The sequence below is a fragment of the Pantoea sp. USHLN256 genome (assembly GCF_037149875.1).
In the GTDB taxonomy this organism is placed as follows: Bacteria; Pseudomonadota; Gammaproteobacteria; order Enterobacterales; family Enterobacteriaceae; genus Pantoea; species Pantoea nemavictus.
This window is the reverse complement of record NZ_JBBCQO010000003.1, coordinates 173,015-286,757: the sequence shown is the minus strand read 5'-3', so window position 1 is coordinate 286,757 and position 113,743 is coordinate 173,015. Positions and strand designations below refer to the sequence as shown.

Sequence of the window (113,743 nt, the reverse complement as noted above, 5' to 3'; positions counted from 1 at the left end):
ATTAACTCTTTCACCTGAAAACCCAGCGATGCCAGCTTAAGTGCGGCTTTGGTTGAGCCGTTACAGCCAATGCCGTCGCAATAGGTGACATACACTTTGCTGCGATCGAGATGCGCCGTGGATTGCGCATTCATGGTGCGATGCGGAAACGATATCGCGCCACAAAGGTGTCCCGCCTGATAAACCTCGCTGGAGCGCGCGTCGATCACCACAATCGCTGTGATACCCTGCGCCAGATCTTCCGCCAAATCCCACGCATCGGTGTAGTACGCCAGTTTATGTTGCAAATAGGCCACGCTTTCATTCGCGCTGGCTGGCGCAACGTTCAATACCGCTGACATCGCATTCTCCTGTTGTGATTTTCCCTCAGTTTACGGCAAAGTGGTCTGCATCCTGATACCACTTTTAGCGATGCGATAAGACCGCGATGAACACGTCATTTTTGGCCCTGTTTAGCCATCAGCCACAAGGTGGTTTACGTCAGCGCTTGTGCAATACCTTGCGCCAGGCGATTGCCAGCGGACATCTGCGACACGCGCAGAGACTGCCTTCCAGCCGCCAGCTGGCGCACGATTTATCGCTGTCGCGCGTGACGGTGGAAGCCGCTTACGCGCAGCTGGAAAGCGAAGGCTATCTGCAGCGCCACGGCGGGCGCGGCACGTTTGTCTCCATTAAGATGGCGCCGCCCGCAGTGAAAGCACCTATCGACCGCTCACCGCACTTTTCCCAGCGCGGCCAGCAGGTGCTGGCAACCGGTGGCTGTCAGGATCCGCCCTTTCCACATGCGTTTGCCGCGGGTTCGCCAGAGTTACGCGCCTTCCCGCACGCGCAGTGGCGTCGCATCAGCAATCAGGTGCAGCGTTCGCTGGGCAGCAAAGTGATGGGCTATGGCGATCCGCTCGGGCTGCCATCGCTGCGGCGGGCGGTGGCCGACTATCTGGCACTTTCACGCGGCGTACGCTGCTCGGCAGAACAGGTGGTGATGCTCACCAGTTCACAGCAGGCGCTGCAGTTACTGGCGCTGATGTTCCTCGATGCAGGCGATGAAGTGTGGCTGGAGGAGCCGGGTTATCCCGGCGCACGCAACGCGTTTCTCGCCGCCGGGGCGAACTGTCGCGCTATGCCGCTGGATGCAGAAGGTGCCGTTCCCCTCAACGGCAGCGCGAAGTTGGTGTATCTGACGCCCGCGCACCACTATCCAACCGGCACGCCAATGAGCCTGGCGCGCCGGTTACAGTGGCTGGCGTGGGCGCAGCAGCATGATAGCTGGTTGATTGAGGATGATTACGACAGCGAATTTCACTATGAGGATCGCCCAGCCCCGGCGTTGCAAGGATTAGAAGCGGATGGTCGGGTGATTTGCCTCGGCACCTTTTCCAAAACGCTGTTCCCCTCGCTGCGGCTGGCGTGGATGGTCGTGCCACCGCAGTTGGTTGAGGCGCTGGGCCGCGCGCGCAGCGTGATGGATGGCCACAGCGCACTGCTGCCACAGGCGATCACCGCAGAGTTTCTGCAACAAGGCCATTTTGCCAGCCATCTGCGCCTGATGCGCCAGCTGTATCGCAGTCGACGTGACTGCTTGCTCGAACAAATCGAAACGCGTCTGCAAACCTGGCTACAACCACTACCGGCGGCGGGAGGCTTACAGTTGACGGTGCAGCTAATCCAGGGGGATGAAGCGCACTTAACCGCACAGGCTAAAGAGACGGGATTGTTGCTGCCGCGTCTGTCACCGCTTTATGCCAATGATGCAAGGCAATCAGGTTGGCTGCTGGGGTTTGCGGCGCTGACGCCCGGAGAAATTGTCAGCGCCTGCGATAAATTGGTTACGCTGTTGTCGCTCCACGCGCAAACGTCCAGGTAACCAAAATTCCCAGCGCGGCGCAGCAGGCGCCGGCAACATACACCGAACCGTAGCCCAGCGCCGTCGCCAGTAAACCGGTTAAGGGGCCGCTGGCACCGTAAGCGATATCCTGAAAAGCGGAGAAGCCACCGAGCGCAGTACCGCGAATCTGCGGTGATACGCGCTTAATCACTTCGACGCCCAGCGCGGGGAAGATCAGCGAGCAACCGCAGCCGGTCAACGCCGCGCCAATCAGCGCCATCCAGCCGGAACTAGCAAACGCCAGCAGCAGTAAGCCGGCAGTTTCTACCAGCAATGACACCATCGCCACTTTTACGCCACCGTGCCGATCCGGCAAGCCGCCAAAGAACACGCGCACCAATACAAATGCGCAGCCAAAGGCGGTGAGTGCGAAACCGGCATTGCCCCAGTTTTCCGCCGCAAAATAGAGTGAAGTGAAAGTACCGATGACGGCAAAACCGGTGCCCTGCAGCGCCAGCGCCAGTCCCGGCTGGAAGATGGTTTTTACCACGCTGAACAGCGAGGGGCGCTCGCCGCCAACAACCGGCACCTTGCGAATCCAGCAATTGATCGCCAGTGACAACAATGGCAACAGCAGCGCAACCGCACCGAGTGCGGCAAAACCGCCATGCTGATTAATCAGCAAGCCCAGCGGAGCGCCAGCCGCCAGCGATCCGTAAATCGCCATGCCGTTCCACGACATCACCAGGCCAGAACGTTTACTGCCCACCAGCCCCATCCCCCAGGTGAGGTTTCCGGTCAGCAGTAAGCTTTCACCAAATCCCAACATCAGGCGCCCCAGCGCCAGCAAACCAAATTTCGCCCAGGGTGAAACCGGCAACAGCGCGGCAGCCAGATAAGCCACGCCCACCAATGCAATGGCAATCATGCCGTGCTGCGTAGTCAGCTTCGCGCCGTGTTGATCGGCACGACGGCCGGCAAAGCTACGCGTCAACAGCGTGGCAAAGAACTGAATACCCACTGCTACACCGACCATCAGATTGCTCATGCCGAGTTCCTGATGGACATACAGCGGGATCACCGGCAGCGCCAGGCCGGCGGTCAGATAAGTCAGAAACACCGCAAAGGAGGTGCAGGCTAAGGGCAAAACGGATTGCGCCTGCGCGTCAGCAGTCGTGGTCATGATCGGTCGAACTCCTTGTAATAACCAGACTCACGCTTGCTGCCATAACAGAAACGGGATATTTGGTTCACATTTAGCAGGAAGTGATAATTTTGTTTCGGATGGAAAGAGAGTGTAGGCAAGCAGGAGGTGAGTTGTCAAAAACAACAAGGGCCGGATTAGCCGGCCCTTAGGTATATTCTGGAAGATAACCCTAAATAATTCGAGTTGTGGGAAGCCGGCAAGTATGTAAATCCCCAGAAGCTTACTGAAGTAAGTGACTGGGGTGAGCATACGCAGCCAACGCACCCACGGCTCGAAGTATGACGGGTTATAGTTTGCGCATAGTCAGCGTGGCGTTGGTGCCGCCAAAACCGAAGCTGTTCGACATCACGGTAGTCAACGCTTTTTCGGTCGGCTTGGTCACGATGTTCAGACCTTTACCGGCTTCATCCAGCTCTTCAATGTTAATGCTTGGCGCGATAAAACCGTGCTCCAGCATCAGCAAGGTGTAGATCGCTTCCTGCACGCCCGCCGCACCCAGAGAGTGACCGGTCATGGCTTTGGTGGCAGAGATGGACGGTGAGTTGTCGCCGAACACTTCGCGAATTGCACCCAGCTCTTTCACATCACCCACTGGCGTTGAGGTGCCGTGCGTGTTGAGGTAATCAATTGGGGTATCCAGGCCTTGCATTGCCATTTTCATGCAGCGCACGGCGCCTTCGCCTGAAGGAGCAACCATATCTGCGCCATCTGAAGTGGCGCCGTAGCCCACGATTTCAGCGTAGATGTGTGCACCACGTGCCAGAGCGTGTTCCAGCTCTTCCACTACCACCATACCGCCGCCGCCTGCGATGACGAAACCGTCGCGGTTGGCATCGTAAGTGCGTGACGCTTTTTCAGGTGATTCGTTGTATTTGGTCGACAGCGCGCCCATCGCATCGAACTCACAAGCCATTTCCCAGCTCAGCTCTTCGCCGCCGCCAGCAAATACGATGTCCTGTTTGCCCAGCTGAATCTGCTCAACGGCGTTACCGATGCAGTGTGCAGAAGTCGCACAAGCTGAACTGATTGAGTAGTTAACGCCGTGGATTTTAAACGGGGTTGCCAGGCAAGCCGAAACGCCTGAACCCATCGCTTTGGTTACCACATAAGGACCCACCGCTTTCAGGCCGCGTGGGCTACGCATCGCGTCCGCACCAAACACCTGATAACGCGGAGAACCGCCGCCAGAGCCGGCAATCAGGCCAACGCGTGGATTTTGCTGATACTGTTCGTCAGTCAGGCCAGAATCTTTGATAGCTTCAGCCATAGACAGGTAAGCGTAGATCGAAGCATCACTCATAAAACGCACGATTTTGCGATCGATGAGCCCGTTGGTATCCAGTTTGACGTTGCCCCATACGTGGCTGCGCATACCGGCATCTCTCATCTCTTCAGAGAAAGTAATACCCGAACGGCCTTCACGCAGAGAAGCCAGCACTTCTTGCTGGTTATTACCAATGCTGGAAACAATACCCAGGCCAGTAATCACTGCACGTTTCATTCAATAGTCCTCGTTCCACTCTTTTGGATTGACGTGCACTCTAGCGTACAGTTGTAAGCCGAACAAGTCCGATCAGCCATTTCATTTTGTAAATTTGCGTCATGTGACGTCTGTCGCTAAACTCGCGCCACTGCCTGAAATATGAGCCTTTCCCCGTGAAAATAACCCCGGTTGAACATGCCCAAATAAACTGGAATGAACAGGGTACACCTGTGTCTCGAGTGTTTGGTGACGTCTATTTCTCCAACGATAATGGACTGGAGGAAACGCGCTATGTGTTCCTCGATGGCAACCAGATTCCGCAACGTTTTGCCGATCATGCGCGCGATTTATTTATTGTTGCCGAGAGCGGTTTTGGGACTGGTCTGAACTTTCTCACCCTGTGGCAAGCCTTCGATCGCTTCCGCGCCGCGCATCCTAATGCCCCGCTAAAGCGCCTGCACTTTATCAGCTGTGAAAAATTCCCGCTGACGCACGCGGATTTGGTCGCCGCCCACGCGCATTGGCCAGAGCTGCAGCCGTGGGCAGCACAGCTGCAACAGCAGTGGCCACAGGCGTTACCGGGCTGTCAGCGCCTGCTGTTTAACGGCGGCGAAGTGACGCTTGATCTCTGGTTTGGTGATATTAACGCGCTAATTCACACCTTTGATGACAGTCTGAATCGTCAGGTGGATGCCTGGTTCCTTGATGGCTTCGCACCGGCGAAAAATCCAGAGATGTGGACACCCGAGCTGTTCGCCGCGATGGCACGCCTGGCGCGTCCGGGCGGCACGCTGGCAACCTTTACCGCGTCTGGCTTTGTACGCCGCGGCTTGCAGGACGCGGGTTTCAGCATGCAGAAACGCAAAGGATTCGGCCACAAGCGTGAAATGCTAATCGGCTCACTGCAGCACGCGGTTGCATTGCCCCACAGCCAGCCGTGGTACGCGCGACAGCAAGCAGCCAGCCAGGATGTGGCGTTGATTGGCGGCGGCGTCGCCAGCGCGGTGCTGGCATTGGCGTTGCTGCGTCGTGGTTGGCGCGTCACCTTATATTGCGCTGATGGTGCGCCAGCATTGGGCGCATCCGGCAATCGTCAGGGCGCACTCTATCCGCTGCTGAATCAGCACGATCCGGCGCTGGCCACCTTTTTCCCGGCCGCCTTTGGTTTCGCCCGTCGTCTTTACGATCGCCTGCCGGTGATGTTTGAACATGACTGGAGCGGCGTGCTGCAGCTCGGCTGGGATGCAAAAAGCGCCGAGAAAATCGCGCAGATGCTCAGTATGGATCTGCCGCACGAAATCGCCTGCGGCGTTAATAAAGAAGAAGCGGAGCAGCTGGCGGGCGTCGAACTCGGTTTCGGCGGCATTTTCTATCCGCAAGGTGGCTGGCTTTCACCTTCGCAGCTGACCAGCAATCTGCTGGAACATGCGCAATCGCTGGGGTTACGCCTTAACTGGCAGCATCGTCTTACTCAGTTAACACCTGATGGAGAGCGCTGGACGTTGCACTTTAGCCAGCAGCCGCCGGTGCAGCATCAGCAGGTGGTGCTGGCGAATGGACATGCGCTGCTGGAGATTGAGCAGAGTAAAGCGCTGCCGGTCTATGCTGTAGCGGGTCAGGTGAGTCACGTGCCCACGAATCCATCGCTCGGCGAACTGCGCACCGTGCTGTGTTATGACGGCTATCTCACGCCGGTCAGCCCCACTTTCGCTACCCATTGCATGGGTGCCAGCTATCACCGTGGCGATACCGCGACTGATTTTCGCGCCGACGACCAGCAAGAAAATCGTCAGCGGCTAATCAACTGCCTACCAGAAAGCGCATGGCCTCAGCAGGTAGATGTCAGTGACCATCAGGCGCGCTGCGGCGTGCGTTGCGCCACGCGCGATCATCTGCCGATGAGCGGCAGCGCGCCGGATTACGACACCACTTTGGCGCAGTATGCGGATCTTCCGGAGCAGCGAGCGCAAGGTGCAACCGTGGCCGAGGCGCCAGTGCATGCAGGGTTATTTGTGCTGGGGGCGTTGGGATCGCGCGGCTTGTGCAGCGCTCCTTTAGCAGCCGAAGTACTTGCGGCACAGATGAGCGGTGAACCGCAGCCGCTGGATGCAGCGACGCTGGCGGCCATGCATCCAAATCGCTACTGGGTACGTAAACTGCTGAAGGGCAAAAAGGCGGGTCGATAATCTGCGGGGCGAGCGATCGCCCCGAGAGGTTAAGCGCTCTGGCGCGCCTGCAGGAACAGATTGTCCCACATGCCAGTGACTAAGGCCTGGTCGCGTGGCGACAACTCACCAGCAGCAATGGCTTTTTGCAGGCTGTTGGTGACGTGAGTTTGCAGCGCTTCCGGCGTGTGTTCACCACTCAGCTCAATCTCCGCCACTGCCAGGGTCAGATGACCACGCAGATAGCCGCCAGCAAACAGCTCATCATCGCTGGCGTGATCGACCATGTCATCAATCAGGGCCAGAATGCGGGTCTCAAATTCTACGATCATCTCTTCCTCTCTTCTTATATCCTTTGCGGATTATAGATCTTCCGGCCAAGGGAATTGTGCCGCCGTCAGTGCCGGCGTGCCGTAATACTGGATTAACGCCTCGATAAAACGTGCCGGTCGCGGCGGAATGCCCTGCTCCAGATAAGTCATCACCTGTGCATGAACCTTGCGCTGAAACGCTATGCGATCTGGCTCACAATCGCCTTCGAGATTGTCACAACTTACATTGAAGGGAAAGCCCACCGCAACGCAGAACAACCACTCCAGCGCCTGCGGTTTAACTTCCACCGCTTCAAACTGGCTCTGCGTTTGCGCATTGCGGCCGTCCGGGCAGTACCAATAGCCAAAATCCACCAGTTTGCGGCGTGCTTCACCGGCAATGCACCAGTGGGAAATTTCGTGCAACCCGCTGGCATAGTAGCCGTGCGCGAATACCACGCGATTCCACGGTGAGGTTTCATCCGCTGGAAGATAAATAGGTTCGTCGTCGCCTTTAATTAGACGGGTCTGAAAATCGTCAACAAAGCAGCCATCAAAGATGGCAATCAGCTGATCGTAATGGTGTGTTGTACTCATAATTTTTAATCTTTAAAAAAACCGGCGCCATTGTCGCATTGGCAGCCGGTCTTGACGAGTATTGGATTACAGCGTTGCCAGCCAGGCCATCACTTCGCTGCCGTGGCTATCCCACAATAATTTGGCGCTCATCACCGCAGAAACCGTCACCACCATCGGGCGGATCAGCTTCTGGCCGCGGCTCAGCACCAGCCTGGCGCCGAGGCGCGCGCCGATAAAGGCCCCAAGCAGCATAATCGCGCCGGTGCCCCACACTACTTTTCCGCCGAACATAAAGAACAGCAAACTGCCAAAATTCGAAGTGAAATTTAGGATTTTGGCGTGGGCGGTGGCTTTGGCCAGATTAAAGCCGCACAGCGTGACGAAGGCCAGCGCGTAAAAGGAACCTGCGCCTGGACCAAAGAAGCCGTCGTAGAAACCGACGCAGCCGCCGCCGACCAGCGCATAGGGCAAACCCTGCAGGCGACGTTCGCGATCCGCTTCTCCCAAACGTGGCATCAGCAGGAACCACAAACCAATGCAGATCAGCAGCAGTGGCAAGATTTGGCGCAGCACATCCGCTTGCAAATGCTGAATCAGAACGGTGCCAGCTATCGCGCCGAGAAAGGTCATGACGATATTCAGCCACTGCTCGTTGAGCTTCACCGCACCGCGACGGATGAAATAGAGGCTGGCGGAGAAGGATCCGCCGACCGACTGCAGTTTATTGGTGGCTAGCGCCTGCGCGGGAGAAAGCCCGGCTGCCAGCAACGACGGCACGGTGAGCAAACCACCGCCACCGGCGATGGAGTCAATAAATGCCGCCAGCATCGCCACAAAAAACAGCACGCCGATAATCAGCGGGCTGACAACAAACCAATCCATTTTATTCCTCAAATAACCGCGATCCTTTGAGCTGCAGCTGCGTTGGCTGCGCTCGCTCACTCCAGTCACTTACTCAAGTAAGCTCCTGGAGTTGAACGAACTTGCCGCCTTGCTGCAACTCAAATTCTCACAGTTATAGTAAGTGATGGTCTAATAAAGACTGACATGACGGCGGCAATGGCGGCGGCGTCTTTTTCACCGGCGGCGTGCTGCCAGGTTTTTTCGGCAGGAACCAGCTATCCAGCTCGGCACCACAGCCATCGCCTGGCGGCTGTGCGGCTTGATCCTCGCACTCCAGACTGCCGGCCGGACAGCGCAGACGCACGTGCATATGCGCGCGATGGGCAAACCACGGACGCACTTTATTTAACCACGCGCGATCGCTACCCGCATCGGCACACAGCTGCCGTTTAATCGCCGGGTTGACGAAGATACGTGTGACTTCCTCATCTTTCGCTGCCAGTTTAATCAGGCTATCAATTTGGGGTTGCCAGTGACGCGCAATGACCTGCTTATCATCCGCAGAGACCAGATCGAGCGGCTGCGGCTTCAGCAATTGCTGCGCCGTCCAGCGGGTTTTCGGTAGCTGCAGCCAGATATCAACGTCGAGACCGGTTTGATGGCTGGCGTGGCCGCTGCTGAAACGTCCACCTGCTGCCATACCCATATCACCAATCAGCACTTGTCCCAGCTGCAGCTGATGAACCCGGGTACTGAGGCGCTGGATAAAGGCGATGAGATCGGGATGACCGAAATAGCGGCGCTGATCCTGGCGCATCACCTGATAATTTGCTGAGTTAAGCGGCAGCTGTTGCGCACCCACAATACAGCCGTTGGCGAAACCGCCAATCGACTGGGGAGTGCCGGCAATCGGCTGATGGATTTGCTGCCACGGCGTCGCGGCAACGGCGGCCGCACTGCACAACAGCGCGGCACAGGTGATGAGCAGACAGCGCATCATCGGGCTTACCAGCGCGGAACGCTGCTGTTGACGTCACCGTTTTGCGCGCGCTGGCGCAGCAGGTGATCCATCAACACGATCGCCATCATCGCTTCGGCAATCGGTACCGCACGGATGCCGACGCAAGGATCGTGACGACCTTTAGTGATCATCTCCACTTCTTCGCCGTCACGTGTGATGGTGTTGCCTGGCACGGTAATGCTCGACGTTGGTTTCATCGCCAGATTGGCACTGATGGTTTGGCCACTGCTGATGCCGCCTAAAATGCCGCCCGCGTGGTTGCTCTGGAAACCGTTCGCGCGAATTTCATCGCGATGCTGGCTGCCACGCTGGTTGATCACCGCGAAACCGTCGCCGATCTCCACGCCTTTCACCGCGTTGATGCTCATCAGCGCATGCGCCAGATCCGCATCCAGACGATCAAACACCGGCTCGCCTAAGCCCGGCGGCACGTTTTCGGCCAGCACGGTGACTTTGGCACCAATGGAATCGCCCTCTTTTTTCAGGCCGCGCATCAGTTCATCCAGCGCCTCCAGCTTGGATGCATCCGGGCAGAAGAACGGGTTCTCTTCCACGATGCTCCAGTCTTTCAACTCGCAGGCCACGTCGCCAATCTGTGCCAGATAGCCGCGCACCACAATGCCGTGCTTCATCTGCAGATACTTCTTGGCAATTGCACCTGCCGCTACGCGCATCGCGGTTTCACGTGCGGAAGAGCGTCCGCCGCCGCGATAGTCGCGCAGGCCATATTTCTGCTCGTAGGTGTAATCGGCATGACCAGGACGGAACAGATCTTTGATGGTGCCGTAATCCTGCGAACGCTGATCGGTGTTTTCAATCAGCAGGCCGATCGAGGTGCCGGTGGTGACGCCCTCAAACACGCCGGACAAAATTTTCACCTGATCCGGCTCGCGGCGCTGGGTGGTGTAGCGCGAGGTGCCAGGACGACGGCGATCGAGATCGTGCTGAATATCGGCTTCGGTGAGCGGAATGCCGGGTGGCACGCCATCAACGATGCAGCCCAGCGCAATACCATGCGACTCGCCAAAAGTGGTTACGCGAAAAACTTGTCCGATGCTGTTTCCGGCCATGCTGGTTCCTTGTTGCGATGTTGCGGGCGAGCACTCGCCCGCGTATTTAGTCTTTAAAGAATGAGAAGTGATGCTGTGCTGCGACAATTTGCTCACGCGTCAGCATAAACACGCCGTCACCGCCGTTATCGAACTCCAGCCAGGTAAACGGCACATCTGTATATTGATCGATCATGTGCACCATGCTGTTGCCGACTTCGCAAATCAGCACGCCCTGCTCGGTGAGGTATTCTGGCGCACAGGCCAGAATGCGACGCACCAGTTTCAGGCCGTCGCTACCCGCAGCCAGGCCAAGCTCCGGCTCGTGGCGGTATTCGTTCGGCAGATCGTCCATATCTTCCGCATCCACGTAAGGTGGATTGGTGACGATCAGATCGTATTTTACCGGCGGCAAGTTGCGGAACAGATCGGCACGAATCGGCGTGACGTGGTTCAGCAAGCCATGCTCTTCAATGTTCTGCTCGGCGACGGCCAGCGCATCGGTGGAGATATCCACTGCATCCACTTCCGCTTCCGGGAAAGCATAAGCACAGGCAATGGCGATGCAGCCGCTGCCGGTACACATATCAAGGATGTGATTAGGCGAATCACTGATCAAACCGGCAAAACGGTTCTCAATCAGCTCGCCAATCGGTGAACGCGGCACTAATACGCGCTCATCAACGTAAAATTCGTGACCACAGAACCAGGCTTTATTGGTGAGATAAGCCACCGGAATGCGCTCGTTAACGCGGCGAATTACGCGCTCGACAATGCGATGCCGCTCGCTAGCGGTCAGGCGCGCGTTGCGCATATCTTCTGGAATATCCAGCGGCAGCCACAGCGTAGGCAGAACCAGTTGGACTGCTTCGTCCCAGGGATTATCCGTGCCGTGACCGTACCAAATGCCAGCCGCCGAAAAACGGCTGACAGCCCAGCGCAGCATGTCCTGAATGGTGTGCAGTTCATTCACTGCCTCATCGACGAATATCTTGTCCACGTAGCCCTCCGCAGGCCATAAAATCAATCGGCCGATAGTGTGCCACGAAGCCGGGCAGAATTCAGCGCGGCGAGGTGAAAAAGCTGACATTTGTTAACGCTAACGGTTAAGGTATGCCACCGGCTGTTAACCAGCCTTTTCTGAACCCATAACCGAGCCATGAGTAAGAAAACGCCGCTAAGCCAGGACGACCAGGAGATGTTCCGCCAGTTGATGAGTGGAACCCGCAAACTGAAACAGGACACTATCGTACATAAACCGGTGGTGAAAACGCGCGAACGGCCGTTGAAACGTCTGATTTCAGAACAAGCAGATAATAGCCATTACTTCTCTGACGAGTTTCAGCCGCTGTTATCCAGCGAAGGACCGGTGCGTTATGTGCGTGCTGACGTCAGCCATTACGAGCAGAAGAAATTGCGTCGCGGCGATTACACGCCGGAAATCTTTCTCGATTTACATGGCTTAACGCAAATGCAGGCTAAACAGGAACTCGGCGCGTTGATCGCCGCCTGTCGCCGTGAGCATCTGTTCTGCGCCAGCGTGATGACCGGGCACGGCAAACACATTCTCAAGCAGCAAACGCCGCTATGGCTGGCACAGCATCCGCACGTGATGGCATTTCATCAGGCACCGAAAATGTTCGGCGGCGACGCGGCGCTGCTGGTACTGATAGAAGTGGAAGAGTGGCAACCGCCAGAACTGCCGTAAAGGCTGCGGTATATCAGGATAGGGCCGCATTTGCGGCCCACAGAGAGATTAAATTGCTTTGGCCAATTTTGACGGGCTGACCTGCCACTCCAGCTTACCTTCGCAGGCATCTGCATCAAAGTTTACGCAGGCTATCGCTGAGGTGGCGAACATTGGCGGCGCTTCCTGCGGGCAAAGTTCAGACACCAGATAACCCACCAGCGGCAGATGCGAAATCACCAATGCTGACTTAACGCCTTTCTGCGCCAGCGCCTGCAGATAACAGGCCACCATGCCTGGATCGCCACCCGGCGTCAGTTCCGGCAACACATCCTGCCCTTCCGGCAACTTCAGCGTTTCACGTACCGTTGCGAGCGTTTGCTCGGCACGCAAATAGGGACTGACTAAAACCCGATCGATTTCTGGCGTTTTGCCGTTGAGCCAGCTCGCCATTTGACGCGATTCGTCACAGCCACAGAGGGTGAGAGGACGAACTGAATCACTCGCTGCTTCCAGAGCTGCGTCGCCATGACGCATGATAAAAACTTGCATAAAGCACCGCTGTTGTTTGTCGATATCGCCCGGTACCACAGCACCAGACGCTTCATTCTGCGAATGAACGGTGTGTTTTACCCCAATGGCTTCAGTATAGTCAACCGGTTGTTTATTAAATAAGCATATCTCAGAATGGTGCCGCACAAGCCGCTGCGCGTCCACCATACTAACCCGCTGAATCTGTGCGCCTATTCATGATTGTGCAGAAGTGTAAAAATTCGTTTGTTCTTCTGACAATGCAATTAGCACCTCACAAGGCGTAAAACGTTCGCCGTATTGCTGCATTAATGACCTTAATGCTTTAACGATATCGCCAACACTGCGCTGATCCATATAGCGGAACGGCCCACCGAGAAATGGCGGGAAACCGATGCCAAACACGGCAGCGATATCCCCGTCACGCGCGTTGCGGATCACCGTTTCATCCAGGCAACGTGCCGCCTCATTTAGCAGCATCATGACGCAGCGTTCGGCAATTTGCGTTTCGCTCTGCCTCGCCTGCGGCTTGGTGTTCAACAAGCTGTAGATGGACGCATCCGCTTTGCGTTTACCCGGCCAACGCGAGCGTTGATAGAGATAGAAACCTTTGTGGTTTTTGCGCCCTTTCCTGCCGTCAGCGAGAATCGCGTTCGCAGCGGCGGGTGCGCTAAAACGTGCGCCATAAGCCTGCTCGAGAATCGGGCTGATTTTACTGCCGACATCAATTCCTACTTCATCCAGCAGCTGCAGCGGCCCAACCGGGAAACCGAATTTGACCAGCGCACGGTCGATATGCTCGATCGGCTCACCTTCCTGCAAACAGTGCAGTGCTTCATTTATATACGGTGTAAGGATGCGGTTGACGTAAAAGCCAGGACGATCGGCTACAACCACCGCAGTTTTTCCCTGCTGCCGTGCCAGCTGCACCGTATTCGCCAGCGTTTGTGCCGAGGTGTTGGCATGCGGAATCACCTCAACCAGCGGCATTTTGTCTACCGGACTAAAGTAATGCAGGCCGATAACATTTTCGGGACGCTGCGCATTGGCAGCGATATCGCCAATCGGTAATGACGAGGTGTTGGAGGCAAAAATCGTATGCGGCTGGCAATGGCTTTCAATTTCGCTAACCATCTGCTGCTTAAGCGCTAAATCCTCAAACACCGCTTCAATCACCACATCGCGCTGACTAAAACCCTGGTAATCAATACCGCCGCTAATGCGCGCCATGTGCTGCTGACGTTCGGCTGCTTTCAGCTGGCGCCGTTTCACCTTTTTACTCAGCAGATCCCAGCTGTACTCAAGAGCATGATTCACGCCGCTGAGATTGATGTCTTTAATACGCACCGGTAACCCGGCTTTCAACGCCGTAACGCTGGCAATGCCGCCGCCCATCAACCCGCCGCCCAGTACGCCAATCTGTTTTAGCGTTTGCGGTTCGACACTCGCCATCGCCTCTTTCTTTAAAGCGGTTGAGGCGAAAAACAGGCTGCGCAGCGCCGCCGATTCAGGTGTCATCGCCAACTGGCCAAAGGCGCGTGCTTCTGCTTCATGCCCGGCGGCGCTGCCCTGCTCCAGACCGATGCGTACCACCTGCAGAATGCGCTCGGCTGCCGGATAGTTACCCTGGGTTTTGCTGTGGGTTTGACGCTGGGCTAGCGAAAACAGCACCTGACGCGCAATCGGTCCCTGCAGCAGGCGATCGCGGCGCGATAGCTCCCGTGTGCCTTTTCCTTTATGGACGCGTGCAATCGCTGTATCCAGCAGAATCGATTGCGGCACCGCATCGTCAACAATGCCGAGCTTGAGTGCCTGTTTAGCCCGCAGCTGTTTGCCCGTAAGGATTAACGGCAGCGCCTGCTGCACGCCAATCAGCCGTGGCAAACGCTGCGTGCCGCCGGAACCTGGCAGTAAACCGAGCTGTACTTCCGGCAAACCGAGACGCGTTTTGTCATCCAGTGAACAGATGCGCGCATCGCAGGCTAACGCCAGTTCCAGGCCGCCGCCAAGGCAGGCACCGTGAATCGCCGCCACCACCGGAAACGGCAACGCGGCAATCATCGCCATCACATCCTGGCCCTGCTTCGCCAGCGCTTCAGCTTCTTCCGCCGTTTTGCAGCTGGCAATCATGCTGATATCCGCACCGGCAACAAAGTTATCGCGCTTGCCGGAGATCAACACCAAACCCGCCAAATCCTTATGGCTGCGTGCTTCATCCAGCACCGCTTTAATCTGTGGCACAAACTCGGCCTTCAGCGTGTTCATCTTCTCGCCCGGCACATCGATGGTAATCACACCGACGTGGTCAAGACGCATCTGTAAATGAAAAGCAGATTCACTCATTATTCAGCCTCCAGAACCATTGCCGAGCCTAAGCCCCCCGCCGCACAGGCGGTGACTAACCCTAAACCACCGCCGCGCCGCTGCAGTTCATGCAGCGTTTGTGTGATCATGCGCGCGCCGGTCGCGGCAAAGGGATGGCCATAAGCAATTGATCCGCCGAGCACATTAAAACGCTCTTCATTCACTTCGCCTAACGCATGGGGGCGATTCAGCACCTCGCGCGCAAAACGTTCATCGCGGAACATCTTCAGGTTCGCCAGCGTCTGCGCAGCAAAGGCTTCGTGCATGTCAATCAGCGTCAGATCATTTAGCGTGATACCGGCACGATCCAGCGCCAGCGGTGAGGCATACGCCGGACCAAGCAGCATATCCTGCCAGACATCAATGGCGGTGAAAGCGTAGCTGCGCAGATAGCCCAGCGGTTTAATGCCAAGCTCGCGCGCCCGGCCTTCACGCATCAGAATCACCGCCGCCGCGCCATCGGTCAGCGGCGTGCTGTTAGCAGCCGTAACCGACCCGTGGCGACGATCAAACGCCGGGCGCAGTTTGGCGTAATCTGCAGCGCTAGCGTTGAAACGAATATTGTTGTCCTGCTCGATAGGGGCTTTCCACGGTGGCACAAAAGCGGGCATCACCTCCTGCGCCAGCACACCGGATTGCCAGGCGCGCGCCGCATGCTGGTGCGAACGCAGCGCTAACGCGTCCTGCTGTTGGCGCGTGATGCCGTGGCTTTTCGCCATCTGCTCGGCGGTATCGCCCATACGTAGCCCGGTGGAGTACTCCGCCACCGCCGGTGGCACCGGCAACAAATCGCGCGGACGTAAACGACGAAGAATACTGAGTTTCTGGCTAAAGCTGCGCGCTTTATTAAGATCGACCAGGGCACGCGCCAGAGTTTTGCTGACGCCAATCGGTAACACTGAAGAAGAGTCCGCGCCACCGGCAATCGCGGCATCAATGGTGCCTGCCATCAGGCTCTCCGCCACGTTTGCCACCGCCTGGAAGCTGGTGGCGCAGGCACGACTGACGCTATAAGCATCGGTGTGTGCGCTTAATCCGCTGCTCAGGACAATTTCACGCGCGATATTAGGCGCTTCCGGCATCTGCACCACCTGGCCAAACACCAATTGATCGATCACCTCCACCGGCAATTCACTGCGCGCCATCAGTTCACTCACCACCATGCGCCCCAACTCCAGCGCGGGAATACCGTGAAAATCTGTCGCCTGGCGGACAAAAGGCGTGCGCAATCCATGGGTTATGGCGATACGTTCACCCTGACGCGTCAGCAGCGGCTGCGCTTTGCTCATTGCAATCACCTGTAATTTTCGACCAAGGCATCATTGCCAAACAGGTCTGACCTGATCATCAGTGTTAACCAGGTGTTGTTAAGTAGCCAATAACCAGAGGAAAAAAGTGCGAGGGAATACACGAAAAAGAGTTAACGCTGCCGAAGGGGGTTCCGGCAGCGGTGGAATTAGCGTAAGCCGAGCTGGAAAATCAGGGTTTCGGCCTGGCAGGCAAAGGTGAAGTCGATGGTCAGGCGCACCGCGTCGCCCTCTTCAGCAAATTCAGCGTGAATGTCACAGGGATCGGATTCTACCTGACGCGCGCGTTCAGTCAGGTGCGCGAGCATCGCATCCGCCGCATGGCGATCGGCAAATACGCCAGACCAGCTTGCGGTGCAATCGGTGTTATCCATCACGGTACCGACATCTACGCAGCAGCAGGCGGCCGTTTCATTCGCACTACATTTATTAATGGCATCAGTCATGGTTCTCTCCTGACGATAAATTCAACACAATCGGATCATTTTCTGTCGCAAAGTGTACGCCTGCTGCGTTTTCACATCCACGACCACGCCGCTAAGTGACGAATATCACACTAAAAATTGATCCATAACAAAATTGAAAGCTATGTTGAAGGCGAACCGCTAAGATTTTGTTAAGCAGATCTGATTTTATCGATCAAATTAGAAATATCTAAAAAACATTATTGCAACAAATACACAGGTCAGACCTATACTCGTCGCACTGGTCTGATATGTGGTTTTGCCATCAGTCCCTACAATTCGCCGCTCTTTGTTACGCGACGTAACAACGTTAAATAATAAATCTAGATGAGGTTGTGGTCATGAACCATAAAAACCTGTTTGCAAAGTCAGCTGTGGCAGCTGCAGTAACGCTCGTCTGTTCCCATGTTTACGCCGCAGGCTTTCAGCTTAATGAATTTTCAGCAATTGGTTTAGGTCGTGCTTATTCGGGTGAAGGTGCGATGGGTGATACCGCCGCCTCTGCCAGCCGTAACCCGGCAACCATGGCATTAATGGATCGCCCCTCTTTCTCCATCGGCGCGGTTTATATTGATCCCGAAGTAGACATCACCGGTCAGAGCCCATCTGGTCGCAGCCTTGATTCAAAAAATATTGCCCCAAACCAGTGGATTCCCAATATCCACTATGTTCAGCCAATTAACGATCAGTGGTGGATTGGCGCTTCGGCCACTTCCAATTATGGTCTGGCAACCGAATTTAATGATGGCTATACCGCGGGCGGTTACGGCGGTAAAACCGACCTAATGACCGGCAATTTTAATATCAGCACCGCTTATCGACTGAATGAACACTTCAGCTTCGGTATTGGATTTGATGCGGTGTATGCAAAAGCCAAAATTGAGCGTTATGCCGGTGAATCAGGTGCCGCGCTGGGCATTCCCGCCAATACCCAAATTGCCCATTTAAAGGGTGATGAATGGGGCTACGGTTGGAACGCCGGTATTCTATATGAAGTGGATAAAGACAACCGCTTCGGCTTCACCTATCGCTCAGAAGTTAAAATCGACTTTGATGGTGATTACAAAAGCAGCCTGCCAACCTACGTGAACTCTTTGCCGCAGGCGCAGCTGCTCGGCCTGCCTTACGGCACTGGCGGCTCAACCATCCCAGGCTCTCTGACGCTGAATCTGCCAGAGATGTGGGAAGTCTCCGGTTACCACAAAGTCGCACCGCAGTGGGCGGTTCACTACAGCCTGGCGTACACCAGCTGGAGCCAATTCCAGGAGCTGAAAGCCACCGGCAGCAACGGACAAACGTTGTTCTATAAAGATGAAGGGTTCCACGATGCCTATCGTATCGCATTGGGTACCTCTTACTTCTATGACGACAACTGGACCTTCCGTACCGGTATCGCCTTCGATGACAGCCCGGTTCCTGCCGATAAGCGTTCTATCTCCATCCCGGATCAGGATCGTCTATGGCTGAGCGCCGGTGCATCTTACGCATTTAATGAAGATGCCTCGGTAGACGTGGGTGTTTCTTACATGCACGGACAGAAAGTCACCGTCAAAGAGGGCCCCTATACCTTTAACTCTGAAGGTAAGGCCTGGCTGTACGGCGCGAACTTTAACTACAAGTTCTGATGTCTAAATAGATATTAAAAAAAACGGCGACTATCATGTCGCCGTTTTTTATTAAGAATCGATTATTGAGAATCGATGTCCTTAAGATCATCCTGAATCGCGCTGGCGTTCGGATTATCTTCCGGCTTCAGCTTACCGCCGTTGGCGATAAAGTCATGCCGCTGGAAGTAGGCATTACGAATAAAGGCGTAAGGATCTTGTTGCTGGCGCAGGATGGCATCGGAATCCAACAATTGCGCGCGCGTTTCAATACCTTCCAGCGTCCATTTACCCACCGAAATCGGCCAGCTCAGCCAGCTCAGCACCGGATAGAGCGTATCGACGAAGTCACCACCATCTTCACGAATGGTAAAACTGCCGTACGCAGGCAATTCAACATACGGGCCGTAACCCACGCCATAACGACCGAGCGTGCTACCAAAGCGGTGTGGCACTTCACGTGCCAGTTCCGGATTGGCTTTACCTGCCACGTCAATGAAGCCACCCAGCCCTAAAACAGTGTTAAGGAAGAAGCGGGTGAAGTGGATGCCCGCCTGGCGCGGTTCCCCAACCAAAATGGCGTTGACCATGCTGGCAGGTTCTTCCAGGTTACCGAGCACATTGCTCAGGCCGCTGCGTGCCGGTACCGGCACATAATCACGCCAGGCGACCGCCACCGGGCGCAGCACATACGGATCCAGCACGTTGTAGTTGAAGTTAAACATCGTGCGGTTGAAGCCTTCCAACGGATCGCTGCGCTGAGCAGGCTCCGTGTTGTCGGCCGGTTTAGAACTGGCGCAACCTACCAACAATAAACTGGCCAACGCCAAACCGGTCAGGCGGTTATTCATTCTTCTCTCCCTGTGCGGATCAGTAAGGTATCGCTTCAGGGCTGCTGTTGATTAATTTCCACAGCCAATTGCTGATGACCATCCCAGGGTGTGACCGCGCTTAAACCAAACCAGTCGCCAGACTGGGGATTGGCACTGCCGTCGCGCGAAATGCGCACCCTGACTTGCACCTGATGCTGCGCCGAAAGCAGGCGATCGGGCATCATGGCATTGCTGTCATCTAGCGTAAGCGATAACGGGAAGTGGCTCAGCGGTAAACGCTTCACAGCCACAGGCACCGGTGAAACACCGTCAGACACAGAAATATACATCACTCCGCCTTGCGGTAACATTTTTTCTACCTGCGGCGTCAAACTCACCGTCAATGCCAGCTGGCTATTTTGCTGCCCCGCATCGGTTTTCGCTTGTTCAATGCTGCGTTCGATCATGGTGATGCGCCGATCGCCCGGCGGTAATAGTTTCAACATCACCTGCCAGGCGCCAATCGCTTCATTGTACTGCTGCTGCTCAAAGGCGTTAAATGCCAGCAGACTCAACGTGCGCACATCGCTGTGATCGCGTTTCAGCAACTCTTTCAGCATCACGTTGGCCTGGCGGTTGTCCTGCGGATCGCTGGAGCGCGTCAGCACTTCGGCGTAATCCTGCTGCAACTCCAGATTGTCTGGCGCCAGCTGGAGCGCATGTTCAAAAGCCTGGCTGGCATCGGTAGCATTATTCAGCACCATGCCAAGACGACCGAGCATCGCCCAGTCATTGAGATTATTTGCGTCGTTCTGCAGCGAGTTGCGCAGCCCGAGCTGCAAGCGCGCCAGCTCTTCCATGGTTAACGGCTGGGCTTTAGGATCCATGACGCGCGCACGCAAGGCAGGATACTCCTGCTGTACGCTGACAAATGCCGTCTGCTGCGTTAAGCCACCGGTTTTCAAATACATCCCCACCGACACCACCAACAGCACGATGACGCCCGGCAGCAATACCCAACGGCTGCTGTGATGAATAGTGGCTGCATCCTGCTGAGGAACGTCGGTTAACAACGTTTGTTGCAGTTCACGCACCATTTCTGGGCGCTCAGCCACCACGCCCTCTTCTTCATCATGCTCCAGCTCGCGCAGACGCTGTTGATAGAAATCGGTATTGAGGCGATCGCGATCGCCGGTTACGGCTTCGCGCTGACGCCAGCCTGCACGTAGAAACAGCGCGATGGCCGCCAGCAGCAAAATAATCAGGGTAATCCAGAATCCAGTCATTACGGCTTCCCGTCACGCTTGAGTAACGCCGCAAGGCGCTGTTGTTCATTGTCGTCTAATTCGTTCCGCGCTTTGCCGCGCCGATTGCGCAGGATAATAATCACCGCGCCCAGTACCACGAACAGCGCCGGACCAACCCACAAAATCAACGTGGACGGCGTGACCGGCGGCTCATAGGTGACGAAGTTGCCGTAACGCGCCACCATGTAGTCGATGATCTGCTGACGGTTTTCGCCCTGCTTCATCAATTCGTAGACTTTGAGACGCATATCTGCGGCGATCATGGCATTGGAGTCGGCAATGCTGTTGTTCTGGCATTTCGGACAACGTAAGGATGCGGTGAGCTCGCGGTATTGCTCTTCCTGCTGTACCGAGTCGAACTGATAGGTATCAATCGCTGCCCACAGGCTGGTACTGAGCAGAATGCCCGCCAATAAAAGAAGCAGTCGTTTCACGCACCCGCCTCCTTGTTGTATTTGTCCCACAGCGGTTTCACTTCTTCCAGCCAGACGCGATCGTTCATGTCGCCGGCGTGGCGATAGCGGATAATGCCTTTGCCATCGATGAGGAAGGTTTCCGGCGCACCGTAAACCCCCAGATCCAGGCCCAGCATGCCGTTGCCATCATACAGGCTGAGCGCGTAAGGATTGCCCAGCGTGTTTAGCCAGGTCACCGCTTTGCTGCGGTCGTCCTTGTAGTTCAGCCCCACCACGCGAATGCCTTTTTCCGCCAGCGTATTGAGGTATTGATGCTCCGCGCGGCAGGTGGGACACCACGTCGCCCAGACATTCAGCAGAATCGGTTTGCCGTCATTCAGCACCTGTTGATCGTAGATTTTGCCCGGTTGATCGAGCGCCTCAAGTTTGAACACCGGCACAGGTTTGCCGATCAGCGCTGATTCGAGACGCGTTGGATCATCGCCGTTAGCATTGCGCGACAGCTGCCACAGCAGCGCCGTCGCCAGCAGCAGAAACAGAACTAACGGAATAAACAGGATTTTTTTGTTCATGCCAGCTCCTCGCGTTGCGCTTTTTTACGCGAGCGATAGCGCGGATCGAACAAACAGAACAAGCCGCCGACCGCCATAAACACGCCGCCGTACCAGATCCAGCGCACAAAAGGTTTGTAGTAAATGCGTACTGCCCACGAGCCGTCATCCAGCTCTTCGCCGAGTGCCGCATAGAGATCGCGCGTAAAACCTCCGCTGATCGCCGCTTCGGTCATCATGGTACGCGCGGCTGCATAGAAGCGTTTCTCCGCCTGCATCACCGCTTCCGGCTTGCCGTTGCGCGTCACTTCAATAATCGCCTCACCGCCGCTGTAGTTCGGGCCCTGCAGGTTACGAACGCCATGGAAAATGAAGTGATAACTATGAATATCGACGCTATCACCGGCCTTCATGCGCACATCACGCTCAACGCTGTATTGGGTGCTAAACGCGATACCCACCACCGTCACCGCCACGCCAAGATGGCCCAGCACCATGCCCCAATGGCTGCGCGTCAGATGGCGCAGGCCTTTGAAGAAGGAGTGACGATGAGTGGCGCGCTCGTGCAGCTCCATCAATGTCAGCATGATCACCCAGATAGACATCAGCAGCCCGATCACTGTCATTGCTTCGATACGATCCTGCAGCAGCCACGGCAGCGCGATTGAAAGAATCAGCGTGACCAACAAGCCAACGCCAAGACGTTTCCACAATTTTTGCGGCTGATCGCGACGCCAACGCACCAGCGGACCAATGCCGAGCATCAGGGCAAACGGCGCCATCAGCCAGGTGAACATGGTATTAAAGAACGGCTCGCCCACCGAGATACTGCCCAGACCGAGCTGCTTGTGCACCAGCGGTAACAGCGTACCCAGCAACACCACCAGCATCGCCGCAATCAGCAGCACGTTGTTGCCCAGCAGGAAGGATTCGCGTGACCAGATTTCACTCTGCACGCGGCTGCGCACCTGACCACCTTTCAGCGCGTACAACAGCAGCGAACTGCCAATCACGATCACCAGGAACGCGAGAATAAACATGCCGCGCGCCGGGTCCGACGCAAACGAGTGCACCGAAACCAGCACGCCAGAACGTACGAGGAAAGTGCCGAGCAGACTTAACGAGAACGCGGTAATCGCCAGCAGCACCGTCCACGACTTAAAGCTGCCGCGTTTTTCCGTCACCGCCAGCGAGTGCATCAGCGCCGTGCCGGCCAGCCACGGCATAAAGGAGGCGTTTTCGACCGGATCCCAGAACCACCAGCCGCCCCAGCCGAGTTCGTAATAGGCCCATGCGGAACCGAGCACGATGCCAATGGTCAGAAACACCCATGCAGCGGTGGTCCACGGACGTGACCAGCGCGCCCATGCGGTATCCAGTCGACCCGCCATCAGAGAAGCGATAGCAAAAGCGAACGCCACCGAGAAACCAACGTATCCCATATACAGCAGCGGTGGATGGAAGATCAGCCCGATATCCTGCAACATCGGGTTGAGATCGCGCCCATCAATCGGGAAGTTTGGCAAAGTACGGGTAAACGGATTCGAGGTGAGGATGATAAACAGCAGGAAACCGAGGTTAATCATGCCCATCACCGCCAGCACGCGTGCCAGCGCATCCTGCGGCATACCGCGACTGAAAATCGCGACTGCCAGCGTCCAGGTACTTAGCAGCAGCACCCACAGCAGCAGTGAACCTTCGTGCGCGCCCCAGGTTGCAGCAATGCGATAGTAAACCGGCAACAAGGTATTGGAGTTAGTGGCGACATAGCCGACGGTGAAATCATTTACGATAAAAGCGTGAACCAGTACCAGGAAGGCGGCAGTGACGCAAGCGAACATGCCCCACGTCAGCGGACGCGCCATCGCCATCAATCGCGCATCCTGACGCGCGGCGCCCCACAGCGGATAAACACTCAGCAGTAGCGCCAGTCCCAGCGCCAGGCACAGCAAGAAGCTGCCAATTTCCGGCATCATGATTGCGCTCCCGCCTGCTGATAGGCTGTTGCTGGTCCGGTGTGATTCTTCTTCATCGCATCTTCAATTTCCGGCGGCGTGTATTTCTCATCGTGCTTGGCCAGCACCTCTTTGGCGTTCACCAGGTTGCCCTCTGCCAGCACACCTTGCGCGACGACGCCCTGCCCTTCACGGAACAGATCCGGCAGGATGCCTTCGTAGCTGACGCTGACCACGCCATTGGCATCATACAATTTGAAAGAGACCGCCAGCGTGTTGGGATCGCGCTTGACGCTGCCCGGCATCACCATGCCGCCGATGCGCAGACGCTGGCCCGGCTCAGGCTTCTGATGATCTTCGCCCTTGCCGTAAAGAATTTCACTCGGGGTATAAAACAGGTCGATGTTGGAACGCAGCGCATACATTACCAGCGATGTCGCGAGGCCAAGGCCAATCAACACCGCTAGCGCGACATACAGGCGGTTACGACGACGGATATTCACACGGATTCTCCCGCTGCTTCACTGGCAGCTTTTTTCGATTTCGCCGCGCGAATGCGGCGCTCCCTGGCCTGGCGCTGGCGAATATCGGCCAGCAGTCGGCGACGGAACAGCACGGTGTGCAGTACCAGACCGCATAAAGGAATCAAGGTGAGGATGACGGCGAGCCAGACGTAAAAGGCATAGCCGCCCATGGCGAAGAAATCACTCCATGATGCGAAAGCTGGCGTCATGATTGGCGTCCTCCCTGTGCGACGTCAATCGCCCACGGACGATGGCGCTCGGTAAACAGAATCAGGTTACGCAGGCGCATCAAGGTGAGCGCGCCGAACACCAGCAAATAGCCGAGAATCGACCAGCGCAGCGGGGTGCGCATGCTCGGGTCAATCGCCTGCTGCAGAATGCCCGAAGAGCCCTGATGCAAGGTGTTCCACCACTGCACCGAAAAGTGAATGATTGGCAGATTAACCACGCCAACCAGGATCAAGATCCCCGCAGCACGACCGGCAGTGCGACGATCGTCAAACGAGTGGTAGAGCGCGATGACGCCCATATACAGGAACAGCAGCACCAGCTCCGATGTCAGACGCGCATCCCAGATCCACCAGGTGCCCCACATCGGTTTACCCCAGGCGGAACCCGTGACGAGCGCGATAAAGGTAAACACGGCACCGATGGGCGCCATGGCCGCCGACACCAGATCGGCCATCTTCATCTGCCACACCAGGCCGATAAACGCGGCGATTGCCATCGACGCATAGACGCCCATCGACCACATCGCCGCGGGCACGTGAATGTACATAATTCGGAAGCTGTTGCCTTGCTGATAATCCGCTGGCGCAAAGCCGAAGCCCCACACCCAACCGAGCAGCAGCGAAGCAACGCCCAGCACCGCGAACCAGGGAATCAAGCGCCCGCATAGCTGGTAAAGCCGTTCAGGCTTCGCCCACTGATGTAACCATTTCCACATTTTTGCATCGCTCACAATAAACAGAATTCAGGTTTCGGCCGCTCTGGGGCGACACGAATTAATGCAGACTAATACGCAAGGCCGCCGCCGTCGCAAAGGGCGCTAGCGTGGCGCTTAGCGCCAGCATCGCGCCCAGAATCGCCAGATAACCACCAATCGGCAATCCCATGCCGGCGGCATCAATCGCAGCGCTGGCAAAAATTAAAACCGGTATCGATAAGGGCAACACCAGCAAACTGAGTAGTACACCGCCGCGGCGCAGCCCAACGGTCAATCCGGTGCCGATTGCACCAAGGAAACTCAGCGTTGGCGTACCGAGTAATAGCGTCAGCGCCATGGCGCGCCAGCCGGCAAAATTGAGCGACAGCAGTAATGCAGCCAGCGGTGATAATAAAATCAACGGCAGACCGGTAATCAGCCAGTGAGCAATCACTTTGCCCAGCACGGTGACCGGTAGCGGCGTCGGCAACAGAAGTAGTTGCTCAAGCGAACCATCAAGAAAATCATCACGAAACAGCCGTTCCAGCGCCAGCAAGGAGGCCAATAGCGCGGCAACCCACGCGATGCCCGGCGCAATGCGCGCCAGCTGTTGCGGTTCCGGCCCGATACCTAACGGAAACAGTGTGATAACAATCAGGAAAAACCACAGCGGATTGATCACTTCTGCGCCACTGCGAAAAGCGATTTTTAATTCACGCTGAATAACCCGGCCAAGCATCAAGCCCACTCCGCAGTAAGTCGAATTTTACGCACCCGAGCGTGGCTTGCGGGCAGATCCTGATGCGTAGTCAGAATCACCGCTCCACCGTTATCGGCATGAGCGGCGAATCGCGCCATTAATTTTTCTACGCCGCCTTTATCAATGGCGGTCAACGGCTCGTCGAGGATCCACACAGACACCGGGCTGAGCCACAGTCGCGCCAGTGCCACGCGCCGCTGCTGTCCGGCGGAAAGTTGCGCCACCGGCACCTCTTCAAAACCCAGTAAATCCACCTGCTCAAGGGCGTCGAAAATCGCGTTTTCATCGCTGCTACCATGCCAGAAGCGCAGATTCTCCAGCGGAGAGAGTACTGATTTCACTCCCGGGTGATGACCGAGATAGAGCAGATTTTGTTGCCATCTTTCACGCTGTTGCCGAATTGGCCGTGCCTGCCACAAAACTTCGCCCTCTTCTGCGCGGCTTAATCCGGCCAGCAGGCGCAGTAACGAGGTCTTTCCAGCCCCGTTCGGCCCTTCGATTTGCACAATGTCACCCGGTTGCACACGGAAGCTCAATCCATGAAAAAGCGTTCGCTCATCACGAACACATGAAAGATTAATGACTTCGAGCATAGAAGGGAGAATCACAGCAATGAATGAGGCGGCGATAATACCACATTGAATCTGTGGGCCGAAGTCTGTGAGCTGGCTCCCACTTACCCCAAATGGGGTATTCGTGCGCATCAGATCAATAAATCGCTCAAAAAACCACCTTCGTTAAAACTTCGTTACTCTTAATTTGAATCTTCGTAACAAATCGCCCTTGATAAAACCGGCTACGCTTATTACGCATTGGCATTATCACCAGGGGAAAACATGAAACATTCACCATCGATTTCAAACAGTGACAACGATGTAGAGAGCGACGAAAAAGATCAGGGCAAGGAGATTGAAGTCGATGAAGATGCCCTGCCCTCGCAGGCGGCGGCGATTCATGAGGAGATTCGCCACGACGGTGAAAAGGAGTTAGAGCGCGATGGCATGGCACTGCTTTGGTCTGCGGTGGCGGCGGGACTATCGATGAGCGCCTCGCTGATGGCGAAAGGCATTTTTCAGGTCCATTTAAAAGGCGTGCCCGGCGCGTTTTTATTGGAGAACCTGGGTTATACCTTTGGTTTTGTCATTGTGATTATGGCGCGCCAGCAGCTGTTTACCGAGAATACCGTCACCGCCGTTTTGCCGGTGATGCACAAACCTACTGGCAGCAATTTTGCACTGCTGTTGCGTTTATGGTGTGTGGTGCTGCTCGGCAATCTGATTGGTACTGCGCTCGGCGCATTGGCCTTCAATCATATGCCGATATTTGACGATGCTACCCGTCAGGCTTTTACCGCCATCAGCGAAAAAGTGATGGTTAATCCACCGAGCGAAATGTTTGCTAATGCAGTGATCTCCGGCTGGATTATCGCCACCATGGTGTGGATGTTCCCGTATGCCGGCGCGGCGAAAATTGTGGTGATCGTGATGATGACCTGGCTGGTGGCGTTAGGCGATTTGGCGCATATCGTGGTGGGTTCAGTGGAAGTGCTGTATCTGGTGTTTGCCGGAACGCTGCCGTGGTATGAATTCTTCTGGCCATTTGCTCTGCCAACGCTGCTCGGCAATATCACCGGCGGTACGCTGATTTTTGCGCTGATCAGCCATGCACAGATTCGTAATGACATGAGCGAAGCGGCGAAAGCCAAAGCACGAGCGGAGCAGAAGCGTAAAGAGAAGCAAAAACAGGCGTGAGTTTGGTCTTAAATTGCTGATAGATTAAGCAAACAAGCTCGGCATAGTTAAAATCAGGCGCGCGGTGCGCTATACTGCGCGCCCGGCGTCTCCTTAGTTAAATGGATATAACGAGCCCCTCCTAAGGGCTAGTTGCAGGTTCGATTCCTGCAGGGGACACCAGATTTTAATCATTATCCCGCTTAAAATAGCCATCTTGCCAAAGCAAGCGTCATACCAGCGGTACTCATCATGCCCGCCACAATCCATTTGGTCTGTTTGCTCAGCTCCTGATGAATTTTTCCGATCTCCTGATGAATCTTGCCAACCTCCTGATGAAGATCGCTTTTGGTGGCGTAATTAGATTTAATGACTGCAATATCCACTTTCATCGACGACATATTAGTTTTGATGTTGTCGATGTCAGCTTCCAGCTTTGAAACGCGATTTTCCATAATTACGCTTTCCTCTAATATTCCAAGTTAATCAATGCAATGCATGATCTTCTTGCCAGACATCCTACTCCAAAACCATTGAATATTTCACGTTGCAGAGTGGCGAAAATGGTTTTATGAGAGATAAGTTCAGAAAAGAATTGGCTTGCTTGCAGTGGATTACAGCGCTTTAGGGTCAACTCGTTATTTTTTCAGGTCTTGCCGCCATGTGGAAGGCGTGACGCCATGCAATTGACGGAAGCGGTTGCTGAAGTGGCTGGAGGAGTGAAAACCGCAGCGCAATGCGATTTCGGTTAGCGGTAAAGAGCTGAATTTCAGTAACTGTAATGCGGCGTCCATGCGGCGGCGCATCACATATTGATGCGGGGCTTCCCCGACACTGCTTCGGAACATGCGTGCAAAATGATATTCGCTCAACGCCGCTTCGCCAGCTAAATGTGCCAGCGTTAACGGTTGATCTAACTGCGCATCAATATAGGCCATGACTCGTCGCAAAACCGCCGGTGCCAGTCCGCCGCGTACTTGTGGCGCATGCCATTGCACGTCGCTATAACGCTGCAAAAGATGCGTCATCAATAAGGTTGATGCGCTACTGAGCATCAGTTGGTTGGCTGGCTGTTGCCAATCGGTGCTGAGCAGGAAATGGCGATAAAGCTGCGTAATGCGATCGTCCGCGGCAAAGATCTTTTCATGCAGATTGAGCTGCGACGGGCTGCGATCCCAGATCTGTTCGCCAAGATGGCGCAGATGTTCGTCGGTGCAATAGAGATGCACAAACGACAAATCAGCGCGAATATCCCACACCGATTCCACGCCGCTGGGCATTAGGCAAAAGCGATCCGGCCCGCCGCCGTTGCGCCAGCCATGCTGGGTTTTATGCCAGGTTTCGTAGCCGTCAGCGGTATACAGGCTAAGCGTGTGATGATTGCTAAGATTGGTGACGCGATCGCCGCTGTTAAACCAAGCCGCCAGCTTAATGCCGCCCGACAGCTGCACGCTGTCGCGCAATTGCGCTTTGTGGCGTTGTAGCATGTTGAAGGTCTGGTAATCGGCCATGGTAGCTATCACTCGCAGTTCATTAGCGCACAGTGTACGGATCTCGGCGGACAGAAAACAGGTCACAGCAGGACGCGAGGAGAAAAAGCGCAAGATTTTGCAATTGCCGCGCAAAAGCGTGCAAGTTGCGCTGTGCTTTTCACGCCACACTGCGAGCCGGATTCTGTTGGAGATCGCGTTATGAATGTGATGTTGTACCTTGCCGTGGTCATGATTTGGGGCACCACCTGGATCGCCATTTTCCTGCAGCAGGAAGCCGCTGAGACGCCGGTGCTGGTGGCGGTATTTTGGCGCTTTTTACTGGCTTCGCTGGTGATGCTGGCGCTCCTTAAACTGCTGCGTCGCCTGAGAACGCTGGACAAACGCGATCATCTATTCTGTTTGCTTCAAGGCTGCTGCGTATTTGGCTTCAACTTCGTCTGCTTCTATCACGCCGCCGCCTGGATCAGCAGTGGATTGGAGTCGGTCATTTTTTCCATGGCCGTGCTCTACAACGCGCTGAACAGCTGGATTTTCTTCCGCCAACGACCGTCATTTCGCCTGCTGCCCGCTGCGGTACTGGGCCTTGGCGGCATCGTCGCGCTGTTCTGGAATGATATTCAGGCGGCACATCCGGCGCCGCAATTATTATGGGGCGTTGGCCTGAGCGCGCTCGGCACTTTAGGTTTCTCGTTCGGCAATATGATCTCTTTACGCCATCAGCGACGTCAACGTGATGTGCTGACCACCAACAGCTATGCCATGTTTTATGGCGCCATCATCATGGCCGCGCTGGCTTTGCTAAACGGCGATTCACTTGCGCCCGTGCTAAATGTCCATTGGTTGGGTGCCATGAGTTATTTGGCGATTTTTGGATCGGTGCTGGGATTTGGTGCTTACTTCACGCTGGTGGGTCGGATTGGTGCTAGCCAGGCCGCTTACAGCACCTTGCTGTTCCCGCTGGTGGCGCTAACGCTCTCAACGCTTTATGAGGGTTATCACTGGCACAGCAATGCGATTGTGGGATTGGTAATGATACTGGCGGGGAATATGGTGATGTTTGTACGCTGGCCGACTCTGGGACGCTTGCGCACCGCCTGACATAACGAGAGCGGGCATTGCGCCCGCTCTTTTGTTCCTCTAGCGCCAGCCCTGAACGCCGATATTGAGCTGGTGAGGTTTAGTTATGGCTTTTCTGGCAATCCAGTAAAGCAGGACGCGTTCATCATCTTTGTCGCGGTCGGCCATTGCCAGTAATTTCAGCGACAATGTGGATTTATTCACTGGTTGATGCTCATCACTTAACTCGATCACCGCCTGACCGATAATGCAGCAAACCTCATCCTCGCTTGACGCGGATTCATATGCTCGGTCTTTCATATTTCCTCCTCTTGAATGAACTCTAAGCCTGGCAAACATCCCGAGCTTTGCAGGCATAAAGGCGCCATAGATACACCTGGTTACACAAGGTTACCCGCAGTAACCGCTACGCTTATGCTGAAATCCCGCGTTGTCATCGTTATGTCATTCATACCCGCTTCGCTGCATTTCATTCCGTCATCCGGTGCTTTCACGCCCGCACTTCACTCGCCCGTGCGCGAGGCGCTTATTATCTCCACATATTCCGCTTTCTCGCATGAGAGATAAAAAATGAAAACAGCTTTGACCGCGAATTATCAACGTACCCGCACGCTGACGCTTATCGGCACCATTATTACGCAGTTTGCTTTGGGCTCGGTTTATACCTGGAGCCTGTTTAATGGCCCGCTGGCCAATAAGCTGGATGCGCCAATCAGCGAGGTGGCATTCTCGTTCGGTTTACTCAGCCTGGGCCTGGCGATCGCTTCATCGCTAGCCGGAAAACTGCAGGAGCGCTTTGGCGTGCGCAACGTGACCATCGGCGCGGGCATTTTAATGGCAGTGGGATTCTGGCTAACCGCTCATGCCGATAATCTGATGATGCTTTACCTCAGCGCCGGTATTTTAGTCGGCCTTGCGGATGGAGCCGGTTATCTAATGACGCTCTCCAACTGTGTGAAGTGGTTCCCGGAGCGCAAAGGATTAATTTCCGCCTGTTCCATTGGCGCTTACGGTTTGGGCAGTCTTGGTTTTAAATTTATCTGTGGTGCACTGCTAAGCGCGCAAGGTCTGGAGAATACCTTCATGATTTGGGGCGTGCTGGCGATGAGCATGATCATTCTCGGCGCTTTGCTGATGCGTGATGCCCCGATGCAAAAGAGCAGTGGTAATAGCCAGTTGGAGGCGAAGGATTACACGTTAGCGCAATCGGTACGTTTGCCGCAGTACTGGATGCTGGCGCTGATGTTTCTGACCGCTTGCATGAGCGGCTTGTATGTCATTGGTGTGGCAAAAGATATCGGCGAAGGCATGGTTCATCTTAGTGCGCAAACGGCAGCGAATGCAGTTACGGTAATTGCGATTGCCAATCTCAGTGGCCGCCTCATTCTCGGTGTACTGTCGGATAAAATGGCGCGTATTCGTGTCATCACCCTGGCGCAGATTGTCTCGCTGGCCGGCATGAGCATTCTGCTCTTTACCCATATGAGTGAATCCACCTTCTTCCTGTCCCTGGCCTGCGTTGCCTTCAGCTTTGGCGGTACGATTACCGTGTTCCCATCGCTGGTGAGTGATTTCTTTGGTCTGAACAATCTCACCAAGAATTACGGCCTGATTTATCTTGGCTTCGGGATTGGTAGCGTATTGGGTTCATTGGTTGCCTCAGCCTTTGGTGGCTTTACCGTCACCTTCAGCCTGATTATGACCTTGCTGGTGATCTCGCTGGTGCTGTCGCTCAGCATCCGTCTGCCAAATCGTCAAAACGTAGCAGAACCTTTACTGCATAATTGACCTCTCTGGATGCCGCATTTATTTGCGGCATCCTCTCTACACAATTCCTCCATAAAAGGTATTTAATTGAGAACCACTATTATCAAGCCTTGTCTTTCAGAGTATTCGCGTTATTATAATCAGGCATTCAGCTTATTCTGATTGGCTTATTTTACTCGCCGATTTTTTTAGCATTTAATTGAAATACTCCGTAATACATCCAGTAATAAATCTACATTTCCTGCATCTTCACTCCACTATTCCCCTGTAATCTGGCTGTATTGGAACAGAGGAGGACTCTCCATGAAGAAGCTTATTAAGGTCGCATCGGTTGTCGCCATTATGACGATGTTGAGTGGCTGTATTATCGATCATCATCGTGGAGGCGGCCCAGGTTGGGGCCATCATGGTGGAGGAGGTTGGCACCATGGGCATGGCGGTTATGGACACCGCAGATAGTTGGGCAAAGAACACACACAGCACATAATAAGAAAATACAAAAAGGGCGGGAATATATCCCGCCCTATTTTTTTTAGCTTTTTACCGCGTAATTACATTGATACCAGGCTTTCTTTAAACCAGGTAAATTACTGTTTTGCGACGGCAATGATTCCACCTTATCGAACCCACGCTGACTACAATAATTCGCCAGGTCGATATCCAACGCATCTTTATTGAGCGTTTGTGGATCGTAACGGTACTGCACGGTATTTGAACTGGTGTCTTCATCGACGCGTTCAAATCCCCCGGGTTTACTGACGCTACAACCGGCCAGCATAAAAAGCGCGACTGCGCTAATAAGCATTTTATTCATTAGGGTGTCCTCTTCAGCGTCGCAGTTTAAATGGCAACGCAGCGCTCTTCTATAAGAATAAAGCGCGAAATGTCTGCTTTAAGCAAGTTTTTGCCGATTAAATCGATAAAACCAAACGGCTTCTCTTATCAAACCATCAATGACATGATGCTTTCAGACAAAACGAAGTCTGCACCACACCAGGTGAATTACATAAAAACATATTGATAGTGACCTTCATGCCCGCGCTGAGCGGGCTTTTTTTTGCCCGCTAACCGGTGAGGCTGACCATCTTACGTAAAAGATTGGCCGCTTGTTTGTCAGGCAATGCGAGAATACCGTTGTAGAGATCAATCGACATGGCGCACATCGCGCCGCGATCGACGGCGGTATCCGCGGGCATATTCAGCTGTTGCAGCCGATCGCCCCACTTTCCATACAGTTTTTCCACTACGCTTTGCAAATCACGCTGCGCTGCCGCGTGATCCAGTGGCTGCTCATTTCCGGTACTCTGCTGAAGCAAGGCTTCAAGCACTTGAGCATCACGCTGATTTAACTCAGGTGACAACACCTGTTGCAGATTGATGCCGCCATTCACCTGCGGATAGAGAAAACGAAAGCAGCGCTGCGGCTCCTGCTGCTGCAGCGCCTGCATTTCCTGTACCGACACGCGCACATAGTTGAGGATCGCCTCATCGGTGGCACGCGTTAAGCGTTGATTGATCAAATCCATCAACCAGCCACGCATGTCGCCCAGCGCCTGGTCGGCCGGCATCCCTTCCAGCCGCTTATGCAGCAGTTCGCGATTTAACAGCTGCCATAGCGCAGGCTCCTGAATCTTCAGCAAGCGATACCCTGGCGCAAGGCTAAGCTGGGTTGAGACTTCCGCCGCCAGCGCCTGCCGCTCCTGACGCGGATGCAGCCAGCTGAACCACAGCAGATTGGCCACCATCAGCGGCAGCAGAAACAGCAGCACGCCTTGCCAAAGTCGCAGAGAAGTGGTGCGCAGCAGCAGAATAATAAGCAGCGCCAGCAGCGCAAACGCCGCTAGCGTAATGGGAACAAGCGAGAGCATCGAACGCGACTAATCCTTACGTACATCAATCAAAACGGGGCAGTTAGCACGTTCAATGACCGCAGCACTGACCGACCCTTTTAACAGTCGGTTAAACGGCGACAAATGACGGCGCCCCATGATGATCATACTGACCTGCAGCTGAGTGGATTGCGCGACAATGGTTTCCGCCGCTTCACCTGCCAGAATCAATCCTTTCGCAGCCACGCCAGCGCGCAGCAGCGGCGCCAGCGCATGACGCACCACCATTTCCGCGGTGTTCTGCTCATCTTTGGCCGCGACAAAATCATCGGGATCTTCACCCGCATCAATTTCAATCGGTTGATTGCAGGAGGAATAAGCCGGATCGACGCAGCACAGCACCGTAACCTGCGCCTGATGCGCCAGCGCTTGTTCAATGGTTAGCGCAATCACTTTTTCCGCCACCGGGGAGTTATCGATGGCCATCAGCAAGGTTTTCATTAGTTGTTATCCTTCCACAGCGGTCATTTTGCCAATTTCACGAATCAATGCGTCTTTGCATTTGATGATTTGCTCACGATAGTGCGTTTCCTGCTTATGAAAACGCGCCGTCGGCACCAGTAACGAGATGGAGAAGCGGCCAAATAGCGTATCGATGGCCACCGCCATGGTCGAAATGCCCTCCAGCGTTTCACCGCGATCGATTGCCAATCCGCTGACGCGAACCTCAGCGATCAATTCCAGTAATTGTGGCAGCGTTTTCACCGTCATCTCGGTCAACTCTTTATAGGCTTCGCCTACCATCACGCGCACATCTTCATCGCTCTCCAGCGCCAGCAGCGCGCGGCCGCCAGACGTGCTGTAAAGCGGCAGATTTAATCCGATGCGCGGCACCACGCGCAGTTCGCGCGATGCCACCACATAATGCACGATGGCGAGCTGCGTTCCACTGGCACGCGACAGCGACACCGTTTCATTGATCTCTGCAGAGAGCTGCTCGAGGAAGGGACGCACGATCTCCACCACATCGCTGTGCACGCTGGAGATCAGCTTAAGCAACGCCGGACCAAGGCGTAAACCGCCTGCCCCGCTGCTGCGTACCAGTTGCGCATTGTCCAACGCGGCGACAATACGCTGCACCGTGGATCGTGGCAGATCCACCACCTGCGCAATTTCACCCAAACTCATGCCGCCGGGATGTTCACCCAACGCATTCAGAATTTTTGCCGCACGCGCGATGACCTGAATGCCACCCGCTTTTTCATCCTCACGGCTTGAGGGGAGTTCAACCATGATGCGTTCCTTTTTGGCCTGCCCTACTTTAGCGCGAATGATCGCACTTTTACACCCTGTATCACATTGCAATACAGCATATCGATATGTAATATGCCACCTGTATCACATTGCAATACACTGCATCAACCATATAACGAGAAGCTTGCTATGAACGCCCAGCCCACTGCGGCCCCGGCGCCCCACCCGTTTACTCTGCGCCTGGCGTTGGGACTGGTTGGCGTGCTGATTGCCGCGCTCACGTCGGGATTAAACGATCGCGTCACCGACATTGCGTTAGCGGATATCCGCGCCGCCATCGGCATCAGTTACGATCAAGGCAGCTGGATCATTTCCGCCTATCAGGCCGCTGAAGTGGCGGCAATGATGATTGCGCCGTGGTTCGCCGTCACCTTTTCCCTGCGCCGTTTTGCGCTCTGCGTCTCTGCGGGCTTTATGCTGAGCGGCCTGCTGTTACCGCTGATGCCAAACGCCACCTTGTTTATCGCCCTGCGCGTGCTGCAGGGCGTGTTTGGCGGTGCGCTGCCGCCAATGCTGATGACCGTCGCGCTGCGCTTTCTGCCACCGCCGATCAAATTGTACGGCCTGGCGGGCTATGCGCTGACCGCCACCTTTGGCCCGAATATGGCCGCTTCACTGGCGGCATTCTGGACCGACGATGTCAGCTGGCTGTTTGTATTCTGGCAAGTGGTTCCCGCCATGTTGATTGCCATGCTGCTGATTAGCTGGGGCTTGCCGCAGGACCCGCTGCGCCTCGAACGATTTAAGCAGATAGACCTATTTGGCATGCTCACAGGATGCTCCGGTATGGCGCTGTTAATTCTGGCGCTAACCCAGGGCGAGCGGCTCGACTGGCTCGAATCACCGTTATTTGCCGGCCTATTATTCAGCGCGCTGGCGTTGCTGACTGTGTTCTTTATTAATGAATGGTTTCACCCGCTGCCGCTGTTCAAATTGCAGATGCTAAGCAGGCGCAACCTGGCGCATGGATTACTGGTGCTGGCGGGCGTGTTGATTCTGTCGCTGTCGGGTTCGGCGCTGCCGTCGGCCTATCTGGCGCAGGTGCAGGGCTTTCGCACCCTGCAATTCGCGCCGCTGGCGTTAACCGTCGGCTTACCGCAGTTATTGATCGCACCTCTTATCGCCGCACTGCTGAATATTCGTTGGGTCGATTGCCGCTGGATGTTGACGGCGGGCGTCGCGCTGCTGGTAACGTCCTGCCTGATGGGCATGCATATCACCACCGATTGGGCGCGCCAGAATTTCTGGCTGATGCAAATCCTGCAGGCTTTCGGCCAGCCGATGGTGATTTTGCCGGTATTGATGAGCGCCACCAGCGTGGTCGCACCGCCGGAAGGGCCGTTCGCTTCAGCGATGTTTAACACCGTGCGCGGCTTCTCCAGCATCACCGCCAGCACGCTGGTGGAGTGGTTTATTAGCCACCGAGAAAAATTTCACTCCAACGTGCTGGTCGATAACGCGGCCAGCCGTTCGTGGTTGATGACGGCTCCCAACAGCGCCCAGTCCAGCAGCAGTTTGCCATTGCTGCCCGATGGCAGCGCCAGCAGCACGGAAAACCTCAGCGGCTTTGCCACCTTATTGAAACATCAGGCAATGGTGCTGAGCCTGAGTGATTGCTATCAGATGCTGATGGCGTTCGCCGCCCTGCTTTTACTGTTAACCGCCTGGCTGCCGAAACGCGTGTGGCCGCCACAAACTCTGATTCAACCTGTTACGACGACGTCGAGATAATTGATATGCAAGCTTCTGCTATGAAAAGAACGGTGCTGCTGAGTGCCCTATTACTGGTATTGCTGGCGATAGCCTTTTTTGTCTGGTCCACCATGACCGGCAACGATGGCCGCACCACCGATGCTTATGTGAATGCCGATTACACGCTGGTGGCGCCGAAAGTTTCCGGTTATATCGCCAGCGTCAAGGTGCAGGATAACCAGCGCGTTAAGGCCGGAGAACTGCTGGCGACGCTCGACGACCGCGATTACCGCGTTGCGCTGGAAACCGCGCAGGCCAATTTGCAGGTCAGCGAAGCCAAACGCCTGAGCAGCCAGGCGCAGTTGGAACAGCAACAATCCACCATTGACCAGGCGAAAGCGACCGTGGCGGCAAACCAGGCTTCCGCGCAGTACGCCGGGCAAAGTGCCGCACGTTACAACCAGCTGTATAAAAATGGCACCATTGCGGCAGACGATCAGCAAAAAGCCAGCTCGACGCAGCGTTCGGCTTCGGCCACCGTGCGTCAAAGCGAAGCGGCGCTGGCTGCGGCGATCAAGCAAGTTGGCGTATTACAGGCTGCTGTGCGTCAGGCCGCTGCCGATGTGGCCGCCGTGCAGGCCAGCGTCGACCAGGCGCAGCTTAATCTTTCCTATACGCGCATCGTGGCGCCGGTCGATGGCATGGTCGGTCAGCGTTCGGTGCGCCTTGGTGCCTACGTCAGTGCCGGCACACGTTTGCTGGCGGTGGTGCCACTGCAGCAAACCTATATCACCGCTAACTATCTGGAAACGCAGCTGGCAGATGTGCAGCAAGGGCAGAGAGTCAGCGTGAAGGTAGATGCGTTGCCGGGCAAGGTGTTTACCGGTCGCGTTGACAGCATTGCGCCAGCCACCGGCGCGACGTTCTCCGCTATTTCACCGGACAACGCCACCGGCAATTACACCAAAGTAGTACAGCGTTTACCGGTGAAAATTGTGCTGGATGCCAACCAGCCGGATCTGGCAAAACTGCGGGTAGGCATGTCGGCGATACCGGAAATTGAGACCCGCTGAAAATGTGAGCAACATCTCAGTTGTGACCTATTTATTTTTGAGACAAATCCGCGTAAATTAGCGCTCGATCCTGTTCTGGGCTTGCCTGGAGCGACCTGAGAAGAAAGCGTGTAGCGATGATGAACTCCACCTTTCTCTTATTCTGTTCGGGTTACGCGGGTTTGGGATCGCCCGCCGGGTAACCGCTCAGAGGAGTTGTTTTGTGAGATACGCCTTGATGGGAATTTCTTTCTTCCTGTTGCTTTGGGTCGGTACCTTCGTACTGATGCTGTAGAATCGCCAGGCGGGGCGACCGTTTGTCGCCCCACTTAATCCTTACTCCTCTTCTTCCAGCGCCTTAACCGTTCCCGGCAAGATACCATCGGCACGGAACATCGCTTTAATCCCCCGCACCGCCTGACGAATACGATCGCTATTTTCAATCAGCGCAAAGCGCACATGGGTATCACCGTAATCACCAAAACCAATGCCCGGCGAGACGCACACTTTGGCTTCCTGCAGCAGTAGCTTGGCGAACTCCAGCGAGCCGAGATGCGCGTAGTGATCGGGAATTTTCGCCCAGACGTACATCGATGCCTTCGGCAAATCGACCATCCAGCCCGCTTCGTGCAGGCCTTTCACCAGCACGTTGCGACGACGTTTATACTGCTCAGCGATATCGCGCACGCACTGTTGATCGCCTTCCAGCGCGGCAATCGCCGCCACCTGCAGCGGGGTGAAGGTACCGTAATCGTGGTAGCTCTTGATGCGCGCCAGCGCGGCCACCAGCTCTTTGTTGCCCACCATAAAGCCGATGCGCCAGCCCGCCATGTTGTAGCTTTTCGACAGGGTAAAGAATTCAACCGCCACATCGCGCGCGCCCGGCACCTGCATAATTGACGGTGCTTTCCAGCCGTCATAGGTAATGTCAGCGTAGGCGAGATCGTGGATTACCAGCACGTTGTACTGCTTCGCCAGCGCAATCACGCGCTCGAAAAAGTCCAGCTCAACGCATTGTGCCGTAGGGTTTGACGGGAAGCCGAGGATAATCATTTTCGGCTTCGGATAGCTTTCACGGATCGCGCGTTCCAGTTCGTTGAAGAAATCCACGCCCGCCACCAGCGGTACCGAACGCACCTGCGCCCCGGCAATCACCGCGCCGTAAATGTGAATGGGGTAGCTTGGATTAGGCACCAGCACGGTGTCGCCGTGATCGAGCGTGGCCAGCATTAAGTGCGCCAAACCCTCTTTGGAACCAATAGTGACGATCGCTTCCGATTCCGGATCGATCTCCACCTGATAACGATCTGCGTACCAGCGTGAAATAGCGCGACGCAAACGGGGAATGCCTTTCGAGGTTGAGTAACCGTGCGTGTCTTCGCGCTGCGCCACCTGGCAGAGTTTTTCTACGATGTGCGGCGGCGTGGGGCCATCTGGATTTCCCATCGAAAAATCGATGATGTCTTCGCCGCGCCGACGCGCAGCCATCTTCAATTCAGCGGTAATGTTAAAAACATACGGGGGAAGGCGTTCAATACGCGAGAAACGACGGGGTGTGCTGTTATCAGCCATGATGTCCTCTGGATTACGTAAGCGCCCGGACCGTCCGAGCGACGTGGGTCACATGAGGTGACCGCACCAAGAACATAACGTGCTGATAACAAGATTGTCGAGAGCGGAATAAAATAATTTTAATTATTTGGATTCAAGCGGCCAAACACCCAATCGCTTACCCATTGGCCATTTAGCAGATAATTATCCCGCAGCGTGCCCTCAAGCGCGAAACCATTCTTCTCCAGAATGCGGCGCGACGGCCAATTTCCCTCAATCACCATCGCTTTTAGCTTATGAAACTCTGCCTGTAGCAAAAACTCACAGAGCGCATTAAGCGCTTCGCTGCCATAACCCAGACCGGTAAACGCATCGCGCAACATGTATCCCACTTCCGCCTGGCGATACGGATGCCATTCGGCGCTGCAGCCAAACAGACCGATCGGCTCGCCGGTTTCGCGGATACGCGCCACCAGACACAGCATGTGAAAACTGCTCGCCTGCCATGGCGCCAGACGCTCGGTAAAGCGCTGGCGGATATCATTTTCGTCCGGAATTTCACTCACCCACGTCATTGTCGCGGCATCCTGATGCACCGCTTTGAAAATCTGCCAGTCTTCCGGCTGTAAGCGACTGAGGGACAAACGGGGGGTGAGTAATTGCATTGCTGGGCTCCGCTATTTTGCATACGGCAACATAGCAAACCGGCAGAGCCACAACCAGCGATCGGCGCACGGTTTCGCTAATCCTCTTTTTGTTACTCAAGCTTTCCTCTTTTAGCCGGGATGGCTCGGTCGCCATGATGAAAATTGATCCTGGCTATAAGAAACAGCTGCAGACTGTTATGGCGCTGGCGGATCGCGATCACATTTTTTATCATGGCTTCCCGAGCATGACCTGAGAGATGCCCTTGCCTTCCCACTTCGACATGCTGCTGGCGGTATTTGACCGCGCGGCGCTAATGCTGATTTGCCTGTTTTTCCTCACTCGCATGCGGGTGTTCCGTCAGCTGTTGCAAAAAGATGAGCATTCAGTGCGTGAAAAAGTGGCCGTGACCGCGATTTTCTCGCTGTTTGCGCTATTCAGCACCTGGTCCGGCATTAACGTTGACGGCTCACTGCTCAATGTACGCGTGATTGCAGTGATGTCTGGCGGCATCCTGTTTGGCCCGTGGGTGGGTATTGCCACCGGCGTGATTGCAGGTTTGCATCGCTATCTGATTGATATCGATGGCGTCACGGCGGTGCCCTGTCTGATCACCAGCATCATCGCTGGCATCGCTTCTGGCGTCATTAACCGCCGCGTCACGAAAGAGCAGCGCTGGCGCGCCGGTATTCTCGGCGGCATGCTGTGCGAAAGCCTGACCATGCTACTGATTGTGCTGTGGGCCAAGCCGATGGCGCTGGGCATGTCGATTGTGTACGAAATTGCGCTCCCAATGATCCTCGGCGCATCGAGCATTGGGTTAATCGTGCTGCTGGTGCAGAGCGTGGAAGGTGAAAAAGAGGCGATTGCGGCGCGTCAGGCCAAGCTGGCACTGGAGATCGCCAACAAGACCCTGCCGCTGTTCCGCCAGATTGATAGCCAGTCGCTGCATAAAGTGTGTGACATCATTCGTACTGATATCCATGCCGATGCGGTCGCCATCACCAACAACAAACAGATCCTCGCTTATGTTGGCTACGGCGAGCAAAACTATCACAACGGTGATGACGCCATTAGCCCGACCACCGCGCAGGCTATCGCGAGCGGCAAAATCATTATCAAGAATAACGATGAGGCGCATCGCACCAAAGATATTCACTCGATGCTGGTTATTCCCCTTTGGGAAAAAGGGGAAGTCACCGGCACGCTAAAAATCTATTATCGCCGCGCGCATCGCATCACCGGATCGCTCAAAGAGATGGCCATTGGTCTGTCGCAAATCATCTCAACGCAGCTGGAAGTGTCACGCGCTGAGCAGCTTCGCGAGATGGCCAACAAGGCTGAGCTGCGCGCACTGCAAAGTAAAATCAACCCGCACTTCCTGTTTAATGCGCTGAATGCTATCTCGGCCTCGATTCGCCTCAATCCGGACACCGCGCGCCAGCTGGTGATCAACCTGTCGCGCTATCTGCGTTACAACCTGGAACTCAACGATGACGAGTTGATCGATATTAAGAAAGAGCTGTGGCAGGTGAAAGATTACATCGCGATTGAGCAAGCGCGCTTCGGCGATAAGCTGACAATGATTTATGACGTGGATGAGGATCTGCATTTTACGCTGCCCAGCCTGCTGATTCAGCCGCTGGTGGAAAATGCCATTGTACACGGTATTCAACCCTGTCGCGGCAAAGGCGTGGTCACTTTGAGCGTGAAAGATTTAGGCGATCGCGTGCGCGTTGCAGTACGTGATACTGGCGACGGCATCAGTGAGGATGTGATGAACCGCGTGGCGCGTAATGAGATGCCAGGCAACAAGATTGGCCTGCTAAATGTGCATCATCGGGTGAAATTGCTCTCCGGCCAGGGCCTGAACATCACCCGCCATTATCCGGGCACCGAAATCGCCTTTACTCTTAGCAAGAATGGTCAGCAACTGCCTGTGCCGCTGCGCCACACCACGGAAACCTCTGCGTGAAAGCCATCATCGTTGAAGACGAGTTTCTCGCCCAGCAAGAGTTGAGCTGGATGATCCAGCAGCACAGCCAAATCAGCGTTGAGGCCTGTTTTGATGATGGGCTGGAGGTGCTGAAATATCTGCAAAACCATCGGGTGGACGTCATTTTTCTCGACATCAACATTCCTTCGCTGGATGGCATGCTGCTGGCCCAAAACATCAATCAATTTGCCCATAAGCCATTGATCGTATTTATTACCGCGTGGAAAGAGCATGCGGTTGAGGCGTTTGAACTGGACGCGTTTGACTACATCCTTAAGCCGTATCATGAATCTCGCATCGTCACCATGTTGCGTAAACTGGAAGCCAGCGCCCAGCAACAATCGCAACCGCAGAACGCGCCTGCCAGCTCACCCCAAACCGTTAATTTGCTGAAAGATGAGCGCATTATCGTCACCGATATCAACGAGATCTACTATGTTGAAGCGCACGAGAAGCTGACGTTTGTCTATACGCGGCGCGAAGCCTATGTGATGTCGATGGTGATCAGTGAGTTTTGCAGCCGCTTGCCGGAACAGCAGTTCTTCCGCTGCCATCGCTCTTACTGCGTCAATCTGAGCAAAATTCGTGAAATCGAGCCGTGGTTTAACAACACCTATTTGCTGAAGCTGCGCGATTTGGATGCGCAGGTGCCGGTGAGTCGCAGTAAGGTGAAAGCCTTTCGGCAGTTGATGAGGTTATAAGGCGAACGGCGCAAGCCGCTCGCCTGCAAAGATTACAGCTCGCGGCCCAGCACCTGGCGCAGATGTGCACCGGCACCCAGCAAGCCCGGTTGATCGTGGGTAATCATATACACCGGAATATCCACCAGATAGTCGCGGAAGCGGCCTTTATCTTCAAACGCCGCGCGGAAACCGGAGGCTTTGAAGAAGTCGAGGAAGCGCGGCACGATGCCACCGGCAATGTACACGCCGCCAAAGGTGCCGAGGTTGAGCGCCAGGTTACCGCCAAAGCGACCCATGATGACGCAGAACAGCGACAGCGCACGGCGGCAATCGATGCAGCTGTCTTTCAACGCGCGCTCGGTGACATCTTTTGGCTTGAGATTTTCTGGCTCACGCTCATCAGATTTGACGATGGCGCGATACAGATTGACTAATCCAGCACCTGACAATACGCGCTCAGCCGAGACGTGACCGATCTCCGCGCGCAGCACCTCAAGAATCTCACCCTCTTCTTCGCTGTTAGGCGCGAAGTCTACGTGTCCGCCTTCACCCGGCAAGCTAATCCAACGCTTGTCCACGTGGACCAAGTGGCTAACGCCAAGGCCGGTGCCAGCGCCATAAATCGCAATGGGTTTGCCTTCAACCGGCACTTTGCCGCCAAACTGAATCACTTCCTTTTCGCTCAGCATCGGAATCGCCATGGAAACGGCGGTGAAATCGTTGATGATCTCCAGGCTTTCCAGCGCCAGATTCTGTTTCATCGCTTTAGTGGAAAATGCCCAATCGTGGTTGGTCATCTCCACCCAATCGCCGGTGATCGGACAGGCAATGGCGATACAGGCGTGCTTGATGTCCTGCTTTTGCTCGTCGAGATAGTGGCGAATCACCGCTTCGAGATTGTCGTAGTCTGATGTTGAGAAGGTTTGGGCTTGCGAGATGGCGCCATTTTCCACCTCACACAATGCGAGACGGGCATTGGTACCGCCCACATCGCCGACCAGGGCGTATGTTGTCATTCTTCTGCTGCTCCGCTTGGGTCATAAACAATTGCAGGACACTATAAAAGCCTGCCAATAAAACAACAACGCCCACCTGCACGATGGGCGTAATCCATTCAAAGATGCTGCACAGCCTACCGATCGCCTGCCTCACTGCACAGCGGCAACTATCCGAAATTTAGCGGCTATTACGCTGATGCAGCGCAGCGGTAACCTTACGCAGCAGCGGCGGCAAGTCCTGTTTGTCCATCACCACTTCCACCAGCGACAGGCGACGATTACGCATTAATTGTGCCATTACCGCCTCCAGCTGTACCGTTTCGCTGATGCGCCAACTCTGCGCCGCGCACTGCAGGCTCATCGCCTGCGGCAGCGCAGTCCAGTTCCACTGGGCAATATCATTGTAACGTTGCTCTGCGCCGTGAATCGCGCGCTCAACCGTGTAGCCATCATTATTCAGTAAGAAGATGATCGGCTGCTGCCCATCGCGCTGCATGGAGCCCAGCTCCTGAATCGTAAGCTGAGCGGAGCCATCACCAATAATCAGGATCACGCGGCGATCGGGCTGCGCCGTTTGCGCACCAAAGGTGGCGGGTAAAGTATAGCCAATCGATCCCCACAGCGGTTGTACCAGCAGTTGTGCATCCTGCGGTAAACGCAGCGCTGCGGCACCAAAGGCGGCGGTGCCTTGATCGGCAAGGATAATATCACCCGGCTGCAGGAATCGCTGCATCGCCTGCCAGAATGCGTGCTGACTGATTACCGCCGCATCGATTTGCTCATTTTCCTCGCACTCTATCTCTGCCGCGATCTGCCAATGCGCGCAGTGACGCTGGTAAATGGGCAGCAGTGCATCCAGCGCCTGCTCCATGCTCAGCGGGGCGAATACCTCTCCGCCAACCGTCGCCTGAAACGGCTGTAGATCGATGACCCGCGCTTCCGGCAAGTTTTGCGTGAATCCGGCGGTTAAGGTATCGGTGAAACGTACGCCGACGCACAGCGTGACATCGGTATCTTCAATGGCCTGGCGTACGGCATCGCTGCTGCCTTCAGCCGCATAGGTGCCGACATAACCCGGCTGCTGCTCGTTCAGCACCCCTTTTCCCATCAATAATGTGGCGGCAGGAATCGCTCGCAGTTGGCGCAGCGTCTCCAACTGCGGCTGCAATTGCCAGCGCGAGGCGAGGAAATCGGCTAATAGCGCGACTCGCTGCGCCGGTGCCAGCAAGCGTTCTGCCGCGTCGGCAAACGCAGCGGCAATCTGATGATGACGGGGTTGCACATCGGATTTAACCGCGGGCATCGTCACTTCTGCGGCGGCCACATCCACGGCCAGCAAGAGATAGCCCGGACGATGTTGCTGCAACGCCTCGTCAATCACCCGATCAATCTCCGCCACCGCATTGTCCGCCGTCAGCACCGCAGAGGCGGCACTCACTTCCTGCGCCATACGCAAAAAGTGGCCAAAATCGCCGTCTCCCAACGAATGATGTACGCAGTCGCCCTGCTGCTGCACTTTGCTCGCCGGCGCGCCCACGATATGAATCACTGGTACATACTCGGCATAACTGCCGGCAATGCCATTAATGGCGCTGAGCTCGCCGACGCCAAAGGTGGTTAGCAGCGCGGCTGCGCCGTTGCAGCGCCCGTAACCATCTGCCGCATAGGCGGCATTAAGTTCATTGGAACAACCAACCCAGGCGATTTCCGGATGCGCAATGACGCTGTCGAGAAATTGCAGGTTGTAATCGCCGGGTACGCCGAACAGATGGCGGATGCCGCTTTGGTGTAAACGGTGCAGTAAGTACTCGCCAACATTGAGGGTTTTCATCGACAACTCCTTGTTAAGGGGATGATCAGGAGTATTAGCGATGTGGCTGAATTGGCGAGATTTTCACCGTCGTGAAACGGGGATTTGTGGCAAGCTATCGTTACGACGACAGATAATTCTGTAAGTTGCGATCTTCGGCGCGTTTCGCCTTAGTGTAAACGCATACACTGCTATGCTGATGTCACTTTCTCCCCTTTGAGACAGGAACGCTGCATGACTGCTTTTCCCCATCCCGAACGTTACCAACAAATGCAATATCGTCGTAGTGGCCGTAGCGGCCTGAAGTTACCGGCTATTTCACTGGGCTTGTGGCACAACTTTGGCGACAGTACGCGCGTGGATAACAGCCGTGAATTGCTACGTCACGCCTTTGATCGCGGCATTACCCATTTCGACCTCGCCAATAACTACGGCCCACCGCCGGGATCGGCAGAATCCAACTTTGGTCGTATCCTGCGCGAGGATTTTCATGGGCTACGCGATGAGTTGGTGATCTCGACAAAAGCCGGTTACACCATGTGGGACGGGCCTTACGGCGATTGGGGTTCACGCAAATATCTGATTTCCAGTCTCGATCAAAGCCTGAAACGCATGGGGTTGGAGTACGTGGATATCTTCTATCATCACCGACCGGATCCCGAAACGCCGCTGGAAGAAACCATGCGCGCGTTGGACCAGGTGGTGCGTCAGGGTAAAGCGCTGTATGCCGCCATCTCCAACTATCCAGCAGATAAAGCCGCCGAAGCGATTGCGATTCTGCGCGATCTCGGCACGCCGTGCCTGATCCATCAGCCGCGTTATTCGATGTTTGAACGCGCGCCAGAGCAGGGTTTGCTGGATGTGCTGGGCGAAAACGGCGTCGGCTGCATCGCCTTCTCTCCGCTGGCAGGTGGCGTGTTAACCGACCGCTATTTGCAGGGCATTCCAGAAGATTCACGCATCGCCAGCGGCAGTAAGTTCCTCAATGAGAACCAGCTGACGCAAGAGAAGATGGAAAAAGTGCGTCAGCTGCAGGCGATTGCTCAACAGCGCGGTCAGAAGCTGGCACAAATGGCCCTGAGCTGGGTGTTGCGCGATGCGCGTGTCACGTCGGTATTAATTGGTGCCAGTAAAACTGCGCAGATTGATGACGCCGTGGAGATGTTGAGCCAGCCAGAGCTAAGCACAGACGAAATTAGCGCCATCCATAATATCTTAGTGTAAACGCTTACCCGCCCGGCATTTGTCGGGCGTTCTCCGCAGCAGAAAATTCTCAATTCAGATTTACCTCAGCGTTTTCAGACTGATTCTCAAGGCTTACCTGGTCCGATGTGGCAAACTAGCGCAACGGTGGCAGAGATAAGCTACTGAAAAGGAGAAGTAATGAAACGTGCAATTTTGTTTGCCGCCTTGCTGGCAACTTTATCCCCATTAGCCATACACACAGCAGAAGCTAATAGCGCCACCATCAATTTGGGTCCCGGCGTCACGCTGCATCTTGGCGATCGCGATCGTCACGGTAATTACTGGGATGGCGGCCGCTGGCGCGAGCCGCGCTGGTGGAACGATCGCTACCAGTACAATGATAATCGCTGGTGGCGTCATGAAGAGTGGAAACGTCATCGCGCCTATGAACGTGAGCGCGAACGTCGCTGGCATGAACGTGAACGTCGTGAACATCATCGTCACGATCACCGCCATGACGATCGTCGTGGCCACCACGATCATCATCATCACTAAACAAAAAATCCCGCTATTAAGCGGGATTTTTTGTTTATCGCGCGCTTACCAACCGAGCGCTTCGCCGACCAGCAGGTAGAGATTGAGGGCGATCACCAGCACCACAATCAAGCGCCCGGCATTCTGCATCAGACGCGAGTTCACCATCTCATCGCCCATCAATTCACGGTTGCCGGTGAATGACAGCAGCGGAATCAGCGCCAGTGCAATACCAAAACTCAACAGCACCTGGCTCATCACCAGAATACGCGTTGGATCCCAGCCGGCCCAAATCACAATAAAGGACGGCAACATGGTGATGGTACGGCGGAACCACAGCGGGATGTGGAAGCGGATAAAGCCTTGCATAACCACTTGTCCTGCCAGCGTTCCCACCACCGTAGAAGAGAGACCGGCGGCAACCAGGCTTAAACCAAACACAATGGCGGCAGCCTGACCCAGCAGCGGTTGCAGCGTTAAGTACGCCTGGTCGAGATCGACAATTTTAGAGTGGCCGCTAAAGTGGAACGCCGCCGCTGCGGTGGCCATCATCGCCAGATTGACAAAGCCCGCGATGGTCATCGCAATCGCCACATCCAGCTTTGTCGAGGAGTAGCGTTCAGCTTTGCTGCCTTTATTACCGTGCTGCGTCAGCGCCGAGTGCAGATAAATCACGTGCGGCATAATGGTGGCGCCTAACACGCCGGCAGCCAGGAAAACCGCATCGGAAGTCGGCAGCGATGGAAGCGCCATGCCAACCACCAGCTCGCTGACTTTCGGCTGGGAGAAAAACAGCTCGACAATATACGCCGCCGCAACAAACAGCAGCAGGCCGCCAATCACCAGCTCCAGCGGCTTCTGCCCGCGACTTTGCAGCATCAGAATCAGATAGGTTGCGATCCCCGTCAGCACCGCTCCCTGCAGCAGCGAAATACCCAGTAATAGCTTAAAGCCGAGCGCTGCGCCGATAAACTCGGCGAGATCGGTAGCCATAGCGATGATTTCCGCCTGCACCCAATAGAACCATACCGCCGGGCGCGGAAAGCGATCGCGGATGTGCTCCGCTAAATTTTTGCCGGTGGCAATGCCGAGTTTGGCCGACATCAGCTGAATCAGCATCGCCATCACGTTGGCCCACACCACCACCCATAACAGCTTGTAGCCGTAGGCGGCGCCGGCTTGAATATTGGTAGCAAAATTGCCGGGATCGATATAACCAATCGCCGCGATAAAGGCGGGGCCCAGCAACGCAAGCTTAATCTTTCTGGCTCCGCGAGCGGCGCGCTCAGCGGTGCGGCTTTCTAGCATAGTTTTACCCTGTCTTAATGCTTGTTGACCTGAGCAGCTTAAGAGGTGAACAAGGCAGATGAAATATGGTTATAGTTATCGTATTAATAGATGGTGCTATGAAGTATAGCCATTGCTATACATTTTGGTAAAGGTGGTTCTTGCCAAAACCAGGACAACGGAATTGACTCTACGCTTGGGTCATTTTATAGACAATGTTTTTGTGGATATTTCTTGTGAGAGAATTGTAACGGGGTTGTGAGCGGTCAGACTTATCTGAGAAAAATCGCGATAGCGAATACTTATAATGTGGTTTTGATCTCGTTTTTAAGTAACGCGTTACATAGAATACGCAACAAAATACAACCCTCCTCAAATTTGGAGCCGACATGTCCCATGTTTTGCATTTTATTTTAGCACTGGTGGTGGTAGCCGTGCTGGCCTTGCTGGTCAGTCACGATCGTAAAAGCATTCGCATTCGCTATATCGTCCAACTTTTGGTGATCGAAGTACTGCTGGCGTGGTTCTTCCTCAACTCATCAGTCGGCCTCGGTTTCGTACAGGGTTTCGCCGGCGTCTTTGATCATCTGCTCAAGTATGCGGCCGAAGGGACCAACTTCGTGTTCGGCAACATGAACGAAAAAGGCCTCGCCTTCTTCTTCCTGAATGTTCTGTGCCCGATTGTGTTCATCTCCGCATTAATCGGTATTCTGCAACATTTCCGCATCTTACCGTGGGTGATTCGTGGCATCGGTACCGTGCTGTCAAAAGTTAACGGTATGGGGAAACTGGAATCCTTCAATGCCGTTAGCTCTCTGATTTTGGGACAGTCAGAAAACTTTATCGCCTATAAGGATATCCTCGGCAAGATGTCGCAGCGCCGTATGTACACCATGGCAGCGACCGCGATGTCGACCGTTTCCATGTCGATTGTCGGTGCCTACATGACCATGCTCCAGCCAAAATATGTGGTGGCTGCGCTGGTACTGAATATGTTCAGCACCTTTATTGTGCTGTCGCTGATTAACCCGTACCGCGTTGATAGCGAAGAAGACCTGCAGCTGCAGGATCTGCATAAAGGTCAGAGCTTCTTCGAAATGCTGGGCGAATACATTCTCGCCGGTTTCAAAGTGGCGATTATCGTGGCGGCGATGCTGATTGGTTTTATCGCGCTGATTTCTGGTCTGAACGCCTTGTTCGATTTGATCTTCGGTATCAGCTTCCAGGGTGTGCTGGGTTATGTGTTCTATCCGTTTGCCTGGGTGATGGGCGTTCCTTCACACGAAGCGCTGCAGGTTGGCAGCATCATGGCGACCAAACTGGTGTCCAACGAATTCGTGGCGATGATGGATCTGCAGAAAATCGCCGGTCAGCTTTCGCCACATGCGGAAGGTATTCTGTCTGTATTCCTCGTCTCCTTTGCTAACTTCTCTTCTATCGGGATTGTGGCGGGTGCGATTAAAGGTTTGCACGAAGAGCAAGGTAACGTGGTTTCGCGCTTCGGCCTGAAACTGCTGTACGGCTCAACCCTGGTGAGCGTGCTGTCTGCCGCCATCGCCGGTTTAGTGCTGGCCTTCTGATAGTCTGGGCGAGCTGCGGCTCGCCCTTCTCTTCTTAATTATTTCAATCGGTTCTATCTCGTCGCTCCGCAGCTTTCCCCGCGCTATCACCCGCTTCACCGTTAAATGCAAAACCTTTGCACAATATTGAATTTCCGTTCATACCGCCTGCGCCCGTAGTTTTTCTCCATGACGTCACTTCAGGAGAACCGCATGAGCATTCAATTCCTTGGCATGATTGGCCACCGCCTCGCTTCCGAAATCATCCCGGCCAGCGGCCCGCTGTTCGATAAAGATTACATTGCCCGTTTTGCGCGCGCGCATGAGGAAGCCGGCTTTGATCGCATTCTGGTCGGCTATTGGTCAGATCAACCGGATGGTTTTCTGGTTACTGCCCACGCCGCTGCGCATACCTCGACGCTGAAGTTTCTGCTGGCGCATCGTCCAGGCTTTGTCGCACCAACCCTGGCAGCACGCAAACTGGCCTCGCTCGACCACTTAACCGACGGCCGTTTAGCCGTGCACATCATCAGCGGCGGCAGCGATGTCGAGCAGCGGCGCGATGGTGACTTCCTGAATAAAGCCGAACGCTATGCGCGCAGCGATGAGTTCCTCACCGTGCTGAAGCAGAGCCTGGAGTCCTCGCAGCCTTACGATCATCAAGGTGCGTTTTATCAGGCTGAACAGGCGTTCTCCGCCATCAAACCACTGCAGAAAAAACTGCCGGTCTATTTTGGCGGATCGTCGCAGGAGGCGATTGAGGTGGCGGCACGCCATGCCGATGTGTTCGCGCTATGGGGTGAACCGTTGAAAGGAGCCGAAGAAACCGTGCGCAACGTGCGTGCCGCTGCCGCCAAACAGGGCCGCGAGATTAACTTTAATATCTCGTTCCGCCCGATTCTTGGCAAAACGGAAAAAGAAGCCTGGGAACGTGCTGAACATATCCGCGCCACCGCCGAGAAACAGCTTACGGAAAGCGGCTTTGCTTTTGGTAAGGCCAAGCCGCAGAGCGTCGGGGCGCAGCGTTTACTCGCTGCCGCCAACGAAGGCGATCGCCTGGATAAAGTGCTGTGGACTGGCGTGGCGAAGCTGGTTCAGGGCGGCTACAACTCCACCGCATTGGTGGGAACGCCAGAGCAAGTGTCCGATGCGCTGCTGGAATACTATCGCCTTGGCATTCATAGCGTGCTGATTCGCGGCTTCGACCCGCTTAACGATGCGGTGGAGTATGGGCGCGAGCTGATTCCTATGACGCGCGAGAAAGTTGCTGCGCTCTCTGCCGCTGATAAAAGGAGCGCCTGAGCCTCATGAGCCATTATCAGCATCACCGCCTGCGCGACTTCGTCGCTAATCTGGCCAATCTGTTAGATACCCAGCCCGCGGAAACCACGATTTTGCAGCGTGGCAGCGAATGGCTCGGCGAGTTGATTCGTCATGACGACTGGCTGGACGACGCCTTCACACAGCCCCATCCAGAACACTATCAACAATATCTGCTGCACGCTGATGCCCAGCAGCGCTTCTCGGTGGTGAGCTTCGTCTGGGGACCGGGCCAGCAAACGCCCATTCACGACCATCGCGTGTGGGGATTAATTGGCATGCTGCGCGGCGCGGAAATTTCACAATCGTGGCAGCCTGGACCCAACGGTTTACAGCCGGAAGGTGCTCCCGTGCGACTCGATCCCGGCAGCGTCGAAGCGGTATCGCCGACGGTTGGCGATATTCATCGCGTCAGCAATGCCTATGACGACCGCGTCTCCATTAGCATTCACGTTTATGGCGCCAACATTGGTGCAGTAAAACGCGCGGTCTATCGCGAAGACGGCAGCGAAAAAACGTTTATCTCCGGTTACAGCAACCGTTACTTACCGAACATTTGGGACCTTTCACATGACTAAAGCCGTTTTTCCTTTACGCCAGGCGGCGGAAATTATTGATGCCCTGCGTCAGCAGCAGGAAGTGGCGCTGATTGATGTGCGTGATGAAGCGCTGTTTGCCACCGCGCATCCGCTGTTTGCGGTTAATATTCCGCTTTCCAAGCTGGAGCTTGAGCTGCTGGATCGTATTCCGCAGTGCACCACCGCTATCACGCTGTATGACAATGGCGAAGGCCTGGCGCAAACCGCCGCTGAACGCATTGCCGCACAGGGTTACAGCAACGTTGCTCTGCTGGCCGATGATTTAACCGGTTGGCAGGCGGCAGGCGGTGAACTGTTTATCGATGTGAACTCACCCAGCAAAGCATTTGGCGAGCTGGTTGAGCACCACAATCACACCCCTTCCCTGTCAGCGGACGAAGTACATCAGCTGATTAATAGCGAAGCCAACGTGGTAGTGCTGGATGCGCGTCGCTTCGACGAGTACCAAACCATGAGTATCCCTGGCGCCACTAGCGTGCCTGGCGGAGAGTTGGTGCTGCGCGTACGTGATATCGCGCCATCACCGGAAACCACGGTAATTGTGAACTGCGCTGGTCGCACCCGCAGCATCATCGGCACGCAATCGCTGGTGAATGCCGGCGTGCGTAATCCGGTATTCGCGCTGCGTAATGGCACTATTGGCTGGACGCTGGCTGGACATGCGCTGGATAAAGGTCAGGCGCGCCGCTATGGCGAGACCAGCGAAACGGCACAGCGTCAGGCGGCGAATAGTGCGCGCAGCATCGCTGACCGTGCGGGTGTGGAACGTATCCCACTGGCCACGCTTAAACGCTGGCAGCAGGAAACGCGCACCACCTATCTGTTTGATGTGCGTGATGCCGAAGAGTATGCCGCCGGACATCTGCCCGGCAGCCGCCACGTGCCTGGTGGCCAGCTGGTACAGGAAACCGACCATTACGCTAGCGTGCGTGGCGCACGGATTGTGCTGATTGATGATGATGGCGTCCGCGCCAATATGACCGCCTCCTGGTTGGCACAGCTTGGCTGGCAGGTTTCGGTACTGGAAGAACTGCAGGCCAGTGATTTCAGTGAAACCGGTAACTGGAAGGCACAGGTGCCGCCAGTCGCTCAACCCGAATTCGTGTCACCGCAACAGTTAGCGGCATGGCTGGAAGAGGGCCAGACGCAGGTGCTGGACTTCACTACCCGCGCCAATCACCTTAACAGCCATATTCCGGGTGCGGCCTGGTTACTGCGCTCTACCCTGCAGCAGCAAGGTAAAGCGCTGCTGCCTGAGGCGCGTCGTTATGTGCTGACCTGCGGCAGCAGTCTGCTGGCCGGTTACGCGGTGGAACAAGTGGCAGAGTTAACCGGCAAGCCGGTGTTCGTGCTGGAAGGGGGTAACGCCGCATGGCGCGCTGCGGAACTGCCGACAGAGCAAGGTGAGCAGCAGCTACTTTCACCCGCGATCGATCGCTATCGCCGCCCGTATGAAGGCACCGATATTGAACCCGGCGTGATGCAGGCCTATCTGGATTGGGAGTATGGCTTGGTGGCGCAGCTGGATCGCGATGGCACACACGGTTTCCGTGTGCTGCAATTGCAGCCGCAGGCCGCAACCGCCTGATAAAAAAGCGCTGCTTACAACATGTGTAGCGGCGCATTTTAGTGCGCATTTGAATTTGAAATAGCAAAACCGCGCATTAACTGCGTCGCTATAGGTTCTTCGTGGTTATTTAATCATGCGTTCAGAACGAACAGAGATTTGGTGGAGATAAGCGGGATCGAACCGCTGACCTCTTGCATGCCATGCAAGCGCTCTCCCAGCTGAGCTATACCCCCACATCTGGAAATCATTTTTCGGTCAAACCGTTGGGAGCGGTTTGGTGGAGATAAGCGGGATCGAACCGCTGACCTCTTGCATGCCATGCAAGCGCTCTCCCAGCTGAGCTATACCCCCGAACCGAAAAACTGCCGAGTAAACTCGACGGACGGGATAATATGAAACCGACTGTTGAGTGTCAACGTCAAATTCTCGTTCTGTGTTTGATCGCTGAAAAAGGCGTCAACCCCATGCCTGCATGGCTTTTATTTCAGCACCTCATTGCCGTTTGCGCAGAGTTATATGCATTTAATCGCATGGCTTCTCAAACCCGGCCTCAACATAGCGTTAACTTCAGGTTAAAGATGTTAGTAACAGTCTTGTTTTCGTTAATAGTGCGTGTAAAACTTAGCGCGCTAATTAACCGGTCATCCTTCCAGGGATTTCTTTCAATGACCGGCCAGCAACGTCCCCCTTTGTTTAATAAAAGAAAAGTGAACTATGTCGCTGCATACACCTAAAGAAATCGCTCAGCTGGCGATTCAAGCTGGCGTGGCTAAAAGCCGCCTTCCTATCTCCACCTTATTAATTTTGGGCTTTATGGCCGGAGCCTTTATCGCCACAGGCTTCCTGCTCGATCTGCATGTGATTAACCAACTGCCTGCTGAATGGGGTTCATTCGGCGTGCTACTGGGTGCCGCCGTCTTCCCGGTAGGTTTAATTATGACGGTGCTGGCGGGCGGTGAACTGCTAACCGGCAATATGATGACCATGCCCATCGCCTGGTTCGCGCGTCGCATCAGTGGCTTTAGCGTGCTGCGTAACTGGTTTTGGGTGACCGTCGCCAATTTTATTGGCAGCGTTGCGGTAGCATGGTTTTTTGGTCACATGTTGGGCATGACCGAAGGTGACTATCTGAAGAAAACCGTAGCGATTGCACACGCCAAAGTGAATGCCGATTTCCTGCATGCGTTTATTTCCGGTGTGGGTTGCAACTGGCTGGTGTGTTTGGCGGTGTGGCTCGCCTTTGCCAGCAAAGATGTGGTGGGCAAAATTTTCGGCATGTGGTTCCCGGTAATGGCTTTCGTCGCAATTGGCTTCCAGCACGTTGTCGCCAACATGTTTATTGTCCCGGCAGCGATTTTTGCCGGACAGATGAGCTGGGCGGAGTTTGCGCCAAACGTGATTGCAGTATTCCTGGGTAATGGTGTGGGAGGAGCAATTTTCGTTGGTCTCACCTATTTCATCGCCTTCCGCCCGGAACAACCCGTCGTCAACGAAGCGCAATAACCGAATTTTGCCTTTTGTTGGAGCGCAGAAGGCATTTTCTACCCAGGTTACTTTTCCCCGTTACGTTTTGTTGTAATATGTAGAACTAATGTATTTAACAGGGACAGCATCGTGAAAAAGGAATGGCTTACCCCCGAGGAGCTCGCGCTGGAAACGGGCTACAGTCGGCAAACGGTGAATAAATGGATTAAGCGTGAAAACTGGACAACCACGCCAAAGCCCGGTGTTCAGGGCGGTAAAGCGCGATTAATCCATATTGATGAGCGCGTAAAGAGCTTTGTTCAATCCACCCGCCACGCGAACGAACCGGCGGCTAATTACGGTGCACAGCAAAATACGTTACCTGCGTTATTAATAAATTCTGTCCAGCAAATGACCGCGGCGGAGCAAGAGCAATTTGCCGCGTTGTTGTTGCGGGAAGGAATTCGCGGCGTACTGGAACGGTTAGGGATTCAGGAAGAATAAAAAAGCCGGAAGCAGATGCTTCCGGCTTTTTAACGCTCCAACGTCACATTATGCGTTAGCTTCACGCTCAGCGATGAAAGCCAGCGCCTTCTCAATGCGCGCCACGCTGCGGCTGCGGCCAATGGCTTCGACTGTGACATCCAATGCCGGTGACTGGCCTGAACCGGTCACGGCGACACGCAGCGGCATACCTACTTTGCCCATCCCCAGCGCCAGCTCATCAGCTGCAGACTGGATAGCATGGTGCACATTCTCGGCATTCCAGTCGCTATCACCGATCGCTGCCAGTTTATCGCGTACCACTTCCAGCGGCTGACGGGCTACCGGACGCAGATGCTTCTTCGCCGCGTCAGCATCAAAGGCGTCAAACTCTTCATAGAAGTAACGGCACGACGCGGCGATCTCTACCAGCGTTTTGCAGCGTTCGCCGAGCAGAGTCACCAGCTTCGCCAACTCCGGGCCGGTGCGGGTATCGATCTTCTGCTGCTCAATGTGCCACTGCAGCTGCGTAGCGACGTACTCCGGCGGCAGCGTATTAATGTAGTGATGGTTCAGCCACTGCAGTTTTTCCGTATTGAAAGCACTGGCTGATTTGCTCACCGCATCAAGAGTGAACAGCTCTGCCATTTCCGGCACGCTGAAAATTTCCTGATCGCCGTGTGACCAACCGAGACGCACCAGATAGTTGAGCAGCGCTTCCGGCAGGTAGCCATCATCGCGATACTGCATTACGCCGACTGCACCATGACGCTTAGAGAGTTTCTTGCTGTCATCGCCAAGGATCATCGAGACGTGCGCATAGGTGGGGACTTCTGCACCGATGGCTTTAAGGATGTTGATCTGGCGCGGCGTGTTGTTGATATGGTCTTCACCACGGATCACGTGAGTGATGCCCATATCCCAGTCATCCACCACCACACAGAAGTTGTAGGTTGGCGAACCATCGGTACGACGAATGATCAGGTCATCCAGTTCCTGGTTGCTGAATTCAATTGGACCACGAATCTGGTCGTCAAAGATGACGGAACCGTCCTGCGGGTTGCGGAAGCGCACCACGCACGGCTCATCGGCAGCATGATGATCATGGCTGTCGCGGCAGCGGCCGTCGTAACGTGGCTTTTCACCTTTTTCCATCTGCTCTTCACGCAGCGCGTCCAGACGCTCTTTGCTGCAATAGCATTTATAAGCCGTACCCGCTTCCAGCATGTCGTCGATCACCGCGTTGTAGCGATCAAAACGTTTGGTCTGATAATACGGACCTTCATCCCAGTTGAGGCTCAGCCAGTTCATACCATCCATAATGGCTTCGATGGCTTCCGGTGTGGAGCGCTCCAGATCGGTATCTTCGATACGCAGCACAAATTCGCCGTGGTTATGGCGAGCATAAAGCCAGGAGTAAAGAGCAGTACGAGCACCGCCTACGTGCAGATAGCCCGTTGGGCTGGGTGCGAAGCGAGTTTTGATTTTCATTCAGCATTGCCTTAAATGCGCAGGTTTCATTGTCTGGATGACAAAAAAACGGGTTAACGCGAAAAAACAGTGCGCACATTCTAGCAGGTGAGGCTGATTCCTCAATGATTGTCGCGGTGGCATCCCGGTTTGTCGTGCGCTTTTCTGCTAATAAAACCAGCACATTGGCTAAAACCGCCCCACGATGATTATTTTTAAAGCGAACGCACATTTAAGTTTTAAAAACCGTTGACTCACTTTGAAGGATCCCTATAATGCGACTCCACACAGCGGGGGTGATTAGCTCAGTTGGTAGAGCATCTCCCTTACAAGGAGGGGGTCGGCGGTTCGAGCCCGTCATCACCCACCACTCTTAAATGAATTTTTTAGAGTTGGCCCGCAGTGAACAAGAGATAAGATATGGGTGATTAGCTCAGTTGGTAGAGCATCTCCCTTACAAGGAGGGGGTCGGCGGTTCGAGCCCGTCATCACCCACCATATCTTAGTCAGATGACACTCTTGTTAAGCAGTACGAAGTGGGTGATTAGCTCAGTTGGTAGAGCATCTCCCTTACAAGGAGGGGGTCGGCGGTTCGAGCCCGTCATCACCCACCACTTCGGGTCGTTAGCTCAGTTGGTAGAGCAGTTGACTTTTAATCAATTGGTCGCAGGTTCGAATCCTGCACGACCCACCAATTCAGAGAAAAGCGCCTTTTAGGCGCTTTTTTCGTTTCTGCGCTCCAAAGGTTAGCGTGCAGGGTGAGAACCTGCAGCAGGTTCGACTGAATCGCCGGGAGCGATTCAGGCTGATGCATAAGCATCACCCGAAGGGCGAGGCCCAGGATGGGCCGAGGCATATCCTGCACGACCCACCAATTCAGAGAAAAGCGCCTTTTGGGCGCTTTTTTCGTTTCTGCGCTCCAAAGGTTAGCGTCCTCTCAAGCACCCAATCCCTACAAAACCTTTTCGCAAGCTTAACACTCCCGGCCCTCAAACCTCCTGAGCCTTTGACCGATAACGATAATGGTCTATTGCAAGGAGAAAACCATGTCTACCATCTCAAGCGTTAGTAGTGTCAGCACGGCAAGTAGCGGTGGCGGTTCTACCTCAGAAATCGCGAGCCTTAATAAACAGATTCAAACCATTACCAAGCAGCTGAAAGATCTTTCCAGCGACGATACCCTGACGGATGAACAAAAATCTGAGCAGGAGCAGATGCTGCAATCACAGATTCAAATGATTGAAGCGCAAATCGCGCAGATTGAGCAGCAGCAAGCAGAGAAAGCCCAGCAGAAGCAGGAAGCACAGCAACCTGCTGCACCCCAGGCTGATGGCATTAACCGTCCAACGGCTACCAATCAGATCAACGTTTACGTTTAAAACGCCGGTTTCATCATGCGTTGTTGCGTCAGCAGGGTTGCCTGCTGACGCACTTCTTGCCAGATGGCTTCCGCCGCGGGCGTTAGCGAGCGGTTTTTCCGCTTTATCAGCATCAAACTACGATTAATTTCCGGATAGAGACGTCGCACCGTAAGTTTGCGTCCTGATGGCAACGGCAGCGCCAGCGCCGGCAAAATGCTGATACCAATCCCCGCTTCCACCATCGGATAAAGCGTGGCGGGATGACCGATTTCCTGCACCACATTCACACTGAGCGCCAACTGTTGCAGCGCGGCATCGACCAAAACGCGGCTGCCAGAAGCATAATCCTGCAGCACCATATTACGTCCTGCCAGCATTGACCATTGCGCCTGTTCTATGCGCGCCAGCTCATCATCTGCATGGCACAGCAGTAAAAAAGGCTCCTGCAAAATCTCTTCGCTATCGAAATCGGTATCATTGAGTGGGCCGATGACAATCCCAAAATCGACCTCGGCGTTGCGTACGCTTTGCAGCACCCATTGCTGAACTCTATCGTGCAGGATCACCCGGATATCGGGATAGCGCTGCTGGCTGCTGGCGAGACATTGCGGCATTAAATGTGCAGAAGGCGTTTGGCTGGCTGCCACGCGCACTGTGCCGCGACGCTGTTCGCCATAGCTGCGCACATCCAAAACCGTGGTATTGAGATCGTCCAGCAGGCGATTAAGCCGCGTGGCCAGCTGTTGTCCCGCTTCGGTGAGCATCACTTCACGCGTAGTACGATCCAGCAAACGGACGCCCATTTCTGCTTCCAACTCTTTGATGCTGTGGCTGACCGCCGACTGACTCAAACCAATCGCTTGTCCTGCCAGACTGAAACTGCCGTGATGTGCGACTGCCACAAAGGTGCGTAGCTGACGTAAGGTATAATTCATCGATAATGCTCATAGATTGATGCAATAAATCAATTTTATTTCTAAACCCAGCGGGCGCACAATCAGCACCATCATTTTTTTAAATTTAACCGGATTTTAACAATGGGATTTTTACGCCTCGATCCAATGATGATTAAACTCATCATCACCGTGCTGCTGGCCAGCTTCATTCCTGCCAAAGGTGTATTTGTCGACATTTTCGAATATCTGACCACCGCCGCCATCGCCCTGCTGTTCTTTATGCATGGCGCAAAATTGTCGCGTGAAAAGATCATTGCCGGGAGCAGCCACTGGCGTTTGCACCTATGGATTATGTGCAGCACCTTTGTCATTTTCCCGATTATTGGCTTGCTGATCGTTTGGTGGCATCCGGTGGACGTGAGCCCGGAGATCTACACCGGCTTTATCTATCTGTGTATTCTGCCAGCGACCGTACAGTCATCCATCGCTTTCACCTCAATGGCGGGTGGCAACGTGGCCGCTGCGGTATGTGCCGCTTCGGCCTCCAGCCTGCTGGGCGTATTTATTTCGCCACTGCTGGTGAATCTGGTGATGAATGTGCACAGCGAAATGCCAGGCAATGGTCTGGAGCAAATTGGCAAAATCATGCTGCAACTACTGGTGCCGTTTGTTTTAGGGCATTTGTCGCGCCGCTGGATTGGTGCCTGGGTTGAGAAACATCGCAGCCTGATTGGCAAAACTGACCAAACCTCAATTCTGCTGGTGGTCTACTCCGCCTTTAGCGAAGCGGTGGTGAACGGTATCTGGCATCGCGTTGGCGTTGATACCTTGCTGTGGATTTTAGTGGGCAGCGTGCTGGTACTGTTTATCGCGTTGGCGATTAACCTGGCTGCATCGCGTTTGTTTGGCTTTAGCCGCGCAGATGAAATTGTGGTGCTGTTCTGTGGCTCGAAAAAGAGCCTGGCGAATGGGGTACCCATGGCCAACATTCTGTTCCCAGCCAGTTCCGTGGGGATTATCGTCTTACCGCTGATGATCTTCCATCAGGTGCAATTAATGGTGTGCTCTTTCATTGCCCAACGCTATAAGGCCGGCAATGAGAAGAGACTGGCGCAGCAGCAGTCAGTTGAAATTCAGAAATCTTAAGGAAAACGGCCCGCAAATGCGGGCCGTTTTGTTATTCGCTACGTTTGAGCGGTTTGACCAGACCTTCCAGCCCCTCACTCTTGATCACCAACGTTAACTGCATTAATTCACCTAGCTTACCGGCCGGAAATTCATCTTTGCGCGCGAACCACAACAGATACTCTTCCGGCACATCAATCAGTACCCGGCCTTTATATTTGCCGAACGGCATCACGGTATTGGCAATTTCAACCAGCTGCTGTTTATCCACGTTAGGCTCCGAGCAGACGAATCATTTCCGCTTCGTCGATCACCGGAATACCCAGCTCCTGCGCTTTCGCCAGCTTGGAACCGGCCGCTTCACCGGCGATCAGTAAGTCGGTTTTCTTCGACACGCTGCCGCTGACTTTAGCCCCCAGCGCTACCAGACGCCCTTTGGCATCATCACGATTCATCTGCGACAGTGAGCCCGTCAGGACCACGGTTTTACCGGCAAACGGACTATCAATCTCTTCTGCATTCACCACTTCAACCGGCGGCCAATGCACGCCAATCTCTTCCGTAAGATCGCGAATAACGGCGCGGTTGCTCTCTTCGTCCATAAAGTTACGCACATGCGTCGCTACCACTTTGCCCACGTCCTGCACTTCAATCAGCGCATCAAGATCGGCATTCATTACTTTTTCCAGTTCGCCAAAGTGGTTGGCGAGGTTGGCGGCAGTGGCTTCACCGACTTCACGAATGCCCAGCGCGTACAGGAAACGCGGCAAGGTAGTGAGTTTGGCCTTTTCCAGCGCATCGACGACATTCTGCGCCGATTTTGGCCCCATACGATCCAGTCCGGTTAGCTTACCGGCAGTCAGACGGAACAGATCGGCTGGCGTTAACACGTACTCTTTTTCCACCAGCTGATCGATGATTTTGTCGCCCATGCCATCAACATCCATCGCACGACGTGAGACGAAATGCTTGAGCGCCTCTTTGCGCTGCGCACCACATATCAGGCCGCCGGTACAACGCGTTACCACTTCGCCTTCAACGCGTTCTACGTCAGAACCACAAACCGGACAATGACTGGGTAAGACAATTTCGCGCGTCTCTTGCGGGCGCTCAGACTCCACCACGTTGACCACTTGCGGAATGACATCACCCGCACGACGGATCACCACCTTGTCGCCAATGCGCAACCCAAGTCGCGCGATTTCATCGGCGTTATGCAGCGTGGCGTTACTTACGATCACGCCAGCCACTTGCACCGGCTCCAGGCGCGCTACTGGCGTTATCGCGCCGGTACGACCTACCTGGAACTCGACATCGCGCACAAACGTCATCTGTTCCTGCGCCGGGAATTTAAACGCTACCGCCCAACGCGGCGCACGAGCCACAAAGCCAAGCTGCTCCTGCAGCGCTTGTGAATCGACTTTTATCACCACACCATCGATGTCAAACCCGAGCGATGGACGCTCCTGCTCAACCTGACGATAAAATGCCAGCACTTCTTCGGCGCTATGCGCCAGACGAATACGATCGGTAACCGGCAATCCCCACGCCTTAAACTGCTGCAGACGTTGCCAATGGCTGGCGGGCATTTCACCGCCTTCTAACAGACCAAAACCGTAGCAGAAGAAGGTCAGAGGACGTTTAGCAGTGATACGTGGGTCAAGCTGACGCAATGAACCCGCCGCTGCATTACGTGGGTTTGCAAAGACTTTAGCGCCGGTACGACGCGCTTCCTGGTTGAGCTTTTCAAAGCCGCTTTCGGTGATAAATACTTCGCCACGCACTTCTAAGCGCGCGGGAATGTTGTCGCCATGCAGGCGCAGGGGAATAGCATGAATGGTGCGCACGTTCGCCGTAATGTTCTCGCCGGTAGTGCCATCGCCGCGCGTTGCTGCACGAACCAGCAAGCCATCTTCGTAGAGCAAACTTACCGCTAAACCATCCAGCTTGAGCTCACAGCAGTAAGTCAGGTCGTCGGTGCTTTTAAGGCGATCCTGCACGCGTTTGTTGAAGGCAAGAAAGCCCGCTTCGTCAAAGGTGTTATCCAGCGACAACATCGGTACTTCATGGCGCACCTGTTCAAAAGCGGCCAGCGGTGCCGCGCCCACGCGTTGCGTAGGTGAATCAGGCGTAATCAAATCAGGATGAGCACTTTCCAGCTCGCGCAGTTGCAGCATTAATCGGTCATATTCTGCATCCGGAATTTCCGGCGTATCCATCACGTGATAGAGATATTCGTGGTGACGTAACGTGGTGCGCAGCGCGGTGATCTGCTCCTGAACCGATTTCATAGTCTCTTATCCGATAAAAAACCCCCGACATGCGGGGGTTGTATTTAGTTTGATTCAGTTAGCGGCGATTAACCGATAACTTCGCGAATACGCGTCTTGTAGGTTTCCAGCTTCTGTGGCGTCATCATGCGACGCTCATCATCCAGCACCACGCCGCCAACATCATCAGCGATACGTTGGGCGGATTGCAGCATTAGTTTGAAATTCTGATTCGCATCACCGTATGACGGCACCATCATAAAGATGGAGATGCCCGGCGTGGAGAAATTGCCCATTTCATCCGGATCGAAAGAACCTGGTTTCACCATGTTCGCCAAACTGAACAGCACTGGGCCGCTGCCTGCCGGGCTGAGATGACGATGGAAAATGTTCATTTCACCAAACTGGAAGCCAGCCTGCAGAATGCCCTGCAACAGCGCTTCACCGTTCAGTTCACCACCTGCATGTGCAGCGACGTGCAGCACTAACACCGCTTCTTTTTTACTGCCCGGCGCTGCAGCTTGCTGCGGCGCTTCATTGTGATGCGCGACAGGCGCTTCATGTTCCAACTCAGGCTCTTCTGCCGCCTGGAACTCTGGCGCAGGCTGAGTGGCTGAAAGCGGCTCATTATCCAATAAAGGATCAGCCTGAATCGGCTGTGCTACAGGTGCTGGGGTTGGCTTGACCGGTGGCGCCTGAAGCGGGGCAGCGGGTTTCCGGGTTTCCGGCTCATCATCAAGTAGCGGATCACCTAATAAGGGATCGGATTGGCGTGATACTGGCTGACGCGCAGGCTCAGGTGCACGTGACGGATTAACCGGACGTGGCGTAAATTCAGGCTCTTCATCAGCATCACGATGACGGCGCACGCGGACTTCGCCGACGTCATCATCATCTTCTTCGCTCAGCAGATCTTCATCGGCTTCTTCGCGCTGTTTAAGACGTTTGTGCGGGCGATCACGAAACACGGAGGAGCGCTCTTTACGGCTGGTCCACAGTCCATGAAGTAGCAGCGCTATTATGGCGATCGCGCCAACAACGATTAATATCAGACGCAAATCCTGCATCATTGTATTCTCTGTTGTTCCAATACCTTGCCACCACGGCAAACTTTATCCTCTAACTGTATTTGCCCAGCTAAACAAGTGCAAGTCTGTGCAGTATTTTCTGACAAATTAGATAGCTGCCCCACGCTTTTTTGCTGTTTTTTCGCGCAAAGCATGCCTGTAGCCGATAAAAAGCCAGGTTATGATGTTCGCGCCGCTATTTTTAGGAGAAAGGCTCGCTATGCCCGCAGTGAATTCAGTCTCAACATTTAATGGTGTTCACTACTTTGCCGAAGGATGGAAACTGGTGCGCCTGCCAGGCATTCGTCGCTATGTCATCATGCCGCTACTGATCAACATCCTGCTGCTTGGCGGAGCCTTTATCTGGCTGTTCCAGCGTCTTGGTTTGTGGATCCCTGCCATGATGTCGTATATCCCTGACTGGCTGCAGTGGTTGAGCTATCTGCTGTGGCCACTCTCGGTAATTACGATTGTGTTGGTGTTCAGCTATTTCTTTTCAACCCTCGCTAACTTACTTGCCGCACCGTTTTGCGGCTTACTTGCTGAACAGCTGGAAGGTCGTTTGACGGGTACACCGCTGCCCGATAGCGGCTGGATGGGGCTGGTAAAAGATGTTCCACGCATCATGAAGCGAGAATTACAGAAGCTCGGCTACTACTTGCCGCGAGCGCTCGGTTTATTACTGCTTCACTTCATCCCCGGATTTGGACAAACCGTCGCCCCCATTCTATGGTTTTTATTCAGTGCGTGGATGCTGTCGGTGCAATATTGCGACTATCCGTTTGATAATCACAAGGTGAGCTTCCATCAGATGCGCCGGGCTTTACGCCAGCATAAAACGGCAAATATGCAGTTTGGTGCGCTGGTAAGCCTGTTCACCATGATTCCCATTATCAATCTGGCCATTTTGCCTGTCGCCGTGTGCGGCGCAACGGCAATGTGGGTGGATCGTTACCGCCCGCAGCATGCGCGTCATTAAAGCGTTAAATTGCCTTATGCATTTTTGCATAAGGCTTATGGTTGTGCGCTATATAGATATGCGATTTCTTTCCTTCCGCACATCGGCAGAAAAGGTATGCTCTGAGGGTTCCCAATATTTCATACAGTTAAGGACGAGCTATGAGTAAGATCTATGAAGACAACTCTCTGACAATTGGTCATACGCCGCTGGTTCGACTGAACCGCATCGGTAACGGCCGCATTCTGGCTAAGGTCGAGTCGCGCAACCCGAGCTTCAGCATCAAATGCCGTATCGGTGCCAATATGATTTGGGACGCGGAAAAACGCGGTATTCTAAAACCGGGTGTTGAACTGGTTGAACCCACCAGTGGTAACACCGGTATTGCCCTGGCTTATGTGGCCGCAGCGCGCGGTTACAAGCTGACGCTGACCATGCCAGAAACCATGTCGATTGAACGCCGTAAGTTGCTCAAAGCGTTGGGCGCGAACCTGGTGCTGACCGAAGGTCCAAAAGGCATGAAAGGTGCCATCGCCAAAGCGGAAGAGATTGTTGCCAGCGATCCCGATAAATATGTCCTGCTGCAGCAGTTCAGCAATCCGGCAAACCCTGAAATCCACGAGAAAACCACCGGCCCAGAAATCTGGGAAGATACCGATGGCGAAGTGGATGTATTCATCGCTGGCGTCGGCACGGGCGGTACGCTGACTGGCGTGAGCCGCTACATCAAAAACACCAAAGGTAAGAAAGAGCTTATTACCGTTGCGGTTGAACCGACTGATTCTCCTGTTATCGCCCAAGCGTTGGCTGGCGAAGAGATTAAGCCAGGCCCGCACAAAATTCAGGGCATCGGTGCCGGCTTCATTCCGGGTAACCTTGATCTGAAACTGATTGACCGTGTTGTGGCGATCACTAACGAAGAAGCTATCAGCACCGCACGCCAGCTGATGGAAGAGGAAGGCATTCTGGCAGGGATCTCCTCGGGCGCCGCAGTTGCCGCAGCGTTGAAGTTGCAGGAAGATGAAGCCTTTGCCAATAAGAATATTGTGGTGATTCTGCCCTCCTCCGGCGAGCGCTATTTAAGTACTGCACTGTTTGCCGATCTTTTCACTGAGAAAGAACTGCAGCAGTGATACCAGAATTCTGAAACTGACGAAAAAAGCACCCAAATGGGTGCTTTTTTGTGGTGCAGATCTCACTTTTATCACCAGACAGATTGCTTTCAGTGATGGGGCTCTGGTATTTAAGCTTCCAATTATTTCGGTGCCTGAAATTAATCTCCCTTTGAAGTGGATCAAGCTGAATCGATTTACTGATTTGGCGAAACGGCGAATCACGGCATAATGAGAAGAGTGACGTATTCGTGCAGTTTTTGATCTGTCACTGTTAATGACGTACTCATTCGAGCGCATTTTTTGGTGAGCTTAATGCCATACCAGCGCACCTACACAGGCTAAAGTTACGGCTCCAGGCTAGACTTTAGATCCATAACACCAAACCTGATAAAGTTGGGGAAATAGAATGTTCCAGCAAGAAGTTACCATTACCGCACCTAACGGCCTTCATACCCGTCCTGCAGCTCAGTTCGTGAAAGAAGCAAAGGCTTTCCAGTCAGAAATCACTGTGACTTCCAATGGCAAATCCGCCAGCGCGAAAAGCCTGTTCAAACTGCAGACTTTGGGTCTGACTCAGGGTACGGTTGTTACGCTGTCTGCTGAAGGTGAAGATGAGCAGCAAGCGGTTGAGCACCTGGTCAAGCTGATGGCTGAGCTGGAGTAACCGGCTCAGTTCGCAACTAAACCGACCCCTTTGCCCCATTGAGTGCAAATATCTTGATCGCGGACAACCTGTCCGCGTTATTGCATCTTTAGAGTACTGTTCCGCGACAGTGGCGACGCATTGGGTCAATGAGCCATCGTGATTAAAAGGTAGGGTTATGATTTCAGGCATTTTAGCATCACCGGGTATCGCTTTCGGCAACGCACTGCTGCTGAAGGAAGATGAGATCGTCATCAGCCGTAAAAAAATTACCGACGATCAGGTTGAGCAGGAAGTTCAGCGCTTCCTCGATGGACGCAGCAGCGCTGCTTCACAGCTCGAAGCCATTCGCATTAAAGCCGGTGAAACCTTCGGTGAAGAGAAAGCTGCGATCTTTGAAGGTCACATCATGCTGCTCGAAGACGAAGAGCTTGAGCAGGAAATCATCGACCTGATTAAAAAAGATCACGCCACTGCTGATGCTGCCGCTCACTCTGTGATCGAAGGCCAGGCCGTTGCGCTGGAAGAGTTGGACGATGAATACCTGAAAGAGCGTGCGGCTGATGTACGTGATATCGGTAAGCGTCTGCTGCAGAACATCTTGGGTCTGCACATTGTCGACCTGAGCGCGATTGCTGAAGAATCTATTCTGGTGGCCAAAGATTTAACGCCTTCAGAAACCGCACAGCTGAACCTGAAAAAGGTGCTGGGCTTTATTACCGATCTGGGTGGCCGTACTTCTCACACCTCGATCATGGCGCGTTCGCTTGAGCTGCCTGCCATTGTCGGCACCGGCAACGTCACCGCAACCGTGAAAAACGGTGATTTCCTGATCATCGATGGCGTGAACAATAAAATTTACGTTAATCCATCAGAAGATGTGCTGGAAGAGCTGAAAGCCATTCAGACACAATACCTGTCTGAGAAGCATGAGCTGGCTAAACTGAAAGATCTGCCCGCGATTACGCTGGACGGACATCAGGTTGAAGTCTGCGCCAACATCGGTACAGTGCGCGACGTCGCGGGTGCTGAACGTAACGGCGCTGAAGGCGTTGGCTTGTATCGTACCGAATTCCTGTTTATGGACCGTGATTCACTGCCAACTGAAGAAGAGCAGTTCCAGGCTTACAAAGCCGTGGCGGAAGCTGTGGGTTCACAGGCGGTCATCGTGCGTACCATGGATATCGGTGGCGACAAAGATCTGCCTTACATGAACCTGCCGAAAGAGGACAACCCGTTCCTCGGCTGGCGCGCGATCCGTATCGCGATGGACCGTAAAGAGATTCTGCATGCGCAGCTGCGCGCAATTCTGCGTGCCTCCTCTTTCGGTAAATTACGCATCATGTTCCCAATGATTATTTCAGTAGAAGAAGTTCGCATCCTGAAAGGCGAGCTGGAGCTGCTGAAAGCGCAACTGCGCGAAGAGGGCAAATCCTTTGATGAGACCATTGAAGTGGGCATTATGGTGGAAACGCCAGCCTCGGCAGTGATTGCCCGCCATCTGGCGAAAGAAGTCGACTTCTTTAGTATTGGGACAAATGACCTGACGCAGTATACTCTGGCGGTCGATCGTGGTAATGATTTGATTTCACACCTCTATAACCCAATGACGCCGTCTGTTCTTGGCCTCATTAAGCAAGTGATCGATGCATCACATGCCGAAGGGAAATGGACCGGCATGTGTGGTGAGCTGGCTGGTGATGAACGTGCTACACTACTGTTACTGGGAATGGGGCTGGATGAATTCAGCATGAGCGCCATTTCAATCCCAAGCATCAAGAAGATCATTCGTAATACTAATTTCGAAGATGCGAAGGCATTGGCGGAGCAGGCTCTGGATCAACCGACAGCGGATGATTTGATGAATTTGGTTAACAAGTTCATCAAAGAAAAAACGCTCTGCTGATCCACGGACGCTAGCCTCAAATTACTGCTTAGGAGAAGATCATGGGTTTGTTTTCTAAACTTTTTGGCGAAAAATCAGAGAGCGCGTCAGGCACTATTGATATCGTTGCGCCTCTGTCAGGCGAAATCGTAAATATCGAAGACGTACCTGATGTGGTATTCGCTGAGAAAATTGTTGGCGACGGTATCGCAATCAAACCAACCGGCAACAAAATGGTTGCACCAGTTGATGGTACTATCGGCAAGATTTTCGAAACTAACCACGCATTTTCAATCGAGTCTGATAACGGCATTGAGCTTTTTGTTCACTTCGGTATCGATACGGTTGAGCTTAAAGGTGAAGGTTTCAAACGCATCGCTGAAGAAGGCCAGAAGGTTAAGAAAGGCGACGTGGTGATCGAGTTTGATCTGGCATTGCTGGAAGAGAAAGCTAAATCCACGCTGACGCCGGTTGTAATCTCGAACATGGACGAGATTAAAGACCTGATCAAACTCTCCGGTCAGGTAACGGTAGGCGAAACGCCGGTTATCCGTATCAGGAAGTAAGCTTCGGCTGATTCGTGAGAATTAAAAACGGCGCCCATTGGGTGCCGTTTTTGTTTGAGAGAATGGTTGAACCTACCGGCTTCTTGCCTTTATCAGCAAAAAAATGCCTGAAGAGGTTGAACACCCACGTAAAATATTAATCCTGCTTCCAGCGCGGCAGCCTTAACGTCAACTCTAATCCCCCTTCCGGGCGATTTACCGCCTGTACTTCACCGTGATGCGCCAGAATCACTTTGCGTACGATGGAAAGCCCCAATCCATAGCCTTTACCCATCAGCGGTGAATTGACGCGGACAAAGGGATCAAAAATGCTCGAGAGCTTCTCATCATCCACGCCCGGTCCTTGATCGCGCACGCTAATCGCCAGCCACTGATTTTCCGCTTGTAAGCTCACGTTGATGTGTTGCCCTTTATGCGAGAAACGCAGCGCATTACGCAGCACATTCTCTACGCCACGGCGGATCAGCTCGGCGTTGCCATGAACGGTATAATCCGCATTTTCATCAACATGAAAATCGACTTTCACACCCGGAATCTGCGCTTCGTAGCGCACATCTGTTACCACCGCATGCAGCAGGCCAGTCAGGTCGAAATACTGCTCGCCCGGCATACTCTCGTGCTCAGCACGCGAAAGTGTCAGCAACTCACCAATCATCTTATCGAGGCGGCGCGCTTCCTCATCAATACGATTGAGTGAAGATGCTACCGATTCTGGTGTCTGGCGCGCCAGTCCGGTCGCCAGCTGCAAACGCGCCAGCGGTGAACGTAGCTCGTGCGAAATATCATGCAGCAGCTCCTCACGCGCTTTTACCAGCGTATCAAGGCGCTCTACCATTGCGTCAAAGTCCTGCGCAACGTTCGAGAGCTCATCATGGCGTTTACGCATCACCGGATAGAGTCGCACCGATAAGTCGCCGCTGGAGACACGTGCAAAGCCTTCGCGCAGTTGACGCATCGGACGCGTCAGGTTCCACGCCAGTAGCAGGCTGAACAGCAGCCCGAGCGCACCGGCGAAGGTGAACATCGGTTCAGGAATATTGAGGATACGGCGCGGCCCGCCACCGCCCATCGAACTGTCTTGCCGCAAGCCTTTAACGTCGTAGCGCAGTTCATACTGTTTACCGTCCTGCCCTTTCACCCAACGCACAATGACTTCGGGAAAAGGTCCATGGAAGGGTGCGCTAAAAGTTTCAGGCGGAGCATTACCTGACATGGCAGCAGGTTTATCGTGCTGGATAACAGAAAAAAATTGACGGTCGTTGGGTTCCCAATCCGCCATCATGTCATCCAGCGAACTGAGTCCACCGCGTTCCAGAACCGAAACCGCCGATGCCATTTGCAGATTAACGATGCGGCGAATGGCGACGATCTCCGGCGGCTCATGACGATTACCCGATAGCGTAAAGCCAAGCCACAACAGTTGGCTGATGATGACAAAGACAATCCAGAAGCCCAGCAAAATCTTCCAAAACATGCGGCCGCGGTAGCTGTGTTTCATCGAATGCGGTAACCAATACTGCGCACTGTTTCAATGTTGATGCTATCGGCGGTTAAGGCTGCCAACTTTTGGCGGATGTTACTGATATGCACGTCAACGCTGCGATCGTAGGCTTCGCGCGGACGGCCAAGCCCCTTTTCCGACAGCTCATCCTTCGACACCACACGATCCGGGGCGCGCAGCAGCAGATCCAGCAAATTAAACTCAGATGCTGTCAGATCGAACGCTTTACCCTGCCATTCGGTAATGCGTGTCGCGGGATTAAGGCTAAGATCGCCCCAGCGCAATAGCTCTTTCTTGTCCGGAACCGGCACCTGATCTTCAAAGCGACGCAGGACGGCACGCAGACGGGCCACCAGCTCACGCGGGTAGCACGGTTTTGGCATGTAATCGTCAGCACCCATCTCCAGACCAATCACGCGATCGATGTTGTCACCTTTAGCCGTGAGCATAATCACCGGCAAACGGCTGTTCTGCCGCACCTGGCGCAGCACATCAATACCGCTCATATCGGGCAGCATGATGTCGAGAATCATAGCGGTATAGTTGCCCGATAACGCGCCTTCCACACCGGCGTTCCCGGTTAAAACCAGCTGCGTTTCAAAGCCTTCAGCAATCAGGTATTGGCTCAGCATGGTGCCAAGTTCTACATCATCATCAACCAGCAGAATTTTCATCTTTATCTCTCACCTAAATTGCCGCTATTTTGTCCTGAGTCCGCAACGAACGCAGCCGATTTTACGCGATCCTTACGTTGCTAACGTCAAATGATTATTACGAAGACTATAGACAAAAATGGCCTGGACGCACCATGACAGTACGTGCAGGCCAGATAACAGGCGGGAAAGAGGAATCAGTGGAAAACCCCAGTGGAGAGATAGCGGTCGCCACGATCGCAAATAATCGCCACCACCACGCTGCCAGGCTGCGCTAGCGCAATACGTAATGCGCCAGCAACGGCGCCGCCTGAGCTAACGCCACAGAAAATGCCTTCACGCTGCGCCAGCGCTCGCATGGTTTCTTCCGCTTCTTGCTGCGCCATGTCGATCACGTCATCGACTAAATCAGGACGATAAATGCCGGGCAAATAAGCCTCAGGCCAGCGACGAATACCCGGAATGCTACTGCCCTCTTGCGGCTGCAGGCCAATCACCTGCACCGCTGGCGCGAACTCTTTCAAGTAGCGACCCACGCCGCTTATGGTGCCGGTGGTGCCCATGCTGGAGACAAAATGCGTCATGCGACCGCGGGTTTGCTGCCAGATTTCCGGGCCGGTAGTGAGATAGTGACCCAGCGGATTATCGGGATTGTTGAACTGATCCAACACCCGTCCTTCGCCGCGATCGGCCATTGCCTGGGCGAGATCTCGCGCGCCCTCCATGCCTTGCTCACGCGTCACCAACAGCAATTCAGCACCGTAGGCGCGCATCGCGTCCTGACGCTCCTGGCTCATGTTATCGGGCATCAGCAAACGCAGTTTGTAGCCTTTCATTGCGGCGATCATCGCCAGCGCAATGCCGGTATTACCGCTGGTCGCTTCAATCAAGGTATCGCCCGGTTTAATCTCACCGCGGAGCTCTGCCTGATGAATCATCGACCAGGCGGCGCGATCTTTTACCGAGCCAGCTGGATTGTTGCCTTCCAGCTTTAGCCAGATTTCGCTGCCGTTGTCAGGCGTCAGACGCTGCAACTTTATCAACGGCGTATTGCCGATGGTATTTTCCAGTGTGGTCACGGTTTGATTCCAGACGAAAGAGAGGCAAATAAAACGGGCGGGAAAGTCCCGCCCGAAGGAGTGTCAAAAATATCAGGCGCTTTCGGCAAAGGCAACCGGGCGCAGCGGCGTAGTACCATGGTAAATTCGCGCCTGTTGCAGGCCGATAAACAGACGTTCGCCACGTATTGGCGCGGTATGGTCGCCGTCGAACACCACGGAAAACGCTTCACCTTGCCAGCCACTCGGCTGTACCACCAGCTGCCAAAAGTGGCCGCGCGGGCTAATTTCCAGAACCTGCACCGGCAGCGGCGTTTCCAGGCTGCTCTGGCGCGATACATCAATTTCCCATGGACGCAGGAACAGCTCTACCTCGCCCTGATGCGCTGGCGTATAGCCTAGCGGCCAACGATGCGCGGCAACATGGAACTGCGAGCCGTGCACTTCGCCATCAAAGCGATTCACTTCGCCAAGGAACTCGAGCACAAAGCGGGTAGCCGGATCGCGCCATACGTCATCTGGCGTGCCAACCTGTTCAATATTGCCCTGGCTCATCACTACCACCGTATCGGCCACTTCCATCGCCTCTTCCTGGTCGTGGGTGACGAACACGCTGGTAAACTTCAACTCTTCATGCAGCTGGCGCAGCCAGCGACGCAGCTCTTTACGCACCTGCGCATCAAGCGCACCAAACGGCTCATCCAGCAGCAGGATTTGCGGTTCGACGGCCAGCGCACGCGCCAGCGCCACGCGCTGCTTCTGTCCGCCTGAAAGCTGGGCCGGGAAGCGATTGGCCAGATGGGCTAGCTGCACCATCTCCAGCAGACGCGTTACGCGCTTTTTGATCTCTGCCGCATTCGGCCGCTCACGGCGCGGCAGCACCGTCAGACCAAAGGCGATGTTGTCGAACACCGTCATATGGCGGAACAGCGCGTAGTGCTGGAACACAAAGCCGACCTGACGATCGCGTGCATGGATGCGGCTCACATCTTTACCATTGAAATGGATCTGCCCACTATTCTGATGTTCCAGTCCGGCGATAATGCGCAGCAGCGTGGTTTTCCCGGAACCGGACGGTCCCAGCAGCGCCACCATCTTGCCGGAAGGAATATCCAGAGAGATGTCGTTCAGTACCGACGTGCGGTCAAACGCTTTGTTAATCTGTTTAATCTCAATGCTCATGATTTTCCTCCTGTAGGCGCTTCTGCTGATGCTCTAATCGCCACTGCACCACGCTTTTCAGAAACAGCGTTACAATTGCCATCAGGGTCAGCAGCGCGGCGGCGGTAAAAGCGCCTACGGTGTTGTAATCCTGATGCAGTAATTCAACCTGAAGCGGCAAGGTATAGGTTTCGCCGCGAATCGATCCCGAAACTACCGAGACCGCACCAAATTCACCAATGGCACGTGCGTTGGTCAGCACCACGCCATACATCAGCGCCCAGCGGATATTCGGCAGCGTGACGCGACGGAACATCTGCCAGCCGGAGGCGCCAAGCAGCACCGCGGCCTCATCTTCATGACTGCCCTGGCTCAGCATCACCGGCACCAGCTCACGCACCACAAACGGACAGGTAACGAAGATGGTTGCCAACACCATGCCCGGCCAGGAGAACATAATCTGAATATTGTGCGCATCCAGCCAGCCGCCTGCGGGACCGTTAACGCCCCAGAACAGCAGATACATCAAACCGGCGACCACCGGTGACACGGCAAAGGGGATATCAAACAGCGTTAACAGCAGCTGGCGTCCCGGGAAGGTAAAGCGCGTTACTAACCACGCCAGCAGCGTGCCGAATACCAGATTGACCGGCACGGTAATCAGCGCCACCAGGATGGTCAGCCAGATAGCGTGCAACATATCGCCATCTTTCAGGTTATTCAGCGAGGCAACCAAACCCTGGTTGAGCGCTTCCCAAAAGATCGACACCATCGGCACCACCAGCAGCAGGATGGAAACCAGCGCACCGATACCAATCAGCAGCCACTTGCCCCAGTTGATGGGCTGGCGTTCGGCGTGATTGATGTGTGAAATCTCCGCCATCAGTGACCTCCTAAGCGACGGCCAAAGCGGCTCTGCAAGGTGTTAATAGCGAACAGCAACAGCAGCGACGCTGCCATGATCACGGAAGCAATCGCGCTCGCCGCCGGGTAATCGAACTCCTGCAGGCGGACAAAAATCATCAACGAGGTCACTTCCGTTTTCCAGGCAATGTTGCCGGCGATAAAGATCACCGCGCCAAACTCACCAATGCTGCGGGTAAACGACAGCGCGGTACCGGCCAACAACGCTGGCGCCACTTCTGGCAGCACCACGCGACGGAAACTCTGCCAGCGGGTTGCTCCCAGGGTTTCTGCCGCCTCTTCATATTCCGGACCAAGCTCTTCCAGTACCGGCTGCACGGTGCGCACTATAAACGGGATACTGGTAAACGCCATGGCGACGGCGATGCCGAGCCAGGTATAGGAAACTTTGATATCAAAATGCGCCAGCCATTGACCGTACCAACCGTTGACCGAAAACAGGCCCGCCAGCGTTAAACCCGCGACTGCGGTGGGCAATGCAAACGGCAGATCCATCAAACCATCCAGCAGCGTGCGGCCCGGGAAGCGATAACGCGTCAGAATCCACGCCATCAACATACCGAACACCGCATTGAACAGCGATGCGACACCCGCCGCCAGAATCGTCACTTTATACGCGGCAATCAGCTGCGGATGGGTAATTACATCCCAATACTGCGCCAGCGTCATCTGCGACAGCTGCATCAGCAACGCGCTGATCGGCAGCAGCAGAATCAGGCAGGTGAACAGCAAGCTGGTACCAAGGCTCAGTCCAAAGCCTGGCAAGACACGTTTTTGCGTCAGCGCGAACATTAACCGCGCCCCGCTGCCAGCAATTTATCCAGCTCACCGTCGCTGGCAAAATGCGTTTTCATCACGTTATCCCAACCACCAAACGCATCGTTAACATTGAACAGCTCGGTCTGCGGGAAACGATCTTTCTGCTCGGCCATCAGCTGCGGATTGTTCACGCGATAGTAGTAACGGGTGATAATTTTCTGCGCTTCAGGCGAGTAGAGATAATTAAGATAGGCTTTGGCGGCGTCAGTGGTGCCGTTGTGCTCGACGTTCTTGTCGATCCACGCCACCGGGAACTCCGCCAGAATGTTGTTTTTCGGTACGATGACTTCGTATTCGTCTTTGCCGTACTGATTACGGATGTTATTCACTTCCGATTCAAAGCTGATCAGCACATCCCCCAAACCGCGCTCGGCAAAGGTGGTGGTAGCGCCGCGACCACCGGTATCAAACACCTCGACGTTTTTGAGGAACTTCGCCATAAAAGCTTCGGTTTTGGCTTTATCTTTGCCATCAGCCTGATCGGCAGCGCCCCACGCGGCAAGATAGGTATAGCGCCCGTTACCTGAGGTTTTGGGATTAGGGAAGATCAGCTTTACGTTGTCGCGCGCCAGATCGGCCCAGCTATGGATCTGCTTCGGATTCCCTTTACGCACCAGGAACGCCATAGTGGAGTAAAAAGGTGAACTGCTGTTGGGCAAGCGTTGTTGCCAGTCCGCCGGAATCAGCTGACCTTTGTCATGCAGCACCTGCACATCCGTCACCTGATTGTAGGTCACCACATCGGCGCGCAGGCCTTGCAGAATCGCCAACGCCTGCTTGGAAGAACCGGCGTGCGACTGTTTGATAGTCAGCTTGTCGGTGGGATGCGCGGCGTCCCACTGCTTCTCAAAAGGTGCATTCAGGGCGACGAACAGTTCGCGTGAAACATCATAAGAACTGTTGAGCAATTCGGTCGCTTGCGCCGCACTCGCGATACTCAGCGAGAGCGCGATACCGCCAAGCCATTTTTTCGAAATCGGAAGTGTCATGCAGCACCCTGAAAGACGGCGATTAAGCCAATGTCATTAGATGCTGTCAGTGTATTTATAACTCAGGTGAAAGCTGTAACGGTTTTATATATCGTTTAGGGATTTCAAAGTCTAAAAAGGCATAAGACGTCGGGAGAGTTTATGCAGGGAGTGGAAATAATAGGGACGACCGGGTAGCCGTCCACGTGTCGCCTAGCGCTGCCAAACGAGTTTAGTGATTTTCCAGCTTTTCAAGGTATCGTCCGACGGCATCAAGCCTTCGGGACCATGCCATTCACCGCTATAAATGTAGGAAATGTGCTGGCTGCCCGGCGCACGGCACTCCACATCACGCGCATCCAGACCACTGACCATTTTGCAGTTATTAAAGGCTCTGCTGAACTTAGCGCTGAACAGATCGCCGATTTTGCTGCCGTCCGCCGCTGTGGCATCGGCATCCTGCACCTCAATACGCTCAACGCGGGTGCTGCCGTTAATCACCAATTTAACCTTGTCGCCATCCAGCGCCTGCCAGAAATCGACCACCTGACCATTTTGCGTGCGCATACCCTGACGCAGTTTGTAGTCGCCGTTCAGCGCTTTATTGATGGCCTCTTCCGACATCGAGGTGGTGCTCGTCAGCCCCGCGACGCCTTGTTCGGTCACTTCCAGCGATCCGCCAAACCAGCCCAGCGGGTTGAGCGCTGACCAGTGATAGCTGAGCGGATTGTACCAATGGCTTTCGTTGGCGCTGGTTGAGGAACCTGAACTGGCGCAGCCGGCCAGAACCATGCTGCTAACCAGCAATGCGTGACGAACAACTTTCATGAAAACTCCTTGATCTGCTGAGCCGATTGGCGTGCCTGTTGGAGTCGCAAACCGGCAAAAAGTTTACTCGATATGCTGATGCTCCGGCAGAAAGCAGTCGCGCAGCCGCTGCTGGGTTTGCAGCCAGAACAGTGCGAGCAAATCGAATAGCGTCAATAACAGTGGCAGCGGGGAATCCGGGAAGGCGCCTTGCAGCAAACTTGAACCCTGCCACAGCAGGCTAATCAGCAACGATGCACTCAATACGTGACGCCAACGCTGCCACAGGCGCGGCCAGCGCTGACGATAGCCGGTCAGCAGCAAACCCATAGCGGCCGGAATGCCTAGCGCCAGTCCCAGCCAGAAGCTTTGGCGATCGGGATAGAAGAGCGCCAGCAGATCATTACCCTGCTGACGTGATGCGCCCGCCATCACCAGCAGCAGCCAGGTGCGCGCCTGCAATAATAGAATCAGCCAGAAAAGAAACGGCAGCCGCAGCTGCCCTTTTGCATCGTACTCTTCAGGAAGGTATTTCAAACCGATCATTAATACTCACGATCTTCGATCAAACGTTTGCCCAGCAGCAGCGAATCCACCGGCTCGTACTCAAGCTTTTCATAAAACGCCACCACCTGATCGTTCTCTTCGCGCACCATCAAATTGATTTTTGGACAGCCGCGCGCAATCAACTTCTTCTCCAGACGATTCATCAGCGCATTGGCAAAACCACGGCCCTGATAATCGGGGTGCACCGCCAGATAGTAGACGGAACCGCGGTGGCCGTCGTAGCCGCCCATTACCGTGCCGACCACTTCGCCGCCGACTTCCGCCACCAGAAACAGTTCCGGGTCGTGGTTCATTTTACGTTCGATGTCCAACTCTGGATCGTTCCAGGGGCGCAACAAATCGCAACGCTCCCAGAGCGTAATCACTTCTTCAAAATCTTCCTGGCGGAAAGAACGGATTTCCATCGACGTTACCCTGCTGTTAGGCACAATTCGCTGATTATCACGCATTCTTTGCCTGGCGCAACCCTCACGCGTGACAACGGCGCAAAAAAAGCGCGACATGGCTGTTCGTTAGTTGCAATAGAAAGTAAACAGTTGAAATAGTTACGAGGTCGCCGCCTGGCCATTGTTACGCTATAACACTGGGCAGGATTTACCTGCCAGGGACCCATTAATGAAGAAGATTTCACTGCTTAAGCGCCTTACCAATCGTCGCCAACTGATTCTTTCCGGTTTAGCGTTGGCGGTGTTATCGCCGCGCGCCGTGCAGGCAACGGAAGAGAACAGCACTCTGCGCGTCAACTCGCGCCACACGCCACCAAAACCGGCGAGCAGCGGCAAACGCATCGTAATGATTGATCCCGGCCACGGCGGCATTGATTCTGGCGCGGTAGGCGAAGAGGGTTCGGAAGAGAAACACATCGTACTGGCCATCGCTAATACCGTGAAGACGCTGCTGCAGTCGCATCCGCGCATTGAGGTGCGCCTGACGCGCGACAGCGACCACTTTATTCCGCTCTATCAGCGCGTCGAAATTGCCCATCAGCACGGCGCTAACCTGTTTATGTCGATTCACGCCGATGGCTATACCAGCCCGGATGCCAACGGTGCTTCAGTGTTTGCCCTCTCCAATCGCGGTGCCAGCAGCGCAATGGCGCGGTATTTGTCGCAGCGTGAAAACGATGCCGACAAAGTGGGCGGCGCCGAGGTGCAGGACAAAGATCATTATCTCAACCAGATCCTGTTCGATCTGGTGCAGACCGATACCATCCGCAACAGCTTAACGCTCGGCAAACACGTGCTGGATCAGATTCGTCCGGTGCATCATCTGCACAGCCAGCACACCGAACAGGCCGCCTTTGCGGTGCTTAAATCGCCGTCGATTCCGTCAGTGCTGGTGGAAACCTCGTTCATTACTAACCCGCGCGAAGAGCAGTTGCTTGGCACTCAGGCGTTCCGCCAGAAAATCGCCAGCGCGATTGCCGATGGTATCGCCCGTTACTTTGATGAGGTCGATCGCCGCGAAGCGTAGCGTTTATCCTGTGGTAGAATCACGGCAAATTTCTGGAACGAGTGACTGATGAGCAATCCCGATATTTCCCGCGTCAAAGCCTTTTTGCTGGCGCTGCAGGATGATATTTGCGCCCAATTAGCGGCGGAAGATGGCAAGGCGAGCTTTGCCGAAGATGCGTGGCAGCGTCCCGGCGGCGGCGGCGGACGCAGCCGCGTGTTGCGCGATGGCGCAGTCTTCGAGCAAGCGGGCGTTAACTTCTCTCACGTGCATGGCGACCAAATGCCGGCTTCTGCCACCGCGCATCGCCCCGAACTGGCGGGCCGCAGCTTTGAAGCGATGGGCGTGTCACTGGTCGTCCATCCCTCCAACCCGTACGTGCCCACCAGCCACGCCAACGTACGCTTCTTTATTGCGGAAAAACCGGGCGCCGATCCGGTGTGGTGGTTTGGCGGCGGTTTCGATCTCACGCCCTATTACGGTTTCGAAGAGGATGCGCTGCACTGGCATCAAACCGCGCACGATCTATGCCAGCCGTTTGGCGAAGATATCTATCCACGCTACAAAAAGTGGTGCGACGATTACTTTTACCTCAAGCATCGTGACGAGCAGCGCGGCATTGGCGGGCTGTTTTATGACGATCTGAACACCCCCGATTTTGACTACTGCTTCGATTTCATGCAGGCAGTCGGCAACGGTTTCGCCCAAGCCTATCTCCCGATTGTGGCGAAGCGCAAAGCGCTGCCGTGGGGCGATCGTGAGCGCCAGTTTCAGCTCTATCGTCGCGGTCGCTACGTTGAGTTCAATCTGGTGTGGGATCGCGGCACGCTGTTTGGCCTGCAAACCGGCGGCCGCACCGAATCCATTTTAATGTCGATGCCGCCGCTGGTGCGCTGGGAATATGATTATCAACCGGAAGCCGATTCGCCCGAAGCCGCGCTATATCGCGATTTTTTGCCGGTGAAGGCGTGGTTGAAATAATCCGTGGGTCGCCATTCATGGCGTAATGCTCGTCAGTTAAGCAGCGCACTTGCTCTGCATGGGTTACCTGGTCGCCATGAATGGCGACCCTACAGGCGTTACAGCGATGATGATTCAGGAATAGGCATTGCTGCTGCAGCGCGGGTGTTGAGGCGACATCCCAGCCCGCTGAGCGAGTGAGGGATTCCAGGGCGAGCCGCAGGGATGCGGCGAGAGGCGGCGCTGAGCAGGAGCGAATCGCCGCCGGTCCGTCAGGAATCGCGAGGGAGCGAAGGCACCGCGAAGCGGCGGGATGGGCTGGCGCAGGGCCCGGAGTGCAGAGGGCGTGGCCAGACGCCCTCTGCTCGGTCGCCGCACGACATAGCTGAAACTGCCCCAGCCGATGGCGAACGAAAGTCGCTCAGCGCTTTACTAATCGGCATTATGCCATTCATGGCGACCTGGTTTTATAACGGCTCGGTCTGCGCCTCCACTACCGCTAACGCCACCATATTCACAATGCGCCGCACCGAGGCGATGCGCGTCAACACATGTACCGGCTTGCTAATCCCCATTAACACCGGCCCCACTGTTACGCCTTCAGAACAGGAGACGCGCAGCAGGTTATAGCTGATGCGCGCCGCCTCCACGTTTGGCATGATCAGCAAATTAGCCGTGCCTTTCAGCGGGCTATCAGGCATCAGCTCGCGGCGAATAGTCTCCACCAGCGCAGCATCGCCGTGCATCTCACCATCAATCTCTAAATTCGGCGCACGTTGCTGGATCAGCGCCAGCACTTCGCGCATCTTACGCGCGCCCGGCGCGTTTGAGGTACCAAAGCTGGAGTGAGACAGCAGCGCCACGCGCGGCTCAATACCAAAGCGGCGCACGGTTTCCGCCGCCAGCAGCGTAATATCCGCCAATTGCTCCGCGCTGGGGTCTTCATTGACGTACGTATCAGCGATAAAGGTATTGCCGCTCGGCAGTAACAGCGCATTCATCGCGCCCGCCACTTTCACGTCATCGCGCAGGCCAAACACTTTCTCCACCACGTCGTAATGTTCCTGATAATCGCCAATGGTGCCGCAGATCAGCGCGTCCGCTTCTCCGCGATGCACCATGATCGCGCCAATCAGCGTCGGATTGCCAATCACCGCACGCTGCGCGGTTTCCGGCGTGACGCCGCGCCGTTTCATGATCTGGTAATACTCGCTCCAGTACGCTTTGAAACGCGGATCGGATTCGTTATTAACGATCTCAAAATCCTTCCCCGCTTCGATTTTTAATCCCTGCTTTTGCAGGCGCATAGCGATCACGTTGGGACGACCAATCAAAATCGGCTTCGCCAGCCCGAGCGTCACCAGCTCCTGGGTGGCATGCAGCACGCGCACCTCCTCACCTTCTGCCATCACCACGCGTTTCGGATCTTTACGCGCCTGCGAAAAAATCGGCTTCATAAACAGGTTAGTTTTGTAGACGAACTCGGTGAGCTGCTCGCGATAGGCATCGAAATCACTGATGGGCCGCGTGGCGACGCCCGACTCCATCGCCGCTTTCGCTACCGCTGGTGCAATCTGCACAATTAATCGCGGGTCAAAGGGTTTAGGAATCAGATATTCCGGGCCGAAGCTTAAATCCTGATCGTCATACGCTGAGGCCACCACATCGCTCTGTTCCGCCTGCGCCAACGCGGCAATGGCGTGCACCGCCGCCAGCTTCATCTGTTCGTTAATGGCGGTGGCGCCCACGTCCAGCGCGCCACGGAAGATAAACGGGAAGCACAGCACGTTGTTCACCTGATTGGGGAAATCAGAGCGCCCGGTGCAGATAATGGCGTCGGGCCGCACCTGCTTCGCCAACGGCGGCATGATTTCCGGTTCAGGATTAGCCAGCGCCAGAATCAGCGGATCCTGCGCCATCTTCTGCACCATCTCCGGCGTCAGCGCTTTCGGGCCGGAACAGCCAAGGAAAATATCTGCGCCGCCAATCACCTCATCCAGCGCGCGTGCGCCGCTATCGGCAACCGCATATTCGGCTTTGGTCGGTGTCATATTCGGTTCGCGATCGCGATAGATCACCCCTTTGGAATCGCATACCACAATGTTGTGCTTCTGCATGCCGAGCGCCACCAGCAGATTCAGGCAGGCGATGGCCGAGGCGCCCGCGCCCGATACCACCAGCCGCACATCGCTAATGGCTTTTTTGACGATGGTTAAACCGTTGAGTACCGCGGCGGTGCAGATGATTGCCGTGCCGTGCTGATCGTCATGAAACACCGGAATCTGCATGCGCTGGCGCAGCTGCTGTTCAATGTAAAAACACTCCGGTGCCTTAATATCTTCAAGATTAATGCCACCGAAGGTGGGCTCCAGCGCAGCAATCACCTCAATGAGCTTATCGGGATCGTGCTCATCAATTTCGATATCAAACACGTCAATACCGGCGAACTTCTTAAACAGCACGCCCTTGCCTTCCATCACCGGCTTGCTGGCCAGCGCGCCAATGTTGCCGAGCCCCAGCACCGCGGTGCCGTTGGTGATCACCGCCACCAGATTGCCGCGCGCGGTGTATTTCCGCGCGGCCAGCGGGTCGGCAGCAATTTCCAGACAAGGCGCGGCCACGCCGGGCGAATAGGCCAGCGCCAAATCGCGCTGCGTAGCTAACGGCTTGGTGGGTGAAACCTGAATTTTTCCGGGGGTGGGAAATTGGTGAAAATCGAGAGCGCTTTGCTTGAGTTGATCGTCCATTAGGCATCCTGTGGCGCAGCTAAATGAGCGTTCAGTATAGGAATCTACGCCACAAAGAAGGGTGAAGGCGCTCAAAGAACCCGCAGTCTTAAAGGCACGGATTGCTACCGCTTCGCCTGCGGCTTTGCCACAGCCTGCTATCCTTATTGATGGCAAAAAGCGTAGCTGAACCGATTAAGGCCCGTCCTCCTTTCACTATCGCACCTCTTAAGCGCCACGACGGCACAATCAGAGAAAACGCATTTTCTTCGTGCAACGTCTGTAGCACTGTGTTGGACCACGACTTAACAGGAATGGGTGCAACACCTTTGCCCACATTATTGCTAATCAAGGAGTTAAGCGATGAACCAGCTAGACGCACTAAAACAGTACACCACCGTGGTGGCCGACAGCGGCGATATTGAATCTATTCGTAATTATCACCCGCAAGACGCGACCACTAACCCATCACTGATCCTAAAAGCTGCCGGTCTCGAGGGTTACAAACATCTGATTGATGACGCCATCGACTACGCGAAAAAACAGGGCGGCAGCAAAGAGACGCAAATCATCAACGCCAGCGACAAAGTGGCGATCAACCTCGGTATGGAAATTCTGAAAAGCATACCGGGCCGTGTTTCGACCGAAGTGGATGCGCGCCTCTCCTTCGATCGTGGCATGTGTGTCACCAAAGCTGAGAAACTGGTGCGCCTGTACGAAGAGTACGGCATTGACCGCTCACGCATTCTGATCAAACTGGCTTCCACCTGGGAAGGCATCAAAGCCGCTGAGGAGTTGGAGAAGAACGGCATTCAGTGCAACCTGACGCTGCTGTTCTCCTTCGCGCAGGCCCGCGCCTGTGCCGAAGCCGGTGTATTCCTGATTTCACCGTTTGTTGGCCGTATTTATGACTGGTACAACTCACGCAAGCCGATCGACCCGTATGTGGTCGACGAAGATCCAGGCGTGAAATCTGTGCGTCGTATCTACGATTACTACAAAAAGCACCGTTACAGCACCGTCATCATGGGTGCCAGCTTCCGTAAAGTAGAGCAAATTCAGGCGCTGGCCGGCTGCGACCGCCTGACCATTTCGCCTAACCTGCTGGAAGAGCTGGCCAACAGCGATGCGCCGCTGGAACGTAAGCTGGAGCCATCAACTGAAGGCTTCCATCAGCCGGCTTCACTGTCAGAAGCGGAATTCCGCTGGGAACATAATCAGGATCCGATGGCGGTTGAGAAGCTGTCAGACGGCATCCGCCAGTTCGCTATCGACCAGCAGAAGCTGGAAGACGTCCTCTCGTCACGTCTGTAACCCGCAATCACTCTTATGGCGGATGAGCAACGGCTTGTCCGCTATCGCCAAATCACAAGGGAGAACCTTATGTCTTCACGCAGAGAGTTGGCTAACGCCATTCGTGCACTCAGCATGGATGCGGTACAAAAAGCAAATTCCGGCCACCCCGGCATGCCGATGGGTATGGCTGATATCGCCGAAGTGTTGTGGCGCGATGTGCTGAAACACAATCCGAATAACCCGGCATGGGCCGACCGTGACCGCTTTATTCTTTCCAACGGTCACGGTTCGATGCTGCTTTACAGTTTGCTGCATCTCACCGGTTACGATCTGCCGATGGAAGAGCTGAAGAACTTCCGTCAGCTGCACTCAAAAACGCCGGGCCACCCGGAAATTGGCTATACGCCGGGCGTAGAAACCACCACCGGTCCGCTGGGCCAGGGCTTAGCTAACGCGGTGGGTTTGGCAATTGCCGAACGTACACTGGCGGCGCAGTTCAACCGTCCCGGTCACGACATTGTTGACCATCACACCTACGTGTTTATGGGCGATGGCTGTTTGATGGAAGGCATCTCGCACGAAGTGAGTTCACTGGCGGGTACGCTGGGCCTCGGTAAACTGATTGGTTTCTACGATCACAACGGCATCTCAATTGATGGTGAAACCGAAGGCTGGTTCACCGATGACACCCATAAACGCTTCGAAGCCTATAACTGGCATGTTGTGGGCAGCGCCGAAGGCATTGACGGCCACGACTCGGCAGCGATCGCCGCCGCCATCAAAGAAGCGCAAAGCGTCACCGATAAGCCGTCACTGATTATTTGCCGCACCACCATTGGCTTCGGCTCGCCGAATAAAGCCGGTAAAGAGGAGTCGCACGGCGCAGCGCTGGGCGAAGAGGAAGTGGCGCTGACGCGGCAGAAACTGGGCTGGCACTATCCGCCGTTTGAGATCCCAAAAGAGATTTACCAGCAATGGGATGCCAAAGAAGCAGGTGCGCAGCGTGAGAAATCCTGGGATGAGAAATTTGCCGCGTATAAATCGGCGCATCCTGAGCTGGCGCAAGAGTTCTCGCGTCGCCTAAACGGTGAAATGCCGGCGAACTGGGAGAGCGAAGCGCAGAAGTTTGTTGAACAGCTGCAGGCTAACCCGCAAAAAATCGCCAGCCGCAAAGCCTCACAAAATACGTTGGAAGTGTTCGGTAAACTGTTGCCGGAATTCCTTGGCGGTTCAGCCGATCTGGCGCCAAGTAACCTCACCATCTGGTCGGGCTCGAAATCGATCAAAGAGGATACCGCCGGTAATTACATTCACTACGGCGTGCGTGAGTTTGGCATGACGGCGATTGGCAACGGTATCGCCCATCACGGCGGTTTTGTGCCTTACACCGCCACCTTCCTGATGTTCGTTGAGTACGCGCGTAATGCGGTGCGCATGGCGGCGTTGATGAAAGCGCGTCAGGTATTGGTGTATACGCATGACTCGATCGGCCTTGGCGAAGATGGCCCAACCCACCAGCCGGTTGAGCAGATCGCCAGCCTGCGCGTGACGCCAAATCTCAGCCTGTGGCGTCCATGTGACCAGGTAGAAACTGCGGTGGCGTGGAAAGCCGCCGTTGAGCGCCATCATGGCCCAACCGCGCTGATCCTGTCGCGTCAGAATCTGCTGCAGCCGGAACGCAGCCAGGAGCAGGTAGCGAATATCGCACGCGGTGGCTATGTGCTGAAAGACAGCGCAGGCACGCCGGACGCGATCATTATCGCCACCGGTTCGGAGATCGAAATCGCGCTTGGCGCGGCGGAGAAACTGACCGCGGGCGGCCACAACATCCGCGTCGTTTCACTGCCGAGCACCGACGTGTTTGATAAGCAGGATGCGGCGTATCGCGAATCGGTGCTGCCATCCGGCGTAAAAGCGCGCGTGGCGGTGGAAGCCGGCATTGCCGATTACTGGTACAAGTATGTCGGTCTGGACGGCGCGATTGTCGGCATGACCACCTTCGGTGAGTCAGCACCGGCCGGCAAACTGTTCCCGGAATTCGGTTTCACCGTGGAGAACATCGTTAGCCACACTGAAGCCTTACTCAAGCCGCACTAATCGATCTGGCCCTGCGTCTTTTTGGCGTAAGGGCCATTTTTTGATCACAGCCTGATACAGAAAAAAATCCGCTCTGCCCCCTTCACGCCTCGCTCAAACTGATTACTATAAGCTTTCCTCCGATTCTCATAGCGGACGCTTTCCCGTTGAAAAAACGTACTCCTTTTTTACTGGCCTTAATGGTTTCAGTGCTTCCATTAAAAAGCATGGCGCAGTCGTCACCCGATCCGCTGCTGGCATCGCAGATTGTTGATCGCTATGCCGAGCACATTTTCTATGGCAGCGGCGCAACCGGCATGGCGCTGGTCGCGATTGATGGCAATCAGCGTGTCTTCGCCAGCTTTGGTGATACGCGTCCTGGCAATAACGTGCGTCCGCAGCAGGATTCGGTGATCCGTATCGCCTCGCTAAGCAAGCTAATGACCAGCGAAGTGATGGTAAAGATGGCCGAACGCGGTCAAATCCGTCTTGACGATCCGCTGAGCAAATACGCGCCGCCCGGAGCACGCGTGCCAAGCTATAACGGCCAACCGATTCGCCTGATTAACCTGTCAACCCACACCAGCGGCCTGCCGCGCGAGCAGCCTGGCGGCAAACCGCATCGTCCGGTGTTTGTCTGGCCGACCAAATCCGATCGCTGGCAGTGGCTCAGCGGTGCTGAACTGAAAGCAACGCCCGGCTCGCGCGCGGCTTATTCTAATCTGGGATTTGATCTGCTGAGCGATGCTTTAGCCAAAGCGGCGGGCACGCCTTATCCAGCGCTGCTGCAGCAGCTGGTGACGCGTCCGCTCGGTATGAAAGACACCACTTTCACGCCGTCACCAGATCAGTGTCAGCGTTTGATGGTGGCGGAAAAAGGTGCCAGCCCGTGTAACAACACGCTGGCCGCGATTGGCAGCGGTGGCGTTTACTCGACACCAGACGATATGGGACGCTGGATGCAGCAGTTCCTCAATTCGGCGGTTAATCACCGCACGCCGCAGATCGATCGTCTGCAAACCCTGATTTACCGTCGCGACCAACTAACGAAAGTTGAAGGCATGGATGTACCGGGCCGCGCCGACGCGCTGGGCATGGGTTGGGTGTATATGGGGCCGAAGGAGGGTCGTCCGGGGATTATTCAGAAAACCGGCGGCGGCGGCGGTTTCATCACCTATATGGCGATGGTGCCACAGCACAACGTTGGTGTATTTGTGGTGGTGACGCGTTCGCCACTCACGCGCTTCACCCCGATGAGCGATGGCGTAAACAACATGCTAACCGAACTGGTGGGCAATCAGTCCGGTTCACCGATGACGGTGCAGGCAATTCGGTAACTGGATGGTGGATGGCGGTCGCCTGCCTCGGTCCGTGCTGGCTGCCCCCCACCTCGGTCCTCCCCCATAAATGGGGGAGGAAGACTCTGCTATATGTAAGTTTTGGAGCTACATGTGGCAACGTCTCCTTCCCCCATTTATGGGGGAAGGCCGGGATGGGGGACAGCAAGCACATTTTAACTACAGCGAGCAAACTGTTACCCATCTGCACGATTTGTACCTTTATGCGCACCTGGTTAACGCGATTGCACCGGATTCTGCGGTTCGCTGATCCATAACGTAGGCCAATCCTCACTGCTGTGCCAGGCATCGCAGGTTTTCTCTTCTGCATATTCTGCCAGCACAAACTCACTGCCGTCATACTGCCAGCGCGTCGCCACACCGCAATCGCCCAATCCCCGCCCTTTACTGAAGGTATAAAGCAACCCATTGCTGGCATCGAATTCCGCATTTACCAGCTCCAGCTGCGTGTCGCTACGGGAAGGCGGGGTAAACGGCAGCGTTAAACTCAAACCTCGCGATACATACGGCGCGCTGCGCGTCACTTCAAATGCCAGATCGATAACGTTGTAAGCGCCGGTTTCGCAACTGACCAGCAGCAGCGCTTTGCTGTCAGTGAGCGGCGATACGCTCACTTCGCGCCGCAGCGGATCGAGCGAGCAGTTATCGGTATTCACGCGCCAGGTGCCGTAATCAATCAATCCACTGGTCTCTTCCTGGGTTAACGGCGCTGGCGATGGCAACGGTGCAGGGAGCTGCGGCAGCATCGGCTGCGGCGGCACATCCCATTGCACACGGTCGCCACGTTTCACCCAGGCACTGGCACCGTTCACCCTGCCCTGCACGTCATCCATGAGTAACAGCGCTGCCTTCATCCCGCTGAGGGGAACGGTAGCGCTCGCTTTGTAGGTTAATTGCAGATTCTGCGCATCCAGCGTCTGCGCCAGGAACTCATCGATGGCGATAGCATTGCTGGTTGCAAGATGATGCGGTTCCACCGTCCAGTGTTTGAGATCGGGTGTCAGACGGCGCTGATCGAGCAGCAGGTTATCTTTCAGCGGACCGCCCGACAGATCGCCACTGTAGGCGCTGCCGTAATCGATGCGCAGCAGCGGGCGATCGTTGACGCCAGCATGACGTGAGAGAGTCATCACCAGGCCATTATCCCCGGGGAAACTGCGAGCCACGCAAAAAGCCGCATTGTTGCAGGTCAGCTGCCAGTCAGAAAATGACTTTTGCAGTGGCTGAGCCTGCACGCACGCGACAAAGAGAAAAGGCAATAAAAGCAGTAATTTCATCCAATACGACATCAAAAAAATCGGTCCCCAAATTCCTGGAAAGAAAATGATAGCGCAACGGGAACGCTGTCAGCAGGCCTAAACTGTGAGCCGGCCCTAATAGTGAGGTTAACTGCTGGAAAAGCAGGCACCTTGTGGCGATCGGGTACTGGATGATGCAATGCCTTCATCATCCGTTTTGACCGATTACTGCTCAATCGGATTCGTCGCACTCTTGGTGCGCAATCACAAAACGGTCAAATACACACAAACGGTCATAACCGGTCATGTCGGCTTAATTGTATGCTGGCAGCGTTCAACGCGCGTAGCGCGTTACTCCCGGCGCATTAGCGGTATTTTTGTGATGAATATCACTTAATTTTGATAACCAGACATCTCATTTACATTAATTACAGATCCAAATCACTCTAATCAGCTCAGGCATTTTCACCTCCACGGACTCGTGTGCAGTCCACACTTTCCTGCGGCGCAATCCAGTAATTTATAACCATCGGAGGGCAGTTATGTTGCCGATTGAAAGACAGCAGAGAATTATTGACGAATTAAATTTAAATGGTCGGGTCATTGTCGCTGAATTAGTCACGTTATGTCAGGTTTCACAAGAAACCATTCGTCGTGATTTAACTCAGCTGGAGAAACGTGGGCTGCTGCAACGCAGCCACGGCGGTGCGGTACCAGCAAAACGACAGGCTGCCAACATTCAGGGGAATACACGTGGTGTTAACGAGTTTGAATTATCTTTCCGCCAGAGAATAAATGAACATGTTGATGCCAAGATGGCGATTGCCAAACGCGCACTCGATTTCATTAGCCCCGGCGATTGTATATTACTCGATAGCAGCACCACATGCTGGTATTTAGCGCGACAGCTACCGGATATTGAATTAACGGTATTAACCAATTCCATCAGAATTGTGCAAACCCTTGCGGCGCGCGGCAGTATCCGCACCATCTGTCTGGGGGGAGAATATTCTGACCGTTATGAAGATTTCCACGGCGTAGTCGCCGAGCAACCGCTCAGGGAATTTCAGATTAATAAGATCTTTTTTTCCTGTAGCAGTTTAGGCAATGACGGTTATTTACGTGAAGGTAACGAAAACAACGCACATTTAAAACAGCAAATGTTATTAGCAGCAGAAAGAAAACATCTGCTGCTGGATGGAAGTAAATTCCTGCGGCCCTCATTCGCGCGTATTTGCCACTATCGCGATGTGGACTTTCTCATTACTGACCAATTAAAAGACAAAGAGCTGGAACAAGAATTAGCGTGGAACGGCGTCAATGTTATTGATTGCTCCCAGCGCAGCCATTCTATGCAGCTAATAAAAAATTAAATCGGAGTCTTTATGAAAAAACATCTTATCGCCTGTTCTCTCCTCGCACTGTTTGCCGCCACCGGGGCGCACGCTGCTGACAAATTACGTATGGGCATCGTGGTGAAGATTGGCGGTATCCCGTGGTTCAACGCCATGGAGGCGGGCATCAAGAGTGAAGCGGCCAAGCGCGGTATTGACGCGTGGATGGTGGGTCCAACCGCAGCCGACCCCGCTTTGCAGGTGCGTGCTATCGAAGATTTGATTGCGCAGAAAGTCGACATCATTGGCGTGGTGCCGAATGACCCGAAAGTGCTGGAGCCGGTGCTGAAACGCGCGCGTGATGCCGGCATTGAAGTCATTACCCACGAATCACCAGATCAGAAAGGTGCCAACTGGGACTTTGAACTGGTAGATGCGCCAACGCACGGCATCAACCACATGAAAGCGCTGGCGAAGTGCATGCATGAAGAGGGCAAATATGCCATGTACGTCGGCAGCCTGACCGTGCCGCTGCATCAGCAGTGGACCGATGCCGCGCTGAACTACCAGAAAGAACACTACCCGAAAATGCAGATGGTGACTGACAAGTTCGGCGTGGGCGAATCGCTGGATGACTCGATTCGCACCACCAACGAACTGATGTCTAAGTACCCGGATCTGAAAGGCATTATGGCCTTCGGTTCACAAGGCCCAATTGGCGCCGGCCGCGCGGTAATGAACCGTAACAAGATTGACCAGGTTTGCGTAATTGGCGCCTTCAGCCCGGGCCAGGGCGCATCGCTGGTGCAGCGCGGTGCCATTAAAGGCGGCTATATCTGGAATCCGCAAACCGCTGGCGAAGTGTTTGTGCGCATCGCCGACATGATGCAGAAAAAAGAGCCAATCACCGACGGAATGACCATCGAGGGTTTGGGCAAAGTGAAGGTAGACGAGGCGACGCACACCATCCTCGGCAATAACACCGAAAGCCTGGACAAAGAGAATCTGCCAAAACTGGTGAAAATGGGGCTGTAATGATGAATGAGGTGATCCCACAGACGCTAATTGCGCTCGACAACCTGTCGAAAACATTTGGTGGCAATCGCGCACTGAGCGATATCTCGCTGACCCTACTGGCTGGCGAAGTGCACTGTCTCGCTGGCACCAACGGCTGTGGCAAAAGCACCTTAATCAAAGTCATTTCCGGGGTGCACGCCCCGGATAGCGGCAGCCGTATTACGCTGGGTGAAGGCCCCAGCTTCCCGCGTCTGACCACCCGTCAGGCGCGTGACTTCGGCATCCAGGTGATTTACCAGGATCTGTCGCTGTTCCCCAATCTCAGCGTGGCGGAAAACATCGCCTTTGAGCACAACCTGAATAGCCTGCTCGGCTGGCATCGCCAGGGCAAACTGCGTGCAACGGCACAGCGCATCATTGATGAACTGAAGTTCGAACTCAATCTGGATGAAAAAGTGTCGTCCCTGTCGATTGCGCAGCGCCAGCAGGTGGCGATTTGTCGCGCGCTGGTCGCCGATGCGCGGCTGGTGATTATGGACGAGCCAACGGCATCATTAACGCGTACCGAAGTAAATCAGCTGCTGCGCACCGTACGTTACCTGAAAGACAAAAACATCTGCGTGGTGTTCGTCAGTCATCGCCTGGATGAAGTGCTGGAGATCTCCGACCGCGTTACGGTAATCCGCGATGGGCGCAAAATGGGCTGCTGGCCGGCTAAAGAGATGACGCCGCACCATCTCACCGAACTGATGACCGGGCTGAAGCTCGACTATCAGCTAAAAACGCCGACCCGCAATGACGATCGCTTGATTCTCGAAGTCGAGAAACTGACGCGTGCCGGCCAATATCACGACGTCAATTTCAAACTCTATCAGGGCGAAGTACTCGGCCTGTGCGGCCTGCTTGGCTCCGGCCGCACCGAACTGGCATTGTCGCTGTTTGGCATGACCAAACCGGACAGCGGCAAGATCTGGCTCGATAGCAAACCGGTGCGCTTTCGTGGCCATGAAGATGCCATTAAGGCCGGGATCGGTTATGTCTCCGAAGATCGCCTCACCCTCGGTTTGGTGCAGCAGCAATCGGTGGCCGACAACATGGTGCTGCCGATCCTCGACAAGCTGCAGAACCGTTTTCACATTATTGATGAGTACCGCAAGAACAAGTTGATCCTGCAGTGGATTCAGCAGCTCGGCGTGCGCGTCGCCGATCCCAATCTGGCGATCTCCACGCTCTCCGGCGGTAATCAGCAGAAAATCGTGCTGGCGAAGTGGGTGCTGACGCAGCCACGTATTTTGATTCTTGATTCGCCGACGGTCGGCGTAGATGTCGGCGCTAAAGCCAGTATCTATCAGCTGATTCATGCGCTGGCGAAGGAGGGGCTGTCGATCATTCTGATTTCCGATGAAGTGCCCGAAGTTTGGTACAACTGCGACCGCATCCTGCACTTCCGTGATGGCACCGTTCATGCCGAATACCAACCCGATACCGTTGAGCAACACCAGCTGGCGGAGGTGATTAATGCCTGATTTTTCTCGTTTACGCCCGCACTCCAGCCAGGGCTGGCTCGCCTGGGTACTGCTGGCTTTTATCCTGTTCTTCTCCGCCGCCAGCGACCAGTTCCTGACGGTGCAAAACCTGCTCGATCTGGCGGAAAGCTACGCCGTCACCGGCATCTTCGCGCTCGGCCTGTTTGTGGTGCTGGTGACCGGTGGCATCGACATCTCCTTCGCGGCGGTGGCGTCGGTGGTGCAATACCTGATCGCCTCGCTGTTTGTGCAGTTCCAGTTTGATAACGCCGTGCTCAGCATCTTGCTGGCGGTGGTGTGCGGCACGCTGTTTGGCGTGATTAACGCCCTGCTGATTACCACGCTGCGCGTGGTGTCGATCATCATCACCATCAGCATGCAGTCGCTGCTGTTTGGTCTGCTGATGTGGGTGACCGGCGGCAAAAGTCTCTATTCATTGCCGGATTGGTGGATCACCCTGCGCAGCGTGCTGCCGTTTACGTGGCAAGGCAACAGCTTCCAGCTTGGCTTGCCGCTGGTGACCATGTTGGTGATTGCCGGATTGACCGCGCTGCTGCTGAACAAAACCAATCTTGGTCGCCAGCTGTATGCGGTAGGCGGCGATGCCGAATCAGCGCGCCGTATCGGTATTCGCGTGGGTTTGATTCATCTGTTCGCCTACGGCTGGCTGGGTGCGATGGCGGCGATTGGCGGGCTGGTGCAGGTCTATCGCATGGGTGAAGTGGTGCCGAATGCGCTGGTCGGCGGCGAGCTGGATGTGCTGGCGGCCACCGTACTCGGCGGTGCCAGCCTGATGGGCGGCAAAGGCACGGTGAGCGGTACGCTAATGGGCGTCTTCCTTATCGCCATTCTGAAGAACGGCCTCAACCTGATTGGCGTCTCCAACTACTTCATGAACATCGTGGTGGGCGGCGTGATCATGGTGGCCATCGCCGTGACTCATTACAAAAAACGTAAAGAAACTGACGTCAGTTTCGTCTGACCACAGGAGCAAAAAATATGAAATCACTCTCTGCTCTGCGTCCGGACGGCACCAATATCGGCCTGATGCTGCTGATTGCGCTGGCGCTGGCGATCTTCACCGTCATGCTGCCAGGCCGCTTTCTCACCGATTCCACCTTTATGAGCATGGCGTTTCAGCTGCCCGAACTCGGTTTGCTGACGCTGGCGATGTTTATCGCCATTCTCAGCGGCGGCCTCAATCTGGCGATTATTGCCACCGCCAACCTGACGGCGCTGTTTATCGCCTGGACGCTGATGAGCGCCCTGCCCGCCGATGCTGGCACCGGCATGCAGCTGCTGTGGCTACTGATGGCAATTATTGGCGCAATGCTGATCGCCACGGTGATTGGCGTGATTACCGGCGTGATGGTCACGCGCATCGGCGCGCACCCGATTCTGGTGACGCTGGCCACCATGATGACGCTCAACGGTATCGGCATCTGGCTGACCAAAGGCGCGGCGGTGAGCGGCATGCCGTCGGTGGTGCAGGCGCTCGGTTCCGATACGCTGCTCGGCGTCCCGCTGCCGCTGTGGGTATTTCTGATTGCCGCCGCGCTGCTGGCGCTGTTCCTCGGCAAAACCCGCGCCGGTAAATGCATCTACATGGGCGGCAGCAACATCAATGCCACCTGGTTCAGCGGTATTAATACCCATCGTATGGTGATTCTGGTGTACGTCATCTCCAGCCTGCTGTGCGTGTTAGCCGGATTGATCATGATGGCGCGCTTTAACTCGGCGCGTATGGGCTACGGCGACGCTTACCTGCTGTTAACGGTGCTGGCGATCATCCTCGGCGGTACCGATCCCAACGGCGGTTTTGGGCGCGTCACCGGCGTGGTGCTGGCGCTGATCGCGCTGCAAGTGCTCTCCACCGGTTTCAACCTGATGAACATCAGCCAGCACGTCAGCCTGGCGATGTGGGGCGCGGTGCTGATTGTGGTGCTGGCCTTCAAACAATTTAAAACCCGCTTTAACGAACATCGTGCCGTCAAGCTCAGCAAACTGGCTGCGGCGCTTAACCCTTTGACCGAAAAAAAGGAAGTATGATGCGTATTCAAGTCTCCCCGTCGTTGATGTGTATGAATCTGATGGAGATCAAGCACCAGCTCGCCGTGCTGGACTCCCGCGCCGACTTCCTTCACATCGATATTATGGATGGTCACTACGTGAAAAATATCACGCTGTCGCCGTTCTTCATTGAGCAGATTCGCCCGTTTACCAAGGTGGCGCTGGATGTCCATTTGATGGTCGAGCAACCCACCGATTTCATTGAAGTGATTGCGAAAGCCGGTGCGGATTACATCTGCCCGCACGCCGAAACCATCAACCGCGACGCGTTCCGTGTGATCAATATGATCCGCAGCTTCGGCAAAAAAGTCGGCGTAGTGCTGAACCCGGCCACACCGGTCTCTTTTATCCATCACTACATTCATTTGGTGGATAAGATCACCGTGATGACGGTCGATCCGGGCTATGCCGGACAGCCGTTTATTCCGGAAATGGTGCAGAAGGTGCAAGAGCTGAAAACGCTAAAGCAGGCCAACGGCTATCACTATCTGATTGAGATTGACGGCTCCTGCAATACTCGTACTTACAACACGCTGGTTGGCGCTGGCGCAGAAGTGCTGATTGTCGGCACCTCCGGTCTGTTCAATATTCACGACGATCTGGAAACCGCCTGGAACATGATGCGCGAAAGCATTGATGAGGCTCAGGGATTGGCGCAGGTATCCGCATGAAAAAATGCTGGCTCGGTATCGACATTGGCGGCACCGGCACACGTCTGCAGCTGATGGAAGCCGGCCGTATCTGGTCAAGCTTCCGTAAAGTGCCGACGGCCAGCTGGGCACAGCAGCCCGATGCCTTAAGCGCATTGGGGCAGTTGATCAGTGAGACGCTGGAGCAGCAGCCGGTCAGCGGCGTGATGCTTGGCTTGCCCGGCATTCTCAGCCGCGACCGCCAGCAGGTGATTTCGCTGCCGTTTATCCAGGCGCTGGATCAGCAACCGGTTGCCGCGCTGCTCACCGAGCGGCTTGGCGTACCGGTGGCGATGGACAAAGATGTTAACCACCTGATGCTGTGGGATTTACTGCAGCTGGAGCAGCTGCCGGACAGTGCCGTGGGCTTGTATCCAGGCACCGGCATGGGCAACAGCTTGTGGCTTAACGGCCAGTTTTATCACGGTCAGCACGGAGGTGCCGGTGAACTCGGCCACGTGCCGATTGCCGGTAACCATCTGCCCTGCCCGTGCGGCAATCACGGCTGTGCGGAAACGGTGACCTCCGGCCACTGGCTGAGCCGTTGGGCAGCCGTCAACGTGCCAGAAACCGCCATGTCAGCGCTGTTTAGCCAACATCGCGAACATGCGGAATTGCAGGCTTTTGTACAGCGGCTGGCGCAGCTGATTGCCACCGAAATGAACATCCTCGATCCGGAATACCTGATTCTCGGCGGCGGCGTGCTGGCCATGGCCGACTTCCCGCTGGCGCAGCTGCGCAGCCAGATTCAGCAGCATTTACGTCCACCCGCTACGCGTGACGGCCTGAAGATCGTGTTTAGCCAATCCACCGATCACACCGGGTGCCGCGGTGCCTGTTTAGCCGCCGAACGTCTGTTCAGGAGTGCATGATGAAAGGAAAAGTGTGTGTGTTTGGCTCGTTCAACCTCGACGTGGTGGCGGTGATGAACCGTTTCCCGATGCCCGGCGAATCGCTCACCGCCCATACCAGCATGATGGGACCGGGCGGCAAAGGCGCCAACCAGGCGACGGCGGCGCTGCGTGCCGGGGCGCGCGTGCACTACATCGGCAAAATAGGTAATGATGACTTCGGCATGTTTGCGCGCCGTCATCTGGAAAAGACCGGTTTCGATGCCATTACCTTGTTTACCTGCAAAGAAAAACCGACCGGCAATGCGCTGATTTACGTGGCGGGCGACGATGCCGAGAACATGATTTCGGTCTATCCTGGCGCCAATACCACCGTGACCGCTGCGGAAGTGGCGCGCTGCCAACCCACGGTGGCTGCCGCCGATATTCTGCTGGTTCAGCTGGAGAATAACCTCAGCGCCATTCAGCGCATGATCGACAATGCGCGCGCCGGCGGCACCTTTGTGATCATGAATCCCGCACCGTGGCAGAAAGTCACGGATGCGCTGCTGGCGAAGGTGGATTTGCTGACACCTAACAGCACCGAAGCGATGCAGCTGACTGGCGTGAAGGTAACCGACTTCATCAGCGCGCAGCAGGCCGCAGAAGTGCTGCACCGCAAAGGCGCACGTCAGGTCATCATTACGCTGGGGATTGCGGGTGCCTTGCTCTCTGTTGCCGGACAACAGGCATTACGTATTCCGCTGTTTCCGGCTCAGCCGCTGGATAGCACCGGCGCGGGCGATGCTTTCAATGGCGCACTGGCGGCGCGTCTCGCTTCCGGCGATGAGCTGCCGCAGGCGGCGCTGTTTGCCGCGGCTTATGCTTCGCTGTGTGTGGAGCGTTCTGGTGCGGCACACTCGATGCCCTCTTACGCAGAAGCGCTGGCCAGGTTGCAGGCGTATCCGGATTGCATTCTGGAAGCGTTGGGTGAGTGTGTTTGATGTCGTGCGGTGAATGACCAGGTCGCCATGAATGGCGACCCTACGATAAAAACGTGCACGCTGTAGGGGCGCCATTCATGGCGACCTGGCCGAAGTTTACGCCTGCAACCAGCCGGCGATCTGCGCATGCTGCAGCAGCATAATGGCTTTGCCATCGCGAATGCGGCCATCTTTTACCATCATCAGCGCTTCCGGGAAACTCAGCTCCAGCACGGTAATCTCTTCATCTTCGACGCCGCCGCCCTTGTTGGCACGCTGCGCATCGCTGTATTCCGCCGCGAAGAAGTGGATCAGTTCGGTTACGCCGCCCGGCGACATATAGGCTTCAAAAATTTTCTCCACTTTTCCCACTTGATAGCCGGTCTCTTCAATCGCCTCTTTACGAATGCAATCTTCCGGCGAATCGTCATCCAGCAATCCGGCACAGGTTTCAATCAGCTCGCCGCTGGTATTGCCATTAACATAGGTGGCGATGCGGAACTGACGAACCAGCAGAACGGTATTTTTTTCAGTGTTATACAGCAGGATAGTTGCGCCGTTGCCGCGATCGTAGACTTCGCGTTTATGACGCACGACTTCGCCGTTGTTGCGGGTGAGTTCGTAGGTGAAGTTGCGCAGCACAAACCAGTTTTCTGACAACAACTTATCTTTGATGATGTTGATCTTTAACGACATAGCCGCTCCACTGCAGATTTGAGGGAGCCTGAGATAATAGGCCGAAGCGGTACGGAAAACTATCTGAATTGTGAGGTTGGACGTTTGATAAAAAACCAGGTCGCCATAAATGGCGACCCTACGGTTGAAGCTTGCACGGTTTACCTATTAAAAACCGTTGGGCTGGTCTTTCATATCCGGCAAATGATGCGCAATGCCTTTATGGCAATCGATACAGGTTTTCCCTTCCTCAATGGCTTTGGTGTGCATCTTCGCCGCCACGGTTTTCTGCGCGGTTAAATCCATATAATCGAAGTTGTGGCAGTTACGACACTCCTGCGAGTTGTTGTTTTGCATCCTGCGCCATTCGTTTCTCGCCAGCTCAATGCGATGATCCTCGAACTTTTGCGGCGTATCAATGATGCCGAAAATCTTGGCGTACACCTCTTTGCTCGCCTGAATTTTACGCAACATCTTCGGGCCCCACTCGTGCGGCACGTGACAATCCGGACAAGTGGCACGCACGCCGCTGCGGTTGTTGTAGTGCACCGTCTGCATATACTCCTGGTAGACGTTATTGCGCATCTCATGGCAGCCAATACAGAACTGCTCGCGGTTGGTCATCTCCATCGCGGTGTTGAAGCCGCCCCAGAAAATAATGCCGCCGGCAAAGCCCAGAATCAGCAGCGTGCCCAGCGCCAGACGGCTTGGACGTCGCCACCAGCGCCAGATGCGCAGAAGTTTCTCTTTCATCATTTCCTCACTTACCGAAGCCATCAGCCGGTTTGAAGGTGTTCTCCACCACCGGCTTAGCATCGGTTTGCGGCACGTGACACTGCAGGCAGAAGTAGCGACGCGGCGATACGGTGTTGCTCACCAGACCATCGCGATCGGTGAAGTGCGTTGGGCTAACGCGCGGCGCGCCGGTGGTGAGGTAGCTCTGCGTACCGTGGCACTGCAGGCAGCGGTTAACGTTTTTCGTCACCTGATAGCCATCCACGCTATGCGGGATCACCGGCGGCTGATTCACGTAGTTGAGCGGCTTACGGCTCTGCTCTTTGGGCTGATGAATGGTGCCCTGCTGCGTAGCGGTCACTTCCGGTGACTGATTGAGAACGACGCCGTTATTAGCGTAGACCGTGCCGCCGAGCATCAGGGCGGCCAACGTAACGAGTGTGATTAAGGGTTTCATTGCATCCTGCCTTAAATTTTAACCAGCTTAACGGCGCATTTTTTGTAATCGGTCTGCTTCGATAGCGGATCGGTAGCATCCAGCGTGACATTATTCGCCAGCACGCCGGCATCGAAGAACGGCATAAACACCAGGCCTTTTGGCGGCTGATTACGACCGCGCGTTTCGACGGTGGCAATGGTTTCACCACGGCGTGACACCACGCGAACCTTTTCACCGCGACGGAAATTGCGATCTTTGGCATCAAGCGGATGGATATAGAGTAGCGCCTGCGGCACCGCACGGTGCAGTTCAGGCACGCGACGCGTCATGGTGCCGGTGTGCCAATGTTCCAGCACGCGGCCGGTACAGAACCACAGATCGAACTCGTCATCCGGTGATTCCGCTGGCGCTTCGTACGGCAGGGCGAAAATGGTCGCTTTGCCATCCGGCTTGCCGTAGAAACGCACACCTTCACCGGCTTTAACGTAGCTGTCGTAACCTTCGCGATAGCGCCAGCGCGTCTCTTTGCCGTCAACCACCGGCCAGCGCAGACCACGCGCTTCGTGGTAAGCATCAAACGGGGCGAGATCGTGGCCGTGACCCCGACCAAAGCTGGCGTACTCTTCGAACAAGCCTTTCTGGATATAGAAGCCGAACTCGCGGGCTTCATCATTCAGTCGATCATCCGCCACTTCGCTCAGCGGGAACTGGTTGACCTGGCCGTTGGCGTACAACACGTCAAACAGCGTTTTGTCGCGCAGTTCCGGATGCTGCTCAATCATCGCTTGCGGCCAGACTTCAGAGACGTTGAAACGTTTGGAGAAGTTAACCAGCTGCCACAGATCGGATTTCGCCTCACCCGGTGCCTTCACCTGCTGATGCCAGAACTGGGTACGACGCTCGGCATTGCCATAGGCGCCCTCTTTCTCTACCCACATGGCGGTAGGCAGAATCAGATCGGCTGACAGTGCGCTCACGGTTGGATAGGGATCGGACACGACAATGAAGTTGCGCTCATCGCGCCAGCCCGGCATACGCTCCTGCGTCAGGTTCGGACCGGCCTGCATGTTGTTGTTGCACATCACCCAGTAAGCGTTGAGCTTGCCATCTTTCAGCGCGCGATCCTGCGCTACGGCGTGCAAACCAATTTTGGCGGGCACGGTGCCCTGCGGCAGCTTCCACAGCTTCTCGGCAGTAGCGCGGTGTTTGTCATTATTGACCACCATGTCAGCTGGCAAGCGGTGCGAGAAAGTACCGACTTCACGCGCCGTGCCGCACGCCGACGGCTGACCGGTGAGCGAGAATGGACCGGTACCCGGACGCGAGATTTTGCCGGTTAATAAGTGCAGGTTGTAGCACAGATTATTGGCCCACACGCCGCGCGTATGCTGGTTGAAGCCCATGGTCCAGTACGACACCACGTTAACTTTTGGATCGGCATACAGTTGCGCCAGCGCGATCAGCTGATCCTGCTCGACGCCGCTCATTTCGCTGGCTTTTTCGACCGTGTACTCCGAGACAAATTTGGCAAATTCATCAAAGCTCATTGGCGTCGATTCGCCGCTGTCGGGGTTCTTCGCTGCAGCCTGGCGTGGATCGGTTGGACGTAAGCCGTAGCCGATGTCAGTCACGCCTTTGCGCAGCGTCACGTGATTATGCAGGAAGGTTTTATCGACCTTGTTGTTCTGAATAATGTAGTTGGCGATAAAGTTGAGGATCGCCAGATCGCTCTGCGGCGTGAACACCATGCCATTATCGGCCAGCTCAAAACTGCGATGACGATAGGTGGAAAGCACCGCGACTTTGACGTTGTCACTGCTGAGACGACGCGCCGTAATGCGTGACCAGAGGATCGGATGCATCTCGGCCATGTTGGAGCCCCACAGCACAAAGGCGTCGGCCTGCTCGATATCGTCATAGCAGCCCATCGGCTCATCCATGCCGAAAGTGCGCATAAAGCCCACCACCGCTGAAGCCATGCAGTGACGCGCATTCGGATCGAGGTTGTTGGTGCGGAAACCGGCTTTCATCAGCTTGGATGCGGCGTAGCCTTCCCACACCGTCCACTGGCCAGAACCGAACATGCCAACCGAATCCGGGCCGTTGGCTTTCAGCGCGGCTTTAAACTTCTCTTCCATAATATCGAAGGCTTGATCCCAGCTCACCGGGGTGAATTCGCCATCTTTAGCAAATTTACCGTCGGTCATGCGTAACAACGGCTGAGTCAGACGATCTTTTCCATACATGATCTTCGGCAGGAAATAGCCTTTGATGCAGTTCAGACCCCGGTTCACTTCTGCTTGCGGGTCGCCCTGCGAGGCCACCACGCGGCCATCCTGGGTACCAACCAGCACGCCGCAGCCGGTGCCGCAGAATCGGCATGGCGCTTTTTCCCAGCGAATCGGTGCAGCCAACGACGTAGCGGCTTTGGTGACGGTGGGAATGGTGAGTCCTGCAGCCGTGGCAGCAGCCGCCGCCGCATTGGCCTTCATAAAATCACGACGACTTATGCTCATGATGCTTCCTTACAAGGTTCTTCAATTTCGTCCTGCTGGTGATACACCAGCGATACCGCTAACACGCCAGCGATGTTGCGGCTCTCTTCAATATTGCGCAGCAGCGCGGCGCTATCTGCCGCACCGAGTGTCACCGCCAGCGTGCCGCGTGCGGCGTCTTCGGCCGCGATGTCGCTATCGGCAAAGGCCAGCAGCGCACGTTTTACGCTGGGAATCGACGCCGGTCGCGCCTGAATCACCAGGCCGCAAACGTGCCAACTGTTTTCATGGTTCATGATGTAATCCTGTGGCTGAAACCGGACATGGCGCGATACACGCGCCGCAACCGGTGCAGTGCTGCGGTAAGGTTTCAGGCTGTGCGATGCCGTTGGGCATCAGTTGGAAACGAATAGCTTGCTGCTCACAACTCTCCTGACAGCTGCGGCAATTCACGCCGAGGAGAGTGATGCAGCGATTGTCGATGCGAATACGCTGGGGAAAGGGTGCGGTATTACGTGCGTTGAACAGCGGCTGTGGACAGATTTCCACGCAGGCCGCGCAGAAGGTGCATTCGCCCTGCATAAAATCGAGGTGCGGCTCTTCTGCGCGATTAAGGCGGATAATGTGGGTTTCGCAGGCAGCCACGCATTTACCGCAGCCGTCACACCCTTTCTCCCCCCGCCACCACGGCAAAGCAATGCCGTCAGCAGACGCTACGCGCTGCCCGGTAAAGAGTTCACGTCGCGACAGCGCCATCGGTTCACCTTAATCGGGGGAATGAGAGATGGTGCGTAAAATAACCTGACGCTAATGAGGGCTATATCACCCCAAAGGGTTAAATCCCGATGTGGGATCAAGGGAAGGTGAATTGAAATAAAAACGGGGGCCAAAAGGCCCCCGTAGATGAGAATGGCTACGATTAACGCGCGTTATCGTCCGCCAGCGTTGGCGCTGTATCATCCTGATCGTCAGCATGATGTTCATGCTCTTTCATCGCTTCAGCATTGACGCGTTTACGTACGCCAAACCAACCCAGCACCAGCACCACGGCTATCAGCGGGATCGATGCAATGGTGTAAGTGCCGTTCGGATAATCGAACGCCATCAGCACCAATACGCTCACCAGGAACAGCAGCGTTAGCCACGAGGTGAACGGTGCCCACGGCAGCTTGAAGCTGACATCTTCCGCCTTGCCCTCTTTAATCGCCTTGCGCAGACGCATCTGGCACACCACGATAAAGCCCCACGACGAGATGATGCCGAGTGATGCTACGTTCAGTACGATTTCAAATACCTGCGACGGCACGTAGTAGTTCAGCACCACGCCGATAACGTAAACGGCAATGGTCACCAGGATACCGGCAAACGGCACCTGCTGTTTGCTCATCTTCGACATGAATTGTGGCGCAGATCCGCCCATCGACATCGAACGCAGAATACGCCCGGTAGAGTAGAGGCCTGAGTTGAGGCTCGACAGCGCGGCGCTCAGCACCACGATGTTCATTACGCTACCAATATAAGGCACGCCGAGTTTGGAGAAGAAAGTCACGAACGGACTTTGTCCCGCCTGATAAGCATTCCACGGCAGCAGCAGCACCAGCAGCACTACGGAGCCGACGTAGAACAGACCGATACGCCAGATCACGCTGTTAATGGCTTTCGGCAGCATGGTTTTGGGATCTTTACACTCCCCCGCCGCCGTCCCTACCAGCTCAATCGAGGCGAAGGCGAATACGACGCCCTGCACCAACACCAGCGCCGGCAGCAAGCCATGCGGGAAGAAACCGCCGTTATCGGTGATCAGATGGAAGCCGGTGGTGTTGCCGTCCAGCGGTTTACCGGTACCGAGGAACACCACACCCACGATCAGGAACACCACGATAGCCAGTACTTTCACCAGGGCGAACCAGAACTCCATTTCGGCAAACCACTTCACGCCAATCATGTTCATGGTGCCGACAATCGCCAGCGCGCCGAGGGCAAACACCCACTGCGGTACATCGCCAAACGCGCCCCAATAGTGCATGTAGAGCGCAACCGCGGTGATATCAACGATACCGGTCATCGCCCAGTTAACGAAGTACATCCAGCCTGCAACATATGACGCTTTTTCCCCAAGGAATTCACGCGCATAAGAGACAAAGCTGCCGCTGGAAGGACGGTGTAATACCAGTTCGCCCAGCGCACGGAGGATAAAGAAGGAGAAGATACCGCACACCAGATAAACCAGTGCCAGTGCCGGACCGGCCATTTGCAGGCGCGCGCCAGCACCGAGGAACAGACCGGTACCGATAGCACCGCCGATGGCGATCATTTGTACCTGACGATTACCCATAGCTTTGTGGTAACCGCTGTCGTGAGAGTTGAGCCAGCGTCTTTTCGCAGCGCGTTGTTCGGCTGCGGTTTTTTTAGTTGATTTCATAGCTATCCTGTTTGTCCTGACCATCAATCACCGCCTAACCAAACGATTGCGTATGGCGATGCGAAATGGGGTAAAACCCGGTGCCAGCGCGGCGGAACGATGTCGCGAGACGGGGCGGGAATTTACGGCGATGAATCCTACCCGTTCTGCATGAACGAAGCAAAAAATACCGCCAGGCTGCACGAGTTGAATTGTAATAATCCGTCGCGGTGCACAAAAAAACCGGCCAGAGGGCTGGCCGGAAAAGGGATTGCTACAGGGATAACTACTGGAGGGAATTAACGGTAAATCTCTGCGGTGCCGCTCCACAGGCTGGAATCGCCTGGGTTTTGCACACCGATAACGCGATAGTGGCTGGCACCTTGCTCTTCTGCTTTTTGCGACAGATGGCGTGTTGCATCATCCAGCGAACCGCGCACGCCGCTTATGGAAACGGTGCCCGCGCTTTGCAGGTTTTGTGCCTGAGTGGCGCTCAGTGGATCGGCTGCCAGCGTCGAGAAACTTGCGGTGGCAAGCAGTGCAGCAGTCAGAACGGCATAACGTGTCTTCATGAGATGCTCCTGTTGTCTTCCGTAGGGTTTAAGCGTGACAGGACTGATTATCACGCACGCAATGAAAACCAGGTTGAGCATGCGGTAAAGCCGTTCAATAATTCGCCAGCTAACCGCGAGTTTTCCAGGGAAAGGTAAAGAGAACTGGTTTTCTCTGCTAAAAGTAACCTGATGTGACGAGATCTGACTCGCCGTCACCGCGCGGCTGCCCTATAATCCCCCGCTCTTAAAAGGGTTATTACCGTGATTGTGAAACGTCCCGTTACTCGCACCATTGCGCGTGCGCTCAGCGTTATTGTGCTGTTATCGCTGCTGACCACCGGGCTGGCGCTGATGACGCTCTCCAGCAGCCTGCGCGATGCCGAAGCCGTCAACGTTGCCGGCTCGCTGCGCATGCAGATTTACCGCCTGGCGTGGGATAGCGCGCGCGATCCACAGCAATTGGCACTTCACACGCAACTCTATCGGCAAACGCTAGACTCTCCAGCCTTACGGCATCTTGAGCGCCCGTGGGTGCCGCTGGAAGTCAGCAGCCGTTATCGCTACCTGCGCGACAGCTGGCCAATGCTCCAGCAGACATTGCAACCCGAACGGGCGCAGATTTATCAGCAACGCGTTGCCAGCTATGTCAGCGAAATCGACCGCTTTGTGTTGGCTTTACAGCACTATGCTGAGCTGAAAATGCATCTGGTGGCCGCCAGCAGCCTGTTTGGCTTTTTGGCGATTGTCGCACTGGCGCTGTGGACGATTCGCTTCATCCGCCGCAACGTGGTACGACCGCTTAATTCGCTGGTTACCGCCAGCCAATATGTCGAGCAGGCGAATTTCAGTTTTCCGGCGTTGCAGGTGGAACAGCCAAACGAGCTCGGCGTATTGGCGCAGGCCTTCACCACCATGGCGGAGCGGCTGCATTCACACTATCGCCTGCTGGAGTGCGCGGTACGGGAAAAAACTGAAGATCTTACCGCTGCTAATCGCACGCTGTCCCTGCTGTATGAGAGCTCACAAATTCTCACCAGCAGCCCACCCAATCCGGAACTTTTCCAGGGCCTGCTGCGCCTGGTGCAACGCCGTGAAGCGTTAATGGTGCTGAAAATCTCCAGCGAGGGCATTGAATTTCAGGCCGGCGTGGCGGCGGATGATGTGAGCTGGCAGCGTTTGCCGCTGCTGCAGGAAGAGCAGCGACTGGGCGAGCTCTGCTGGCAAACTCGCCGGGCACCGCCTGCCGATGAGCTGATGCAGAGCCTGGCGAACATGCTGGCGCGCGCACTGTGGATTTGGCAGACGCAGAAACAGTATCAGCAGATGCTATTAATAGAAGAGCGCGCCACCATTGCGCGTGAACTACATGATTCGCTAGCGCAATCCCTCTCCTTCCTGCGTATCCAATTGGCCCTGCTGCGCCGTAATGTTGATGACACGCAGCCGCAGGCCCAGGCGATTATTGCCGATTTTGATCGCGCGCTGTCGGAAGCCTATCAGCAGCTGCGCGAGTTGCTGACCACTTTCCGCCTGACGATCGAGCAAGCAGATTTGGTACAGGCGATGCAGGCGATGATTGCGCCGTTACAAGAGCAGTCGCAGGCGGCGATCGACTTTGATTATCAACCCGGCCTGCAGATGCTGGATGCCCAGCAGCAGGTGCATGTGCTGCAGATTGCGCGCGAAGCGCTGCTCAATGCGATTCGCCATGCCCAGGCGCAGCACATTCAGATTCACTATCAGCGTGTCGCTGAAGAGGACCACTTGCTCACCATTGAAGATGACGGCTGCGGCATTAGCAGCCTCGAAGAGCCGCCGGGACATTATGGTTTGACCATTATGGCGGAACGCGCCGCGCGGCTCTCTGGCACTCTGATGATTACCCCGCAGCCGCAAGGCACGCGGGTTACGCTGCGTTTTCCGCCACGCCCCGCGCACCGGCTGAGTTAACATTGCGCATCAGGTCGCCATGCATGGCGACCCTACGAAATTTGATACTGGAGACCTTATGGCTAACCCTTCCCTGACAATAATGATTGTTGACGATCATCCGCTGATGCGCCGAGGTATTCGCCAGCTGCTGGCGCTGGAGCCACGCCTGGAAGTGGTGGCCGAAGCCAACAACGGTACCGAAGCGCTGGCTGAAGCGCGCCGTTTGTCGCCGGATGTCATCCTACTGGATCTCAACATGAAAGGCATGTCCGGGTTGGATACGCTGAAAGCACTGCGTAATGAAGGCATTGCCGCACGCATTCTGGTGTTGACCGTATCTGATGCGCGCAATGATATTTATGCCATGGTAGATGCGGGCGCCGACGGCTATCTGCTGAAAGACAGCGAACCCGAATTGCTGCTGGCGCAGGTGATGCGCGGCGCGAAAGGTGAGAATGTGTTTAGCGCAGCGGTGGCGGACTATCTCGCTACGCGTCAGCCGACGTCGAATCCGTTTAAACAGCTCACCGAACGTGAACTGGATGTGCTGCAGGAAGTGGCGCGTGGTTTATCCAATAAGGAGATCGCCACCACGCTGCATATCTCGGAAGAAACGGTGAAAGTGCACATTCGCAATCTGCTGCGCAAACTGGATGTGCGTTCGCGCGTTGCCGCGACGGTACTGTGGCTGGAGAGCCGCCATGTGTAGCTGCGTACAAAAATCCGTCATTGCATTTACACTTTCTCCATAATTTACTCACGATTCTCTAATTTACGCCGCGTAAAGTAACTGCAGCAGGCGTTTTCGAGAGAGCACCTTGCACTCCGCCAGCGTGAAGCCTTCCGCGCATCACGCTCATCATAATAAAAGTAAAAAATACGCAGTTGAGGAGTGTCGGTTCCATGTCGAATTTTTTTATCGACCGCCCCATTTTTGCCTGGGTTCTGTCTATTTTACTCTGCTTGTGCGGCACGCTGGCGATCATCTCGCTACCGATTGAGCAATATCCCGATCTCGCGCCGCCCAACGTGCGCATCACCGCCAACTATCCCGGCGCATCAGCGGAAACGCTGGAGAATACCGTTACGCAGGTTATCGAACAGAACATGACCGGTATCGATAATTTGATGTACATGTCCTCGAACAGCAGCAATACCGGCCAGGCGCAAATCACCCTCACCTTTACCGCCGGCACCAATCCCGACGAAGCGCGTCAGCAGGTGCAAAACCAACTGCAAAGTGCGCTACGCAAACTGCCCGCGGCGGTACAGTCACAGGGCGTGACGGTCAATAAAACCGGTGATAGCAATATCCTGATGATTGCCTTTGTCTCTACCGATGGCAGTATGGACAAACAGGATATTTCAGATTATGTCGCCAGTAACATTCAGGATCCGCTCAGCCGTATCGATGGCGTCGGCCAGGTAGATGCCTACGGCTCACAATATGCGATGCGTATCTGGCTCGATCCTAACAAGCTGATTGCCTACGCGCTGACCACCGAAGATGTGGTGAGCGCCATTGAATCGCAGAATGCGCAGGTTGCGGTCGGCCAGGTCGGTGGCTTGCCGTCGGTGGATAAGCAGGCGCTTAACGCCACCGTGAATGCGCAGTCGATGCTGCAAACCCCCGAACAGTTCAAAGCGGTCACGCTGAAGACCAATAGCGACGGCTCGGTGGTGACGCTCGGCGATGTGGCGGAGGTGGCGATGGGCGCAGAGAAATATGACTTCCTCAGCCGCTACAACGGCCAGGCAGCATCCGGACTCGGCATCAAGCTGGCTTCCGGCGCCAATGAGATGAACACTGACAAACTGGTGCGTGCGCGTATTGCCGAGCTGTCGAACTATTTCCCGCACGGGCTGGAAGCCAAAGTCGCCTACGAAACCACCCCGTTTGTTAAAGCCTCGATTAAAGACGTGGTGAAAACCCTGCTGGAAGCGATCCTGCTGGTTTTCCTGGTGATGTATTTGTTCCTGCAAAACTTCCGCGCCACGCTGATTCCCACCATTGCGGTGCCGGTGGTGCTGCTCGGCACCTTTGCGGTGCTCTACGCCTTTGGCTACAGCATCAACACCTTGACCATGTTCGCGATGGTGCTGGCGATCGGATTATTGGTGGATGATGCCATCGTGGTGGTGGAGAACGTCGAGCGCATCATGAGCGAGGAAGGCCTGTCGCCGCGCGCTGCGACGCGCAAATCGATGGGGCAGATTCAGGGCGCGCTGGTCGGCATTGCGCTGGTGCTGTCGGCGGTGTTTGTGCCGATGGCGTTCTTCGGCGGCACCGTTGGTGCCATCTATCGCCAGTTCTCGATCACCATCGTGTCGGCCATGGTGCTGTCGGTGTTGGTGGCAATGATTCTGACGCCCGCGCTCTGTTCGACGCTGCTGAAACCGCTGCAGCAAGGCCATCATCACGGTCGTCGCGGTTTCTTCGGCTGGTTCAACCGTACCTTCAACGCCAGCGCAGAGCGCTACGAGCGCGGCGTGGCCAAAATCCTGCGCAAAGGCGGCCGCTGGCTGCTGCTCTATCTCGCGATTATCGGCGTAATGGCCTTTCTGTTTATCCGCCTGCCAACCTCGTTCCTGCCGCTGGAAGATCGCGGTGTGTTCCTGACGCAGGTGCAACTGCCCGCCGGGTCAACGCTGCAGCAAACCTCGGACGTGGTTGCCAAGGTCGAGAATTACTACATGACCGCCGAGAAAGATAACGTGGTTTCGGTGTTCTCCACCATCGGTGCCGGCCCTGGCGGTAACGGCCAGAACGTGGCACGCCTGTTCGTCCGTTTGAAAGATTGGGAAGAGCGTCCAGGTAGCGATCGCACTTCTTTCGCTATCATCGAGCGAGCCACCAAAGCCTTCCACAAAATTAAAGAGGGTCGCGTCATCGCCAGCAGTCCACCGGCGATTACCGGCATGGGCAGCTCGTCCGGCTTCGATATGGAGTTGCAGGATCACGGCGGCATCGGCCACACCCAGCTGATGGCAATGCGCGATAAGCTGCTGGAAATGGCTGACAGCAATCCGGCGCTGTCGCGCGTGCGTCACAACGGCCTCGATGACAGCCCACAGCTGCAGATCGATGTTGATCAGCGCAAAGCGCAGGCGCTTGGCGTGTCGCTGGATACCATCAATGACACCTTAACCACCGCGTGGGGCTCAACGTACGTCAATGATTTCCTCGATCGTGGACGCGTGAAAAAAGTCTACGTGCAGGCTGCCGCAGAGTTCCGCATGCTGCCGGAAGACGTGAATAAGTGGTACGTGCGCAATAATAGCGGCGGCATGGTGCCCTTCTCCGCGTTCGCCACCAGCCACTGGCAAACCGGTTCGCCGCGTCTGGAGCGTTACAACGGTTACTCGGCGCTGGAAATTGTGGGCGAAGCGGCTAACGGCGTCAGCAGCGGTACGGCGATGGACGTGATGGAAAAACTGGTGGGCCAGCTGCCGCTCGGGGTTGGCTTCCAGTGGACCGGCGCCTCCTATCAGGAACGTTTGTCCGGCTCGCAGGCACCGGCGCTGTATGCGATTTCGCTGCTGGTGGTGTTCCTGTGCCTGGCGGCGCTGTATGAGAGCTGGTCAATTCCCTTCTCGGTGATGCTGGTGGTGCCGCTCGGCGTGGTCGGTGCGCTAGTGGCGACCTGGATGCGCGGGCTGGAAAACGACGTCTATTTCCAGGTCGGTTTGCTGACGGTCATCGGCTTGTCGGCGAAGAATGCCATTTTGATCGTTGAGTTCGCTAATGAGATCAACAGCAAGGGCCGCGAACTGCTGGAATCGACGCTGGAAGCCTCGCGTCAGCGCCTGCGGCCGATTCTGATGACCTCGCTGGCGTTTATCTTCGGCGTGCTGCCGATGGCGATCAGCAGCGGCGCGGGTTCCGGCAGCCAGCATGCGGTCGGCACCGGCGTGATGGGCGGGATGATTTCGGCCACCGTGCTGGCCATTTTCTTCGTACCGCTGTTCTTTGTGGTAGTACGTCGTCGCTTCCCGCTGAAAGAGAAGCCGCACGATTAAGTCTATTAGGTCGTCATAAATGACGCCCCTACGTCCGTGCATACCCCAACCGTAGGGTCGCCATTTATGGCGACCGTTTTAAAGGCCCGTGACGACGCAATAAAAAAGCCGCCATTGCATACATGGCGGCTTTATTGTTGTGTGTGGTAAGAATTACAGCAAGTTGGGAAATGCCCTGCTTTTCTCTTCACGCGTTACTTACGTAACATCGCTTCGATAAATTCTTTCCAGTTTCCCATTTCGGTGTCGACCATAAAATCCTCTCTTATTGTAGTGGCGATTCTACGCCGTTTTTTTCTACAGGTGAATACGCTTCCACCTCTCATCACTATCGGCAAACGCGCGCAAAAGCTGTAATTTTCTGAAATTGCGTAGTGACGCACATTTCAGCAACTGCATAATGCGTCAGGAAAAAAGCCCAACTTAAATCGCGTAGCACAAATTGTCGTTTAGGATAATCCTTAGTGGCCTGATGATGCCGTGGGCAATTACGGATGGGATTGATGAAAGCGTTTTCTGGATCTAAGTAATAAAATTTATAACGGCAAAAGTGTCATGAAAAAAAGCGGCAATCGCCGTCAACGCTCACGACACTTAGATCGCTGTGGTAAACTCGCGCTTTATTTTTAACAAAATGGGAATAAGCGATGACAGCGCAGTGGGTGATGTACGGAATTAAAAATTGCGACACGATTAAAAAAGCACGCAACTCTTTAGAGGCTTCCGGCATCGACTATCGTTTTCATGATTATCGCGTGGATGGCATTGACGACGCGCTACTGCAATCGTTCATTGACCAGCTTGGTTATGAAGTGCTGTTAAACACGCGCGGAACCACGTGGCGCAAGCTGCCGGAAGCCGATCGCGCAGCGGTTAACGATGCGGCCAGTGCCAAAGCGGTAATGCTCGCGCAGCCTGCCATCATCAAGCGCCCCGTGTTAGCTGCACCCAATGGCGATCTGCTGGTCGGCTTCAACGATTCCCTCTATTCCGCGTTTATCCAGGAGAAGTCATAACATGTTCTGTCCGGTCATTGAGCTGGCTCAGCAGCTTATCCGTCGCCCCTCTCTCAGCCCAGATGATGCCGGTTGCCAGGCGCTGCTGATTGCGCGTCTGGAAGCCATCGGCTTTAACGTTGAGCCGATGCACATTGGCGATACGCTCAACTTTTGGGCGACGCGCGGCCAGGGCGAAACGCTGGCGTTTGCCGGACATACCGATGTGGTGCCGCCGGGCGACGCCAATCGCTGGATCAGCCCGCCGTTCGAGCCGAGCATCCGCGACGGCATGCTGTTTGGCCGCGGTGCGGCTGACATGAAGGGCTCGCTGGCCGCAATGGTAGTGGCAGCGGAGCGCTTTGTTGCCGCCAATCCACAGCATAAAGGTCGTCTGGCGTTTCTGATTACCTCCGATGAGGAAGCCAGCGCGGTTAACGGTACGGTAAAAGTGGTTGAGCGTTTGATGGCGCGCAACGAGCGTATGGATTACTGCCTGGTCGGCGAACCGTCGAGCACCGAAATCGTTGGCGACGTGGTGAAGAATGGTCGTCGCGGCTCAATGACCGCCAATCTTACCCTTCACGGCGTGCAGGGCCACGTCGCTTATCCGCATCTGGCGGACAATCCGGTGCATCGCGCCATGCCTGCGCTGAATGAGCTGGTGGACACCGTGTGGGATGAAGGCAATGAATTCTTCCCGCCAACCAGTATGCAGATCGCCAACGTGCAGGCCGGTACCGGCAGCAATAACGTGATCCCCGGTGAATTCTTTGTGCAGTTCAACTTTCGCTTCAGCACCCAGCTCACCGATCAGATGATCAAAGATCGCGTGGCGGAACTGCTGGATCGTCATCAACTGCGTTATACGCTGGAGTGGAATGTTTCCGGTCAACCGTTCCTGACTTCACGCGGCAAGCTGGTTGATGCCGTGGTAAACGCCGTAGCGCACTATAATGAGATTAAGCCACAGTTGCTGACCACCGGCGGCACCTCGGATGGGCGCTTCATTGCGCGCATGGGGGCGCAAGTGGTGGAACTGGGCCCGGTGAACGCCACCATTCATAAGATTAATGAGTGCGTGAAAGCGTCAGATTTGCAGATGCTGAGCCGTATGTATCAGCGCATCATGGAACAACTGATCGCCTAAACGCGCCGAAGGAGCAAGGGATGGAATTCTTTAAAGAGTACTGGTGGATCCTGGTGATCCTGCTGATGGTCGGTATTTTGATGAATGTTTACAAAGACCTAAAACGTATCGACCATAAAAAGTTCATGGATAACAAACCGACTTTGCCGCCGCATCGAGATTTTAACGATAAGTGGGACGATGAAGAGGATTGGCCGAAGAAGAAATAACCCCAGTTAAATCAGTCTCCTTACCCGTAGCGGCGCGATTTATCGCGCGTGTTTAGCAGCAGTCTCGCTGTAACAATGTGCGATAAATCGCGCCGCTACGAAGTGTGCAGATATAAATTTAGATCATCATCACCACATCATCATCGCCGGGCTTAGCGCCGCTCAGCGCTTCATCGAAGTAACGACGCGGCACGGTATAACGCAGATGATTGAGCGCCAGCTCCATGCTGCGATCGTCAATGGCGTGCGGCAGATCCTCAACCACATCCAGCGTCACATCGCCACCTAGCAACATCAGACGTTGCTTCGCCTCCTCTGCGTGCTTGAGCGGAATCTGCTCATCGTAATCGCCATGAATCAGATGGATAGTGTTGCGGGTGGATGCGCGCTGCGGCAGCGTGGCATAGCGGCCGCTAAACACAATTGCTCGCCCGGCCAAATCTGGCTGCGCCTTAACGCCTTCCAGCACCATGGTGCCGCCCTGCGAAAAACCGACCAGCGCAGTTGCTTCGGCGCGTACCCCGCTTTGCTGCTGCCAGTAACGCACCGATTCCACGAATTCTGGCATCACCGCATCCACGCCCTGCTGCTCCGAGCGATCGTGCGCCGGAATATCGGCAAACCACAGGCGTCCCTGAGGAACGCTGCTGGCAGCGTAAGGTGCGCCAACGGAAACCACCAGCGCTTGCGGGAACGCCTTAGCGAACCAGCTGCCAATCTGCGCCATCGAATCCGGGTTGTCGTTTACACCGTGATACAGCAGGAACAGCTGCGCTGCACTGCTGGGTTGCTGAACAATTACATATCGTAGTGCCATAAGATCCTCCTCAAATCACTATACGCCGCTGCTCGCACAGAGATACCGGGAAAATTTGAACGAGATAATGGATTTATTGCAACGAAGGGGTCTGCGGTGCCGCGTCAGGATTGAGCTGAATCAGGGCCTCGGCAACCTCAGATCGCAGCTTGTGCATCAACGCCTTGCGCCCGCTAAGTCCCGCATTTTGCGCCGCGCTGCTCAGCGTCTGTTTTTGCAACAGAATGGCATGCAACAAGGGTGAAGAAGCGTGGCGCACCAGGCGCTGTAACACCGCAAAGCTGGCTTCAAAAGGGCGCTGTGCCCAGGCGAAACCCGCCAGCAGCGACCAATCGTCATCATTGAGCAATTGGCTGTCATCGCTTGCCAGCGATAACGGCAGTTCAATGATCTCCTGCAGCCACAGCCAGTCGCGCGCCAGGCGCTGCGCTGCCTGCTGTTGTAGCGCTTCGCCTTTTGCAGTCATCGCCAGCATCGCCATCGCGGCATAGCAGCCGCTGCTGGCTTCGCGCTGCGAACCCATCCGTACCAGCGTAAACCCGCAGGCGCGCCAGAAGTGCCACAGGGATTCGGTGTAGCCGAAGCTAACCGAAAGATAATCACAGCCCCGCGCCTGCTGGCGTG

At 55.1% G+C, this 113,743-nt stretch carries 109 protein-coding genes, 7 tRNA genes and 1 other RNA gene (2 of these 117 cut by a window edge); 52 read left to right on the top strand and 65 right to left on the bottom strand.

Translation table 11 applies throughout. The features are described 5' to 3' along the window. Window positions 1–341, bottom strand: the 5' portion of a protein-coding gene (locus WFL93_RS10630; protein ID WP_007889239.1) for a rhodanese-like domain-containing protein. The gene continues 103 nt to the left of window position 1, outside the view; the window shows 341 of its 444 coding nt (coding positions 1–341); the start codon lies at window positions 339–341; the stop codon falls past the left edge of the window. A gap of 86 nt (window positions 342–427) precedes the next feature. Here WFL93_RS10630 and pdxR point away from each other — a divergent pair, with 86 nt between their 5' ends. Continuing rightward, window positions 428–1,864 carry a MocR-like pyridoxine biosynthesis transcription factor PdxR gene (pdxR, locus tag WFL93_RS10625; protein WP_336778081.1) on the top strand — a complete coding sequence of 479 codons (1,437 nt, stop codon included), beginning with the start codon at window positions 428–430 and terminating at the stop codon, window positions 1,862–1,864. Here the strand turns inward: pdxR and WFL93_RS10620 are convergent. Together WFL93_RS10620 and fabB are read right to left on the bottom strand one after the other, a co-directional pair. Beyond that, window positions 1,827–3,008: an MFS transporter gene (locus WFL93_RS10620; RefSeq protein WP_007889236.1), complete on the bottom strand. Its 1,182-nt coding sequence runs from the start codon at window positions 3,006–3,008 to the stop codon at window positions 1,827–1,829. The genes pdxR and WFL93_RS10620 overlap by 38 nt on opposite strands. Before the next feature lie 310 nt (window positions 3,009–3,318). Further along, window positions 3,319–4,533, bottom strand: coding sequence for a beta-ketoacyl-ACP synthase I (fabB, locus tag WFL93_RS10615; protein ID WP_049852910.1), 1,215 nt, complete (start codon window positions 4,531–4,533; stop codon window positions 3,319–3,321). Between the two features lie 155 nt (window positions 4,534–4,688). Here fabB and mnmC point away from each other — a divergent pair, with 155 nt between their 5' ends. Then, window positions 4,689–6,701, top strand: a complete 2,013-nt coding sequence (gene mnmC, locus WFL93_RS10610; RefSeq protein WP_336778080.1) for a bifunctional tRNA (5-methylaminomethyl-2-thiouridine)(34)-methyltransferase MnmD/FAD-dependent 5-carboxymethylaminomethyl-2-thiouridine(34) oxidoreductase MnmC — start codon at window positions 4,689–4,691, stop codon at window positions 6,699–6,701. Between the two features lie 29 nt (window positions 6,702–6,730). Here the strand turns inward: mnmC and WFL93_RS10605 are convergent, their stop codons facing one another. The 6 genes from WFL93_RS10605 to prmB form a co-directional block, all read right to left on the bottom strand. Then, on the bottom strand, window positions 6,731–7,012 hold the full coding sequence (locus WFL93_RS10605; RefSeq protein WP_007889229.1) for a YfcL family protein: 282 nt from the start codon (window positions 7,010–7,012) through the stop codon (window positions 6,731–6,733). Window positions 7,013–7,042: 30 nt separating this feature from the next. Beyond that, window positions 7,043–7,588 (bottom strand): elongation factor P hydroxylase, encoded by a 546-nt coding sequence (locus WFL93_RS10600; RefSeq protein WP_336778079.1) that lies wholly within the window; start codon window positions 7,586–7,588, stop codon window positions 7,043–7,045. Window positions 7,589–7,654: 66 nt separating this feature from the next. Further along, complete coding sequence (locus tag WFL93_RS10595; RefSeq protein ID WP_049852912.1) at window positions 7,655–8,452, bottom strand: sulfite exporter TauE/SafE family protein; 798 nt, start codon at window positions 8,450–8,452, stop codon at window positions 7,655–7,657. Between the two features lie 133 nt (window positions 8,453–8,585). Next, window positions 8,586–9,410 carry a penicillin-insensitive murein endopeptidase gene (gene mepA / locus WFL93_RS10590; RefSeq protein WP_336778176.1) on the bottom strand — a complete coding sequence of 275 codons (825 nt, stop codon included), beginning with the start codon at window positions 9,408–9,410 and terminating at the stop codon, window positions 8,586–8,588. 8 nt (window positions 9,411–9,418) lie between these two features. Continuing rightward, window positions 9,419–10,504 carry a chorismate synthase gene (aroC, locus tag WFL93_RS10585; protein WP_007889217.1) on the bottom strand — a complete coding sequence of 362 codons (1,086 nt, stop codon included), beginning with the start codon at window positions 10,502–10,504 and terminating at the stop codon, window positions 9,419–9,421. Window positions 10,505–10,550: 46 nt separating this feature from the next. Further along, window positions 10,551–11,483 (bottom strand): 50S ribosomal protein L3 N(5)-glutamine methyltransferase, encoded by a 933-nt coding sequence (gene prmB / locus WFL93_RS10580; protein WP_336778078.1) that lies wholly within the window; start codon window positions 11,481–11,483, stop codon window positions 10,551–10,553. 159 nt (window positions 11,484–11,642) lie between these two features. Here prmB and smrB point away from each other — a divergent pair, with 159 nt between their 5' ends. After that, a complete protein-coding gene (gene smrB / locus WFL93_RS10575; protein ID WP_036620857.1) occupies window positions 11,643–12,191 on the top strand; it encodes an endonuclease SmrB in 549 nt (182 codons plus the stop codon). 48 nt (window positions 12,192–12,239) lie between these two features. Here the strand turns inward: smrB and sixA are convergent, their stop codons facing one another. The 4 genes from sixA to WFL93_RS10555 all read right to left on the bottom strand — a co-directional run bounded on the left by sixA (window position 12,240) and on the right by WFL93_RS10555 (window position 16,818). Then, window positions 12,240–12,722 carry a phosphohistidine phosphatase SixA gene (gene sixA / locus WFL93_RS10570; RefSeq protein WP_036620918.1) on the bottom strand — a complete coding sequence of 161 codons (483 nt, stop codon included), beginning with the start codon at window positions 12,720–12,722 and terminating at the stop codon, window positions 12,240–12,242. A 195-nt stretch (window positions 12,723–12,917) separates the two neighbouring features. Next, a complete protein-coding gene (gene fadJ / locus WFL93_RS10565) occupies window positions 12,918–15,044 on the bottom strand; it encodes a fatty acid oxidation complex subunit alpha FadJ (protein ID WP_336778077.1) in 2,127 nt (708 codons plus the stop codon). Then, a complete protein-coding gene (gene fadI / locus WFL93_RS10560; protein WP_336778076.1) occupies window positions 15,044–16,354 on the bottom strand; it encodes an acetyl-CoA C-acyltransferase FadI in 1,311 nt (436 codons plus the stop codon). Before fadI ends, fadJ begins: the two co-directional genes overlap by 1 nt. 167 nt (window positions 16,355–16,521) lie before the next feature. Then, window positions 16,522–16,818, bottom strand: a complete 297-nt coding sequence (locus WFL93_RS10555; RefSeq protein WP_007889205.1) for a YfcZ/YiiS family protein — start codon at window positions 16,816–16,818, stop codon at window positions 16,522–16,524. Window positions 16,819–17,177: 359 nt separating this feature from the next. On the opposite strand from WFL93_RS10555, the gene fadL reads away from it, so the two are divergent. After that, window positions 17,178–18,461: a long-chain fatty acid transporter FadL gene (gene fadL, locus WFL93_RS10550; protein ID WP_007889200.1), complete on the top strand. Its 1,284-nt coding sequence runs from the start codon at window positions 17,178–17,180 to the stop codon at window positions 18,459–18,461. A 62-nt stretch (window positions 18,462–18,523) separates the two neighbouring features. On the opposite strand, the gene mlaA is transcribed toward fadL, so the two are convergent. The 10 genes from mlaA to ccmA are packed head-to-tail and all read right to left on the bottom strand — an operon-like array spanning window position 18,524 to window position 26,283. After that, window positions 18,524–19,291 carry a phospholipid-binding lipoprotein MlaA gene (gene mlaA, locus WFL93_RS10545; protein WP_007889197.1) on the bottom strand — a complete coding sequence of 256 codons (768 nt, stop codon included), beginning with the start codon at window positions 19,289–19,291 and terminating at the stop codon, window positions 18,524–18,526. A gap of 35 nt (window positions 19,292–19,326) precedes the next feature. Next, complete coding sequence (gene ccmI, locus WFL93_RS10540; protein WP_336778075.1) at window positions 19,327–20,538, bottom strand: c-type cytochrome biogenesis protein CcmI; 1,212 nt, start codon at window positions 20,536–20,538, stop codon at window positions 19,327–19,329. Beyond that, window positions 20,538–20,993: a cytochrome c-type biogenesis protein CcmH gene (locus WFL93_RS10535; RefSeq protein ID WP_180822227.1), complete on the bottom strand. Its 456-nt coding sequence runs from the start codon at window positions 20,991–20,993 to the stop codon at window positions 20,538–20,540. Before WFL93_RS10535 ends, ccmI begins: the two co-directional genes overlap by 1 nt. Beyond that, window positions 20,990–21,547 carry a DsbE family thiol:disulfide interchange protein gene (locus WFL93_RS10530; protein WP_180822228.1) on the bottom strand — a complete coding sequence of 186 codons (558 nt, stop codon included), beginning with the start codon at window positions 21,545–21,547 and terminating at the stop codon, window positions 20,990–20,992. The genes WFL93_RS10535 and WFL93_RS10530 overlap by 4 nt, the downstream gene beginning before the upstream one ends. Then, window positions 21,544–23,502 carry a heme lyase CcmF/NrfE family subunit gene (locus WFL93_RS10525; RefSeq protein WP_336778074.1) on the bottom strand — a complete coding sequence of 653 codons (1,959 nt, stop codon included), beginning with the start codon at window positions 23,500–23,502 and terminating at the stop codon, window positions 21,544–21,546. The genes WFL93_RS10530 and WFL93_RS10525 overlap by 4 nt, the downstream gene beginning before the upstream one ends. Beyond that, the gene (ccmE, locus tag WFL93_RS10520) at window positions 23,499–23,984 is read right to left on the bottom strand and encodes a cytochrome c maturation protein CcmE (protein WP_336778073.1); all 486 of its coding nucleotides are present in this window, start codon (window positions 23,982–23,984) and stop codon (window positions 23,499–23,501) included. The genes WFL93_RS10525 and ccmE overlap by 4 nt, the downstream gene beginning before the upstream one ends. Continuing rightward, window positions 23,981–24,214, bottom strand: coding sequence for a heme exporter protein CcmD (gene ccmD, locus WFL93_RS10515; RefSeq protein ID WP_007889184.1), 234 nt, complete (start codon window positions 24,212–24,214; stop codon window positions 23,981–23,983). The genes ccmE and ccmD overlap by 4 nt, the downstream gene beginning before the upstream one ends. Next, a complete protein-coding gene (locus tag WFL93_RS10510) occupies window positions 24,211–24,951 on the bottom strand; it encodes a heme ABC transporter permease (protein ID WP_336778072.1) in 741 nt (246 codons plus the stop codon). Before WFL93_RS10510 ends, ccmD begins: the two co-directional genes overlap by 4 nt. A gap of 58 nt (window positions 24,952–25,009) precedes the next feature. Beyond that, on the bottom strand, window positions 25,010–25,669 hold the full coding sequence (ccmB, locus tag WFL93_RS10505; protein WP_336778071.1) for a heme exporter protein CcmB: 660 nt from the start codon (window positions 25,667–25,669) through the stop codon (window positions 25,010–25,012). After that, window positions 25,669–26,283 (bottom strand): cytochrome c biogenesis heme-transporting ATPase CcmA, encoded by a 615-nt coding sequence (ccmA, locus tag WFL93_RS10500; protein ID WP_336778070.1) that lies wholly within the window; start codon window positions 26,281–26,283, stop codon window positions 25,669–25,671. Before ccmA ends, ccmB begins: the two co-directional genes overlap by 1 nt. 243 nt (window positions 26,284–26,526) lie before the next feature. Here ccmA and WFL93_RS10495 point away from each other — a divergent pair, with 243 nt between their 5' ends. Together WFL93_RS10495 and WFL93_RS10490 are read left to right on the top strand one after the other, a co-directional pair. Beyond that, window positions 26,527–27,441, top strand: coding sequence for a formate/nitrite transporter family protein (locus WFL93_RS10495; protein WP_007889169.1), 915 nt, complete (start codon window positions 26,527–26,529; stop codon window positions 27,439–27,441). A gap of 87 nt (window positions 27,442–27,528) precedes the next feature. Beyond that, a tRNA-Arg gene (locus WFL93_RS10490) sits at window positions 27,529–27,603 on the top strand. Between the two features lie 20 nt (window positions 27,604–27,623). Here WFL93_RS10490 and WFL93_RS10485 read toward each other — a convergent pair. After that, a complete protein-coding gene (locus WFL93_RS10485) occupies window positions 27,624–27,875 on the bottom strand; it encodes a hypothetical protein (protein WP_336778069.1) in 252 nt (83 codons plus the stop codon). A gap of 183 nt (window positions 27,876–28,058) precedes the next feature. Then, complete coding sequence (locus WFL93_RS10480; protein WP_336778175.1) at window positions 28,059–28,931, bottom strand: AraC family transcriptional regulator; 873 nt, start codon at window positions 28,929–28,931, stop codon at window positions 28,059–28,061. Between the two features lie 180 nt (window positions 28,932–29,111). Here WFL93_RS10480 and WFL93_RS10475 point away from each other — a divergent pair, with 180 nt between their 5' ends. After that, the gene (locus WFL93_RS10475; protein ID WP_336778068.1) at window positions 29,112–30,011 is read left to right on the top strand and encodes a DMT family transporter; all 900 of its coding nucleotides are present in this window, start codon (window positions 29,112–29,114) and stop codon (window positions 30,009–30,011) included. Window positions 30,012–30,050: 39 nt separating this feature from the next. Here the strand turns inward: WFL93_RS10475 and WFL93_RS10470 are convergent, their stop codons facing one another. Then, window positions 30,051–30,290, bottom strand: a complete 240-nt coding sequence (locus tag WFL93_RS10470; RefSeq protein WP_007889156.1) for a hypothetical protein — start codon at window positions 30,288–30,290, stop codon at window positions 30,051–30,053. Window positions 30,291–30,560: 270 nt separating this feature from the next. On the opposite strand from WFL93_RS10470, the gene WFL93_RS10465 reads away from it, so the two are divergent. Then, entirely contained in the window at window positions 30,561–31,778 is a 1,218-nt protein-coding gene (locus tag WFL93_RS10465) for an L-lactate MFS transporter (RefSeq protein ID WP_049852923.1), read from the top strand. Window positions 31,779–32,289: 511 nt separating this feature from the next. Here WFL93_RS10465 and WFL93_RS10460 read toward each other — a convergent pair. The 4 genes from WFL93_RS10460 to WFL93_RS10445 form a co-directional block, all read right to left on the bottom strand. After that, the gene (locus WFL93_RS10460) at window positions 32,290–32,571 is read right to left on the bottom strand and encodes a membrane lipoprotein lipid attachment site-containing protein (protein WP_049852924.1); all 282 of its coding nucleotides are present in this window, start codon (window positions 32,569–32,571) and stop codon (window positions 32,290–32,292) included. Window positions 32,572–32,821: 250 nt separating this feature from the next. Next, window positions 32,822–33,625: a hypothetical protein gene (locus WFL93_RS10455; protein ID WP_336778067.1), complete on the bottom strand. Its 804-nt coding sequence runs from the start codon at window positions 33,623–33,625 to the stop codon at window positions 32,822–32,824. A 9-nt stretch (window positions 33,626–33,634) separates the two neighbouring features. Beyond that, window positions 33,635–34,087, bottom strand: coding sequence for a universal stress protein (locus WFL93_RS10450; protein ID WP_007889137.1), 453 nt, complete (start codon window positions 34,085–34,087; stop codon window positions 33,635–33,637). A gap of 6 nt (window positions 34,088–34,093) precedes the next feature. After that, window positions 34,094–34,879, bottom strand: a complete 786-nt coding sequence (locus WFL93_RS10445; protein WP_007889135.1) for an IclR family transcriptional regulator — start codon at window positions 34,877–34,879, stop codon at window positions 34,094–34,096. Between the two features lie 150 nt (window positions 34,880–35,029). Between WFL93_RS10445 and WFL93_RS10440 the strand changes: the two genes are divergently transcribed. The 3 genes from WFL93_RS10440 to ypdK all read left to right on the top strand — a co-directional run bounded on the left by WFL93_RS10440 (window position 35,030) and on the right by ypdK (window position 37,939). Next, on the top strand, window positions 35,030–36,631 hold the full coding sequence (locus WFL93_RS10440; protein WP_336778066.1) for an MFS transporter: 1,602 nt from the start codon (window positions 35,030–35,032) through the stop codon (window positions 36,629–36,631). 5 nt (window positions 36,632–36,636) lie between these two features. Then, window positions 36,637–37,665, top strand: a complete 1,029-nt coding sequence (locus WFL93_RS10435) for an HlyD family secretion protein (protein ID WP_336778065.1) — start codon at window positions 36,637–36,639, stop codon at window positions 37,663–37,665. A 202-nt stretch (window positions 37,666–37,867) separates the two neighbouring features. After that, the gene (gene ypdK / locus WFL93_RS10430; protein WP_099686956.1) at window positions 37,868–37,939 is read left to right on the top strand and encodes a membrane protein YpdK; all 72 of its coding nucleotides are present in this window, start codon (window positions 37,868–37,870) and stop codon (window positions 37,937–37,939) included. A gap of 41 nt (window positions 37,940–37,980) precedes the next feature. Here ypdK and alaC read toward each other — a convergent pair whose 3' ends face one another. Then, a complete protein-coding gene (gene alaC / locus WFL93_RS10425) occupies window positions 37,981–39,216 on the bottom strand; it encodes an alanine transaminase (RefSeq protein WP_336778064.1) in 1,236 nt (411 codons plus the stop codon). Between the two features lie 119 nt (window positions 39,217–39,335). Continuing rightward, the gene (locus tag WFL93_RS10420) at window positions 39,336–39,860 is read right to left on the bottom strand and encodes a GNAT family N-acetyltransferase (protein WP_180822237.1); all 525 of its coding nucleotides are present in this window, start codon (window positions 39,858–39,860) and stop codon (window positions 39,336–39,338) included. Window positions 39,861–40,123: 263 nt separating this feature from the next. Here WFL93_RS10420 and WFL93_RS10415 point away from each other — a divergent pair, with 263 nt between their 5' ends. Together WFL93_RS10415 and WFL93_RS10410 are read left to right on the top strand one after the other, a co-directional pair. Then, a complete protein-coding gene (locus tag WFL93_RS10415; protein WP_036620850.1) occupies window positions 40,124–41,815 on the top strand; it encodes a sensor histidine kinase in 1,692 nt (563 codons plus the stop codon). Next, window positions 41,812–42,537, top strand: a complete 726-nt coding sequence (locus tag WFL93_RS10410; RefSeq protein ID WP_007889122.1) for a LytR/AlgR family response regulator transcription factor — start codon at window positions 41,812–41,814, stop codon at window positions 42,535–42,537. Before WFL93_RS10415 ends, WFL93_RS10410 begins: the two co-directional genes overlap by 4 nt. Window positions 42,538–42,569: 32 nt before the next feature. On the opposite strand, the gene glk is transcribed toward WFL93_RS10410, so the two are convergent. Together glk and WFL93_RS10400 are read right to left on the bottom strand one after the other, a co-directional pair. Continuing rightward, window positions 42,570–43,535 (bottom strand): glucokinase, encoded by a 966-nt coding sequence (gene glk, locus WFL93_RS10405; RefSeq protein ID WP_180822238.1) that lies wholly within the window; start codon window positions 43,533–43,535, stop codon window positions 42,570–42,572. A 160-nt stretch (window positions 43,536–43,695) separates the two neighbouring features. After that, complete coding sequence (locus WFL93_RS10400) at window positions 43,696–45,348, bottom strand: alpha-keto acid decarboxylase family protein (protein ID WP_336778063.1); 1,653 nt, start codon at window positions 45,346–45,348, stop codon at window positions 43,696–43,698. 213 nt (window positions 45,349–45,561) lie between these two features. Between WFL93_RS10400 and mgrA the strand changes: the two genes are divergently transcribed. Further along, window positions 45,562–46,551, top strand: coding sequence for an L-glyceraldehyde 3-phosphate reductase (gene mgrA / locus WFL93_RS10395; protein ID WP_336778062.1), 990 nt, complete (start codon window positions 45,562–45,564; stop codon window positions 46,549–46,551). A gap of 159 nt (window positions 46,552–46,710) precedes the next feature. Beyond that, window positions 46,711–47,067 carry a DUF2502 domain-containing protein gene (locus WFL93_RS10390; protein ID WP_336778061.1) on the top strand — a complete coding sequence of 119 codons (357 nt, stop codon included), beginning with the start codon at window positions 46,711–46,713 and terminating at the stop codon, window positions 47,065–47,067. A 45-nt stretch (window positions 47,068–47,112) separates the two neighbouring features. On the opposite strand, the gene WFL93_RS10385 is transcribed toward WFL93_RS10390, so the two are convergent. Then, window positions 47,113–48,354 (bottom strand): Nramp family divalent metal transporter, encoded by a 1,242-nt coding sequence (locus WFL93_RS10385; protein WP_007889109.1) that lies wholly within the window; start codon window positions 48,352–48,354, stop codon window positions 47,113–47,115. Between the two features lie 368 nt (window positions 48,355–48,722). On the opposite strand from WFL93_RS10385, the gene WFL93_RS10380 reads away from it, so the two are divergent. The 4 genes from WFL93_RS10380 to WFL93_RS10365 all read left to right on the top strand — a co-directional run bounded on the left by WFL93_RS10380 (window position 48,723) and on the right by WFL93_RS10365 (window position 53,399). Further along, window positions 48,723–49,913 carry a NupC/NupG family nucleoside CNT transporter gene (locus WFL93_RS10380; RefSeq protein ID WP_007889107.1) on the top strand — a complete coding sequence of 397 codons (1,191 nt, stop codon included), beginning with the start codon at window positions 48,723–48,725 and terminating at the stop codon, window positions 49,911–49,913. Between the two features lie 192 nt (window positions 49,914–50,105). Next, window positions 50,106–51,194 carry an LLM class flavin-dependent oxidoreductase gene (locus WFL93_RS10375; RefSeq protein WP_336778060.1) on the top strand — a complete coding sequence of 363 codons (1,089 nt, stop codon included), beginning with the start codon at window positions 50,106–50,108 and terminating at the stop codon, window positions 51,192–51,194. 5 nt (window positions 51,195–51,199) lie between these two features. Beyond that, window positions 51,200–51,790: a cysteine dioxygenase gene (locus WFL93_RS10370; RefSeq protein WP_007889104.1), complete on the top strand. Its 591-nt coding sequence runs from the start codon at window positions 51,200–51,202 to the stop codon at window positions 51,788–51,790. Next, window positions 51,783–53,399, top strand: a complete 1,617-nt coding sequence (locus WFL93_RS10365) for a rhodanese homology domain-containing protein (protein ID WP_336778059.1) — start codon at window positions 51,783–51,785, stop codon at window positions 53,397–53,399. The genes WFL93_RS10370 and WFL93_RS10365 overlap by 8 nt, the downstream gene beginning before the upstream one ends. Before the next feature lie 139 nt (window positions 53,400–53,538). Here the strand turns inward: WFL93_RS10365 and WFL93_RS10360 are convergent. Both WFL93_RS10360 and WFL93_RS10355 read right to left on the bottom strand, forming a co-directional pair. Further along, window positions 53,539–53,614: transfer RNA gene (locus WFL93_RS10360), tRNA-Ala, on the bottom strand. 42 nt (window positions 53,615–53,656) lie between these two features. Beyond that, a tRNA-Ala gene (locus WFL93_RS10355) sits at window positions 53,657–53,732 on the bottom strand. A gap of 363 nt (window positions 53,733–54,095) precedes the next feature. Between WFL93_RS10355 and WFL93_RS10350 the strand changes: the two genes are divergently transcribed. After that, window positions 54,096–54,884 (top strand): formate/nitrite transporter family protein, encoded by a 789-nt coding sequence (locus tag WFL93_RS10350; protein WP_007889100.1) that lies wholly within the window; start codon window positions 54,096–54,098, stop codon window positions 54,882–54,884. Window positions 54,885–54,995: 111 nt separating this feature from the next. Beyond that, window positions 54,996–55,349 carry a YfeC-like transcriptional regulator gene (locus WFL93_RS10345; RefSeq protein ID WP_008102134.1) on the top strand — a complete coding sequence of 118 codons (354 nt, stop codon included), beginning with the start codon at window positions 54,996–54,998 and terminating at the stop codon, window positions 55,347–55,349. Window positions 55,350–55,397: 48 nt separating this feature from the next. Here the strand turns inward: WFL93_RS10345 and gltX are convergent, their stop codons facing one another. Then, window positions 55,398–56,819: a glutamate--tRNA ligase gene (gene gltX, locus WFL93_RS10340; protein WP_007889096.1), complete on the bottom strand. Its 1,422-nt coding sequence runs from the start codon at window positions 56,817–56,819 to the stop codon at window positions 55,398–55,400. Window positions 56,820–57,092: 273 nt separating this feature from the next. Between gltX and WFL93_RS10335 the strand changes: the two genes are divergently transcribed. The 6 genes from WFL93_RS10335 (at window position 57,093) to WFL93_RS10310 (ending at window position 58,177) form a co-directional block, all read left to right on the top strand. After that, window positions 57,093–57,168: transfer RNA gene (locus tag WFL93_RS10335), tRNA-Val, on the top strand. A 52-nt stretch (window positions 57,169–57,220) separates the two neighbouring features. After that, window positions 57,221–57,296, top strand: a tRNA-Val gene (locus WFL93_RS10330). 40 nt (window positions 57,297–57,336) lie between these two features. After that, a tRNA-Val gene (locus tag WFL93_RS10325) sits at window positions 57,337–57,412 on the top strand. A gap of 4 nt (window positions 57,413–57,416) precedes the next feature. Continuing rightward, window positions 57,417–57,492 (top strand) — tRNA-Lys (locus WFL93_RS10320). Between the two features lie 43 nt (window positions 57,493–57,535). After that, window positions 57,536–57,672, top strand: a non-coding RNA gene (locus WFL93_RS10315) — RtT sRNA. Window positions 57,673–57,844: 172 nt separating this feature from the next. Then, window positions 57,845–58,177, top strand: a complete 333-nt coding sequence (locus WFL93_RS10310; RefSeq protein ID WP_336778058.1) for a FlxA-like family protein — start codon at window positions 57,845–57,847, stop codon at window positions 58,175–58,177. Here the strand turns inward: WFL93_RS10310 and WFL93_RS10305 are convergent. Continuing rightward, window positions 58,174–59,094, bottom strand: a complete 921-nt coding sequence (locus WFL93_RS10305) for a LysR family transcriptional regulator (RefSeq protein ID WP_336778057.1) — start codon at window positions 59,092–59,094, stop codon at window positions 58,174–58,176. The two genes, WFL93_RS10310 and WFL93_RS10305, sit on opposite strands and share 4 nt — an antisense overlap. A gap of 102 nt (window positions 59,095–59,196) precedes the next feature. On the opposite strand from WFL93_RS10305, the gene WFL93_RS10300 reads away from it, so the two are divergent. Continuing rightward, window positions 59,197–60,201 carry a bile acid:sodium symporter family protein gene (locus WFL93_RS10300; protein ID WP_336778056.1) on the top strand — a complete coding sequence of 335 codons (1,005 nt, stop codon included), beginning with the start codon at window positions 59,197–59,199 and terminating at the stop codon, window positions 60,199–60,201. Between the two features lie 31 nt (window positions 60,202–60,232). Here the strand turns inward: WFL93_RS10300 and WFL93_RS10295 are convergent, their stop codons facing one another. The 3 genes from WFL93_RS10295 to zipA all read right to left on the bottom strand — a co-directional run bounded on the left by WFL93_RS10295 (window position 60,233) and on the right by zipA (window position 63,520). Beyond that, a complete protein-coding gene (locus WFL93_RS10295) occupies window positions 60,233–60,451 on the bottom strand; it encodes a DUF3820 family protein (protein WP_007889085.1) in 219 nt (72 codons plus the stop codon). A gap of 1 nt (window position 60,452) precedes the next feature. Next, window positions 60,453–62,471 (bottom strand): NAD-dependent DNA ligase LigA, encoded by a 2,019-nt coding sequence (ligA, locus tag WFL93_RS10290; protein ID WP_336778055.1) that lies wholly within the window; start codon window positions 62,469–62,471, stop codon window positions 60,453–60,455. 68 nt (window positions 62,472–62,539) lie between these two features. Continuing rightward, on the bottom strand, window positions 62,540–63,520 hold the full coding sequence (gene zipA, locus WFL93_RS10285) for a cell division protein ZipA (protein ID WP_336778054.1): 981 nt from the start codon (window positions 63,518–63,520) through the stop codon (window positions 62,540–62,542). A gap of 217 nt (window positions 63,521–63,737) precedes the next feature. Between zipA and cysZ the strand changes: the two genes are divergently transcribed. The 5 genes from cysZ (at window position 63,738) to crr (ending at window position 68,684) form a co-directional block, all read left to right on the top strand. Then, a complete protein-coding gene (cysZ, locus tag WFL93_RS10280) occupies window positions 63,738–64,496 on the top strand; it encodes a sulfate transporter CysZ (protein WP_180822252.1) in 759 nt (252 codons plus the stop codon). Between the two features lie 140 nt (window positions 64,497–64,636). Continuing rightward, window positions 64,637–65,608 (top strand): cysteine synthase A, encoded by a 972-nt coding sequence (gene cysK / locus WFL93_RS10275; RefSeq protein WP_007889072.1) that lies wholly within the window; start codon window positions 64,637–64,639, stop codon window positions 65,606–65,608. Between the two features lie 388 nt (window positions 65,609–65,996). Further along, entirely contained in the window at window positions 65,997–66,254 is a 258-nt protein-coding gene (gene ptsH, locus WFL93_RS10270) for a phosphocarrier protein Hpr (protein ID WP_007889063.1), read from the top strand. Window positions 66,255–66,411: 157 nt separating this feature from the next. Next, a complete protein-coding gene (ptsI, locus tag WFL93_RS10265; RefSeq protein WP_007889058.1) occupies window positions 66,412–68,139 on the top strand; it encodes a phosphoenolpyruvate-protein phosphotransferase PtsI in 1,728 nt (575 codons plus the stop codon). Window positions 68,140–68,180: 41 nt separating this feature from the next. Further along, a complete protein-coding gene (gene crr, locus WFL93_RS10260; protein ID WP_007889056.1) occupies window positions 68,181–68,684 on the top strand; it encodes a PTS glucose transporter subunit IIA in 504 nt (167 codons plus the stop codon). Between the two features lie 136 nt (window positions 68,685–68,820). On the opposite strand, the gene WFL93_RS10255 is transcribed toward crr, so the two are convergent. The 10 genes from WFL93_RS10255 to WFL93_RS10210 form a co-directional block, all read right to left on the bottom strand. Then, on the bottom strand, window positions 68,821–70,182 hold the full coding sequence (locus WFL93_RS10255) for an ATP-binding protein (protein WP_049852945.1): 1,362 nt from the start codon (window positions 70,180–70,182) through the stop codon (window positions 68,821–68,823). Beyond that, window positions 70,179–70,859: a response regulator transcription factor gene (locus WFL93_RS10250; RefSeq protein ID WP_336778053.1), complete on the bottom strand. Its 681-nt coding sequence runs from the start codon at window positions 70,857–70,859 to the stop codon at window positions 70,179–70,181. Before WFL93_RS10250 ends, WFL93_RS10255 begins: the two co-directional genes overlap by 4 nt. 176 nt (window positions 70,860–71,035) lie before the next feature. Then, a complete protein-coding gene (cysM, locus tag WFL93_RS10245; protein WP_007889046.1) occupies window positions 71,036–71,917 on the bottom strand; it encodes a cysteine synthase CysM in 882 nt (293 codons plus the stop codon). A gap of 72 nt (window positions 71,918–71,989) precedes the next feature. Next, the gene (gene cysA, locus WFL93_RS10240) at window positions 71,990–73,078 is read right to left on the bottom strand and encodes a sulfate/thiosulfate ABC transporter ATP-binding protein CysA (protein WP_007889043.1); all 1,089 of its coding nucleotides are present in this window, start codon (window positions 73,076–73,078) and stop codon (window positions 71,990–71,992) included. Next, complete coding sequence (gene cysW, locus WFL93_RS10235; protein WP_007889041.1) at window positions 73,068–73,940, bottom strand: sulfate/thiosulfate ABC transporter permease CysW; 873 nt, start codon at window positions 73,938–73,940, stop codon at window positions 73,068–73,070. Before cysW ends, cysA begins: the two co-directional genes overlap by 11 nt. Next, the gene (gene cysT / locus WFL93_RS10230; RefSeq protein ID WP_336778052.1) at window positions 73,940–74,773 is read right to left on the bottom strand and encodes a sulfate/thiosulfate ABC transporter permease CysT; all 834 of its coding nucleotides are present in this window, start codon (window positions 74,771–74,773) and stop codon (window positions 73,940–73,942) included. The genes cysW and cysT overlap by 1 nt, the downstream gene beginning before the upstream one ends. Beyond that, entirely contained in the window at window positions 74,773–75,789 is a 1,017-nt protein-coding gene (locus WFL93_RS10225; RefSeq protein ID WP_007889036.1) for a sulfate ABC transporter substrate-binding protein, read from the bottom strand. Before WFL93_RS10225 ends, cysT begins: the two co-directional genes overlap by 1 nt. A gap of 192 nt (window positions 75,790–75,981) precedes the next feature. Beyond that, window positions 75,982–76,596: an RpoE-regulated lipoprotein gene (locus WFL93_RS10220; RefSeq protein WP_336778051.1), complete on the bottom strand. Its 615-nt coding sequence runs from the start codon at window positions 76,594–76,596 to the stop codon at window positions 75,982–75,984. 63 nt (window positions 76,597–76,659) lie between these two features. Continuing rightward, window positions 76,660–77,121, bottom strand: a complete 462-nt coding sequence (locus tag WFL93_RS10215; RefSeq protein ID WP_007889034.1) for a DUF2919 domain-containing protein — start codon at window positions 77,119–77,121, stop codon at window positions 76,660–76,662. Beyond that, entirely contained in the window at window positions 77,121–77,546 is a 426-nt protein-coding gene (locus WFL93_RS10210) for a GNAT family acetyltransferase (RefSeq protein WP_007889032.1), read from the bottom strand. Before WFL93_RS10210 ends, WFL93_RS10215 begins: the two co-directional genes overlap by 1 nt. Before the next feature lie 211 nt (window positions 77,547–77,757). Between WFL93_RS10210 and amiA the strand changes: the two genes are divergently transcribed. Further along, complete coding sequence (gene amiA / locus WFL93_RS10205) at window positions 77,758–78,615, top strand: N-acetylmuramoyl-L-alanine amidase AmiA (RefSeq protein ID WP_049853033.1); 858 nt, start codon at window positions 77,758–77,760, stop codon at window positions 78,613–78,615. A 48-nt stretch (window positions 78,616–78,663) separates the two neighbouring features. Continuing rightward, on the top strand, window positions 78,664–79,575 hold the full coding sequence (gene hemF, locus WFL93_RS10200; protein ID WP_007889023.1) for an oxygen-dependent coproporphyrinogen oxidase: 912 nt from the start codon (window positions 78,664–78,666) through the stop codon (window positions 79,573–79,575). A 446-nt stretch (window positions 79,576–80,021) separates the two neighbouring features. Here hemF and maeB read toward each other — a convergent pair whose 3' ends face one another. Beyond that, the gene (gene maeB, locus WFL93_RS10195; RefSeq protein WP_049852950.1) at window positions 80,022–82,301 is read right to left on the bottom strand and encodes an NADP-dependent oxaloacetate-decarboxylating malate dehydrogenase; all 2,280 of its coding nucleotides are present in this window, start codon (window positions 82,299–82,301) and stop codon (window positions 80,022–80,024) included. A 342-nt stretch (window positions 82,302–82,643) separates the two neighbouring features. Between maeB and tal the strand changes: the two genes are divergently transcribed. The 3 genes from tal to ampH all read left to right on the top strand — a co-directional run bounded on the left by tal (window position 82,644) and on the right by ampH (window position 86,989). After that, window positions 82,644–83,594, top strand: a complete 951-nt coding sequence (gene tal, locus WFL93_RS10190; RefSeq protein WP_007890880.1) for a transaldolase — start codon at window positions 82,644–82,646, stop codon at window positions 83,592–83,594. 69 nt (window positions 83,595–83,663) lie between these two features. Beyond that, the gene (gene tkt / locus WFL93_RS10185; protein ID WP_007890876.1) at window positions 83,664–85,673 is read left to right on the top strand and encodes a transketolase; all 2,010 of its coding nucleotides are present in this window, start codon (window positions 83,664–83,666) and stop codon (window positions 85,671–85,673) included. A gap of 146 nt (window positions 85,674–85,819) precedes the next feature. Beyond that, a complete protein-coding gene (gene ampH, locus WFL93_RS10180; RefSeq protein WP_007890873.1) occupies window positions 85,820–86,989 on the top strand; it encodes a D-alanyl-D-alanine-carboxypeptidase/endopeptidase AmpH in 1,170 nt (389 codons plus the stop codon). A 236-nt stretch (window positions 86,990–87,225) separates the two neighbouring features. On the opposite strand, the gene WFL93_RS10175 is transcribed toward ampH, so the two are convergent. Next, window positions 87,226–88,299 (bottom strand): DUF1176 domain-containing protein, encoded by a 1,074-nt coding sequence (locus WFL93_RS10175; protein ID WP_049852951.1) that lies wholly within the window; start codon window positions 88,297–88,299, stop codon window positions 87,226–87,228. A 491-nt stretch (window positions 88,300–88,790) separates the two neighbouring features. On the opposite strand from WFL93_RS10175, the gene WFL93_RS10170 reads away from it, so the two are divergent. Genes WFL93_RS10170 through WFL93_RS10135 form a run of 8 tightly spaced genes read left to right on the top strand, consistent with a single transcriptional unit; the run spans window position 88,791 to window position 96,718 of the window. Further along, window positions 88,791–89,621, top strand: coding sequence for a DeoR/GlpR family DNA-binding transcription regulator (locus WFL93_RS10170; protein WP_007890868.1), 831 nt, complete (start codon window positions 88,791–88,793; stop codon window positions 89,619–89,621). 12 nt (window positions 89,622–89,633) lie between these two features. Then, window positions 89,634–90,617 (top strand): substrate-binding domain-containing protein, encoded by a 984-nt coding sequence (locus tag WFL93_RS10165; protein ID WP_049852952.1) that lies wholly within the window; start codon window positions 89,634–89,636, stop codon window positions 90,615–90,617. 2 nt (window positions 90,618–90,619) lie between these two features. Beyond that, window positions 90,620–92,125 carry a sugar ABC transporter ATP-binding protein gene (locus WFL93_RS10160; protein ID WP_336778174.1) on the top strand — a complete coding sequence of 502 codons (1,506 nt, stop codon included), beginning with the start codon at window positions 90,620–90,622 and terminating at the stop codon, window positions 92,123–92,125. Continuing rightward, window positions 92,118–93,107 (top strand): ABC transporter permease, encoded by a 990-nt coding sequence (locus WFL93_RS10155; protein WP_007890860.1) that lies wholly within the window; start codon window positions 92,118–92,120, stop codon window positions 93,105–93,107. The genes WFL93_RS10160 and WFL93_RS10155 overlap by 8 nt, the downstream gene beginning before the upstream one ends. 17 nt (window positions 93,108–93,124) lie before the next feature. After that, the gene (locus tag WFL93_RS10150) at window positions 93,125–94,174 is read left to right on the top strand and encodes an ABC transporter permease (protein WP_007890859.1); all 1,050 of its coding nucleotides are present in this window, start codon (window positions 93,125–93,127) and stop codon (window positions 94,172–94,174) included. Beyond that, window positions 94,174–94,866, top strand: a complete 693-nt coding sequence (alsE, locus tag WFL93_RS10145) for a D-allulose 6-phosphate 3-epimerase (protein ID WP_336778173.1) — start codon at window positions 94,174–94,176, stop codon at window positions 94,864–94,866. Before WFL93_RS10150 ends, alsE begins: the two co-directional genes overlap by 1 nt. Next, window positions 94,863–95,756, top strand: coding sequence for an allose kinase (gene alsK, locus WFL93_RS10140; protein WP_336778050.1), 894 nt, complete (start codon window positions 94,863–94,865; stop codon window positions 95,754–95,756). Before alsE ends, alsK begins: the two co-directional genes overlap by 4 nt. Beyond that, window positions 95,756–96,718, top strand: coding sequence for a ribokinase (locus tag WFL93_RS10135; protein ID WP_336778172.1), 963 nt, complete (start codon window positions 95,756–95,758; stop codon window positions 96,716–96,718). The genes alsK and WFL93_RS10135 overlap by 1 nt, the downstream gene beginning before the upstream one ends. A 96-nt stretch (window positions 96,719–96,814) precedes the next feature. On the opposite strand, the gene nudK is transcribed toward WFL93_RS10135, so the two are convergent. The 8 genes from nudK to WFL93_RS10095 all read right to left on the bottom strand — a co-directional run bounded on the left by nudK (window position 96,815) and on the right by WFL93_RS10095 (window position 104,014). After that, window positions 96,815–97,393, bottom strand: a complete 579-nt coding sequence (gene nudK, locus WFL93_RS10130; RefSeq protein ID WP_007890851.1) for a GDP-mannose pyrophosphatase NudK — start codon at window positions 97,391–97,393, stop codon at window positions 96,815–96,817. Between the two features lie 147 nt (window positions 97,394–97,540). Next, window positions 97,541–98,125, bottom strand: coding sequence for a cytochrome c-type protein NapC (gene napC, locus WFL93_RS10125; protein WP_007890847.1), 585 nt, complete (start codon window positions 98,123–98,125; stop codon window positions 97,541–97,543). A gap of 7 nt (window positions 98,126–98,132) precedes the next feature. Further along, window positions 98,133–98,564 (bottom strand): nitrate reductase cytochrome c-type subunit, encoded by a 432-nt coding sequence (gene napB, locus WFL93_RS10120; protein ID WP_336778049.1) that lies wholly within the window; start codon window positions 98,562–98,564, stop codon window positions 98,133–98,135. 11 nt (window positions 98,565–98,575) lie between these two features. Further along, entirely contained in the window at window positions 98,576–101,062 is a 2,487-nt protein-coding gene (napA, locus tag WFL93_RS10115; protein ID WP_336778048.1) for a nitrate reductase catalytic subunit NapA, read from the bottom strand. Next, complete coding sequence (locus WFL93_RS10110; protein WP_007890842.1) at window positions 101,059–101,337, bottom strand: chaperone NapD; 279 nt, start codon at window positions 101,335–101,337, stop codon at window positions 101,059–101,061. The genes napA and WFL93_RS10110 overlap by 4 nt, the downstream gene beginning before the upstream one ends. After that, complete coding sequence (gene napF / locus WFL93_RS10105) at window positions 101,327–101,797, bottom strand: ferredoxin-type protein NapF (protein WP_336778047.1); 471 nt, start codon at window positions 101,795–101,797, stop codon at window positions 101,327–101,329. The genes WFL93_RS10110 and napF overlap by 11 nt, the downstream gene beginning before the upstream one ends. Window positions 101,798–101,960: 163 nt before the next feature. Continuing rightward, window positions 101,961–103,463 carry an L-asparagine permease gene (ansP, locus tag WFL93_RS10100; RefSeq protein WP_336778046.1) on the bottom strand — a complete coding sequence of 501 codons (1,503 nt, stop codon included), beginning with the start codon at window positions 103,461–103,463 and terminating at the stop codon, window positions 101,961–101,963. A gap of 278 nt (window positions 103,464–103,741) precedes the next feature. Then, entirely contained in the window at window positions 103,742–104,014 is a 273-nt protein-coding gene (locus WFL93_RS10095; protein ID WP_049852958.1) for a YdgH/BhsA/McbA-like domain containing protein, read from the bottom strand. 243 nt (window positions 104,015–104,257) lie between these two features. Between WFL93_RS10095 and narQ the strand changes: the two genes are divergently transcribed. The 3 genes from narQ (at window position 104,258) to acrD (ending at window position 109,948) form a co-directional block, all read left to right on the top strand. Next, window positions 104,258–105,946, top strand: coding sequence for a nitrate/nitrite two-component system sensor histidine kinase NarQ (narQ, locus tag WFL93_RS10090; RefSeq protein ID WP_336778045.1), 1,689 nt, complete (start codon window positions 104,258–104,260; stop codon window positions 105,944–105,946). A 58-nt stretch (window positions 105,947–106,004) separates the two neighbouring features. Then, a complete protein-coding gene (locus tag WFL93_RS10085; protein ID WP_336778044.1) occupies window positions 106,005–106,637 on the top strand; it encodes a response regulator in 633 nt (210 codons plus the stop codon). Window positions 106,638–106,831: 194 nt separating this feature from the next. After that, a complete protein-coding gene (gene acrD, locus WFL93_RS10080) occupies window positions 106,832–109,948 on the top strand; it encodes a multidrug efflux RND transporter permease AcrD (protein WP_049852961.1) in 3,117 nt (1,038 codons plus the stop codon). A gap of 194 nt (window positions 109,949–110,142) precedes the next feature. Here acrD and ypfM read toward each other — a convergent pair whose 3' ends face one another. After that, entirely contained in the window at window positions 110,143–110,202 is a 60-nt protein-coding gene (gene ypfM / locus WFL93_RS24285) for a protein YpfM (protein ID WP_137386901.1), read from the bottom strand. A 393-nt stretch (window positions 110,203–110,595) separates the two neighbouring features. Here ypfM and WFL93_RS10075 point away from each other — a divergent pair, with 393 nt between their 5' ends. Genes WFL93_RS10075 through WFL93_RS10065 form a run of 3 tightly spaced genes read left to right on the top strand, consistent with a single transcriptional unit; the run spans window position 110,596 to window position 112,302 of the window. Next, window positions 110,596–110,964, top strand: a complete 369-nt coding sequence (locus WFL93_RS10075; RefSeq protein WP_007884815.1) for an ArsC family reductase — start codon at window positions 110,596–110,598, stop codon at window positions 110,962–110,964. 1 nt (window position 110,965) lies between these two features. Continuing rightward, window positions 110,966–112,093: a succinyl-diaminopimelate desuccinylase gene (gene dapE, locus WFL93_RS10070; RefSeq protein ID WP_336778043.1), complete on the top strand. Its 1,128-nt coding sequence runs from the start codon at window positions 110,966–110,968 to the stop codon at window positions 112,091–112,093. Between the two features lie 20 nt (window positions 112,094–112,113). Next, window positions 112,114–112,302: a YpfN family protein gene (locus WFL93_RS10065; protein ID WP_007884817.1), complete on the top strand. Its 189-nt coding sequence runs from the start codon at window positions 112,114–112,116 to the stop codon at window positions 112,300–112,302. 118 nt (window positions 112,303–112,420) lie between these two features. Here the strand turns inward: WFL93_RS10065 and ypfH are convergent, their stop codons facing one another. Both ypfH and WFL93_RS10055 read right to left on the bottom strand, forming a co-directional pair. Further along, the gene (gene ypfH, locus WFL93_RS10060; protein WP_336778042.1) at window positions 112,421–113,119 is read right to left on the bottom strand and encodes an esterase; all 699 of its coding nucleotides are present in this window, start codon (window positions 113,117–113,119) and stop codon (window positions 112,421–112,423) included. A gap of 73 nt (window positions 113,120–113,192) precedes the next feature. Then, window positions 113,193–113,743, bottom strand: partial view of a tRNA(Met) cytidine acetyltransferase TmcA gene (locus WFL93_RS10055; RefSeq protein ID WP_336778041.1) — the end only. Its footprint extends 1,408 nt past the window's final position; only the last 551 of its 1,959 coding nucleotides appear in the window; the start codon falls outside the window, past its right edge — the gene reads right to left on this strand; the stop codon is at window positions 113,193–113,195.

Excerpts from the sequence above, each read along its gene's own strand:
- pdxR (WP_336778081.1), top strand. The coding sequence starts at position 428 with ATGAACACGTCATTTTTGGCCCTGTTTAGCCATCAGCCACAAGGTGGT.
- WFL93_RS10620 (WP_007889236.1), bottom strand. The coding sequence starts at position 3,008 with ATGACCACGACTGCTGACGCGCAGGCGCAATCCGTTTTGCCCTTAGCC.
- fabB (WP_049852910.1), bottom strand. The coding sequence starts at position 4,533 with ATGAAACGTGCAGTGATTACTGGCCTGGGTATTGTTTCCAGCATTGGT.
- WFL93_RS10605 (WP_007889229.1), bottom strand. The coding sequence starts at position 7,012 with ATGATCGTAGAATTTGAGACCCGCATTCTGGCCCTGATTGATGACATG.
- WFL93_RS10600 (WP_336778079.1), bottom strand. The coding sequence starts at position 7,588 with ATGAGTACAACACACCATTACGATCAGCTGATTGCCATCTTTGATGGC.
- WFL93_RS10595 (WP_049852912.1), bottom strand. The coding sequence starts at position 8,452 with ATGGATTGGTTTGTTGTCAGCCCGCTGATTATCGGCGTGCTGTTTTTT.
- mepA (WP_336778176.1), bottom strand. The coding sequence starts at position 9,410 with ATGCGCTGTCTGCTCATCACCTGTGCCGCGCTGTTGTGCAGTGCGGCC.
- aroC (WP_007889217.1), bottom strand. The coding sequence starts at position 10,504 with ATGGCCGGAAACAGCATCGGACAAGTTTTTCGCGTAACCACTTTTGGC.
- smrB (WP_036620857.1), top strand. The coding sequence starts at position 11,643 with ATGAGTAAGAAAACGCCGCTAAGCCAGGACGACCAGGAGATGTTCCGC.
- sixA (WP_036620918.1), bottom strand. The coding sequence starts at position 12,722 with ATGCAAGTTTTTATCATGCGTCATGGCGACGCAGCTCTGGAAGCAGCG.
- fadJ (WP_336778077.1), bottom strand. The coding sequence starts at position 15,044 with ATGAGTGAATCTGCTTTTCATTTACAGATGCGTCTTGACCACGTCGGT.
- fadI (WP_336778076.1), bottom strand. The coding sequence starts at position 16,354 with ATGAGCAAAGCGCAGCCGCTGCTGACGCGTCAGGGTGAACGTATCGCC.
- WFL93_RS10555 (WP_007889205.1), bottom strand. The coding sequence starts at position 16,818 with ATGACTGATGCCATTAATAAATGTAGTGCGAATGAAACGGCCGCCTGC.
- fadL (WP_007889200.1), top strand. The coding sequence starts at position 17,178 with ATGAACCATAAAAACCTGTTTGCAAAGTCAGCTGTGGCAGCTGCAGTA.
- mlaA (WP_007889197.1), bottom strand. The coding sequence starts at position 19,291 with ATGAATAACCGCCTGACCGGTTTGGCGTTGGCCAGTTTATTGTTGGTA.
- ccmI (WP_336778075.1), bottom strand. The coding sequence starts at position 20,538 with ATGACTGGATTCTGGATTACCCTGATTATTTTGCTGCTGGCGGCCATC.
- WFL93_RS10530 (WP_180822228.1), bottom strand. The coding sequence starts at position 21,547 with ATGAACAAAAAAATCCTGTTTATTCCGTTAGTTCTGTTTCTGCTGCTG.
- WFL93_RS10525 (WP_336778074.1), bottom strand. The coding sequence starts at position 23,502 with ATGATGCCGGAAATTGGCAGCTTCTTGCTGTGCCTGGCGCTGGGACTG.
- ccmD (WP_007889184.1), bottom strand. The coding sequence starts at position 24,214 with ATGACGCCAGCTTTCGCATCATGGAGTGATTTCTTCGCCATGGGCGGC.
- WFL93_RS10510 (WP_336778072.1), bottom strand. The coding sequence starts at position 24,951 with ATGTGGAAATGGTTACATCAGTGGGCGAAGCCTGAACGGCTTTACCAG.
- ccmB (WP_336778071.1), bottom strand. The coding sequence starts at position 25,669 with ATGCTTGGCCGGGTTATTCAGCGTGAATTAAAAATCGCTTTTCGCAGT.
- ccmA (WP_336778070.1), bottom strand. The coding sequence starts at position 26,283 with ATGCTCGAAGTCATTAATCTTTCATGTGTTCGTGATGAGCGAACGCTT.
- WFL93_RS10495 (WP_007889169.1), top strand. The coding sequence starts at position 26,527 with ATGAAACATTCACCATCGATTTCAAACAGTGACAACGATGTAGAGAGC.
- WFL93_RS10485 (WP_336778069.1), bottom strand. The coding sequence starts at position 27,875 with ATGGAAAATCGCGTTTCAAAGCTGGAAGCTGACATCGACAACATCAAA.
- WFL93_RS10480 (WP_336778175.1), bottom strand. The coding sequence starts at position 28,931 with ATGGCCGATTACCAGACCTTCAACATGCTACAACGCCACAAAGCGCAA.
- WFL93_RS10475 (WP_336778068.1), top strand. The coding sequence starts at position 29,112 with ATGAATGTGATGTTGTACCTTGCCGTGGTCATGATTTGGGGCACCACC.
- WFL93_RS10470 (WP_007889156.1), bottom strand. The coding sequence starts at position 30,290 with ATGAAAGACCGAGCATATGAATCCGCGTCAAGCGAGGATGAGGTTTGC.
- WFL93_RS10465 (WP_049852923.1), top strand. The coding sequence starts at position 30,561 with ATGAAAACAGCTTTGACCGCGAATTATCAACGTACCCGCACGCTGACG.
- WFL93_RS10460 (WP_049852924.1), bottom strand. The coding sequence starts at position 32,571 with ATGAATAAAATGCTTATTAGCGCAGTCGCGCTTTTTATGCTGGCCGGT.
- WFL93_RS10455 (WP_336778067.1), bottom strand. The coding sequence starts at position 33,625 with ATGCTCTCGCTTGTTCCCATTACGCTAGCGGCGTTTGCGCTGCTGGCG.
- WFL93_RS10450 (WP_007889137.1), bottom strand. The coding sequence starts at position 34,087 with ATGAAAACCTTGCTGATGGCCATCGATAACTCCCCGGTGGCGGAAAAA.
- WFL93_RS10445 (WP_007889135.1), bottom strand. The coding sequence starts at position 34,879 with ATGGTTGAACTCCCCTCAAGCCGTGAGGATGAAAAAGCGGGTGGCATT.
- WFL93_RS10440 (WP_336778066.1), top strand. The coding sequence starts at position 35,030 with ATGAACGCCCAGCCCACTGCGGCCCCGGCGCCCCACCCGTTTACTCTG.
- WFL93_RS10435 (WP_336778065.1), top strand. The coding sequence starts at position 36,637 with ATGCAAGCTTCTGCTATGAAAAGAACGGTGCTGCTGAGTGCCCTATTA.
- alaC (WP_336778064.1), bottom strand. The coding sequence starts at position 39,216 with ATGGCTGATAACAGCACACCCCGTCGTTTCTCGCGTATTGAACGCCTT.
- WFL93_RS10420 (WP_180822237.1), bottom strand. The coding sequence starts at position 39,860 with ATGCAATTACTCACCCCCCGTTTGTCCCTCAGTCGCTTACAGCCGGAA.
- WFL93_RS10415 (WP_036620850.1), top strand. The coding sequence starts at position 40,124 with ATGCTGCTGGCGGTATTTGACCGCGCGGCGCTAATGCTGATTTGCCTG.
- glk (WP_180822238.1), bottom strand. The coding sequence starts at position 43,535 with ATGACAACATACGCCCTGGTCGGCGATGTGGGCGGTACCAATGCCCGT.
- WFL93_RS10400 (WP_336778063.1), bottom strand. The coding sequence starts at position 45,348 with ATGAAAACCCTCAATGTTGGCGAGTACTTACTGCACCGTTTACACCAA.
- mgrA (WP_336778062.1), top strand. The coding sequence starts at position 45,562 with ATGACTGCTTTTCCCCATCCCGAACGTTACCAACAAATGCAATATCGT.
- WFL93_RS10390 (WP_336778061.1), top strand. The coding sequence starts at position 46,711 with ATGAAACGTGCAATTTTGTTTGCCGCCTTGCTGGCAACTTTATCCCCA.
- WFL93_RS10385 (WP_007889109.1), bottom strand. The coding sequence starts at position 48,354 with ATGCTAGAAAGCCGCACCGCTGAGCGCGCCGCTCGCGGAGCCAGAAAG.
- WFL93_RS10380 (WP_007889107.1), top strand. The coding sequence starts at position 48,723 with ATGTCCCATGTTTTGCATTTTATTTTAGCACTGGTGGTGGTAGCCGTG.
- WFL93_RS10375 (WP_336778060.1), top strand. The coding sequence starts at position 50,106 with ATGAGCATTCAATTCCTTGGCATGATTGGCCACCGCCTCGCTTCCGAA.
- WFL93_RS10370 (WP_007889104.1), top strand. The coding sequence starts at position 51,200 with ATGAGCCATTATCAGCATCACCGCCTGCGCGACTTCGTCGCTAATCTG.
- WFL93_RS10365 (WP_336778059.1), top strand. The coding sequence starts at position 51,783 with ATGACTAAAGCCGTTTTTCCTTTACGCCAGGCGGCGGAAATTATTGAT.
- WFL93_RS10350 (WP_007889100.1), top strand. The coding sequence starts at position 54,096 with ATGTCGCTGCATACACCTAAAGAAATCGCTCAGCTGGCGATTCAAGCT.
- gltX (WP_007889096.1), bottom strand. The coding sequence starts at position 56,819 with ATGAAAATCAAAACTCGCTTCGCACCCAGCCCAACGGGCTATCTGCAC.
- WFL93_RS10310 (WP_336778058.1), top strand. The coding sequence starts at position 57,845 with ATGTCTACCATCTCAAGCGTTAGTAGTGTCAGCACGGCAAGTAGCGGT.
- WFL93_RS10305 (WP_336778057.1), bottom strand. The coding sequence starts at position 59,094 with ATGAATTATACCTTACGTCAGCTACGCACCTTTGTGGCAGTCGCACAT.
- WFL93_RS10300 (WP_336778056.1), top strand. The coding sequence starts at position 59,197 with ATGGGATTTTTACGCCTCGATCCAATGATGATTAAACTCATCATCACC.
- ligA (WP_336778055.1), bottom strand. The coding sequence starts at position 62,471 with ATGAAATCGGTTCAGGAGCAGATCACCGCGCTGCGCACCACGTTACGT.
- zipA (WP_336778054.1), bottom strand. The coding sequence starts at position 63,520 with ATGATGCAGGATTTGCGTCTGATATTAATCGTTGTTGGCGCGATCGCC.
- cysZ (WP_180822252.1), top strand. The coding sequence starts at position 63,738 with ATGCCCGCAGTGAATTCAGTCTCAACATTTAATGGTGTTCACTACTTT.
- cysK (WP_007889072.1), top strand. The coding sequence starts at position 64,637 with ATGAGTAAGATCTATGAAGACAACTCTCTGACAATTGGTCATACGCCG.
- ptsH (WP_007889063.1), top strand. The coding sequence starts at position 65,997 with ATGTTCCAGCAAGAAGTTACCATTACCGCACCTAACGGCCTTCATACC.
- ptsI (WP_007889058.1), top strand. The coding sequence starts at position 66,412 with ATGATTTCAGGCATTTTAGCATCACCGGGTATCGCTTTCGGCAACGCA.
- crr (WP_007889056.1), top strand. The coding sequence starts at position 68,181 with ATGGGTTTGTTTTCTAAACTTTTTGGCGAAAAATCAGAGAGCGCGTCA.
- WFL93_RS10255 (WP_049852945.1), bottom strand. The coding sequence starts at position 70,182 with ATGAAACACAGCTACCGCGGCCGCATGTTTTGGAAGATTTTGCTGGGC.
- WFL93_RS10250 (WP_336778053.1), bottom strand. The coding sequence starts at position 70,859 with ATGAAAATTCTGCTGGTTGATGATGATGTAGAACTTGGCACCATGCTG.
- cysA (WP_007889043.1), bottom strand. The coding sequence starts at position 73,078 with ATGAGCATTGAGATTAAACAGATTAACAAAGCGTTTGACCGCACGTCG.
- cysW (WP_007889041.1), bottom strand. The coding sequence starts at position 73,940 with ATGGCGGAGATTTCACACATCAATCACGCCGAACGCCAGCCCATCAAC.
- cysT (WP_336778052.1), bottom strand. The coding sequence starts at position 74,773 with ATGTTCGCGCTGACGCAAAAACGTGTCTTGCCAGGCTTTGGACTGAGC.
- WFL93_RS10225 (WP_007889036.1), bottom strand. The coding sequence starts at position 75,789 with ATGACACTTCCGATTTCGAAAAAATGGCTTGGCGGTATCGCGCTCTCG.
- WFL93_RS10220 (WP_336778051.1), bottom strand. The coding sequence starts at position 76,596 with ATGAAAGTTGTTCGTCACGCATTGCTGGTTAGCAGCATGGTTCTGGCC.
- WFL93_RS10215 (WP_007889034.1), bottom strand. The coding sequence starts at position 77,121 with ATGATCGGTTTGAAATACCTTCCTGAAGAGTACGATGCAAAAGGGCAG.
- WFL93_RS10210 (WP_007889032.1), bottom strand. The coding sequence starts at position 77,546 with ATGGAAATCCGTTCTTTCCGCCAGGAAGATTTTGAAGAAGTGATTACG.
- amiA (WP_049853033.1), top strand. The coding sequence starts at position 77,758 with ATGAAGAAGATTTCACTGCTTAAGCGCCTTACCAATCGTCGCCAACTG.
- hemF (WP_007889023.1), top strand. The coding sequence starts at position 78,664 with ATGAGCAATCCCGATATTTCCCGCGTCAAAGCCTTTTTGCTGGCGCTG.
- maeB (WP_049852950.1), bottom strand. The coding sequence starts at position 82,301 with ATGGACGATCAACTCAAGCAAAGCGCTCTCGATTTTCACCAATTTCCC.
- tal (WP_007890880.1), top strand. The coding sequence starts at position 82,644 with ATGAACCAGCTAGACGCACTAAAACAGTACACCACCGTGGTGGCCGAC.
- tkt (WP_007890876.1), top strand. The coding sequence starts at position 83,664 with ATGTCTTCACGCAGAGAGTTGGCTAACGCCATTCGTGCACTCAGCATG.
- WFL93_RS10175 (WP_049852951.1), bottom strand. The coding sequence starts at position 88,299 with ATGTCGTATTGGATGAAATTACTGCTTTTATTGCCTTTTCTCTTTGTC.
- WFL93_RS10170 (WP_007890868.1), top strand. The coding sequence starts at position 88,791 with ATGTTGCCGATTGAAAGACAGCAGAGAATTATTGACGAATTAAATTTA.
- WFL93_RS10165 (WP_049852952.1), top strand. The coding sequence starts at position 89,634 with ATGAAAAAACATCTTATCGCCTGTTCTCTCCTCGCACTGTTTGCCGCC.
- WFL93_RS10160 (WP_336778174.1), top strand. The coding sequence starts at position 90,620 with ATGAATGAGGTGATCCCACAGACGCTAATTGCGCTCGACAACCTGTCG.
- WFL93_RS10155 (WP_007890860.1), top strand. The coding sequence starts at position 92,118 with ATGCCTGATTTTTCTCGTTTACGCCCGCACTCCAGCCAGGGCTGGCTC.
- WFL93_RS10150 (WP_007890859.1), top strand. The coding sequence starts at position 93,125 with ATGAAATCACTCTCTGCTCTGCGTCCGGACGGCACCAATATCGGCCTG.
- alsE (WP_336778173.1), top strand. The coding sequence starts at position 94,174 with ATGCGTATTCAAGTCTCCCCGTCGTTGATGTGTATGAATCTGATGGAG.
- alsK (WP_336778050.1), top strand. The coding sequence starts at position 94,863 with ATGAAAAAATGCTGGCTCGGTATCGACATTGGCGGCACCGGCACACGT.
- WFL93_RS10135 (WP_336778172.1), top strand. The coding sequence starts at position 95,756 with ATGAAAGGAAAAGTGTGTGTGTTTGGCTCGTTCAACCTCGACGTGGTG.
- nudK (WP_007890851.1), bottom strand. The coding sequence starts at position 97,393 with ATGTCGTTAAAGATCAACATCATCAAAGATAAGTTGTTGTCAGAAAAC.
- napC (WP_007890847.1), bottom strand. The coding sequence starts at position 98,125 with ATGAAAGAGAAACTTCTGCGCATCTGGCGCTGGTGGCGACGTCCAAGC.
- napB (WP_336778049.1), bottom strand. The coding sequence starts at position 98,564 with ATGAAACCCTTAATCACACTCGTTACGTTGGCCGCCCTGATGCTCGGC.
- napA (WP_336778048.1), bottom strand. The coding sequence starts at position 101,062 with ATGAGCATAAGTCGTCGTGATTTTATGAAGGCCAATGCGGCGGCGGCT.
- WFL93_RS10110 (WP_007890842.1), bottom strand. The coding sequence starts at position 101,337 with ATGAACCATGAAAACAGTTGGCACGTTTGCGGCCTGGTGATTCAGGCG.
- napF (WP_336778047.1), bottom strand. The coding sequence starts at position 101,797 with ATGGCGCTGTCGCGACGTGAACTCTTTACCGGGCAGCGCGTAGCGTCT.
- ansP (WP_336778046.1), bottom strand. The coding sequence starts at position 103,463 with ATGAAATCAACTAAAAAAACCGCAGCCGAACAACGCGCTGCGAAAAGA.
- WFL93_RS10095 (WP_049852958.1), bottom strand. The coding sequence starts at position 104,014 with ATGAAGACACGTTATGCCGTTCTGACTGCTGCACTGCTTGCCACCGCA.
- WFL93_RS10085 (WP_336778044.1), top strand. The coding sequence starts at position 106,005 with ATGGCTAACCCTTCCCTGACAATAATGATTGTTGACGATCATCCGCTG.
- acrD (WP_049852961.1), top strand. The coding sequence starts at position 106,832 with ATGTCGAATTTTTTTATCGACCGCCCCATTTTTGCCTGGGTTCTGTCT.
- WFL93_RS10075 (WP_007884815.1), top strand. The coding sequence starts at position 110,596 with ATGACAGCGCAGTGGGTGATGTACGGAATTAAAAATTGCGACACGATT.
- dapE (WP_336778043.1), top strand. The coding sequence starts at position 110,966 with ATGTTCTGTCCGGTCATTGAGCTGGCTCAGCAGCTTATCCGTCGCCCC.
- WFL93_RS10065 (WP_007884817.1), top strand. The coding sequence starts at position 112,114 with ATGGAATTCTTTAAAGAGTACTGGTGGATCCTGGTGATCCTGCTGATG.
- ypfH (WP_336778042.1), bottom strand. The coding sequence starts at position 113,119 with ATGGCACTACGATATGTAATTGTTCAGCAACCCAGCAGTGCAGCGCAG.